General features: G+C 70.4%; 107 protein-coding genes, 1 pseudogene and 1 riboswitch (2 of these 109 cut by a window edge). Of the genes and pseudogenes, 61 read left to right on the top strand and 47 right to left on the bottom strand.

What is annotated here, in order from left to right; translation table 11 throughout:
• Positions 1-845 carry the 5' portion of a terpene synthase family protein gene (locus ACZ31C_RS02715; RefSeq protein ID WP_465793901.1) on the bottom strand. Its footprint begins 142 nt before the window's first position, so only the first 845 of its 987 coding nucleotides appear in the window; it begins with the start codon at positions 843-845; its stop codon lies beyond the left edge, outside the window.
• A 175-nt stretch (positions 846-1,020) separates the two neighbouring features.
• Here ACZ31C_RS02715 and ACZ31C_RS02710 point away from each other — a divergent pair, with 175 nt between their 5' ends.
• On the top strand, positions 1,021-1,650 hold the full coding sequence (locus tag ACZ31C_RS02710) for a UbiX family flavin prenyltransferase (protein ID WP_465793900.1): 630 nt from the start codon (positions 1,021-1,023) through the stop codon (positions 1,648-1,650).
• Positions 1,651-1,679: 29 nt separating this feature from the next.
• Here ACZ31C_RS02710 and ACZ31C_RS02705 read toward each other — a convergent pair whose 3' ends face one another.
• A complete protein-coding gene (locus ACZ31C_RS02705; RefSeq protein ID WP_350697461.1) occupies positions 1,680-1,946 on the bottom strand; it encodes a BldC family transcriptional regulator in 267 nt (88 codons plus the stop codon).
• A gap of 269 nt (positions 1,947-2,215) precedes the next feature.
• Here ACZ31C_RS02705 and ACZ31C_RS02700 point away from each other — a divergent pair, with 269 nt between their 5' ends.
• A complete protein-coding gene (locus ACZ31C_RS02700; protein WP_396741198.1) occupies positions 2,216-2,674 on the top strand; it encodes an Lrp/AsnC family transcriptional regulator in 459 nt (152 codons plus the stop codon).
• Between the two features lie 22 nt (positions 2,675-2,696).
• Positions 2,697-3,788, top strand: coding sequence for an L-cysteine desulfhydrase Cds1 (gene cds1 / locus ACZ31C_RS02695; RefSeq protein ID WP_350697459.1), 1,092 nt, complete (start codon positions 2,697-2,699; stop codon positions 3,786-3,788).
• A gap of 12 nt (positions 3,789-3,800) precedes the next feature.
• On the opposite strand, the gene ACZ31C_RS02690 is transcribed toward cds1, so the two are convergent.
• The 4 genes from ACZ31C_RS02690 to ACZ31C_RS02675 all read right to left on the bottom strand — a co-directional run bounded on the left by ACZ31C_RS02690 (position 3,801) and on the right by ACZ31C_RS02675 (position 9,986).
• Positions 3,801-4,430, bottom strand: coding sequence for a putative glycolipid-binding domain-containing protein (locus ACZ31C_RS02690; protein ID WP_465793899.1), 630 nt, complete (start codon positions 4,428-4,430; stop codon positions 3,801-3,803).
• Positions 4,431-4,485: 55 nt separating this feature from the next.
• On the bottom strand, positions 4,486-6,039 hold the full coding sequence (locus tag ACZ31C_RS02685; RefSeq protein ID WP_465793898.1) for a DEAD/DEAH box helicase: 1,554 nt from the start codon (positions 6,037-6,039) through the stop codon (positions 4,486-4,488).
• A gap of 186 nt (positions 6,040-6,225) precedes the next feature.
• Positions 6,226-7,470, bottom strand: coding sequence for a hypothetical protein (locus ACZ31C_RS02680; RefSeq protein ID WP_465793897.1), 1,245 nt, complete (start codon positions 7,468-7,470; stop codon positions 6,226-6,228).
• Positions 7,471-8,426: 956 nt separating this feature from the next.
• A complete protein-coding gene (locus tag ACZ31C_RS02675) occupies positions 8,427-9,986 on the bottom strand; it encodes a C40 family peptidase (RefSeq protein WP_465793896.1) in 1,560 nt (519 codons plus the stop codon).
• 293 nt (positions 9,987-10,279) lie between these two features.
• Between ACZ31C_RS02675 and mqnE the strand changes: the two genes are divergently transcribed.
• From mqnE to ACZ31C_RS02640, 7 genes are all read left to right on the top strand, one after another.
• Positions 10,280-11,449, top strand: coding sequence for an aminofutalosine synthase MqnE (gene mqnE / locus ACZ31C_RS02670; RefSeq protein ID WP_396741184.1), 1,170 nt, complete (start codon positions 10,280-10,282; stop codon positions 11,447-11,449).
• Between the two features lie 24 nt (positions 11,450-11,473).
• Positions 11,474-11,896 carry a hypothetical protein gene (locus ACZ31C_RS02665; RefSeq protein WP_350697453.1) on the top strand — a complete coding sequence of 141 codons (423 nt, stop codon included), beginning with the start codon at positions 11,474-11,476 and terminating at the stop codon, positions 11,894-11,896.
• A gap of 69 nt (positions 11,897-11,965) precedes the next feature.
• Entirely contained in the window at positions 11,966-12,307 is a 342-nt protein-coding gene (locus ACZ31C_RS02660) for a DUF4229 domain-containing protein (RefSeq protein WP_465793895.1), read from the top strand.
• Between the two features lie 142 nt (positions 12,308-12,449).
• Positions 12,450-14,327 (top strand): M14 family zinc carboxypeptidase, encoded by a 1,878-nt coding sequence (locus ACZ31C_RS02655; RefSeq protein WP_465793894.1) that lies wholly within the window; start codon positions 12,450-12,452, stop codon positions 14,325-14,327.
• Between the two features lie 170 nt (positions 14,328-14,497).
• A riboswitch (cobalamin riboswitch) is annotated at positions 14,498-14,558 on the top strand.
• 107 nt (positions 14,559-14,665) lie between these two features.
• A complete protein-coding gene (locus ACZ31C_RS02650; protein WP_465793893.1) occupies positions 14,666-15,601 on the top strand; it encodes an ABC transporter substrate-binding protein in 936 nt (311 codons plus the stop codon).
• Positions 15,602-15,636: 35 nt separating this feature from the next.
• Positions 15,637-16,725 (top strand): FecCD family ABC transporter permease, encoded by a 1,089-nt coding sequence (locus ACZ31C_RS02645; RefSeq protein WP_465793892.1) that lies wholly within the window; start codon positions 15,637-15,639, stop codon positions 16,723-16,725.
• 50 nt (positions 16,726-16,775) lie between these two features.
• Positions 16,776-17,540 carry an ABC transporter ATP-binding protein gene (locus ACZ31C_RS02640; protein WP_465794348.1) on the top strand — a complete coding sequence of 255 codons (765 nt, stop codon included), beginning with the start codon at positions 16,776-16,778 and terminating at the stop codon, positions 17,538-17,540.
• Positions 17,541-17,559: 19 nt separating this feature from the next.
• Here the strand turns inward: ACZ31C_RS02640 and ACZ31C_RS02635 are convergent, their stop codons facing one another.
• The 4 genes from ACZ31C_RS02635 to ACZ31C_RS02620 all read right to left on the bottom strand — a co-directional run bounded on the left by ACZ31C_RS02635 (position 17,560) and on the right by ACZ31C_RS02620 (position 22,171).
• Positions 17,560-18,324, bottom strand: coding sequence for a VOC family protein (locus ACZ31C_RS02635; protein ID WP_465793891.1), 765 nt, complete (start codon positions 18,322-18,324; stop codon positions 17,560-17,562).
• A 96-nt stretch (positions 18,325-18,420) separates the two neighbouring features.
• Positions 18,421-19,158, bottom strand: a complete 738-nt coding sequence (locus ACZ31C_RS02630; RefSeq protein ID WP_465793890.1) for an ABC transporter permease — start codon at positions 19,156-19,158, stop codon at positions 18,421-18,423.
• Between the two features lie 13 nt (positions 19,159-19,171).
• The gene (locus ACZ31C_RS02625) at positions 19,172-20,056 is read right to left on the bottom strand and encodes an ABC transporter ATP-binding protein (protein WP_465793889.1); all 885 of its coding nucleotides are present in this window, start codon (positions 20,054-20,056) and stop codon (positions 19,172-19,174) included.
• 60 nt (positions 20,057-20,116) lie between these two features.
• Positions 20,117-22,171 (bottom strand): HelD family protein, encoded by a 2,055-nt coding sequence (locus ACZ31C_RS02620; RefSeq protein ID WP_465793888.1) that lies wholly within the window; start codon positions 22,169-22,171, stop codon positions 20,117-20,119.
• Between the two features lie 356 nt (positions 22,172-22,527).
• On the opposite strand from ACZ31C_RS02620, the gene ACZ31C_RS02615 reads away from it, so the two are divergent.
• Positions 22,528-23,379 (top strand): menaquinone biosynthetic enzyme MqnA/MqnD family protein, encoded by an 852-nt coding sequence (locus ACZ31C_RS02615; RefSeq protein ID WP_465793887.1) that lies wholly within the window; start codon positions 22,528-22,530, stop codon positions 23,377-23,379.
• 117 nt (positions 23,380-23,496) lie between these two features.
• Here ACZ31C_RS02615 and ACZ31C_RS02610 read toward each other — a convergent pair whose 3' ends face one another.
• Both ACZ31C_RS02610 and ACZ31C_RS02605 read right to left on the bottom strand, forming a co-directional pair.
• Complete coding sequence (locus tag ACZ31C_RS02610; RefSeq protein WP_396741165.1) at positions 23,497-24,435, bottom strand: serine hydrolase; 939 nt, start codon at positions 24,433-24,435, stop codon at positions 23,497-23,499.
• Entirely contained in the window at positions 24,435-25,418 is a 984-nt protein-coding gene (locus ACZ31C_RS02605; protein ID WP_465793886.1) for a hypothetical protein, read from the bottom strand. The genes ACZ31C_RS02610 and ACZ31C_RS02605 overlap by 1 nt, the downstream gene beginning before the upstream one ends.
• A 360-nt stretch (positions 25,419-25,778) precedes the next feature.
• On the opposite strand from ACZ31C_RS02605, the gene paaA reads away from it, so the two are divergent.
• From paaA to ACZ31C_RS02575, 6 genes are all read left to right on the top strand, one after another.
• The gene (gene paaA / locus ACZ31C_RS02600) at positions 25,779-26,834 is read left to right on the top strand and encodes a 1,2-phenylacetyl-CoA epoxidase subunit PaaA (RefSeq protein WP_465793885.1); all 1,056 of its coding nucleotides are present in this window, start codon (positions 25,779-25,781) and stop codon (positions 26,832-26,834) included.
• Between the two features lie 114 nt (positions 26,835-26,948).
• Positions 26,949-27,239, top strand: coding sequence for a 1,2-phenylacetyl-CoA epoxidase subunit PaaB (gene paaB, locus ACZ31C_RS02595; RefSeq protein WP_350697438.1), 291 nt, complete (start codon positions 26,949-26,951; stop codon positions 27,237-27,239).
• On the top strand, positions 27,236-27,961 hold the full coding sequence (paaC, locus tag ACZ31C_RS02590) for a 1,2-phenylacetyl-CoA epoxidase subunit PaaC (protein WP_465793884.1): 726 nt from the start codon (positions 27,236-27,238) through the stop codon (positions 27,959-27,961). Before paaB ends, paaC begins: the two co-directional genes overlap by 4 nt.
• A 19-nt stretch (positions 27,962-27,980) precedes the next feature.
• The gene (gene paaD / locus ACZ31C_RS02585) at positions 27,981-28,457 is read left to right on the top strand and encodes a 1,2-phenylacetyl-CoA epoxidase subunit PaaD (RefSeq protein WP_465793883.1); all 477 of its coding nucleotides are present in this window, start codon (positions 27,981-27,983) and stop codon (positions 28,455-28,457) included.
• Complete coding sequence (gene paaE, locus ACZ31C_RS02580; RefSeq protein WP_465793882.1) at positions 28,454-29,575, top strand: 1,2-phenylacetyl-CoA epoxidase subunit PaaE; 1,122 nt, start codon at positions 28,454-28,456, stop codon at positions 29,573-29,575. The genes paaD and paaE overlap by 4 nt, the downstream gene beginning before the upstream one ends.
• Positions 29,576-29,774: 199 nt before the next feature.
• Positions 29,775-30,575, top strand: coding sequence for an SGNH/GDSL hydrolase family protein (locus tag ACZ31C_RS02575; RefSeq protein ID WP_465793881.1), 801 nt, complete (start codon positions 29,775-29,777; stop codon positions 30,573-30,575).
• A 72-nt stretch (positions 30,576-30,647) separates the two neighbouring features.
• Here the strand turns inward: ACZ31C_RS02575 and ACZ31C_RS02570 are convergent, their stop codons facing one another.
• The 3 genes from ACZ31C_RS02570 to ACZ31C_RS02560 form a co-directional block, all read right to left on the bottom strand.
• Positions 30,648-31,070, bottom strand: coding sequence for a restriction system modified-DNA reader domain-containing protein (locus ACZ31C_RS02570; protein WP_465793880.1), 423 nt, complete (start codon positions 31,068-31,070; stop codon positions 30,648-30,650).
• Positions 31,071-31,080: 10 nt separating this feature from the next.
• Positions 31,081-31,722, bottom strand: coding sequence for an RloB family protein (locus ACZ31C_RS02565; protein ID WP_396741147.1), 642 nt, complete (start codon positions 31,720-31,722; stop codon positions 31,081-31,083).
• A 108-nt stretch (positions 31,723-31,830) separates the two neighbouring features.
• Complete coding sequence (locus tag ACZ31C_RS02560; RefSeq protein WP_465793879.1) at positions 31,831-33,063, bottom strand: AAA family ATPase; 1,233 nt, start codon at positions 33,061-33,063, stop codon at positions 31,831-31,833.
• 176 nt (positions 33,064-33,239) lie between these two features.
• Between ACZ31C_RS02560 and mqnC the strand changes: the two genes are divergently transcribed.
• The 20 genes from mqnC to ACZ31C_RS02460 all read left to right on the top strand — a co-directional run bounded on the left by mqnC (position 33,240) and on the right by ACZ31C_RS02460 (position 56,207).
• Positions 33,240-34,430 carry a cyclic dehypoxanthinyl futalosine synthase gene (mqnC, locus tag ACZ31C_RS02555; protein WP_465793878.1) on the top strand — a complete coding sequence of 397 codons (1,191 nt, stop codon included), beginning with the start codon at positions 33,240-33,242 and terminating at the stop codon, positions 34,428-34,430.
• A gap of 294 nt (positions 34,431-34,724) precedes the next feature.
• A complete protein-coding gene (locus ACZ31C_RS02550) occupies positions 34,725-35,903 on the top strand; it encodes an LPXTG cell wall anchor domain-containing protein (RefSeq protein WP_465793877.1) in 1,179 nt (392 codons plus the stop codon).
• A gap of 149 nt (positions 35,904-36,052) precedes the next feature.
• On the top strand, positions 36,053-36,760 hold the full coding sequence (locus ACZ31C_RS02545) for a demethylmenaquinone methyltransferase (RefSeq protein ID WP_396741139.1): 708 nt from the start codon (positions 36,053-36,055) through the stop codon (positions 36,758-36,760).
• 76 nt (positions 36,761-36,836) lie between these two features.
• Complete coding sequence (locus ACZ31C_RS02540; RefSeq protein WP_396741137.1) at positions 36,837-37,043, top strand: hypothetical protein; 207 nt, start codon at positions 36,837-36,839, stop codon at positions 37,041-37,043.
• Between the two features lie 167 nt (positions 37,044-37,210).
• Complete coding sequence (locus tag ACZ31C_RS02535; RefSeq protein WP_465793876.1) at positions 37,211-38,485, top strand: geranylgeranyl reductase family protein; 1,275 nt, start codon at positions 37,211-37,213, stop codon at positions 38,483-38,485.
• A 109-nt stretch (positions 38,486-38,594) separates the two neighbouring features.
• Positions 38,595-38,960 (top strand): NADH-quinone oxidoreductase subunit A, encoded by a 366-nt coding sequence (locus ACZ31C_RS02530; protein ID WP_350697428.1) that lies wholly within the window; start codon positions 38,595-38,597, stop codon positions 38,958-38,960.
• Between the two features lie 13 nt (positions 38,961-38,973).
• Positions 38,974-39,651 (top strand): NuoB/complex I 20 kDa subunit family protein, encoded by a 678-nt coding sequence (locus ACZ31C_RS02525; RefSeq protein ID WP_117229654.1) that lies wholly within the window; start codon positions 38,974-38,976, stop codon positions 39,649-39,651.
• Complete coding sequence (locus ACZ31C_RS02520) at positions 39,648-40,382, top strand: NADH-quinone oxidoreductase subunit C (RefSeq protein ID WP_396741133.1); 735 nt, start codon at positions 39,648-39,650, stop codon at positions 40,380-40,382. The genes ACZ31C_RS02525 and ACZ31C_RS02520 overlap by 4 nt, the downstream gene beginning before the upstream one ends.
• Before the next feature lie 55 nt (positions 40,383-40,437).
• Positions 40,438-41,763, top strand: a complete 1,326-nt coding sequence (locus ACZ31C_RS02515; RefSeq protein ID WP_131054079.1) for an NADH-quinone oxidoreductase subunit D — start codon at positions 40,438-40,440, stop codon at positions 41,761-41,763.
• Positions 41,764-41,815: 52 nt separating this feature from the next.
• Positions 41,816-42,862 carry an NADH-quinone oxidoreductase subunit NuoE gene (gene nuoE / locus ACZ31C_RS02510; RefSeq protein ID WP_465793875.1) on the top strand — a complete coding sequence of 349 codons (1,047 nt, stop codon included), beginning with the start codon at positions 41,816-41,818 and terminating at the stop codon, positions 42,860-42,862.
• A complete protein-coding gene (nuoF, locus tag ACZ31C_RS02505; protein ID WP_465793874.1) occupies positions 42,859-44,175 on the top strand; it encodes an NADH-quinone oxidoreductase subunit NuoF in 1,317 nt (438 codons plus the stop codon). The genes nuoE and nuoF overlap by 4 nt, the downstream gene beginning before the upstream one ends.
• Positions 44,175-46,670: an NADH-quinone oxidoreductase subunit G gene (locus tag ACZ31C_RS02500; RefSeq protein WP_465793873.1), complete on the top strand. Its 2,496-nt coding sequence runs from the start codon at positions 44,175-44,177 to the stop codon at positions 46,668-46,670. Before nuoF ends, ACZ31C_RS02500 begins: the two co-directional genes overlap by 1 nt.
• Positions 46,671-46,731: 61 nt before the next feature.
• Entirely contained in the window at positions 46,732-48,084 is a 1,353-nt protein-coding gene (nuoH, locus tag ACZ31C_RS02495; RefSeq protein ID WP_465793872.1) for an NADH-quinone oxidoreductase subunit NuoH, read from the top strand.
• 1 nt (position 48,085) lies between these two features.
• On the top strand, positions 48,086-48,727 hold the full coding sequence (nuoI, locus tag ACZ31C_RS02490; protein ID WP_350697422.1) for an NADH-quinone oxidoreductase subunit NuoI: 642 nt from the start codon (positions 48,086-48,088) through the stop codon (positions 48,725-48,727).
• Positions 48,724-49,491: an NADH-quinone oxidoreductase subunit J gene (locus tag ACZ31C_RS02485; protein ID WP_465793871.1), complete on the top strand. Its 768-nt coding sequence runs from the start codon at positions 48,724-48,726 to the stop codon at positions 49,489-49,491. The genes nuoI and ACZ31C_RS02485 overlap by 4 nt, the downstream gene beginning before the upstream one ends.
• Positions 49,488-49,805: an NADH-quinone oxidoreductase subunit NuoK gene (gene nuoK, locus ACZ31C_RS02480; RefSeq protein ID WP_013731028.1), complete on the top strand. Its 318-nt coding sequence runs from the start codon at positions 49,488-49,490 to the stop codon at positions 49,803-49,805. The genes ACZ31C_RS02485 and nuoK overlap by 4 nt, the downstream gene beginning before the upstream one ends.
• Before the next feature lie 12 nt (positions 49,806-49,817).
• On the top strand, positions 49,818-51,776 hold the full coding sequence (gene nuoL, locus ACZ31C_RS02475) for an NADH-quinone oxidoreductase subunit L (protein WP_465793870.1): 1,959 nt from the start codon (positions 49,818-49,820) through the stop codon (positions 51,774-51,776).
• Between the two features lie 79 nt (positions 51,777-51,855).
• Positions 51,856-53,388 carry an NADH-quinone oxidoreductase subunit M gene (locus ACZ31C_RS02470; RefSeq protein ID WP_131054360.1) on the top strand — a complete coding sequence of 511 codons (1,533 nt, stop codon included), beginning with the start codon at positions 51,856-51,858 and terminating at the stop codon, positions 53,386-53,388.
• 94 nt (positions 53,389-53,482) lie between these two features.
• Positions 53,483-55,033, top strand: a complete 1,551-nt coding sequence (gene nuoN / locus ACZ31C_RS02465) for an NADH-quinone oxidoreductase subunit NuoN (RefSeq protein WP_396741120.1) — start codon at positions 53,483-53,485, stop codon at positions 55,031-55,033.
• Between the two features lie 106 nt (positions 55,034-55,139).
• Positions 55,140-56,207, top strand: a complete 1,068-nt coding sequence (locus ACZ31C_RS02460; protein WP_465793869.1) for a polyprenyl synthetase family protein — start codon at positions 55,140-55,142, stop codon at positions 56,205-56,207.
• Positions 56,208-56,253: 46 nt separating this feature from the next.
• Here the strand turns inward: ACZ31C_RS02460 and ACZ31C_RS02455 are convergent, their stop codons facing one another.
• Positions 56,254-57,441 carry an MFS transporter gene (locus tag ACZ31C_RS02455; protein ID WP_465793868.1) on the bottom strand — a complete coding sequence of 396 codons (1,188 nt, stop codon included), beginning with the start codon at positions 57,439-57,441 and terminating at the stop codon, positions 56,254-56,256.
• Positions 57,442-57,595: 154 nt separating this feature from the next.
• On the opposite strand from ACZ31C_RS02455, the gene ACZ31C_RS02450 reads away from it, so the two are divergent.
• Entirely contained in the window at positions 57,596-58,378 is a 783-nt protein-coding gene (locus tag ACZ31C_RS02450; RefSeq protein WP_350697416.1) for an IclR family transcriptional regulator, read from the top strand.
• Positions 58,379-58,500: 122 nt separating this feature from the next.
• Here the strand turns inward: ACZ31C_RS02450 and ACZ31C_RS02445 are convergent, their stop codons facing one another.
• Positions 58,501-60,624 (bottom strand): PhoX family protein, encoded by a 2,124-nt coding sequence (locus ACZ31C_RS02445; RefSeq protein WP_465793867.1) that lies wholly within the window; start codon positions 60,622-60,624, stop codon positions 58,501-58,503.
• Between the two features lie 243 nt (positions 60,625-60,867).
• Here ACZ31C_RS02445 and ACZ31C_RS02440 point away from each other — a divergent pair, with 243 nt between their 5' ends.
• Both ACZ31C_RS02440 and ACZ31C_RS02435 read left to right on the top strand, forming a co-directional pair.
• On the top strand, positions 60,868-61,362 hold the full coding sequence (locus ACZ31C_RS02440) for a sigma-70 family RNA polymerase sigma factor (RefSeq protein ID WP_233527450.1): 495 nt from the start codon (positions 60,868-60,870) through the stop codon (positions 61,360-61,362).
• Positions 61,359-62,054, top strand: coding sequence for an anti-sigma factor family protein (locus tag ACZ31C_RS02435; protein WP_396741112.1), 696 nt, complete (start codon positions 61,359-61,361; stop codon positions 62,052-62,054). The genes ACZ31C_RS02440 and ACZ31C_RS02435 overlap by 4 nt, the downstream gene beginning before the upstream one ends.
• Before the next feature lie 48 nt (positions 62,055-62,102).
• On the opposite strand, the gene rarD is transcribed toward ACZ31C_RS02435, so the two are convergent.
• From rarD to eccE, 4 genes are all read right to left on the bottom strand, one after another.
• Positions 62,103-63,038 carry an EamA family transporter RarD gene (rarD, locus tag ACZ31C_RS02430; protein WP_396741110.1) on the bottom strand — a complete coding sequence of 312 codons (936 nt, stop codon included), beginning with the start codon at positions 63,036-63,038 and terminating at the stop codon, positions 62,103-62,105.
• Positions 63,035-63,532, bottom strand: a complete 498-nt coding sequence (locus ACZ31C_RS02425; protein ID WP_465793866.1) for a GNAT family N-acetyltransferase — start codon at positions 63,530-63,532, stop codon at positions 63,035-63,037. Before ACZ31C_RS02425 ends, rarD begins: the two co-directional genes overlap by 4 nt.
• A 126-nt stretch (positions 63,533-63,658) precedes the next feature.
• Positions 63,659-64,045 carry a phage holin family protein gene (locus ACZ31C_RS02420; protein WP_396741106.1) on the bottom strand — a complete coding sequence of 129 codons (387 nt, stop codon included), beginning with the start codon at positions 64,043-64,045 and terminating at the stop codon, positions 63,659-63,661.
• Between the two features lie 45 nt (positions 64,046-64,090).
• Complete coding sequence (gene eccE / locus ACZ31C_RS02415) at positions 64,091-65,953, bottom strand: type VII secretion protein EccE (protein ID WP_465793865.1); 1,863 nt, start codon at positions 65,951-65,953, stop codon at positions 64,091-64,093.
• Between the two features lie 194 nt (positions 65,954-66,147).
• On the opposite strand from eccE, the gene ACZ31C_RS02410 reads away from it, so the two are divergent.
• Entirely contained in the window at positions 66,148-66,471 is a 324-nt protein-coding gene (locus ACZ31C_RS02410; protein WP_396741102.1) for a WXG100 family type VII secretion target, read from the top strand.
• Positions 66,472-66,497: 26 nt separating this feature from the next.
• On the top strand, positions 66,498-66,791 hold the full coding sequence (locus ACZ31C_RS02405; protein WP_350697408.1) for a WXG100 family type VII secretion target: 294 nt from the start codon (positions 66,498-66,500) through the stop codon (positions 66,789-66,791).
• Between the two features lie 76 nt (positions 66,792-66,867).
• Here ACZ31C_RS02405 and mycP read toward each other — a convergent pair whose 3' ends face one another.
• Positions 66,868-68,100 carry a type VII secretion-associated serine protease mycosin gene (gene mycP / locus ACZ31C_RS02400; protein ID WP_465793864.1) on the bottom strand — a complete coding sequence of 411 codons (1,233 nt, stop codon included), beginning with the start codon at positions 68,098-68,100 and terminating at the stop codon, positions 66,868-66,870.
• Positions 68,101-68,251: 151 nt separating this feature from the next.
• Between mycP and ACZ31C_RS02395 the strand changes: the two genes are divergently transcribed.
• Together ACZ31C_RS02395 and ACZ31C_RS02390 are read left to right on the top strand one after the other, a co-directional pair.
• Positions 68,252-71,584, top strand: a complete 3,333-nt coding sequence (locus ACZ31C_RS02395; protein WP_465793863.1) for an SseB family protein — start codon at positions 68,252-68,254, stop codon at positions 71,582-71,584.
• A complete protein-coding gene (locus ACZ31C_RS02390; RefSeq protein ID WP_350697405.1) occupies positions 71,581-71,946 on the top strand; it encodes a hypothetical protein in 366 nt (121 codons plus the stop codon). The genes ACZ31C_RS02395 and ACZ31C_RS02390 overlap by 4 nt, the downstream gene beginning before the upstream one ends.
• Positions 71,947-71,953: 7 nt before the next feature.
• Here ACZ31C_RS02390 and ACZ31C_RS02385 read toward each other — a convergent pair whose 3' ends face one another.
• From ACZ31C_RS02385 to acs, 3 genes are all read right to left on the bottom strand, one after another.
• Positions 71,954-72,886, bottom strand: a complete 933-nt coding sequence (locus ACZ31C_RS02385) for an alpha/beta fold hydrolase (RefSeq protein ID WP_465793862.1) — start codon at positions 72,884-72,886, stop codon at positions 71,954-71,956.
• 121 nt (positions 72,887-73,007) lie between these two features.
• A complete protein-coding gene (locus ACZ31C_RS02380; RefSeq protein WP_465794347.1) occupies positions 73,008-75,407 on the bottom strand; it encodes an immune inhibitor A domain-containing protein in 2,400 nt (799 codons plus the stop codon).
• 284 nt (positions 75,408-75,691) lie between these two features.
• The gene (acs, locus tag ACZ31C_RS02375; protein ID WP_465793861.1) at positions 75,692-77,686 is read right to left on the bottom strand and encodes an acetate--CoA ligase; all 1,995 of its coding nucleotides are present in this window, start codon (positions 77,684-77,686) and stop codon (positions 75,692-75,694) included.
• 244 nt (positions 77,687-77,930) lie between these two features.
• Between acs and ACZ31C_RS02370 the strand changes: the two genes are divergently transcribed.
• On the top strand, positions 77,931-78,677 hold the full coding sequence (locus ACZ31C_RS02370) for a Fic family protein (protein ID WP_465793860.1): 747 nt from the start codon (positions 77,931-77,933) through the stop codon (positions 78,675-78,677).
• 13 nt (positions 78,678-78,690) lie between these two features.
• On the opposite strand, the gene ACZ31C_RS02365 is transcribed toward ACZ31C_RS02370, so the two are convergent.
• The 14 genes from ACZ31C_RS02365 to ACZ31C_RS02300 all read right to left on the bottom strand — a co-directional run bounded on the left by ACZ31C_RS02365 (position 78,691) and on the right by ACZ31C_RS02300 (position 88,601).
• Complete coding sequence (locus tag ACZ31C_RS02365) at positions 78,691-79,494, bottom strand: HAD family hydrolase (RefSeq protein ID WP_350697401.1); 804 nt, start codon at positions 79,492-79,494, stop codon at positions 78,691-78,693.
• 354 nt (positions 79,495-79,848) lie between these two features.
• Complete coding sequence (locus tag ACZ31C_RS02360; protein ID WP_465794346.1) at positions 79,849-81,120, bottom strand: tyrosine-type recombinase/integrase; 1,272 nt, start codon at positions 81,118-81,120, stop codon at positions 79,849-79,851.
• Entirely contained in the window at positions 81,120-81,392 is a 273-nt protein-coding gene (locus ACZ31C_RS02355; protein WP_465793859.1) for a helix-turn-helix domain-containing protein, read from the bottom strand. Before ACZ31C_RS02355 ends, ACZ31C_RS02360 begins: the two co-directional genes overlap by 1 nt.
• A gap of 24 nt (positions 81,393-81,416) precedes the next feature.
• On the bottom strand, positions 81,417-83,192 hold the full coding sequence (locus tag ACZ31C_RS02350) for a replication initiator (protein ID WP_465793858.1): 1,776 nt from the start codon (positions 83,190-83,192) through the stop codon (positions 81,417-81,419).
• Entirely contained in the window at positions 83,192-83,458 is a 267-nt protein-coding gene (locus ACZ31C_RS02345) for a hypothetical protein (protein ID WP_465793857.1), read from the bottom strand. The genes ACZ31C_RS02350 and ACZ31C_RS02345 overlap by 1 nt, the downstream gene beginning before the upstream one ends.
• Positions 83,455-84,174, bottom strand: a complete 720-nt coding sequence (locus tag ACZ31C_RS02340; RefSeq protein WP_111244779.1) for a hypothetical protein — start codon at positions 84,172-84,174, stop codon at positions 83,455-83,457. The genes ACZ31C_RS02345 and ACZ31C_RS02340 overlap by 4 nt, the downstream gene beginning before the upstream one ends.
• A 70-nt stretch (positions 84,175-84,244) precedes the next feature.
• Positions 84,245-84,589, bottom strand: a complete 345-nt coding sequence (locus ACZ31C_RS02335) for an RRQRL motif-containing zinc-binding protein (protein WP_303393475.1) — start codon at positions 84,587-84,589, stop codon at positions 84,245-84,247.
• Positions 84,586-84,885, bottom strand: a complete 300-nt coding sequence (locus ACZ31C_RS02330) for a hypothetical protein (protein ID WP_111244781.1) — start codon at positions 84,883-84,885, stop codon at positions 84,586-84,588. The genes ACZ31C_RS02335 and ACZ31C_RS02330 overlap by 4 nt, the downstream gene beginning before the upstream one ends.
• Entirely contained in the window at positions 84,885-85,328 is a 444-nt protein-coding gene (locus ACZ31C_RS02325) for a DUF6197 family protein (protein WP_465793856.1), read from the bottom strand. Before ACZ31C_RS02325 ends, ACZ31C_RS02330 begins: the two co-directional genes overlap by 1 nt.
• An 86-nt stretch (positions 85,329-85,414) precedes the next feature.
• The gene (locus tag ACZ31C_RS02320; protein WP_465793855.1) at positions 85,415-85,624 is read right to left on the bottom strand and encodes a hypothetical protein; all 210 of its coding nucleotides are present in this window, start codon (positions 85,622-85,624) and stop codon (positions 85,415-85,417) included.
• On the bottom strand, positions 85,621-86,487 hold the full coding sequence (locus ACZ31C_RS02315; protein WP_465793854.1) for an FtsK/SpoIIIE domain-containing protein: 867 nt from the start codon (positions 86,485-86,487) through the stop codon (positions 85,621-85,623). Before ACZ31C_RS02315 ends, ACZ31C_RS02320 begins: the two co-directional genes overlap by 4 nt.
• Before the next feature lie 85 nt (positions 86,488-86,572).
• The gene (locus ACZ31C_RS02310) at positions 86,573-87,451 is read right to left on the bottom strand and encodes a hypothetical protein (protein ID WP_465793853.1); all 879 of its coding nucleotides are present in this window, start codon (positions 87,449-87,451) and stop codon (positions 86,573-86,575) included.
• Between the two features lie 168 nt (positions 87,452-87,619).
• Positions 87,620-88,057, bottom strand: a complete 438-nt coding sequence (locus ACZ31C_RS02305) for a DUF3307 domain-containing protein (protein WP_396692128.1) — start codon at positions 88,055-88,057, stop codon at positions 87,620-87,622.
• A gap of 223 nt (positions 88,058-88,280) precedes the next feature.
• Complete coding sequence (locus tag ACZ31C_RS02300) at positions 88,281-88,601, bottom strand: hypothetical protein (protein ID WP_111244787.1); 321 nt, start codon at positions 88,599-88,601, stop codon at positions 88,281-88,283.
• A gap of 177 nt (positions 88,602-88,778) precedes the next feature.
• On the opposite strand from ACZ31C_RS02300, the gene ACZ31C_RS02295 reads away from it, so the two are divergent.
• Both ACZ31C_RS02295 and ACZ31C_RS02290 read left to right on the top strand, forming a co-directional pair.
• A complete protein-coding gene (locus ACZ31C_RS02295; RefSeq protein ID WP_111244788.1) occupies positions 88,779-89,537 on the top strand; it encodes an XRE family transcriptional regulator in 759 nt (252 codons plus the stop codon).
• 4 nt (positions 89,538-89,541) lie between these two features.
• Complete coding sequence (locus ACZ31C_RS02290; RefSeq protein ID WP_465793852.1) at positions 89,542-90,012, top strand: NUDIX domain-containing protein; 471 nt, start codon at positions 89,542-89,544, stop codon at positions 90,010-90,012.
• On the opposite strand, the gene ACZ31C_RS02285 is transcribed toward ACZ31C_RS02290, so the two are convergent.
• The 4 genes from ACZ31C_RS02285 to hsdR form a co-directional block, all read right to left on the bottom strand.
• Positions 90,000-90,566 carry an HD domain-containing protein gene (locus ACZ31C_RS02285; protein WP_465793851.1) on the bottom strand — a complete coding sequence of 189 codons (567 nt, stop codon included), beginning with the start codon at positions 90,564-90,566 and terminating at the stop codon, positions 90,000-90,002. The genes ACZ31C_RS02290 and ACZ31C_RS02285 overlap by 13 nt on opposite strands.
• 617 nt (positions 90,567-91,183) lie before the next feature.
• Positions 91,184-92,038 carry a restriction endonuclease subunit S gene (locus ACZ31C_RS02280; RefSeq protein WP_465793850.1) on the bottom strand — a complete coding sequence of 285 codons (855 nt, stop codon included), beginning with the start codon at positions 92,036-92,038 and terminating at the stop codon, positions 91,184-91,186.
• Positions 92,035-93,492 carry an N-6 DNA methylase gene (locus ACZ31C_RS02275; protein ID WP_465793849.1) on the bottom strand — a complete coding sequence of 486 codons (1,458 nt, stop codon included), beginning with the start codon at positions 93,490-93,492 and terminating at the stop codon, positions 92,035-92,037. Before ACZ31C_RS02275 ends, ACZ31C_RS02280 begins: the two co-directional genes overlap by 4 nt.
• Before the next feature lie 2 nt (positions 93,493-93,494).
• Complete coding sequence (hsdR, locus tag ACZ31C_RS02270) at positions 93,495-95,930, bottom strand: EcoAI/FtnUII family type I restriction enzme subunit R (RefSeq protein WP_465793848.1); 2,436 nt, start codon at positions 95,928-95,930, stop codon at positions 93,495-93,497.
• A 392-nt stretch (positions 95,931-96,322) separates the two neighbouring features.
• Here hsdR and ACZ31C_RS02265 point away from each other — a divergent pair, with 392 nt between their 5' ends.
• Entirely contained in the window at positions 96,323-97,078 is a 756-nt protein-coding gene (locus ACZ31C_RS02265) for a hypothetical protein (protein WP_465793847.1), read from the top strand.
• 483 nt (positions 97,079-97,561) lie between these two features.
• Here ACZ31C_RS02265 and ACZ31C_RS02260 read toward each other — a convergent pair whose 3' ends face one another.
• Entirely contained in the window at positions 97,562-98,479 is a 918-nt protein-coding gene (locus ACZ31C_RS02260; RefSeq protein ID WP_465793846.1) for a VHL beta domain-containing protein, read from the bottom strand.
• Between the two features lie 309 nt (positions 98,480-98,788).
• Between ACZ31C_RS02260 and ssd the strand changes: the two genes are divergently transcribed.
• From ssd to ACZ31C_RS02225, 7 genes and pseudogenes are all read left to right on the top strand, one after another.
• The gene (ssd, locus tag ACZ31C_RS02255) at positions 98,789-99,841 is read left to right on the top strand and encodes a septum site-determining protein Ssd (RefSeq protein ID WP_465794345.1); all 1,053 of its coding nucleotides are present in this window, start codon (positions 98,789-98,791) and stop codon (positions 99,839-99,841) included.
• On the top strand, positions 99,838-101,037 hold the full coding sequence (locus ACZ31C_RS02250) for a TadA family conjugal transfer-associated ATPase (RefSeq protein ID WP_465793845.1): 1,200 nt from the start codon (positions 99,838-99,840) through the stop codon (positions 101,035-101,037). The genes ssd and ACZ31C_RS02250 overlap by 4 nt, the downstream gene beginning before the upstream one ends.
• Positions 101,038-101,459: 422 nt before the next feature.
• Positions 101,460-102,236 (top strand): annotated as a pseudogene (locus ACZ31C_RS02245) (type II secretion system F family protein); the annotation flags it as partial.
• A 269-nt stretch (positions 102,237-102,505) separates the two neighbouring features.
• Complete coding sequence (locus ACZ31C_RS02240; RefSeq protein WP_465794344.1) at positions 102,506-103,096, top strand: type II secretion system F family protein; 591 nt, start codon at positions 102,506-102,508, stop codon at positions 103,094-103,096.
• A 62-nt stretch (positions 103,097-103,158) separates the two neighbouring features.
• Complete coding sequence (locus ACZ31C_RS02235; RefSeq protein ID WP_155217386.1) at positions 103,159-103,287, top strand: DUF4244 domain-containing protein; 129 nt, start codon at positions 103,159-103,161, stop codon at positions 103,285-103,287.
• A 47-nt stretch (positions 103,288-103,334) separates the two neighbouring features.
• Positions 103,335-103,652, top strand: a complete 318-nt coding sequence (locus ACZ31C_RS02230; RefSeq protein ID WP_465794343.1) for a TadE family type IV pilus minor pilin — start codon at positions 103,335-103,337, stop codon at positions 103,650-103,652.
• Positions 103,649-104,059 (top strand): Rv3654c family TadE-like protein, encoded by a 411-nt coding sequence (locus ACZ31C_RS02225; protein WP_465793844.1) that lies wholly within the window; start codon positions 103,649-103,651, stop codon positions 104,057-104,059. Before ACZ31C_RS02230 ends, ACZ31C_RS02225 begins: the two co-directional genes overlap by 4 nt.
• A 128-nt stretch (positions 104,060-104,187) precedes the next feature.
• Here ACZ31C_RS02225 and ACZ31C_RS02220 read toward each other — a convergent pair whose 3' ends face one another.
• From ACZ31C_RS02220 to ACZ31C_RS02210, 3 genes are all read right to left on the bottom strand, one after another.
• A complete protein-coding gene (locus tag ACZ31C_RS02220; protein WP_396741081.1) occupies positions 104,188-104,766 on the bottom strand; it encodes an LURP-one-related family protein in 579 nt (192 codons plus the stop codon).
• A gap of 71 nt (positions 104,767-104,837) precedes the next feature.
• Entirely contained in the window at positions 104,838-105,044 is a 207-nt protein-coding gene (locus ACZ31C_RS02215; RefSeq protein ID WP_396741080.1) for a hypothetical protein, read from the bottom strand.
• Positions 105,045-105,145: 101 nt separating this feature from the next.
• Entirely contained in the window at positions 105,146-107,602 is a 2,457-nt protein-coding gene (locus ACZ31C_RS02210) for a DEAD/DEAH box helicase (RefSeq protein WP_465793843.1), read from the bottom strand.
• A 138-nt stretch (positions 107,603-107,740) separates the two neighbouring features.
• On the opposite strand from ACZ31C_RS02210, the gene ACZ31C_RS02205 reads away from it, so the two are divergent.
• From ACZ31C_RS02205 to topA, 6 genes are all read left to right on the top strand, one after another.
• Positions 107,741-108,082: an STAS domain-containing protein gene (locus ACZ31C_RS02205; RefSeq protein WP_131054046.1), complete on the top strand. Its 342-nt coding sequence runs from the start codon at positions 107,741-107,743 to the stop codon at positions 108,080-108,082.
• Positions 108,079-108,516: an ATP-binding protein gene (locus ACZ31C_RS02200; protein WP_449946299.1), complete on the top strand. Its 438-nt coding sequence runs from the start codon at positions 108,079-108,081 to the stop codon at positions 108,514-108,516. Before ACZ31C_RS02205 ends, ACZ31C_RS02200 begins: the two co-directional genes overlap by 4 nt.
• A gap of 385 nt (positions 108,517-108,901) precedes the next feature.
• Positions 108,902-111,283, top strand: coding sequence for a sodium-translocating pyrophosphatase (locus ACZ31C_RS02195; protein ID WP_465793842.1), 2,382 nt, complete (start codon positions 108,902-108,904; stop codon positions 111,281-111,283).
• 115 nt (positions 111,284-111,398) lie between these two features.
• Positions 111,399-111,944 (top strand): hypothetical protein, encoded by a 546-nt coding sequence (locus ACZ31C_RS02190; RefSeq protein ID WP_396741075.1) that lies wholly within the window; start codon positions 111,399-111,401, stop codon positions 111,942-111,944.
• The gene (locus tag ACZ31C_RS02185) at positions 111,935-112,657 is read left to right on the top strand and encodes a hypothetical protein (RefSeq protein ID WP_465793841.1); all 723 of its coding nucleotides are present in this window, start codon (positions 111,935-111,937) and stop codon (positions 112,655-112,657) included. Before ACZ31C_RS02190 ends, ACZ31C_RS02185 begins: the two co-directional genes overlap by 10 nt.
• Positions 112,658-112,959: 302 nt before the next feature.
• On the top strand, positions 112,960-113,486 hold the 5' end (the start) of the coding sequence (gene topA, locus ACZ31C_RS02180; RefSeq protein ID WP_465793840.1) for a type I DNA topoisomerase. The gene runs 2,329 nt beyond the window's last position; the window shows 527 of its 2,856 coding nt (coding positions 1-527); it begins with the start codon at positions 112,960-112,962; its stop codon lies off the right edge, out of view.

Raw genomic sequence — 113,486 nt, 5'->3', positions numbered from 1 at the left:
GACTGCACCCGGGATCGCTGGTCGACGAACTCCCGCATCGTCTCGTGCCAGCGCCGGGTCACCGACTCGATCGCGGCCTCCCGGGACAGCCGGTGTTCGGCGGCGGTCGCCAGCACCAGGTTGTGCCCACCGGCCGTGGCCTCGTCGCGCTCCAGCGAGGCGAGGTCGTTGTACCAGGACAGCAGGTCGTTGCCGAGGTCCCGGAACCGGCTCAGCGCCGGGTGGTGGTAGACCGCGTCGGGCAGGGGCCGACCGGTGACGAACTCCACCAGCGGATACGACACGTACGCGGCCGAGGTGGCGCGGCGCAGCTCGACGTACTCGGCGACGCCGGGCCGGTGACCGTCGGCCTTGTTGGCCGCCTCCTGCCAGGTCCCGTCGAGGTGGTGGGCGACCGCGTCGGCGAATCGTGCCCGCCAGGGGGCCGGCATTCGGCGGCGCGGCTCCCGCCAGGCGGTCACCAGCAGCCGGCGCATCGGCCCGGCCAACCCGGTCTGCGGTGACCGGGTCTGCCCGCGCAGCACCGCGAGTACGCCGTCGCGCAGCCCACGGATCTCGGCGAGGGTGAACCGGTCGGGCTTGTCGCAGGCGTCGTCGACCAGGAAGAACCAGGTGAACAGCGCGGTGAGTACGCGCAGGTCGGGCTCGTCGGCGTCCGGATAGAGCCGGCCGGCGTAGCGGGCGAAGCGGGCCCCGGCCAGCAGCCTGGCGGTTGTCGGGTCCACCGTCAGCCCGGTCTGCGGCAACCAGTGGATCAACCACTCCTGCACGTCGTCGGAGTACGGCGACAGCCGGGACGGGATCGGACAGGCGTCCCGCAGTGAGGGCAGGACGTACCGACTCATCCCGATCCCTCCCCCTGAGGTGCCGTACCGCGTGCGGCACCAGGCAGCATGCCAGGTCGCGATGGCCCCCGCACGCCGATCGGACATCGGTGGCGTAACGCCTCTCTGCTGCCGGATCAGGGCAGGTCCTGGGGGTGCCGCACCGGCGTCGACGGTGACCAGGCAGGCTTGAGGGATGCGTAAACCATGGGTGGTCGGCGTCTCCGGGGCCTCCGGCACGCCGTACGCGGCCGCAGTCGTCCGCGGGCTGCTCGACGCCGGGGAGTCGGTGGACCTGATCGTCTCCCGGGCCGCCCGACTGACCGTGCTGGACGAGACCGGCAGATCGTTCCGGGACGCCCACTGGGCCGACGACCTGGGCGCCTGGCTCGGTCGCGACCTGGATGGCGCGGACGTTCGGCACTGGCCGGCCGGTGACCTGGCGGCCGGGCCGAGCAGCGGCTCGTACCCGGTGCGTGGCATGGCCGTGGTGCCCGCCAGCACGGCCGCCTGCGCCGGCATCGCCATCGGGCTGTCCAAGGACCTGTTGCAGCGCGCCGCCGAGGTCAACCTCAAGGAGCGTCGACGGGTCGTGGTGGTGCCCCGGGAGACCCCGGTGACCCGTAGCCACCTGGAACACCTGATCGCGTTGCACGACGCCGGTGCGGTGGTGCTGCCGGCCAGCCCCGGCTTCTACGGTGCGGGAGCCGCCGCCTCGGCGGCCCAGCTCGTGGACTTCGTGGCCGGGAAGGTGCTCGACGCCCTCGGCGTACCGCACACCCTGTTCCGCAGGTGGGCGGGGAAGTTGAACGCGGACCGGACCTGACGACCGGTCCGCGTCCTGACCCGCACCACTCAGTACATGCCGGCGTTGGCCGGACCTGAGCCGGTCGAGGCGGCTGGGCCGTTGTTGCGTGGTCTGCCCATCTCGTCCGCCTCTTCCAGCATGCCCTCCCCTTCAAGCAGGGCCCGCACCTCGGATTCCCGAAACCGGCGGTGCCCTCCTGGAGTCCGGATACTGCCGATCCGGCCCGCTGCCGCCCATCGCGTCACGGTCTTCGGGTCTACCCGAAACAGCGCGGCGACCTCACCCGGTGTCAGCAGGCGATCTCCAGTGTCCACAGCCCCCTCCTCGCGTCGACGAAGCCCCCGGCTGAACACACTGCCCCCGGCCGGTGCGAGCCCAGAGCCGTCATGAGGGACGTATGGCAATTACAGCACCAGCGAACTGGCCTGTCCGCCAAACGCGAAAAACGCACTGAGTGAGAAGTTAGTAAATGCTACCGGCGGCACGCCCTTCGGACCCTGGGTATGCGAACTGTCACCCACTGCCATGCCCAACGGATACCGGCGTCCCGGTGTCACCCGTCGCCGACTAGGGTCTACAGTCCGTGGACGCCATCGACCGCAGCCTCGTGGACCTGCTCCGGAGCAACGCCCGCCTGTCGTACGCCGAACTGGCCCGCCAGGTCGGTCTATCCGCGCCGGCAGTGCACGAACGCGTCGGAAAGCTGGAGTCCGGCGGGGTCATCCGGGCGTACCGGGCCGACGTCGAGCCGGAGGCCGTCGGGCTGGGCGTCACCGCCCTGATCGGCATCGTCGAGGACTCCGGCGCGGACACCGACGACGTGCTGGAGGCGTTCCGGGCGATACCGGAGATCGAGTCCTGCTACTTCATGGCCGGAGTCGAGTCCTTCCTGCTCAAGGCGCGGGTGAGCACCATCGCCGAGCTGGAGCGGCTGATCGTACGGCTGAACCGGACACCCGGCGTGGCCTCCACCCGGACCGGCATCGCCCTGTCGACCAAGTGGGAGAACCGGCCCCAGCCGGTGGCACAGACCTCGTCCTGAGCGGCTTGCTACCTTTCCGAGCGTGACTCATCTCGACCGGTGCGACGAGGCAAGCCGGCGGTGGGTGACCGAGGCGATCGCCGCCGTCGAGGCGGACGCCAACCGGTCCGCCGACACCCACCTGCTGCCCTTCCCACTGCCCAGGTCGTGGGGGATCGACCTCTATCTCAAGGACGAGTCGGTGCACCCGACCGGCTCGCTCAAGCACCGGCTGGCCCGCTCGCTGTTCCTGTACGGCCTCTGCAACGGCCGGATCGGGCCGGAGACCACGATCGTCGAGGCGTCGTCGGGCTCCACGGCGGTCTCCGAGGCATACTTCGCGCGGATGCTGGGGTTGCCGTTCATCGCGGTGATGCCCGCCTCGACGTCGCCGGAGAAGATCGCCCAGATCGAGTTCCAGGGCGGCCGGTGCCACCTGGTGCAGGATCCGGCCAAGGTGGTCATCGAGGCGCGCTGGCTCGCCGAGGACTCCGCCGGGCATTTCATGGACCAGTTCACCTACGCCGAACGGGCCACCGACTGGCGGGGCAACAACAACATCGCCGAGTCGATCTACGCGCAGCTCGCTCTGGAACGCCATCCCGTACCCGCCTGGGTGGTGGTCGGCGCCGGCACCGGCGGCACCAGCGCCACCATCGGCCGGTACGCCCGCTACCGGCGGCTGCCCACCAAGCTCTGCGTGGTGGACCCGGAGAACTCCGCGTTCTATCCCGCCTGGCAGGCGGCCGACTGGTCGGTCCGCACCGGCCGGGGCTCCCGCATCGAGGGGATCGGTCGGCCGACCGTGGAGGCGTCGTTCCTGCCCGCCGTGGTGGACCGGATGGTGCAGGTGCCGGACGCCGCCTCCCTGGCCGCCATGCGGGCCGGGTCGGCCGTCCTCGGCCGACGGGTGGGCGGGTCGACCGGCACCAACCTGTGGGGCGCCTTCGGGCTGATCGCGGAGATGCGCGCCGCCGGGCGCACCGGCTCGGTGGTCACCCTGATCTGCGACGCCGGTGACCGGTACGCCGACACGTACTACGCCGACGAGTGGGTGGCCGGGCAGGGCCTCGACCTGGCCCCGCACCTGGCGACCGTGGAACGCTTCCTGGCCGACGGTTCCTGGCCGGGCTGAGTCGGCGGTGACTCAGCGGGGCGTGCCGCGCTCCGCCAGACCGGGGTAGTGCTGCACGTAGCCGTCCTGGTCGACGTCCACCTCGGCGCTGAAGCCGTCGCTGGCGTACCGGAACCGGTGCGGGCCCAGCCCGGTGTAGACCTGCTCGGCGGGGAGCACGGTCAGACTCGGCAGCAACACCCAGGCCACGTCGATCCGGTGCGTGGTGTCGGCGGGCGCGGTGGTCAGCCCGAGCCGCCGCACCGGCAGCGTGTTGAACAGCGGCGAGCCGCCCAGGTCGACGTCGAGAGTGTCGGCCAGGCGGTCGGGGTCCTCCAGGCCGGGCAGCCCGGCCGGGGGCCGTCCGGCGGCGGAGAGGACCGCGTCCAGGTCACCCTGCTCGGCGGCGGTCACCCGCCACCGTCCGGTTGCTCGTTCCAGGCGTACGCTCCGCCGCCACCCGGCACCCTCGACCTCGACCTCCAGGCGGACACTGACCCACTCGGAGTCGGTGGCCACCTGGTAGCGGCAGGTGTAGGGCACCGGGTCGGCGGCGATCTGGGTGCCGTACGCGGTCAGCCCGGAGCTGTCGTCGACCACGGCGTGTTCGGCACCGGCCGTGTCGGACCGGGTCCACAGCAGCGACTTCCGCGTGGTCGACATGTTGCGGACGTTACGCCACCGCGTCCGGCCCGGCAGGCCATGCGCCGAAGGAGGATCAGTAGGTGTGCGCCCGGGGACGCCCGACCGACCCGCGCCGGTCCTCGCCCCGCACCTCGGAGCGCCCACCCCGGTCGGCGCCGAACCGGCGCTCCCCACGGGGCTGGTCGCCGTAGGCGCGGTCACCGAAGCGGCGCTCGCCGCGTGGCTGGTCGCCGTAGGCGCGGTCACCGAACCGGCGTTCCCCGGCCGGGCGGTCGCCGAAGCGACGGTCACTGCCGGGACGGTCGCCGAAGCGACGGGGGCCGCCGGTCGGACGACCGGATCGACGTGGCTCCTCCCGCTCCTCGCGTACCGGCACCCCGCTCGGCTCGCGGGCTCCGGTCAGCTCGGCCAGGGCGGCGTCACCGACGCGTACCCGGGTCTGCTCCGGCTCGACACCGGCCTTCTTTATCATCGCCAGGGTGGTGCGGCGCTGCTTCGGCAGCACCAGGGTCGCCACCGCGCCCGTCTCGCCGGCCCGCGCGGTGCGCCCGGCCCGGTGCAGGTAGTCCTTCGGGTCCTTCGGCGGGTCGACGTGCAACACCAGCGAGACACCGTCCACGTGGATGCCCCGGGCCGCCACGTCGGTCGCCACCAACACGTTGGTCCGGCCCTCGCGGAACTCGGCCAGGGTGCGGGTACGCATCCGCTGGGTCTTGCCGCCGTGCAGCCCACCCGCGCGTACGCCGACCGCCGCGAGCTGCGTGACCAGCCGGTCCACGCCGAGCTGCGTACGGGCGAAGACGATGGTCCGACCGGACCGCGCCGCGATCGACGCGGTCACCGGGAACTTGTCCTGCGGCGGGATCAGCAGCATGTGGTGGTCCATGGTGGAGACCGCAGCGGTCGCAGGCGCGGTGGAGTGGGTCACCGGGTCGGTCATGAACCGCTTGACCAACGTGTCCACGTCGGTGTCCAGAGTGGCCGAGAAGAGCAGTCGCTGCGCGTTCGCAGGCGTCTTCGCCAGCAGCTCGGTGACCTCGGGGAGGAAGCCCATGTCGGCCATCTGGTCCGCTTCGTCGAGCACGGTGACCTCGACGTCGTCGAGGCGGCAGACGCCACGGTCGATCAGGTCGGCGAGTCGGCCCGGGGTGGCCACCACCACCTCGACGCCCCGGCGCAGGGCGTCGATCTGACGGTCGTAGGGCACTCCGCCGACGGCGGTCTTCAGGAAGACGCCGATCGACTTGCCCAGCGGCAGGAGTGCGTCGTTGACCTGCATGGCGAGTTCCCGGGTGGGCACCAGGACGAGGGCACGCGGGCGCATCGGGCGAGCCCGGCCCCCCTCGGCCACCCGGGCCAGCAGCGGCAGCCCGAACGCGAGCGTCTTGCCCGAGCCGGTCTGTCCCCGGCCGAGCACGTCGCGCCCGGCGAGGGCGTCCGGCACGGTCGCGCGCTGGATCTCGAAGGGTGTGGTGATGCCCTGCCGGGCGAGGGCGCGCACGAGCGGCTGGGGCAGCCCCAGTGCGCCGAAGTCGATCGACTGGTCAGGGCCGGCGGCGTCGGCCGGCAGATCGGTGGGAACGTCGGAGGCGGACAGGGGCATGCCAGAGGCAGCGGAGGTGGTCAAGAAATGCCTTTCGAGCGGGGCGCACCTTCGCGATGTCCCGCCACGGCACTGCGCCGCCGGATCCGTCCGCAAGAACGCCCATGGGCGCGCGGTCGCGCGCCAGGTCAGTGATCGCCCACAAGTGTACGGCGAGTGTCGTCCCCACGCGGGGACCGGATGGGGGTAGTGGGCGGACTCACCCGCTGTTCACCCCGGCAGAGCGCCGGTCAGACCACTCAGGGCGTCGTTGGTCAGCAGGACGACCAGCACGCTGAACGCCACCAGCAGGCCCAGCGCGACCGCCAACACGATCGCCACCCGCAGGGTGCTGCCGGACCGCTCGGCCGGAGTGTCCGTCCAGCCCTGCGCCAGGATGTGACCGGTGAGTGACCCGGAGTTCTCCTCGCCGGCCGGGAAGGCCACGGTGTTGGCTCCCGACCCGTCCGCGTAGTAGGCGCTCAGATCGGACCCGCCGGGACGGTACGTCGCCGATCCGGCCTGGCCGGAGGCGTCCGACCGAGGTCCGGGACCGGCCGCCGCCGACGGCGGGTTCGGCCGGGGCACCGGCCTCGTGACGTCGGGGTCGTCCAGCGGCACCGCCTGGGTCCGGTCCGGGTCGGTGCCGCGCTGAGCCGGCCGGGCCCGGTCGGTGCCGAGCGGGGCCGTCGGCGGCTCGGCCGGAAGCAGCCCAGGCCGTGCCGAGACCCGAGGCGCGACCCCCGGTGAGCCGGAGACCGGCTCGTCCCGACGCCCGGCCGGAGTGGTCGGTGGCGGCCACACCGGCAGCGCCGGAGCGGGCACCACCGGCGGTGCCGAGCCGGACACGGCCGACGGCGCGGTGACCGACGGCACCGCTGCCGACGCTGCCGCAGCCGCCGTGGTCGAGGTAGCAGCCGTGGCCGAGGCGGTGGTGGCCGGTGGCGGCGGGAACGGCGGTGCGGGCATCGGGCCGGGCGGCGGCGGGGGCGGCGGCACGGGCGGGCCGGGCGGAGGGGACGGCGGGCCCGGCACCGGCGGTGCCGGCCGGGGAGCGGGTGGCGGTGCGGGCACCGGTCCCGGCGGGTACGGCCCGGGCGTCGGCGGTGCGGGCACCGGGACGGGTGGCGTCGGCGACGGTGGATTGGGTCCCGGCACCGGCGCGGGCGGCGTCGGAGCGGGCTCCGCCGGTGCCGGACCCGGCACCGGCTGGGGCTCCGGCGTCGTGGGCTGCGGTGGCTCGGCCGGTCCGGCGGGCTCGGCCGATTCCGGGGCGACCGGCGTCGACCGGTAGACCCCGGCGGCCCGGCCCCCACCGGCGGCTGCGGCCTCGTCCGCGCTCACCTGGCCCATGCCGGCGACCCGGACGCTGGCACGTGCCGCAGTGGGCGGCACCGGCTCCCGCTGCCCCGGCACGCTCGCCGTCCCGACCTTGGCGGCACCGCTCACGCCCGCGCTGCCGACGGCCCTGTTCATGCCCGTGCCACCGGTGAGGGCGCTGGTGCCCGTGCTGCTCGCGGCCCCACTCGTGCCCGTGGTGCCGGCGGTGCCGTTCGTGCCCGCAACGCTGGCGGCTCCACTCGTGCCCGCAACGCTGGCGGCTCCACTCGTGCCCGCAAGGCTGGCGGCTCCACTCGTGCCCGCGACGCTGGCGGTGCCGGTGACACCGCTCCCGCCCGCAACGGCCGACGGTGCGCTCGAATCGGCGGGCTGGGTCGTGCCGGCACCCGCCGCGGCCACACTGACCTGCGCTCGGGCGGTCACCGGCGGCAGGTCGGCCTCGGGGGATACCGGGGAACCGGCACGGTACGTGGTACCGCCGCCCGTCGCGGGAGCGCCGGATCCGGGCCCGCCGGTGGCCGGGGCGGCTGGTCCGGTGCCGACGACCGCCGAACTCCCCGGGACGGCTACGCGGGCGACCCCTGCCCGGCCGCGTGCCGGTGGCCGGTCCGTGTCGCTTGGTGCCGCCGGTGCCGGCGCGGGGCCCGTGCCGACCGGGTCAGCAGCGGTGCCGATGACGGCCGCCGAGCCGGATGCGGAAGGCGTCGGCTCCGGGCCGGCCGGAGCGGGCTCAGGGGCCGTCGGAGCAGGCTGCGCAGCGGAAGCGGCGGGCTCGGAGGTGGAAGGTGCAGGCTCCGGGGCGGAGGGCGCAGGCCCGGGGTTGGAGAGTGCGGGCTCGGCGGTGGCCGGAGGCGGTTCGGCGGTGGTGCTCGGCGCGGCGGTGGACGCAGGGTCGGCCGGCTTCGCCGGAACCTCGTGCTCGGTCATCCTCGTCCTCCGTGCCACGCTCGCACCCGGATCCGTGCCCCGGACCGGCAGTGCCTGTGTGACACCGTGCCACATCCCGACCGGCTGGCACACCTGTAGCCCGCACAGTGTCCCTCGTGTACGGGCGGGTCGGGCCGAAGATCGCCTCGGCGGGCCCCGTCCGGTCAGCGACCGCCGACGGTGGACGGGGAGGCCGAGGCGCTCTCCTCGGCAGCCCTGCTGCTCGCCGCCGTGGTCGGGGCGAGACTGCTGCTCGTCGGGGCGAGGCTGCTGCTCTCCGTGCTCGGGGTGGCCGGGGCCGACGGGCTCTGCGACGGCGAGGTGGTCGGCGACGGCGTCACCGACGGCGAGGGGGAGGGGGAGTCGGTCGGCTTCGGCGTGGGCGAGCCCGTGGGCGAGGGGGACGGCGACGTGGGTCGCGGCGTCGGCGTCGGCTTCGGAGTGGTGGTGGGCTTCGGCGTCGGCTTCGGAGTGGGCTTGGGTGCCGGCGGCTGCGACGGGGTGGGGGGCGTGGCGGGGGCGGGCACCGCACCGACCACCCGGGTCGCGGCGTAGAACCGGGACCAGCGCACCGTCGAGATCTTCACCACGTCGCCGGTGGTCGGTGCGTGGATCATCTTGCCGCCGCCGACGTACATGCCCATGTGGTGGATGGTCCGCCAACTGCTGCCGGAGGCGAAGAAGATCAGATCGCCGGGGAGCAGCGCGTTGCGCGGCACGGTGCGGGACCGGGTCGCGTAGTACTGGTCGCGGGCGACCCGCGGCAGTTTGTAGTACCCGGCCGACCGGTACGCCGACCAGACCAGGCCGGAGCAGTCGAACGAGTTCGGCCCGGTGGCCCCCCAGACGTACGGGTCGCCGAGCTGGCGGCGGGCGTACGCGAGGGCGGCCAACGCGGTGGGGTGCGCGACCAGCCCGTCGGCCGACTGGCCGCCGTAGTCGGTGCCGAGTCGCTGCTCGGCGGCCTCCTGCTGGCGGGCCAGCGTGATCAACTGCGCGGAGTTCTCCTCGCGCAACTTGACCAGCTTGGCCTCTTCCTCCCGCAGCGACTGCTGGGTGGCGGCGTACTGCTGCTGGACCCCGCGCAGCCGCTGCTCGGCGGCGGTGTAAGCCTGCGTGGCCACCTGCTCGTCGGCGCGGGCGCGGCTGACCTGGCCGGCGGCCGGGCCGGTGGCGCCCTCGCTGCGCTCACCCCGGTTGGCCCGGTGCAGCAGTTCCAGGTCCCGGAGGGTGGCCGCCCAGTCGCCGGGCGGTTGGGCGGCATCGACCTTGATCGCCTCGGCGGCGACCTGGTCGGCGCGCTGCTCGGCCTGCGTGACCGCGGCCCGGGCGAACTCCAGGGTGCGCCCGGCGGCGGTGTGCTGGGACTCGGCCTCGGTGCGCTGCTGTTGCAGGTCGAGGAGTTGGGTGCCGAGCTCGCCGATCCGTGCCTCGACGGCGTTGATCTGAGTTTCGAGCGCGTTGCCGGCGGGGGTGACGATCGGAGCCACCACACCGGGGGTGCCGCTAGTCGGTGCGCCGGGCAACTGGAGCTGGCCGGCGACGGCCGGGCGGGAGCCGGTGTCGGGCACCGTGACCGGGACGCTCGGCTCGGCGTACGCGGGAGCCGCGAGGACGGCGGTGGCGACGGCGCTGAGCAGGGCGGACCAGAGCATCGGCCGCAGCACCGGCGAGACCACCGGACTCCGTCGCCGTCGCCGTCGTCCGTCCGTGCTGTCGACCATTGCGCTCCCGTCCGGACCTGCTACGCCGCGCCGGGGGTCGGACGCGGCGGTGGGGACGCTACCGCCAGGTGTCGCCAGATCGCCAGGTGTCACCGGTGTGAGGTGTGGCGTGCCCCATCCTGTCTTACCTCACCTGGTGCGTGGTGTCGATGTTTGGACGGGTTAAAGAAAACTGTGAGTTCGGGAGACGCCGGTCACCGATGGACCACGGTGTGAGCAGCCCGGGTGTGCGACGTAGGCTCTGACTGCGGCCGGTAACGGTCGCGGACGCAGGGGAAAGGGACGGGCTTTCGATGGACGCCGGACTCAAGCGCGAGCTCGAAGCGAAGGTGTACGCCGGGGAGCGGCTGACCCGTGAGGACGGCATCGCGCTCTACTCCAGCGACGACCTGACCTGGTTGGGGCGGCTGGCCCACCACGCGCGCACCGAGCGCAACGGCGACCGGGTGATGTTCAACGTCAACCGGCACCTCAACCTGACCAACGTCTGTTCCGCCTCCTGCGCGTACTGCTCCTTCCAGCGCAAGCCGGGCGAGAAGGACGCGTACACGATGCGCATCGACGAGGCGGTCCGCAAGGCCAAGGAGATGGAGGACGAGCAGCTCACCGAGTTGCACATCGTCAACGGCCTGCACCCGACGCTGCCCTGGCGCTACTACCCGAAGGTGCTGCGCGAGCTGAAGGCCGCGCTGCCGAAGGTCAAGCTCAAGGCGTTCACCGCCACCGAGGTCCAGTGGTTCGAGAAGATCAGCGGGCTGACCGCCGACGCGATCCTCGACGAGCTGATGGAGGCCGGTCTGGAGTCGCTGACCGGTGGCGGCGCGGAGATCTTCGACTGGGAGGTCCGCCAGCACATCGTCGACCACGCCTGCCACTGGGAGGACTGGTCGCGGATCCACCGGCTGGCGCACAGCAAGGGCATGAAGACGCCGTCGACCATGCTCTACGGCCACATCGAGGAGCCACGGCACCGGGTCGACCACGTGCTGCGGCTGCGCGAGCTGCAGGACGAGACCGGTGGCTTCATGGTCTTCATTCCGCTGCGCTACCAGCACGACTTCGTCGACTCGGCGGACGGCAAGATCCGTAACCGGATCCAGGCCCGCACCACGATGGCCTCGCCGGCCGAGTCGTTGAAGACCTTCGCGGTCTCCCGGCTGCTGTTCGACAACGTGCCGCACGTGAAGTGCTTCTGGGTGATGCACGGGCTCTCGGTGGCCCAGCTCTCGCTCAACTTCGGCGTGGACGACCTGGACGGCTCGGTCGTCGAATACAAGATCACGCACGACGCGGACTCGTACGGGACGCCGAACACGATGCACCGGGACGACCTGCTGCACCTGATCTGGGACGCCGGCTTCCGCCCGGTCGAGCGGAACACCCGCTACGAGGTGGTCCGCGAGTACGACGCCGCGCCGAGCATGGCGGAGCGCCGTTCCGAGCCGCAGCAGGTCTGGGCCTGAGCCGACGCGTACCCTGGCACGACGATGAGCGAGCAGCAGGGCGCGTTTCCGCGCCGGGACGACGACGGGCGCATCCGGTTCCTGGGTGATCTGCTCGGCGTCAGCCTGGCCGGGGTGGTCATCGGGATGCTGGTGCTGGTGCTCTTCGACACCGCCTTCGCCTGGTTCGGTGCCGGTGACTTCGGCCAGGCCAACGGGTGGCTGGCGGTGATCCTGGCGGTCTGGCTGTTCTGGGAGGACTTCCGGGCCTGGGAGTTCGGCGCGCCCCGGGTGGTGGCCGGGTTGGTGGCGCTGGCGATGGCGGTGGTCTCCGGCCTGCTGGTGGCGGGCGCGGTGACCGGGCTGCCGCCGCTGCTCTCCGGTGGTCTGGCGGCGGTGACGTTCACCGTCGTGTACGCGCTGGTCTGGTTCCCCGGCGTCCGCTGGCTGGTCGACCGGACCACCTGAGGTCGCCGTGCGGCGCGACCGCACACAGGAGCTGAGAGACGCCGCCCCCGGCGGAGAATGGAGTACGACGTGAGCGCGGCGGCCAAGTACACCCTCGGCCGGATCGGCCTGTTCGTGGTCGTGATGCTGGCCCTCTGGCCGGTCGACATGGACATCTTCCTCAAGCTGATCCTGGCCCTGCTGTTCTCCGCTGCGGTCTCCTTCTTCCTGCTCAAGGGCGTACGCGACCAGATGGCCGAGGAGATGGCCGCCGCCGCCGAGCGGCGCCGCTCGGAGAAGGAGCGACTGCGGTCCGCCCTGGCCGGCGAGGACCAGGCCGAGACCGACACGGGCTCCGGCGGTCAGGCCGACGGCGGCACGTCCGACCAGTCCGGCTCGTCCACCGAGCCGGGGCGCGGCCCCTCCGCCTGACCTGCGGCGACGGGACCATGTCGTCGGCATGAGGATCCGACTGGGATGGGCCGCACAGCGATCGATGTTGATATGACCATGGGACCGGTGGTGGGCTGTCCGCTGCCGGGCGGGGAACCCCCGCGCCTCCAGGAGGTTGTCCATGGCCTTCCGTACGATCCCCGTCCGCCGTGCCCTGGCGCTCATCGTCGCCGCCGGGCTCGGCCTGCTCACCATCTCCGCACCACCGGTGTCCGCCGACCCGGCCCCGAACCGGGACGAGCAGCCGGCCGCCGTGCCCTATCGGGTGCTCGGCCCGAAGACGCTCGCCGACCGCAACGCGATCGCCGGCACCGGTGCCGCGATCGACTACTCCGAACACGGGGTACTGCACGTCTCGGCCACCCGCGCCGAGGCCGCCGCGATCACCCGCCTCGGGTTCCGGCTGGAGGCGATCGCCGCCCTGCCCACCGATCGGGGCACCGCGGACGGGCAGGTCGGCGCGTTGGCCTTCCCGCCGGCCGACGCGAACTACCACGACTACGCGGAGATGACCGCCGTGGTCAACCAGGTCGTCGCGGACCACCCGTCGATCGCCCGCAAGATCAGCATCGGCAGCTCGTACGAGGGCCGGGACCTGGTGGCGGTGAAGATCTCCGACAACGTCGCCACCGACGAGAACGAGCCGGAGATCCTGTTCAACGCCCAGCAGCACGCCCGCGAGCACCTGACCGTCGAAATGGCGATCTATCTGCTCAACCTCTTCACCGACAACTACGGCTCCGACTCCCGGATCACCAGCCTGGTCAACAACCGGGAGATCTGGATCGTGCCGACCGTCAACCCCGACGGCAGCGAGTACGACATCGCCACCGGCTCCTACCGGTCCTGGCGGAAGAACCGGCAACCCAACAGCGGCTCGTCGTACGTCGGCACCGACCTGAACCGCAACTGGAGCTACAACTTCGGGTGCTGCGGCGGCTCGTCCGGCTCGACCTCCTCGGACACCTACCGGGGCCCGTCGGCGTTCTCCGCTCCGGAGACGCAGGCGCTGCGCAACTTCGTCAACAGTCGAGTGGTCGGCGGGGTGCAGCAGATCAAGGCCAACATCGACTTCCACACCTACTCCGAGCTGGTGCTCTGGCCGTACGGCTACACGACCAGCAACACCGCCACCGGGATGAACGCCGACCAGTACAACACCTTCGCGACCATCGGCCAGCAGATGGCGGCGACCAACGGCTTCACCCCGCAGCAGTCCAGCGACCTGTACATCACCGACGGCAGCAGCATCGACTGGATGTGGGCGACGCACGGCATCTGGGCGTACACCTTCGAGCTGTATCCGGGCTCGGCCTCCGGCGGCGGCTTCTACCCGCCCGACGAGGTCATCCCGGCGCAGACCTCGCGCAACCGGGAGGCGGTGCTGATCCTCTCCGAGTACGCCGACTGCCCCTACCGGGCCATCGGCAAGCAGTCGCAGTACTGCGGCGGTGGCAGCGGGACCACGGTCTGGTCGGACACCTTCGAGACCGCGACCGGCTGGACGATCAACCCCAACGGCACCGACACCGCGACCTCGGGGCAGTGGGAGCGGGGGGCCGCGCAGGCCACCAACTCCAGCGGCGCCAAGCAGCTCACCCCGTTCGCCGGTAGCAACGACCTGGTCACCGGACGGTTGGCCGGCAGCGCCGCCGGGGACTACGACGTGGACGGCGGCGTGACCAGCGCCCGCTCCCCCGCGGTCACCCTGCCGTCCAGCGGTACGTTGACCCTGTCGCTGGCCTGGTACCTGGCACACGGATCCAACTCGTCGTCGGCCGACTACCTGCGGGTCAGCGTGGTGCACAACGGCGGCACCACGGCACTGCTGACCCAGGCCGGTGCGGCGAGCAACCGCAACGGCGCCTGGGCCCAGGCCAACCTCAACCTCACCCCGTACGCGGGACAGTCCGTCCGGATCCTGGTGGAGGCCGCCGACGCGTCGACGGCCAGCCTGGTCGAGGCGGCTGTGGACAACGTCACCATCACCGCCTCCTGAAATCGGCGGGGCCCCGCCACACCCCCTCGCGCGGGGCCCCGTCCCAGGGCCAAACGGACAACAGCGAACTAGACGGGCTGGCGGTGGCCGCCCGTGACCGGGACCGCGACCTGCTCAACGGGGTCGCGGTCCCGCCGTGCGCTACCGTCGTACCGACCCGCCGCAGCGAAGCCGGTGCGAAACCGGCGCTGTCCCGCAACTGTGATGCCCCGAAGCCGGGGACGAGTCAGGTCGCCTGGGGCGCGTCGCGATCCGCGCTCTCGAGGAAGGGCGCCTCGCGGACGGGTCGCTCCGGCTCCTGTCGGCGAAGCAGCACTCCTCGACCGACAGGAGGACCGATGTTCAGCCGTACCCCCCGGGTCTTCGCCGCCACTCTCGCGGTGGCCGCGCTCGCCCTCGGCGCCTGCGCCGAGACCAGCAGCGAGACACCCAGCACCGGCGAGCGCCCGAGTGGCGCCGCCTTCCCCGTCACCGTCGGGTCGTTGACCCTGGAGCAGCGTCCCGAGAAGATCGTCTCGCTCTCCGCGACGGCCACTGAGATGCTGTTCGCCATCGGTGCCGGGCCGCAGGTCACCGCCGTCGACGACCAGTCGAACCACCCGGCCGACGCGCCGAAGACGGACCTCTCCGGTTACCAGCCGAACGCCGAGGCGGTCGCCGCGAAGAACCCCGACCTGGTGGTGCTCAGCGACGACCGCAACAAGATCGTCGACCAGCTCACCACGCTCAAGATCCCGGTCTACCTGACCCCGGCGGCGCAGACCCTCGACGACTCGTACCGGCAGATCACCGAGCTGGGCACGCTCACCGGCAACGCCGACGCGGCGGGCGACGTGGTGCAGCGGATGAAGGACGACATCACGAAGATCGTCGCCGAGGTGCCGCAGCGGGTCCAGGCGCCCACCTACTTCCACGAGCTGGGGCCGGAGCTGTACACCGCCACCAGCAAGACCTTCATCGGCTCGATCTATGCCCTCGCCGGGCTGGAGAACATCGCCGACGCGGCGGACGCCGACGGCAAGAACGGCGGCTACCCGCAGCTCTCCCAGGAAGTGATCGTCCAGGCCAACCCGGACTTCGTCTTCCTCTCCGACGTGAAGTGCTGCCAGCAGAGCGCCGCGACGGTCAAGGCGCGCAGCGGCTGGTCCGGCATCGAGGCGGTCAAGAACGACCAGATCGTCGAGCTGGACGACGACGTCGCCTCGCGCTGGGGCCCGCGTGTGGTGGACCTGCTCCGCACCATCGTGGACGCCACCAACAAGGTTGCCGAGTGACCGACGTCGTCAGGCGTTAGCAGGGGACCCTTCCTATGCACCAGGCGTTAGCAAGGGACCCTTCCTTACCGGCGGTCGGCCGGCCGGCGGGCCTGCGGAAACGCTGGCTCGCCATCGGCGTGCTCGCCGTCTTCGTCGCCCTGGTGGCCGGCGTCTCGCTCGGGCCGGTCAGCCTGCCGCCCGGCAGTGTCGCGATCGAACTGCTCAACCTGCTGCCCGGGGTACGCCTGGAGAGCGGGCTGACCGAGCGCGAGATCGCCATCGTCACCGAGTTGCGGCTGCCCCGGGTGGTGCTGGGTCTGCTGGTCGGTGGGCTGCTGGCCCTGGCCGGTGGCGCCTACCAGGGTGTGTTCCGCAACCCGCTGGCCGACCCGTACCTGCTCGGTGTGGCCGCCGGGGCGGGCCTCGCGGTCACCGTCGTGCTGACCCTGGGCACCGCGACCGGCGGTGCGCTCAGCGGGCTCCCGCTCACCATCCCGCTGGCCGCCTTCGTCGGCTCGCTCGGTGCGGTCGCCATGACGTACCTGCTCGGGGTCGCCGGCGGACGCAGCCGTTCGCCGGCCACGCTGATCCTGGCCGGGGTGGCCGTCTCCGCGTTCCTCTCCGCTGGACAGACGTACCTGCTGCAACGCAACGCGGACAGCATCCAGGAGGTGTACTCCTGGCTGCTCGGGCGGCTGGCCACCGCCGGTTGGCACGACGTCCGGCTGGTGCTGCCGTACTTCCTGCTCACCAGCCTGGTCATCCTGCTGCACCGGCGGGAGCTGGACGTGCTCTCGGTGGGTGACGACGAGGCGGCCGGGCTCGGCCTGCACCCGCAGCGCTCCCGGTACCTGCTGATCGCCGCCGCCTCGCTGGGCACCGCCGCCGCGGTGTCCGCCTCCGGGCTGATCGGCTTCGTCGGGATCATCGTGCCGCACACCGTACGACTGCTCGCCGGATCGAGCTACCGCGTCATCCTGCCGCTGTCGTTGCTGTTCGGCGGTGCCTTCCTGGCCCTGACCGACGTGGCGGCCCGGACCGCCGCCGCACCACAGGAAATTCCGATCGGGGTGGTCACCGCGCTGCTCGGCGGTCCCTTCTTCGTCCTGATCCTGCGGACCGCCCGACGGGTGCTGACGTGACCGCGCCCGAGTCGTCAGGCGTCGACCGGACCGCGTCCGCCGCCGCCGCCGTGCAGGTGCGTGACCTGCGGATCAGCCTGGACGGCACACCGATCCTGGGCGGCGTCGACCTGACCGTCCGGCCCGGCGAGTGGGTCACCGTGATCGGACCCAACGGCGCCGGCAAGTCGACCCTGTTGCGGGCCGTCGGCGGCCTGCTCGCCGCGCCGGGCGCCGTCGACCTCTTCGGTACGCCGTTGAGCGCCCTGCGTCGCCGCGAACGGGCCCGGGTGGTGGCGACCGTGGCGCAGTCCCCGGTCGTACCGCCCGGCATGGCGGTACTCGACTACGTGCTGCTCGGACGCACCCCGTACATCCCGCCGCTGGGCCGGGAGTCCGCCGCCGACCTGGCCGTGGTGCACGAGGTGCTCGGCCGGCTGGACCTGGCCGGCTTCCAGGGCCGGGAACTCGCCACCCTCTCCGGCGGTGAGCGGCAGCGGGTCTTCCTGGCCCGCGCACTGGCCCAGGGCGCCACCCTGCTGCTGCTCGACGAGCCGACCAGTGCGCTGGACATCGGTCACCAGCAGGAGGTGCTGGAACTCGTCGACCAGTTGCGCCGTACGCACGGCCTGACCGTGCTGGCCACCATGCACGATCTCTCCATCGCCGGCGAGTACGCCGACCGCATGGTGCTGCTGGCCGACGGCCGGATCGTCGCCGAGGGCACCCCGACCGAGGTGCTCACCGAGGAGATGCTCGCCCGCTACTACCGGGCCCACGTCACGGTCGTCCCCGGCCCCCACGGCCCCCTGGTCCTCCCCACCCGCCCCCGCTGACGGGTGGCGATGGGGGCGGTCAGGAGGTCAGGGCGATGAGGGAGAAGAGCGCGCCGTGCGGGTCGCGTAGAGCGGTGACGCGGCCGGCGGGAATGTCCCGGGGCGGGACGAGGATGGTGCCGCCCAGCTCGGCGGCGCGGGCGGCGGTGGCGTCGGCGTCGGTGACCGAGAAGTACAGCGTCCAGTACGCCGGTGAGTCGGCCGGGAACTCCGCACCCAGCGGCGGCATCATCCCGGCCACCAAGCGGTCACCCAGCCGCCAACCGGTGTAGGCGACCTGCCCCATCGGCTCCTCCTCGGGCTGCCACCCGAAGACCAGCTCGTAGAAGACCCGTGCCCCGTCCGGGTCGGGGGTGACCAGCTCGGTCCAGCACATCGCGCCCGGCACGTCGAAGACGTCGGCCCCGGCGAAGGTCATCGGCTGCCACACGCTGAACGCGGCACCGGCCGGATCGCTGAACACCGCCATCCGACCCCGGTCGAACACCTCGAACGGGGGTACCACCACCTGCCCGCCGGCCCGCTCCACACGGCCGGCGACCAGGTCGGCGTCGTCGGTGGCGACGTACGTCGACCAGATCGGCACCTGGTCCGGTACGGCCGGCGGCCCCACACCGGCCACCGGTCGCCCACCGAGCAGGAAGACGGTGTAGCCGCCCGCCTCCGGTTCGGGATCGACCCGACCGGTCCAGCCGAACAGCTCGGGATAGAACCGTCGGGCCGCGTCCAGCTCAGGGGTGGCCAGATCGGCCCAGCAGGGGGTGCCCGGCGCGACGTCGACCACTCCCCACCCCTCTCGGCCCGGGGCGCTCGCCGCTCGACCGCCCTCACCGGCATCGTGGCACCGCCCGGCCGCCGCCCGAGGGAAACGGCCGGAACGTCAACTGAACCGGCGACCCTCGTCCCGCCGGTACGCCCACGCACCGATCGCGGCCAGCGCCACCACCCAGACGCCGAGCATGACCAGCGACAACGTGCTGACCGGGAAGTCGCCGACGGCCGCCCACATCAGCTCCACCGCGCCCCGGGTGGGCAGGAACGGCGCGATCGCCTCGATGAAGCCGGGCGCGTCACCGGGGGAGGAGAGCAGCCCACCGCCGAAGGCCATCGGAAAGAAGACGACCTGGGCGACCACGATCGCCGCCTTGCTCGGCAGTGAGTATCCGATGGCGAGCCCCAGCAGGGTGAACGGCACCGCGACCACCGCCACGGTGGCCAGCGCCAGCAGGAACCGCAGCAGGGTGATCTCGGCCGCGGTCAACGTCGCGGCGATGACCAGCAGCGGGATCAGCGACAGGTAGGTGACCAGCAGACCGGCCAGCACGCGGCCGGCGAAGCGTGGTCCCGGCCCGACGGGCAGGGTCCGGGTGTACGGGTCCCAGGGCTGTTGGCGATCCTCGGCGACGCCCATGCCGTACTGGAAGATGTTGGCGCTCATCACCGAGAAGGTGACCATCGAGGCGGTGGCGAAGGTGGCGCCGACCGGGTCCTTGCCGGCCCACGGCACGACGAAGAAGAGCATCGCGACGGCCGGGAAGAAGGCGCTGCCGAAGAGCGCGATCGGGATGCGGACCGTCTCCAGCAGTTGGTAACGCGCGTGGGTCAGGGCGAGTGGCACGGCAGGCACTTCCTCAGACGGGGGTCGGCTCGGTGTCGGCGGTGGTGATGGCGAGGAACGCCTCCTCCAGCGAGGTCGGCCGTACCTCCAGGTCGCGGAAGTCGACGCCGCTGGTGACCAGGTCCCGGACGAGCTGGTCGGCGTCGGCGGTGAGCAGGTGCGTCCGGCCGTCGACATGTTCGGTGCGGGCCACCCCGGGCAGCGTGGGTAGCGCGTCGGTGGTCAGGCTGACCCGGCGTACGCCGACCACGGCCCGGACGGCGTCGACGCTGTCGTCGGCGAGTACCCGGCCCTGCCCGATTACCACGATCCGTCGCGCCAACGCCTCCACCTCCTCCAGGTAGTGGCTGCTCAGCAACACCGTGCCGCCGTCGGCGTGGAAGGACCGGATGGCTTCCCACAGGGTGTGCCGGGCCTCCACGTCCAGCCCGGTGGTCGGCTCGTCGAGCACCACCAGCCGGGGGCGGCCGACGAAGGCCAGTGCCACGGCCAGCCGACGTTTCTGGCCACCGGACAACCCGCCGCTCTGCCGCTTGACCTGGGCGGTGAGGCCGAACCGGTCGAGCAGTTCATCCCGGGGCACCGGGTCCGGGTAGTGGGCGGAGACGAAGTCGATCACCTCGCCGACGCGCAGGGTGGCGGGCAGCCCGGTCTCCTGCGGCGTCACACCGATCCGTTGCCGGTTCGCCGCGTCCCGGGGGTCGCCGCCGAACAGCTCCACCCGGCCCGAGGTCGGCCGACGCAGCCCGACCAGCAGGTTGAGCAGGGTGCTCTTGCCGGCACCGTTCGGCCCGAGCAGGCCGACCAGTTCGCCCGCACGGACCTCCAGGTCGACCCGGTCCAGCGCGAGGACTTCGCCGTAGCGGCGGCTGACCTGATCGGCGCGGGCGAGAATCACGGCGGCTCCTTCCATGGTGCTCCGTGTACAACGGTCTACCGCGTCGGCGCAACCGCGCAATCAGCTGAGTGGGGCAGGAAGCGGCGCGACGTGCACCACCGAAAGCCCGGACACCGCCCGGGTCAGCACCACGTACAGGCGGTGCAGGCCGCGTGGTTCGGCGGCCACGATGGCGGCCGGTTCGGCGACGACCACGTGGTCGTACTCCAGACCCTTCACACTGGTGGCCGGCATGACGGAGACCCGCGTACCCGCCGTCGGCTCGTCGACGGTCGCCGTCTCGATCCCCGCCGCCGCCAGCGCCGCGCGCAGCCCGGGCACCGCGTCGTCGGCGGCGATCACCGCGATCGACCCCTCGTGCGCGAGCGCCGCGCGCACCTCGGCCACCGTCGCCTCGGCCAGCTCGGTCACGGTACGCACCGCGAGCGTGCCGTCGTGGCGTAGCGACTCGGCCGGCGGTACGTCGACGGCGAGCGCCGGCAGCAGCCGGTTGGCGAACGCGAGCACCTCCGCCGGTACCCGGAAGCCGACCGTCAACGGCACCACCACCGCGTCCGGCTTGCCCAGGTGCCGCAGGGTCTCCCGCCAGTCGGTGGCGGCCCACGGCGCGGTCGCCTGGGCCAGGTCGCCGAGGAGGGTGAGCGAACCGTGCTCGCTGCGCCGGGCGATCACCCGGCACTGCATCGCGGAGAGGTCCTGTGCCTCGTCCACCACCACGTGCCCGAAGCCGGTCGGCCGCTCGATCAGCCCGGCCGCCTCGTCGATCAGGACGGCGTCGGCGGCGGTCCACCGGGTGGCCTTCGGCGTACGGGCCAGCTTCCCGGCGGTGAGCCGGGCCTGCTCGTCGGCGGTGAGCAGGCCCTGCGCTGCCGCCGCGAGCCGGGCGGGGTCGCCGAGCAGGGCGTGCACCAGCCCGTCCGGGGTGAGCGCGGGCCAGACCGCGTCCAGGAAGGTGGTGACCGGTGTCGAGCGGCCCGTCCGGCGCAGCCAGGCGTCGCTGGGCGACTCCGCCCGCCGGGCCTCGGCCTGCCGTTGCAGCAGCCCGACGACCCGGGCGCGGATCCGTTCCCGGCCGACGGCGTACGGCAGCCCTTCCGCGCGGGTCTCGTGGACCAGCCGGTGCAGCGGCTCCAACCCGATCCGCCAGCGGTAGGAGCCGTCGGAGACGGTCATCGCCTCGGTCGGCTCGCCCACGTACGCGTCGACGGCCCGGCGCAGCACCTCGGCCATCCGGGCGTCGTGTTTGATCCTCGCCACCTCCGGCGGTTCCACCGCGCGTACCGCCACCCGGTCGACCAAGTCCTCGACGGTGGCCTGTGCGACCTCCACCTCACCGAGGGCGGGCAGCACCGCCGCGATGTACCCGAGGAACGCCCGGTTCGGGCCGACGACCAGCACCTTCGACCGGCGCAGCCGCTCCCGGTGCAGATAGAGCAGGTACGCGGCGCGGTGCAACCCGACCGCCGTCTTCCCGGTGCCCGGCGCGCCCTGTACGCAGATCGAGTCGGCCAGGTCGGCGCGGACCAGCTCGTCCTGCTCCGGCTGGATGGTGGCGACGATGTCGCGCATCGGCCCGATCCGGGGGCGTTCGATCTCGGCGGTGAGGATCCGGCTGGCGGTGCCGAGTTCCTCGCCACGGTCGAGGTGCTCGTCCTCGAAGCTGGTCAGCACGCCGTCGCCGAAACCGAACCGGCGGCGCACGGCGAGCCCCTGCGGGTCACGGGCGCTGGCCCGGTAGAACGACCGCGACACCGGGGCCCGCCAGTCCAGCACCAGCGGTTCGCCCTGCTCGTCGGTGACATGCCGGCGGCCGACGTGGTAGCGCCGCCCGGCGTGCTCCGCGTCGGCGTCACCGAAGTCGAGCCGGCCGAAGAACAGCGGCGTCCGTGGGTCGTCGGCCAGTTCGGCCACCCGACGGGCGAGGTGCCGCCCGAGCTGCTCGGCGGTGTACGAGTCACCGGCCACCGTGTCGCCGGTGGCGAAGAGCGCCTCGGCGCGTTCGCGCATCCGGTGCAGCGCGGCTCGGGACCGGGTCAGGTGGGCCCGCTCGGCGGTCAGCTCCTCGTCGAGGCCGGTCGGCGGCGGGTGCGGGGTCTGTGGGGCGTGCAGGCTCATCCACGTGCTCCTTGACGGGGAGGAAGGCTGCCGCTCGCGTGTCCGACCACGGGTCGGCGCGGGACGTCCGCTCCGGTGCTACTCACCTCGGCCGTCAGGCGGAAACGGAAATCCTACTCCCCGGCGGACGGCCGGCAACCGATTTACCACGCCGCCGCGGTGCAAGGAAGGGTCCCCTACTAACGCCGCGTGTAGTACAGGGGACCCCTCCTAACAAACGGACGCATCGCGCATCCCGCGCCGGGGCAAGGGCCGCGGCCGGGGCCGGGCTGGTCGGGCTGGTCGGGGGTGCGGGGTTGGCCACTTCCGGGACGGCTCGCTGAGCCGATCGGGTCGGGCGGCGATACGGTCGGGGCATGGTCGAGCGCGTCGCCCGCCCCCGGGTCGGGCACATCCAGTTCCTCAACTGCCTTCCCATCTATTGGGGGCTGATGCGCTCGGGCGCGCTGCTCGACGTCGACCTGCACAAGGACTCGCCGGACCGGCTCAGCGCGGCGCTGGTCGCCGGTGACCTGGACATCGGACCGATCACCCTGGTCGAGTACCTGCGGCACGCCGACGAACTGCTGCTCCTGCCGGACCTGGCGGTCGGCAGCGACGGGCCGGTGCTGTCGGTCAACCTGGTCAGCACCCGTCCGCTGGCCGACCTCGACGGGTCCCGGATCGCGCTCGGATCCACCTCGCGGACCGGTGTGCTGCTCGCCCGGCTGCTGCTGCGCGAGCGGTACGGCGTCGACCCGGAGTACTTCCGGTGCCCACCGGACCTGACCCAGATGCTGCTGGAGGCCGACGCCGCAGTGTTGATCGGCGACGTGGCGCTGCGGGCCATGTACGAAGCGCCCCGGCAGGGGTTGACCGTGACCGACCTGGGGTTGGCCTGGCGGGAGTGGACCGGGCTGCCGATGGTCTTCGCCGTCTGGGCGGTCCGTCGTGAATTCGCCGCCGCCCATCCCGGCCTGGTCAAGGAGGTGCACGAGGCGTTCCTGCGCTCGCGTGACCTGTGCCTGGCCGAGCTGGACCAGGTGGCCGAGTCGGCGGCCCGTTGGGAGCCCTTCGACGCGGCCACCCTCGCCGAGTACTTCCGGGCCCTGGACTTCTCGCTCGGCGAGCGTCAGGTCGCCGGGCTCCGGGAGTTCGCCCGTCGGGCCGCCGAGATCGGCGAAGCCCCCGCGCTGCCGGCCGGCGGACCGGCCTTCTTCACCCGCTGACCGCACCCCGAACCGACGGCAGGGCGGCCGTCGAGCCACCGCCGCACGTCGCCGCCGGCACTGCGGTCGGCCGCTGACCCCGCACCAATCAGGTACGCGTCAGCCCGTCCCGCACCCTCAGGTACGCGTCAGCAGCGCCTCGGTGATCTCCTGGCAGTTGTCCATGCCGTACTCGTAGCCCTTGCTGATGGGGTAACGGAGCATCACGCCCATGGTCCAGGTGTCGCCGACCGCCAGGCAGTTGACGTGGATCTCCTGCTCCTGGGTGCGGTCCACCCAGCCGTTCTTGATGGCGATCCGCTTCGCCTCGTCGGCCGGGAACGCCTTGCGGATGCCGAAGTCGCCGGCACCGCGTACCAGGCGCATCTCCTTGAGCAGCCACTTGGTCCACTCGGGGCCGGCGGCCCGACCGTCGGCGATGCAGTTGCCCAGCCGGGCGGTGTCGCGGGGAGACAGCTCGGTGCGGCTCCAGCCGAGGTCACTGGAGACCTTGCTGTCGGTCAGGTCGCAGACCGACAGCAGCCGCTTGATCGACGCGGACCGCCCGATCTGGGTGTAGAGCTGCTCGGTGCGGGTGTTGTCGCTGTCCCGGATGATCCTGGTCAGGTCGTCGAGCTTCGCGTCGCTCGGCGTCTGCCCCGCGTTCGCGGTGCGGCGCAGGTAGTCGGCGACGACCCAGGACTTGATCAGCGAGGCGGTGGTGTTGGTCTCGTCCATGTTGTCCGAGCCGATGATCTCGCCCGAACGGCGGTCCAGCACGCTCCAGCCGTACCAGCCGTCGATGTCCAGGTCGAGCTGCTTCGCCGCGAACGGCAGCGGCTCGGGCTCCGGCGACGGGCTGGGCGAGGGCGACGGGCGGGTGTGGCGGTCGGTGAGCGAGCCGGCGCGGGACACCGGCGGCTCGGATCGACCCCACTCGGCGGCGGCGCGGGACTCGAAGGGCGAGCCGGGAAGCAGACGCAGGGAGACCAGGACCAGCCCGAGCAGGACGCAGGCGATCGCGACGAGCCGTAGCGGGGATGTTCCGCCCTCCCGGTCGCGCTTACGGGTGGCCATCAGAGCTTCCCGACCGGCTGCTGCGGGACCTTGAGCGCACCGCCGGGCTGCGGGGTCACCAGTTGGGCGGCGACGCTGGCGCAGACGTCGGCCCCGTAGTCGAGCTTCTCGGCGATCGAATAGCGAAGCATGACGGCCAGACTCCACTTCTCCGTGACCGCGAGGCAGTTGACGTGCCAGTTGCGGTCGTAATAGAGGCGGGTCCAGCCGTTCTTCATTCCGACCGGGCCCTGACTGGTGATCGACTCAGGTAGGCCATCGATGATGCCCCACCGGCCACCGCCCCAACCCTCCTCCTCGTGCTGGTCCTTGTCGGCGGTGGTGCCGCGCACCTTGCTCATCTCGGAGAGCACCCATTCGGTCCACTTCGGGCCGGCGGCCCGGCCGTCGGCGATGCAGTCGCCGAGTCGGACCGCGTCGCGCGGGGACATCCTGGTGAAGCTCCACCAGCCCTCGTAGCCCTTGATGTTGCCCCGCTTGGTGTCGGTGAGGTCGCAGATGCTGATCGCGCGCTTGATCACCGGGCCGGGTTGGCCGCCGGCCGGCACCGCGTACGAGCCGCCGGCCATGCGGTAGACGTAGTTGGTCGACGAGTCGTCGCTGTCCCGGATGGCTTTGCTGGCCGCCTTCTTCTGCGCGGCCGTCGGCTCCTCGTCGCCGAGTTGGCGCAGGTAGTCGGCGACGATCCAAGCCTTGATCATCGACTCGGTGGAGCTGGTCGCGGCCATGTTCTTCGAGCCGGAGATCTTGCCCGACTCGCGGTCCATGAGTGCCCACGAGAAGAACTCGCCCTCGAAGTCGACCGATACCGTGCCCGCAGCGAGGGTCGGCGGCGGCGGTGGCGCGGGCGGCGGTGCCGCGACGCTCTCCTGGGCGGCGTTCGCTTCGTCGCCGCTGAGTCGGGCGTACGCGGCCGGCACCAGCATGACGCCGCCGAGTAGCACCGCCGTGACGGCGAACACCATGATCACGCGGGATCGCATGAGCGGGTGAGCTCCAGATGTCAGGGCCGGGGGACCGGCTTGTTGCCAGGACTGACCGGTGTGGATCGCTTGCGGGGCGGGGGAGGTGCCCCATCGGCTCGCGATCGTCCTGCACCGATCGGTGTGACCTGCGAAGTCTACGTCCGGATTCGGGTGGCGCCAGGATCCGACACCGGTCAACTCGCCGTGAAGGCGGGATAAGAACCCGCTACGCGGCTGTTGCGAGGATTTACCGCTCGTTTGTGACCCAGTTCATAGCCGCGAGCACTACCCGTGGCGTGTGCCTGGTAACGCTCGGGTATCTCGTATTTCTATGACACCCCTCTGGTGTCGCAAGTTGCAAGCTGTAACACTGAGTCCATGTATGGCAATGACTTCCCGGGCGAGGACCCGCCCGGCGGCCTGCTCGGCGAGGTCGAGGCGGCGGAGGCGGCACTGCGGGCCGCGGCGGAACGGGGCCGGGCGGACGCCGATCCCGGAACGGACCTGGCGGCGTACTTCACCGCCGTGGTCGACGCCGACCAGAAGATCGAGCCGCGCGACTGGATGCCGGAGGCGTACCGGCGGACGCTGATCCGGCAGATCGCCCAGCACGCGCACTCCGAGATCATCGGCATGCAGCCGGAGGGCAACTGGATCAGCCGGGCCCCCTCGCTCAAGCGCAAGGCGATCCTGCTCGCCAAGGTGCAGGACGAGGCCGGTCACGGGCTCTACCTCTATGCCGCCGCCGAGACCCTCGGGGTGAGCCGGGACGAGCTTGTCCAGCTCCTGCTCGACGGCCGGCAGAAGTACAGCTCGATCTTCAACTACCCGACTCTGACCTGGGCCGACGTCGGTGCCATCGGATGGCTGGTGGACGGCGCGGCGATCGTCAACCAGGTGCCGCTCTGCCGCTGCTCCTACGGCCCGTACGCCCGCGCCATGATCCGGGTCTGCAAGGAGGAGTCGTTCCACCAGCGCCAGGGCTACGAGATCCTGTACGTGCTGGCGCACGGCACCCCGGCCCAGCGGGCGATGGCGCAGGACGCGGTGGACCGCTGGTGGTACCCGTCGCTGGCCATGTTCGGCCCGCCGGACGGCGACTCCACCCACTCCGCCCAGTCGATGGCCTGGAAGATCAAGCGTTTCTCCAACGACGAGTTGCGGCAGCGCTTCGTGGACATGTGTGTCGGCCAGGCAGAGGCGCTCGGGCTCACCCTCCCCGACCCGGACCTGCGCTGGAACGAACAGCGCCAGGCGTACGACTACACCCAGCCCGACTACGCCGAGCTGATGCGAGTGATCAAGGGCAACGGGCCGTGCAACCGGGAGCGGATGGCGCACCGACGCCAGGCGCACACCGACGGCGCGTGGGTGCGCGAGGCAGCCGAGGCGTACGCGGCGAAGCGGCGCAACAAAGAAAAGGTGTCAGCGTGAGCGCGAGGAGTGAGCCGATCTTGCGAGCCCCGCAGTCGCGAACCGAGGTGGCCCTGTGAGCGCGAGGAGTGAGCCGATCTTGCGAGCCCCGCAGTCGCGAACCGAGGTGGCCCTGTGAGCGCGAGGGAATCCGCACCGCTCTGGGAGGTCTTCGTGCGGGCCCGGCGAGGGCTGTCGCACACGCACGTGGGCAGCCTGCACGCGCCCGACGCCGAGCTGGCCCTGCGTAACGCCCGGGACCTCTACACCCGCCGTCAGGAGGGGGTGTCGATCTGGGTGGTGCCGGCCGGGGCGATCACCGCCTCCAGCCCGGACGAGAAGGACGCCTTCTTCGACCCAGCGGCCGACAAGGTCTACCGCCACCCCACCTTCTACGAGGTGCCGGACGGGGTGGCGCACCTGTGAACGGTCCCTTCGCCTTCACTCTGGCGCTCGGCGACGACGCGTTGATCGCGGCGCAGCGGCTCGCCGAGTGGACCACCCGGGCCCCCGAGATGGAGGAGGACATCGCGCTGGCCAACATCGCCCTCGACCAGCTCGGCGCGGCCCGGCTGCTGCTGACGTACGCGGGCGAGCTGGAGGGCGCGGGCCGGGACGAGGACGCGCTGGCGTACCTGCGCGACGACCGGGAGTTCCGCAACTGTCTGCTGGTCGAGCTGCCGAACGGCGACTTCGCGGTGACCATGGCGAAGCTGCTCGTGCTGTCGGCGTACCAGCTTCCGCTCTACACCGCGTTGGCCGGCTGCTCCGACGAGCGGCTGGCCGCGATCGGCGGCAAGGCCCGCAAGGAGTCCGCCTACCACCTGGACCACGCCGCGCTCTGGGTGAAGCGGCTCGGTGACGGCACCGCCGAGTCACACCGGCGGATGCAGGCCGGGATCGACCAGATCTGGCCGTACGCCGACGAGCTGTTCAGCCCCTGGCCGGACGCCCCGGTCGACCCGGCGACCCTGCGGGACGAGTTCGGTCGTACGGTCGCCGAGGTGCTCGCCGAGGCGACCCTCACCGTGCCGGAGTCGGCCTGGGCACCGGCCGGTGGGCGGGACGGTGTGCACACCGAACACCTGTCGTACCTGCTCGCCGAGGCACAGGTGCTGCACCGGGCCCACCCCGGGGCGCGCTGGTGAGCACGGACGGACCGTCGCGATGACCGATCCGCGCGTGGCCGTCGCGTCGGTGGTGGACCCCGAGATCCGGGTGGTCACCATCGACGACCTCGGCATCCTGCGCGCGGTGGAGGAGGACCCGGCGACCGGCCGCGTCGTGGTGACCATCACCCCCACGTACACCGGCTGCCCGGCGATGGACGTCATCCGGGCCGACATCCGGCGGGCGCTGGCCGCCGCCGGGCACCCGGACGCCGAGGTACGTACGGTGCACAGCCCGGCCTGGAGCACCGACTGGATCAGCGACGCCGGTCGGGCCAAGCTGGCCGCCGCCGGCATCGCCCCACCGCAGGCGGCATCCCGCGACGGCGTGGTCCCGCTGACCCTCGCCGTGCGCTGCCCGCGCTGCGGTTCACCGGAGACCGAGCAGCTCAGCCGCTTCGGCTCCACCGCGTGCAAGGCGCTGTGGCGCTGTCGCGCCTGTTCCGAACCCTTCGACCATGTGAAGGCGCTGTGACTGTCACCATCACCCGCCCGGTCCGCCGTCGCCCGGTGTTCCACCCGTTGCCCGTCGTCGCGGTGGACCGGCTCACCTCCGACGCCGTCGCGATCACCTTCGACGTACCCGAGGAGTTGCGCGAGACCTTCGCCTTCCAGGCCGGGCAGCACCTCACCGTACGGCTGCCCGTCGACGTGGGCGGGGGTGCCGGCCAGGACGTGCGCCGGTCGTACTCGATCTGCTCCACCCCGCAGGAGCTGGCCCGGCACGGGCGGCTGCGGATCGGCGTGCGGGAGATCCCCGGCGGGGCGTTCTCGGCGTACGCCTGCGGGGTGCTGCGGCGCGGCGACACCGTCGAGGTGCTGCCGCCGCTGGGGCATTTCGGCACCGCGTTCGCTCCGGACCGGGTCCGCCGCTACGGCGCGGTGGTCGCCGGGTCCGGCATCACGCCGGTGCTGTCGCTGGTCGCCACCGCCCTGGCCGTCGAGCCGGCCAGCACCTTCACCCTGGTGTACGGCAACCGCACGGCCAACTCGGTGATGTTCGCCGAGGAGTTGGCCGACCTGAAGGACCGCTACCCGACCCGGTTGCACCTGGTGCACGTGCTGTCCCGGGAGGAGACCGAGTCGCCGTTGCTCTCCGGGCGGATCGACGCCGCGCGGCTGGGCCGGCTGCTGGACACCGTGGTACCCGGCGACGCGATCGAGGAGTGGTTCCTCTGTGGCCCGTACGGGCTCGTGGTGGACGCCAAGGCGGTGCTCGTCGGGCGGGGCGTCGTCGAGTCGGCGGTGAACACCGAGTTGTTCCATGTCGACGCGCCACCGGATCCGGTCCGCCGCCCGGGCGACGAGCCGGGCACCGGCACCGAGGTCACGATCCTGCTCGACGGCCGGTCGTCGCGTTTCACCATGCGCCGTGACGAGCGGGTCCTGGACGCGGCGTTGAAGGTCCGCAGCGAGTTGCCGTACGCCTGCAAGGGTGGCGTCTGCTCGACCTGCCGCGCGAAGGTGGTCTCCGGCCGGGTCGAGATGGCCCGCAACTATGCGCTAGAGCCCGACGAGGTGGCCGCCGGTTACGTGCTGACCTGCCAGTCCAGCCCGGTCACCGACACCGTCACCGTCGACTACGACGCCTGAGGTCCACCCGCGTCACCCGCTCGGTCGGAAGATCGCCGACCGGGATCTGAACATGCGTGGGCTTCGCACCGTCTGTGGCGCCGAGGGATGAACGAGAGCATCGTCCGGTTCTCGATGGCTGGACCGACTTGGTCCGTTGTGGAGGAGCGCTGATGCGGTCATCCCGGCCAGTTCCGGCTTCACAGTCAGAAAGGAAGCCATGCGCAAATTCACCTCGGTGGTGGTTGCCGCAGCCATGGCGTTCATCGCCATGGAGACGGTCGTCGGTGCACCCGCCCGCGCCGCAGCCCCCCAGGAGTACGTGGCACTCGGCGACTCGTACGCCTCCGGCGTCGGGGCCTTCCCGTACGACTCGGCAAGTGGCGCATGTCTGCGCAGTCCGAGGAGCTACCCGAGGTTGCTGGCCTCCAGCGTCAGCGGGTACACGCTCAAGGACGTCACCTGCAGCGGCGCCACCATGGCCGACGTGCGCAACAAGCAGCTCTCCGCGCTGAGCAGCAACACCGCGCTGGTCAGCATCACGGTGGGCGGCAACGACGCGCAGTTCTCCTCGGTGGCAACGGGCTGCCTCACCGAGAGCGAGTGGTACTGCGAGACCGCCACCATGTACTCCTCGTACTACGCCCGTAACCAGATGGTGGGCGAGCTCGCCGGCCTCTACGGCGAGATCAAGCGCCGGGCGCCCAAGGCGAAGGTGGTCGTACTCGGCTACCCGAGGCTGGTCGCCCCGACCGGCTCCTGCGGCGCGATCAGCCCCAGTGCCGCCAAGCGCACCTTCATGAACGGCAACGCCGACGCGGTGGCCGAGGGCACCCGCGCGGCGGCGAGCCGGGCCGGCGTCACCTTCGTCGACATGCGCCCGGTCCTCGCCGGGTACGAGGCGTGCAGCCCCAAGCCGTTCCTCCACGGGGTCAACCTGACCCGTCTCACCGAGACCTTCCACCCGAACGCGGAAGGGCACGCCGCGTACACCTGGATGCTGGCGGCGTACCGCTCCTGATCCGACCAGGTCGAGGCCCGACGGGGCCGTTCGTGTCCCGAGGGATGCGGGCGGCCCCGGTCTCGTGCGAGTTCAGTCTGCTTGCCGTTTCCGCAGCGCCTCACGCAGCGACTGGAGCGATTCGCGGCTCTGTGCATGGATCCACTGACCCCAGCCGTTGATGTCGTGCCCCACGCAGGCTTTGAGCGCGGGTGACGGCTTGGCATAGGTCGATCCATCAGGAAGTCGGATGTTGCCGTCGGCCGTGACCACCGCTCGGTGGGTCAGACCTTTCCGCGTCTGGATATGAACGAGTTCGTCGCCGGGTGCCAGGAGTTCGGCATCGAGCAGCGCGCGAAGATCCCCACCACTTACCCGATTGGCGATGGCTGTCGGGCTGCCATCCAAACCCAACAATCGGCGGAGTACGTCGTTCTCCTGGTCGACGAAAGGCCGTGCATGCTGCTGCAGCAGGGCGTACACGTCGTCATCGACTTCGATCGGATGCATCGGCATCTGCGGCTCCTCAATCCTTCGATGCTGCACGTGCTGCTGGCCCAGCGTCCGACTCGAGCGCGGTGACCAGGAGCGGCACCGACGTCGACGGGTTACGTTCGGGCAGACTCCTGCCGACCTGCTGGCGATCCAGTTGACTGGCCCGTCGGATTGCCTCCGCTCGCCCCAACCGAAGGGCCTCGAAGTTCAATCCCTTGTCTCGCCTCCGGTATCCGCAGGGATGCCGTTCAAGCCTGCGGCACGCCTCATCGGTCGTGAGGTGGGGCAGGTTCTCGAAGTGCAACAGGAGCCAGACCTCGAAGCAGGGATTCGAGACGGCGCAGTGGATGCGGTGTTGCTTGGCCAATCCGAGTGCGGCGTCTAGTTGAGCATGGGGGTCCGGTGCCTCCACGTCGAAGACGCACCACACCTCGTCATAGGGCTCTCCGCCGGCGGCGGCCCGTTCAGCCTCGGTGAGCGCTTTCTGGACGACGCCGTAGGGCTGGCCCTTGCCAGAGAAGACCTCGATCCGGACAGTTCCGGCTCGAAGTTCTCGGCGCAGACCCTTGAAGTAGAGAGTCTCCGTGTTCTCGCCCTCCGAGCAGATCAGATATGCCTTCCGCTCCTCCCGGCGCCCAGGCTGGCGCCGCAAAGGCTTGTTACGACGCCTCATCGCCTGGTCTGCCTGGAGGTGGCGCGGTCGAGTAACGGCATGACCGAACTCTAGCCACTAAACTTTGGAACTTCGATGCCCAAAACGCTGGTGTCTAGAGTTATTTGCTCACGCCGCGTGGTCCGGTGGCTGGAGAAGATCGAGTATCTGGTGATCGAGAAAGGGGACCGCTCCGTAGCGGCCCTTGAGGTACCTGCCCTCGACATCGTCAAGGCCGCCGCGGACTCGGAACTCAGTCAAGGGGTAGAGGCGGGTAGCGCCGCTGGTGTCCTTCTCCGTGAGCCAGATCTGGTCTCGGTCAAGACGTGCGGACCGGTGGCGGCCGAGTAGGCCGACATCGTGACTGTTGAATACGAGCTGCGCCCCGGATGGGTTGCTCTCCGGTCTATGGAACATGCGGATCAGCTCGGAGGTGAGGTGCGGGTGCAACTCGCTGCCGAGGTCGTCCACGGCCAGCAGTCCACCGGCGTCGAGAGCACGTATCGCCAGTTGCAGCAGGCTGAACCAGCTACGCGTGCCGGACGACTCCCACTGCCACGGCAGGGGCGCCTCGCCGGTCTCGACCGCCGCTGAGTGAAGGAACTCGATCCGAGGAAGCTCCTGCGCGATGGCGGGTCGTGGATCGGGTCGGACGACCGTCGCGCCGACAATGCCGAGATCGGCGAAGCGGAGTAGCGCGAGCATCCGTTCGTCCGGGAGCGTCCCTGGAGGAAAACGGCTCGACGTGCCCGCATCGTAAGTGATCATCCGTCGCGAACTGAACCAGCGGTAGATCCTGCTGAGCTGGGGGTGGTTGTGCGTGGCGGCCGCAGACAGGAAGAGGCTGTTCGGGCGCACGGTGTCCGCGATCAGCTCGCGCGGCCCAGCGAGGTTGTTTCCGAAATGCAGTGATCCACCCTGGCGTTCGAGGTAGACCTGCCGGCGTCCCTTGGGGAACGCGTACAGCCACTCCTGCTGGATCACCTCGTCATCGAGCGAAAAGCCGAACTCGTACCGCACGTCGTCGACCACGAAGTCGAAGACGAACTCGCTGGGCCGACTCGCACTGGTCGGGTCGAGCCGGAACGGCCATCGACCGGGGATCGGTTCCTCCGGAAGCCACCTCTGATGGGAGAGTTGCACTGCGTTGCCGGCGAACTCCAGGGCCTTGATGATGTTGCTCTTACCCGACGCGTTCGGTCCGAAGATGCCGACGACGGGTAGGACGTCCAGCTTCTCGCGCGGGACTGGCCGAGTGGCGACGCCGGGATGTTCATCGGTGGCGATGAGGCTCAGCTCGGCCTCGTCACGTAGTGACGCGAAGTTGGTCGCCCGGAAGCGCAGCAGCATCGACTGGCTCAACTCCAATCCCCATTCACGCGTAATGTACCTCCTCTCGGGCTGCTATTCGTCAGAAAGTGACGATCTGGGCCACCTGCGCGTGCCCGATCGCCTCATCGAGGCCGCGCTTGTGGTGTGCGGCATCTCCGGACGGGTCTGGGGGTGGTCGGTGGGAGTCGCGACGTAGGCTCGGTGGCGTGACGACGAGCCGGGAGATCGACGACATCCTGCAGCGTGGCGCGGACGGTGGGCGGATCACGCCCGAGGAGGCGCTGCTGCTCTACACCGAGGCGCCCTTCCACGCGCTGGGCGAGGCCGCGGACGCGGTACGCCGTCGGCGGTACCCGGACAACATCGTCACGTACCTGATCGACCGCAACATCAACTACACCAACGTCTGCGTGACGGCGTGCAAGTTCTGTGCCTTCTACCGGGCTCCCAAGCACAGCGAGGGGTGGACCCACCCCACCGAGGAGATCCTGCGCCGCTGCGGCGAGGCGGTCGAGCTGGGCGCGACCCAGGTCATGCTCCAGGGCGGCCACCACCCGGACTACGGGGTGGAGTACTACGAGGAGCTGTTCTCCTCGGTCAAGAAGGCGTACCCGCAGCTCGCCATCCACTCGATCGGCCCGAGCGAGATCCTGCACATGGCCAAGGTCTCCGACGTCAGCCTGGACGAGGCCATCGCCCGGATCAAGGCCGCCGGGCTGGACTCGATCGCCGGTGCCGGCGCCGAGATGCTTCCGGAGCGCCCGCGGAAGGCGATCGCGCCGCTCAAGGAGTCGGGCGAGCGCTGGCTGGAGGTCATGGAGCTGGCGCACCGGCAGGGCGTCGAGTCGACCGCGACGATGATGATGGGCACCGGCGAGACGGCCGCCGAGCGGATCGAGCACCTGCGGATGATCCGCGACGTGCAGGACCGCACCCAGGGCTTCCGGTCCTTCATCCCGTGGACGTACCAGCCGGAGAACAACCACCTCAAGGGCCGGACCCAGGCGACGACGCTGGAGTACCTGCGCCTGGTGGCGGTGGCCCGGCTCTTCTTCGAGACCGTGCCGCACCTACAGGCGTCCTGGCTGACCACGGGCAAGGACGTGGGGCAGCTCGCGCTGCACATGGGCGTGGACGACCTGGGTTCGATCATGCTGGAGGAGAACGTCATTTCCTCGGCGGGTGCCCGGCACCGGTCCAACCTGCACGAGCTGATCGGGATGATCCGCTCCGCCGACCGGATCCCGGCGCAACGGGACACGCTCTACCGGCGGCTGGCCGTGCACCACACCCCTGCCGACGACCCCACCGACGAGCGGGTGGTGTCGCACTTCTCGTCGATCGCGCTGCCCGGCGGCGGTGCCGGTCGCTCCCTGCCGCTGGTCGAGGCGAACTGAGTCTCCCCAAGGTCACGAGTGGTCCCCGGAAAGGTCACGGTTCGCCAACGGTGCCGACGCTCGGCTGATCACCCGAACGGCTCGCCCCGCCCATCCAACCGGCTCGAAGCGTAGTGCCGGAGCGGTGCGGGGTCGCGCTCCCTCGGGCAACAAGAGCCATCAATCCGGACAAACCTTAAATGACCATTAGCTGAGCAGCTTGTGGCGTGTGTGAACCGGGGTGGCGCGTGTGATCGCCGACCGCTAACGTCCCCGGCCGTACGCTTCTCACCACTCCACGGGGGAGACCCTTTAATGATCTTCCGTACTCGTCGTGCCGCGAGCCTGGCCACGGCCGCGCTGCTCGCCTCCGGCGCGGTCGCCGCGTTCGGCGTACCGGCCCACGCCGCCGGCACCGAGACCGACCTGGCGATCACCTCGGCCGGCACCAAGGTCGCCGAGGGCTCCTGGGGCAAGCTGGCCTTCGCCAAGATCAAAAACCAGGGTGAGAACACCCCGAGCAAGGTCTCCCTCAAGGTCGACGCCTCCAAGGTGGACGAGAGCAGGCTCTGGTTCGCGACGGTCACCGAGGGTGGGTGCACGACCGACAGCGACCCGACCCTGTTCGTCTGCGAGCTGGACAAGACCGAGATCCCCGGACCCGGCGAGACCACCGAGTTGCCGCTCCTCCTGGTCAAGACCGGTGAGACGGCCACCGGGCCGTACAAGGCCCCGGTCACCATCACCATCGAGTCGCCGGACGACACCGACGACAGCAACAACAGCGTCACCTTCGACGTCGAGGTGACCCCTGAGAGCGGCGTCGACCTGGGCGTTATCGTGCCGGACGTGAAGACCGGCATCGACTTCGAAACCGAGAAGGAGAGCGACAAGCTCCTTCCGGGCGATACCTCAATCGTCTTCGGTGCGGTCCTGAACCAGGGCGACCTGATCGCCCAGGGCATCAAGCTGACCTTCCAGCTTCCGGTGGGTGTGACCTTCGCCTTCCCGGTCGAGGGGTGCGAGATCAGCGCCGATAACCGCAGCGCCGTGTGCGATGACAAGACGCTTGTGATCGGGACCGACGAGGTGCTCATCATCGATATGCCGATCGTCGTGGACGAGGACGTGAAGGCACCGGTGGCCCTCAAGGGCGGCTCGCTGGAGGCCGTGGCGCACGGCGCGTTGAAGCCGGAGGCCCGGATCAGCAAGCAGGCGACCGTCCCGGACTTCGACCGGGCCGAGGTCCGGGAGATCGAGGACACCGAGTTCGCCGACATCGACCCGTCGGACAACAGCGACGACTTCGCCGTGATCGTCGCGGCCACCGGTAACGGTGGCGGTGGCGGTGGCCTGCCGGTCACCGGTGTGCAGGCCGGCGCGATCGGCGCCGTCGGTGCGGGCGTCGTGCTCGCCGGTGCGGCCATGTTCCTGGTGTCCCGTCGTCGCCGGGTGGTCCTGGTGGCTCCGGGGGACGAGAAGACCAACTCCTGAGGTAGTCCTCAATCGGCCCGCGCGGGCCGTTCACATAACGCACGGCAGTAGGGGCGGGATGGGCGACCATCCCGCCCCTACTGTCTGTGCCGTGGGCACCGGCGACCCTGGCGGTGAACGGTCGGAGGTCGGGCTGGCAGAGTGGAGGGGTGAGCACCCCGCAGGGCCAGCGCGCCAGCCTGGACAAGCAGCCGCACGAGGTCGCCGCGATGTTCGACGGGGTCGCGGCCCGCTACGACCTGACCAACACCGTCCTCTCCTTCGGGCAGGACCGGTTCTGGCGGCGGGCCACCCGGGCCGCCCTGGACCTGCGTCCCGGGGACCGGGTGCTGGACGTGGGCGCGGGCACCGGGGTCTCGACCGAGGAGCTGTCCCGCTCCGGGGCGTACGCGGTCGGCGCCGACCTGTCGCTGGGCATGCTGTACGCGGGCAAGAAGGTCCGTCCACAGGTGTCGTTGCTGGCCGGTGACGCCCTCCGGCTGCCCTTCGCCGACGCGAGCTTCGACGCGGTGACCATCTCCTTCGCGCTGCGCAACGTCAGCGACACCGACGCGGCGCTGCGCGAACTGGCGCGGGTCACCCGGCCGGGCGGCCGGCTGGTGGTCTGCGAGTTCAGCACCCCGGTCAACCCGGCCTTCCGCACCGTCTACCTGTCGTACCTGATGCGGTCGCTGCCGGCGGTGGCGCGGACGGTGTCCAGCAACCCGGACGCCTACGTCTATCTCGCCGAGTCGATCCGGGCCTGGCCGGACCAGCCGGCGTTGGCCGCGCGGGTAGGGGCGGCCGGGTGGGGCAAGGTGGCGTGGCGGAACCTGAGCGGCGGCATCGTGGCGCTGCACCGGGCCATCCGCGACTGACCCGACTTGCCCCTTTCTCACCGTCATTTAGGTGAATGGGGTCATTTGGTATTGCCTGCCCCTTAGGCTGGCCCGCATGACGGATGCGAACCACGTGGCCACCGATGATGCCGCCGAGCTGGTCGACCAGCTCAGGGATCTGGCCGGTGCGGATCCGGCGGACGTGCGTCAGGTGGTGTCCGAGGTGCTCGCCGCGCTGGACCGGGCCGCCGGTGGCGCGTTGCGGGAGCACCTGCCGGAGACGATCCGCGCAGGGCTGGACGCCGCCAGCCCCACCGCATAGGGCTGCTCCGATGTCCCGGATCGCATGGCCGCAGCGTCCGGGAGTTCCGTCAGTGTCCTGTTTCCGTGATGTTAGGTCGCCCTAACAAACCGAGCGTACGGCGTCGGTCATAGACTCGTCCCGGCTGGCTTGTGAAGCATTTCACGAGCACTCGGGAGGAGGTGCGAATGACCGCGGTGGAGAACGACGCCGACGTGATCGTCGTGGGCGCCGGTCCCGGTGGGTCGGCGACCGCGTACCACCTGGCCCGGCACGGCGTACGCGTGCTGCTGCTGGAGAAGACCGAGTTCCCGCGCGAGAAGGTCTGCGGCGACGGGCTGACCCCGCGCGCGGTGCGGCAGCTGATCCGGATGGGTGTGGACACCTCACCGGAGGCCGGCTGGCTGCACAACCGAGGTCTGCGGGTGATCGGCGGCGGCGTTCGGCTCGAACTCGACTGGCCGGATCTGGCCAGCTTCCCGAACTACGGGCTGGTCCGCACACGGCTCGACTTCGACGACCTGCTCGCCCAGCGGGCGGTGTCCGCCGGCGCGACGCTACGGACCAACGTGAACGTGACCGGCCCGGTGCTCGACGGCAACGGCCGGGTGATCGGCGTGGAGGCCGAGGACGGCCCGGACAAGGCCCCGGCCACCTTCCACGCGCCGCTGGTGGTCGCCGCCGACGGCGTCTCCGGCCGCTTCCCGCTCGCCCTCGGGCTGGCCAAGCGCGAGGACCGCCCGATCGGCGTGGCGGTCCGCCGCTACTACCGTTCCGAGGCCCGGCACGACGACGACTACCTGGAGTCGTGGCTGGAGCTGCGGGCCAAGGGCACCGGTGCCCTGCTGCCCGGGTACGGCTGGATCTTCGGCCTCGGTGACGGTCGGGTCAACGTCGGCCTCGGCATCCTCAACTCCTCGTCGGCCTTCGGCAAGACCAACTACCGGCGGCTGCTCACCGACTGGCTGGCCAACACGCCGCCGGAGTGGGGGATGACCGACGAGGCCAACGCCGAGGGTTCGATCCTCGGCGCGGCACTGCCGATGGGCTTCAACCGGGTGCCGCACTACACCCGGGGGGTCATGCTGGTCGGTGACTCCGGCGGCATGGTCAACCCGTTCAACGGCGAGGGCATCGCGTACGCCATGGAGTCCGGCGAGCTGGCCGCGGAGGTCGCGGTGCAGGCGCTGGCCCGTCCGGTCGGTGTCGAGCGGGAGCGTGCCCTGATGGCGTACCCGCAGGAGTTGAAGACCCGGTTCGGCGGCTACTACCGGCTGGGCGGGGTCTTCGTGAAGCTGATCGGCCGGCCCGAGATCATGCGCGTGGCGACCAAGCACGGCATGCCCCACCCGACCCTGATGCGCTTCGTGCTCAAGCTGCTGGCCAACCTCACCGACCCCCGTGGCGGTGACGCGATGGACCGGGTGATCAATGCGATGACCCGGGTCGCGCCCGCTGTGTAGGGGCGCGGACCAGGCAGGTCGACCCCCCGCCGACGGTCGCCGGGTGGGATGTGAATAGTGTGAATTTCGCCAACGAACGAGGGCAGGGAAGGACGAGCAGGAGAAGAAGATGTCACTCTCGCCTTACGTACCCATCATTGGGCTGTTCGCCCTCGCTGCCGCCTTCGCGCTGTTCTCGATAGGCGCTGCCCGGTTCGCCGGGCCCCGGCGTTACAACAAGGCCAAGCTCGAAGCCTACGAATGTGGGATCGAGCCCAGCCCGCAGCCGATCGGCGGCAGCCGGTTCCCGGTCAAGTTCTATCTGACGGCGATGCTCTTCATCGTCTTCGACGTGGAAATGATCTTCCTTTACCCGTGGGCTGTCTCCTTCGACCTCCTGCCGGTGTTTGGATTCGTCGCCATGTTGATTTTCATCGGTGCGGTCTTCGTCGCGTACGCCTACGAGTGGCGGCGCGGCGGTCTGGACTGGGACTGAGGGAGGAACGGCAATGGGTATCGAGGAGAAACTTCCCGCCGGCGTCCTGCTCACCTCGGTGGAGAAGCTCGTCAACTGGTCGCGCAAGTCGTCGGTCTGGGGTGCCACCTTCGGCCTGGCCTGCTGCGCGATCGAGATGATGGCCGCCGGTGGTCCGCACTACGACATGGGCCGCTGGGGCATGGAGGTCTTCCGGGCCTCGCCCCGGCAGGCCGACCTGATGATCGTCGCCGGCCGGGTCAGCCAGAAGATGGCCCCGGTGCTGCGCCAGATCTACGACCAGATGGCCGAGCCCCGCTGGGTGCTCTCCATGGGCGTCTGCGCCAGCAGCGGCGGCATGTTCAACAACTACGCCATCGTCCAGGGCGTGGACCACGTCGTGCCGGTCGACATGTACCTGCCGGGCTGCCCGCCCCGGCCGGAGATGCTCATCGACGCGATCCTCAAGCTGCGCGAGAAGATCGGCCACGAGCCGCTCGGCCCGAACGGTCGCAAGATGCTGGCGGCCCGCGAGGCGCGCGGTGACGTGCCGGTCGTGCCCTACGGCTCGATGCCGTCGTCGTACCGCAACGACAAGGCCCGCCGCGCCGAGTGGACGAAGGCCGTCCGCGAGGGACGCGAGGAGCAGTTGCGGATCGAGAACTGGATGAAGGCCCAGAACCACCTCCACCCGTACGGGGGGATCAAGTGACTGACGACAAGCGAGCCGAGGGCGGCGGCGTACCGGTTCCGGTGACGCCGGCCGGGTCGACCAGCGGTGCGCCCGCAGAGTTCCCACCGGCCTCGCCCGCCGGCCGGGGCATGTTCGGCAACCAGGGCACCGGCGACGTCTCCGGCTTCGGCGGCCTGGTTCGCCCGCGCCCGCAGCTCGCCGACTCGCCTCGGCCGTTCGGCGGCTACTTCGACGACGTGTACGACGCGCTGGAGGAGGCGTACCCGGCCTTCGGCGACGCGATCGAGAACGTGGTGGTCGACCGGGGCGAGCTGACCCTGCACATCCGCCCGGAGCGGATCGCCGAGGTGTGCCAGGTGATGCGGGACGACGCGGGGCTGCGCTTCGAGCTGCTCTCCTCGCTCTCCGGCGTGGACTACCTGGGTGCCGACGAGCGCCGGCTGCACGTGGTCTACCAGCTCACCTCGATGACCTATCGGCGACTGGTGCGCTTGGAGGCGGCCGTCTCCGCCGAGAACCCGCATCTGCCCAGCGTCACCTCGGTCTACCCGACCGCGGACTGGCAGGAGCGGGAGGCGTACGACATGTTCGGCGTCATCTTCGACGGCCACCCGGCGCTGACCCGGATCCTCATGCCGGACGACTGGGAGGGCCACCCGCAGCGGAAGGACTACCCCCTCGGCGGCGTGCCCGTGGAGTACAAGGGCGCCGAGATCCCGCCGCCCGACAAGCGGAGGTCGTACCAGTGAACGCGAGGAGTGCAGCGAAGCGGAGCCCCGCAGTCGCGAACGAAAGGTCGGCACTGTGAGCGCGTCCAACTACGCCACCGAGCGCGAGACCACCGAAGGTCGGGTCTTCACCGTCACCGGCGGGGACTGGGACGATCTCGTCTCGGGAGTCGACCCGATCAACGAGGGTCGGATCGTCGTCAACATGGGCCCGCAGCACCCGTCCACGCACGGGGTGCTGCGGCTGGTCCTGGAGCTGGAGGGCGAGACGGTCCGGGAGGCCCGCTCGGTCGTCGGCTACCTGCACACCGGCATCGAGAAGAACCTGGAGTACCGCAACTGGGTCCAGGGCTCGACGTTCGTGACCCGGATGGACTACCTCTCGCCGATCTTCAACGAGACGGCGTACTCGCTCGCGGTGGAGAAGCTGCTCGGCATCACCGACGACATCACCGAGCGGGCCAACACCATCCGGGTGCTCATGATGGAGCTGAACCGGATCTCCTCGCACCTGGTCTGGGTCGCCACCACGGCGATGGAGCTGGGCGCGATCAACATGATGCTCTACGGCTTCCGGGAGCGCGAGTACATCCTGGAGATCTTCGAGCTGATCACCGGGCTGCGGATGAACCACGCGTACGTCCGGCCGGGCGGTGTCGCCCAGGACGTGCCGGACGAGGCGATCGTCAAGATCCGCGACTTCCTCAAGCTCCTGCCGAAGCGGCTCAAGGAGTACGAGGACCTGCTCTCCGGCCAGCCGATCTGGCTGGAGCGTACGAAGAACATCGCGGTGCTCGACGTGACCGGCTGTGTCGCGCTCGGTGTCACCGGCCCGGTGCTGCGCTCCGCGGGCCTGGCCTGGGACCTGCGCAAGACCATGCCGTACTGCGGCTACGAGGACTACGAGTTCGACGTGCCGACGCACCCCGACGGCGACGTCTGGGGCCGGTACCTGGTCCGGATGGCCGAGATGCGCGAGTCGCTCAAGATCGTCGAGCAGGCGCTGGACCGGCTCGAGCCGGGACCGGTGATGGTCGCCGACAAGAAGATCGCGTGGCCGGCGCAGCTGGCCATCGGCGTCGACGGCATGGGCAACTCGCTGGAGCACGTCGCCAAGATCATGGGGCAGTCGATGGAGTCTCTGATCCACCACTTCAAGCTGGTGACGGAGGGCTTCCGGGTGCCGCCGGGCCAGGTGTACGTCGGCATCGAGTCGCCGCGCGGCGAACTGGGCGTGCACGCGGTCTCCGACGGTGGCACCCGGCCGTACCGGGTGCACTACCGGGAGCCGAGCTTCGTCAACCTCCAGGCCCTGCCGGCGATGGCCGAGGGTGGCCTGATCGCCGACGTGATCGCCGGCGGCGCCTCGCTGGACCCCGTCATGGGAGGTTGTGACCGGTGAGCGCGAGGAGTGAGCTTGCGAGCCCCGCAGTCGCGAACGGAAGGCGGCGCTGATGACCACGACTGTTTTCACTGATGCGACGCGCGCTCGGGCGCGGGAGATCATCGCCCGTTACCCGGCCGACCGGTCCCGTTCGGCCCTGCTGCCCCTGCTGCATCTGGTGCAGTCCGAGGAGGGTTACGTCTCCCCGGCCGGAGTGGCGTTCTGCGCCGAGGTGCTCGGCCTGAACAAGGCCCAGGTCGGCGCGGTGGCCAGCTTCTACACCATGTACAAGCGCCGCCCCACCGGTGACTGGCTGGTCAGCGTCTGCACCAACACCATGTGCAACGTCCTGGGCGGGCAGGAGGTCTACGACGCCCTCACCGAGCACCTGGGTGTCGGGCACGACGAGACCACCGAGGACGGCTCGATCACCCTCGAACACGCCGAGTGCCTCGCCGCCTGTGACTACGGCCCGGTGATGACGGTCAACTACGACTTCTTCGACGGGGTCGACCCGCAGAGCGCGGTCGGTCTGGTCGACGAGCTGCGTGCCGGTGGGCGGCCCACGCCGAGCCGGGGCGCCCGCCTCTGCACCCTCAAGGAGATGGCAGTGCAGCTCGCCGGCTTCGCCGACGAGCGCGAGGGCGCGGTCGCCGACGGCGTACCGGGTGAGCCGAGCCTGCGTGGCCTGCGACTGGCCGAGCAGCACGGCATCTCGGTGCCGGGCTTCGACCCGAACACCCCGATCCGCAGCGGCAAGGCCGGTGACAAGCCGGCCCCGGCCACCCCGGCCAAGGCTGCGCCGACCGGCACCACGGCACCCGACGTGCCCGCGCCGGACCGCAAGTCGCCGCAGGTGCGTACCGCCGAGACCCGGCAGCCGGACGCCCAGACGGCCGTGCCGGACGCACCCGGCACCAAGGTGCCGGTCGACGGGGCGGCGCCCACGTCGAGCGACGCCCGGGCGGCGGAGGCCGCCGGTACGGCGGCCAACCGGCCCGCCGGTGACGGCAAGCCTGCCGGCGACGACGCCGAGGCTCAGGAGCGCAACCTCAGCGAGGCGGAGTCGTCCGGCGGTGGCCGGGGCTCCGCGAACGACAAGGGGGCTCAGAAGTGACCACGCCTCGGCCGGAGACCCTGGCCAAGCTGACGCCGGTACTCACCAAGCGCTGGCTGTCGCCGGACGCCTGGCGGATCGGCACCTACGAGAAGCTCGACGGGTACGCCGCGCTGCGTAAGGCTCTCAAGGCGCACCCGGACGACCTGATCCAGCTCGTCAAGGACTCCGGGCTGCGCGGTCGTGGCGGCGCCGGCTTCCCGACCGGGCTCAAGTGGGGCTTCATCCCGCAGGGCGACGGCAAGCCGCACTACCTCGTGGTCAACGCCGACGAGGGCGAGCCGGGCACCTGCAAGGACCTGCCGCTGATGACGCACGACCCGCACTCGCTGGTCGAGGGCGTGATCATCGCGTCGTACGCGATCCGGGCCAGCCGGGCCTACATCTACATCCGGGGCGAGGCCGTGCACGCGGCGCGTCGGCTGCGCAACGCGGTGAACGAGGCCTACGCCAAGGGCTACCTCGGGCGCGACATCCTCGGTTCCGGGTTCGACCTGGACCTGGTGGTGCACTCGGGCGCCGGCGCGTACATCTGCGGCGAGGAGACGGCGCTGCTGGACTCGCTGGAGGGCTTCCGGGGCCAGCCCCGGCTGCGCCCGCCGTTCCCGGCGACCCACGGCCTGTACGCCAGCCCCACCGTGGTCAACAACGTCGGCACCATCGCGAGCGTGCCGTACGTCGTGCTCGGTGGTGCCGAGTGGTGGAAGACCATGGGCACGGAGAAGTCCTCCGGGCCGATGATCTATTCGCTCTCCGGCCGGATCGCCAACCCCGGCCAGTTCGAGTGCTCGATGGGCATCACGCTGCGCGAGCTGCTGGAGCTGGCCGGCGGGATGCAGCCCGGACACCACCTCAAGTTCTGGACGCCGGGTGGCTCGTCCACCCCGCTGCTCACGGCCGAGCACCTGGACGTGCCGCTGGACTTCGAGGGGGTGGCCGGCGCCGGATCGATCCTCGGCACCACGGCCACGCAGATCTTCTCCGACCAGGACTGCCCGGTCTACGCGACCTACCGCTGGCTGGAGTTCTATCACCACGAGTCGTGCGGCAAGTGCACCCCGTGCCGGGAGGGCAACTACTGGATGGTCCGGGTCTACCGGCGCATCCTGGCCGGTCAGGGCACCCACGACGACCTGGACACCCTGCTCGACACCTGCGACAACATCCTGGGCCGTTCGTTCTGCGGCCTGGGTGACGGTGCCACCAGCTCGGTGACCTCGTCCCTGAAGTACTTCAAGCAGGACTACCTCGACTACATCGAGGGACGGACCGCTCCGAAGTTGTCCGACAAGCAGTTGGTGGGAGCCCACTAATGACGGACGTTGCCAAGTCGACTGAGACGGTCACGCTGACCATTGACGGCGTCGAGGTCACCGCCCCGAAGGGGGCGCTGCTGATCCGCGTCGCCGAGCAGATCGGCACGGAGATCCCCCGCTTCTGCGACCACCCGCTGCTGGCGCCGGCCGGTGCCTGCCGCCAGTGCCTCGTCGAGGTGGAGGGGCAGCGTAAGCCGGTCGCCTCCTGCACGCAGACGGTGGCCGAGGGCATGGTCGTCCGTACCCAGCTCAGCTCCCCGGTCGCCAAGAAGGCGCAGGAGGGGATCATGGAGCTGCTCCTGGTCAACCACCCCCTCGACTGCCCGATGTGCGACAAGGGCGGCGAGTGCCCGCTGCAGAACCAGGCGATGTCGACCGGCCGTACCGACTCGCGGTTCCACGAGCACAAGCGGGAGTACCCGAAGCCGCTGCCGATCAGCACGCAGGTGCTGCTCGACCGTGAGCGCTGCGTGCTCTGCCAGCGCTGCACCCGGTTCTCCGAGGAGATCGCCGGTGACAAGTTCATCGACCTGATGAACCGGTCGTCCGCCGAGGAGATCAACATCTACCGGGACGAGGAGTACGGCGAGGAGGGCGACGCAGGTGACGTGCCGTTCAACTCGTACTTCTCCGGCAACACCGTGCAGATCTGCCCGGTCGGCGCGCTGACCGGTACCCAGTACCGTTTCCGCGCCCGCCCGTTCGATCTGGTCTCCAGCCCGAGCGTCTGCGAGCACTGCTCGGCGGGCTGCGCCCAGCGCACCGACTGGCGTCGCGGCAAGGTGATGCGCCGGCTGGCCGGCGACGACCCGCAGGTCAACGAGGAGTGGAACTGCGACAAGGGCCGGTGGGGCTTCCAGTACGCCCGCGCCACCGACCGGCTGACCACTCCGCTGGTCCGCGACGAGCGCACCGGTGAGCTGCGCGAGGCGTCCTGGAGCGAGGCGCTCAGCGTCGCCGCCGAGGGGCTGCGTGCCGCTCGGGACGGCGGTCAGGGTTCGGCGGTGCTCACCGGCGGTCGGCTGACCGTCGAGGACGCCTACGCGTACGCGAAGTTCGCCCGGATCGCGCTGCACACCAACGACATCGACTTCCGGGCCCGCCCGGCCTCCCGCGAGGAGGCCGACTTCCTGGCCAGCAACGTCGCCGGCAGCACCGACGTCACCTACACCGACGTCGAGAACGCTCCGGCGGTGGTGCTGGTCGGCCTGGAGCCGGAGGAGGAGTGCCCGATCCTCTTCCTGCGGATGCGCAAGGCGTACCTCAAGAACAAGCTCAAGGTGTACGCGATCGCGCCGTTCGCCACCCGTGGCCTGGAGAAGCTCGGTGCCAAGCTGGCCCGGGTGGTGCCGGGTGAGGAGGCCGGGGTGCTCGCCGAGCACGCCACGGTCGCCGAGGCGCTGAGCGCCCCGGGCGCGATCCTGATTGTCGGCGAGCGACTGGCCTCGGTGCCCGGCGGGCTCTCCGCTGCCGCCGAGGTGGCCGCGCGTACCGGCGCGAAGCTGGCCTGGGTGCCGCGGCGTGCCGGCGACCGGGGCGCCGTCGACACCGGTTGCCTGCCCAACCTGCTGCCCGGTGGCCGGATGGTCACCGAGCCGACCGCGCGGGCCGAACTGGGCGAGGCGTGGGACATCCCGGCCGGGGTGATCCCGAGCCAGGCCGGACGGGACACCGACGGCATCCTCGCCGCCGCCGCAGCGGGCCAGCTCGGTGCGCTAGTGGTGGCCGGCGTCGACCCGGCCGACCTGGCCGACCCGCGCCTGGCCGAGCAGGCCCTCGACGCAGTGCCGTTCCTGGTCAGCCTGGAGCTGCGGGCCAGCGCGGTGACCCGACGGGCGAACGTCGTCCTGCCGGTCGCCCCGGTGGTCGAGAAGGCCGGCAGCTTCCTGGACTGGGAGGGTCGGCTGCGTCCGTTCGACGCGGTCCTGAACACCGCCGCGATGACCGACGGTCGGGTGCTCGACGCGCTCGCCGCCCAGCTCGACGTGCGGCTGGGCACCGGAGACGTGCTCTCCGTACGGCGCGAGTTGGGCAGCCTGCCGACGACCCGGGTGGGTCGTCCGGCCGCCCCGAGTGTCGAGCCGGGCACCGTCCGGGACCTCGCGCCCGGCGAGGCGGTCCTGGCGACCTGGCACCAACTGCTCGACCTGGGCAGCCTCATCGACGGTGACGAGCACCTGGGCGGCACCGCCCGTCCGCCGGTGGTCCGGCTGGGCAAGGGCAGCGCGGAGGCGCTCGGCGTCGCCGACGGCGACCCGGTGACGGTGGGTACCGACCGTGGGGCGCTGACCCTGCCGGCAGCCATCACCGAGATGCCGGACGGCGTGGTCTGGCTGCCCACCAACTCGCCCGGCTCGACGGTACGACGCAGCCTGGGCGCGACCTCCGGTTCGGTGGTCCGGGTCTCCGCACCCGGTACGGCCGAGCCGGTCGCCGCCGACGCGGCGGGTCGTTCGGGCCCGCTGCTCAACTCCGTCGGGGGTAACCAGTGAGTGCGAGGAGTGAACGAGCGGAGCGAGTGAGCCCCGCAGTCGGGAACGAAAGGTGGGCCCAGTGAGTCACTCGCTCCTCGCCCAGGCGCCGTCGCTGACCGACTTCGGTCACGACCCGTGGTGGCTGGTGCTTGGCAAGATCGTCTTTGCCTTCGTCGTCGCCCTGCTCGGCACGCTGCTGGGCGTCTGGTTCGAGCGGCGAGTGGTGGGGCGGATGGCGGTCCGGCCGGGCCCGAACCAGCTCGGCCCCTTCGGTCTGCTGCAGACGCTCGCCGACGGCCTGAAGATGGCCTTCAAGGAGGACATCCTCCCCAAGTCGGCAGACAAGGTCATCTACTTCTTCGCGCCGGCCATCTCGGTGATCTGCGCGGTGACCGCGCTGTCGGTGATCCCCTTCGGCCCGATGGTCAGCATCTTCGGCCACCAGACGCCGTTGCAGGTCACCGACGTGCCGGTGGCGGTGCTGGTGGTGCTCGCCTTCTCGTCGTTGGCGGTCTACGGCATCGTGCTCGCCGGTTGGGCCTCCGGTTCGACCTACCCGCTGCTCGGTGGTCTGCGGTCCACCGCCCAGCTGATCTCGTACGAGGTCTCGCTGGGGCTCTCCATCGTGGCGGTGTTCATGCTCGCCGGCACGATGTCCACCTCGGAGATCGTGGCCGCGCAGGGCAACGGCACGCAGGTGAACCTCTTCGGCTTCGACGTCCCGGCGCCCGGGTGGTACGCGCTGCTGCTGTTCCCGAGCTTCATCGTCTTCTTCATCTCCATCGTCGGCGAGACGAACCGGCCGCCGTTCGACCTGCCGGAGGCGGAGTCGGAGCTGGTGGCGGGCTTCATGACCGAGTACAGCTCGCTGAAGTTCGCGCTGATCATGCTCAGCGAGTACGTGGCGATGGTGACCATGTCGGCCTTCACCGTCACCCTCTTCCTGGGCGGTTGGTACGCGCCGTGGCCGATCAGCCTCTGGTCGGGCGCCAACACCGGTTGGTGGCCGCTGCTCTGGTTCTTCGGCAAGGTCATCCTGCTGGTGTTCGTCTTCGTCTGGCTGCGGGGCACGCTGCCCCGGCTGCGCTACGACCAGCTCATGCGGCTCGGCTGGAAGGTGCTGATCCCGATCAGCCTGGTCTGGATCGTGGTCCTGGGCTGGTACCGCACCATCGGCGACTGGGACACCACGGGTCGCCTGTGGGCCATCGGCATCCCGGCCGGGATCGTGCTGCTCGCCGCGATGTTCTGGCCGAGCCGCAAGCCGCAGCCGAAGCCGACCGTCGCCGAGCAGGTCGAGAACCGGCCGCAGGGCAGCTTCCCGCTGCCGCCAATGGATCTGCAGGTACCCCCGAGCCCGCGTACCCGGCGCATGGTCGCCGAGCGGGAGCCGGCCAACGTTCCCGCCGGCCAGGACTCTGAGGAGGTGTGACGTGGGCGCGATCACCGGAACGTTCAAGGGCTTCGGGGTCACCTTCTCGCACATGTTCAAGAAGGTCGTCACCACCGACTACCCCTTCACCCCGCCGAAGCCGGCGCCGCGCTACCACGGCCGGCACATCCTCAACCGGCACCCGGACGGCCTGGAGAAGTGCATCGGCTGTGAGCTGTGCGCCTGGGCCTGCCCGGCGGACGCGATCTTCGTCGAGGGTGGCGACAACACCGACGAGCAGCGTTTCTCGCCGGGTGAGCGGTACGCCAGCAACTACCAGATCAACTATGCCCGCTGCATCTTCTGCGGGCTGTGCATCGAGGCGTGCCCGACCCGCTCGTTGACCATGAGCAACGAGTACGAGCTGGCCCGGGACAACCGGCAGGACCTGATCTTCACCAAGGAGCAGCTGCTCGCGCCGCTGCTGCCGGGGATGGAGCAGCCGCCGCATCCGATGCGTCTGGGCGACAGCGAGAAGGACTACTACATCGGCAGCCTGACCAACCCGGGCACCTCGGCCGGTGCCGAGCGCTCGCCGATGGGGCCGGGGCGGTACCAGCTGGACGAGCACCCGGGCGTCACCTTCCCCGGTGCCGAGCAGGCCGCCCAGCGTGCCGCGGCGGACAAGGGAGAGACGGAATGACCACCTCGACGGTGCTCGCCGCGGGTGCGGTCTCCGGCGGCGAGGCGGTGGCCTTCTGGATCCTCGCCCCGCTGGCGCTGGCCGGCGCGATCGGCATGGTCGCGGCACGTAACGCGGTGCACTCGGCGCTCTGGCTGGTGCTCACCATGCTCAGCCTGGGCGTGTTCTATGTGCTCCAGGCCGGACCGTTCATCGGCATGGTGCAGATCATCGTCTACACCGGCGCGATCATGATGCTCTTCCTGTTCGTGCTGATGTTGGTCGGCCGGGACGCCTCGGACTCACTGATCGAAGTGCTGCGGGGTCAGCGGATCGCCGCGATCGGGCTCGGCGTCGGCTTCGCCGCCCTGCTCGGCAGCGGGGTCTACCGGGCCACCCAGGGCACCGAGGCGGTGGGCCTGGAGGCGGCCAACGCGGGCGGCAACGTGCAGGGCATCGCCCGGTTGCTCTTCACCGACTACATCTTCGCCTTCGAGCTGACCGCCGCGCTGCTGATCACCGCCACCATCGGCGGCATGATCCTGGCGCACATCGAGCGGCGCAAGGAGGACAAGCGCGACCAGGTGGCCACCATGAAGGCCCGCTTCGCGCCGGGCAACTACCCCGGTCCGAAGCCCGGCCCGGGTGTCTTCGCCACCTCCTCGTCGGTGGCCACCCCGGCGCGCCTGCCGGACGGCCGGCTGAGCGACCGGAGCACGCCGGACATTCTTCCGGTGCGTGAGCTGGCCGCCGAGGAGACCACCCTGAAGGGCACTGAGAAGTGAGTGACTTCTTCTCCGTCGAACCGAACTACTACCTCGTCCTCGCCGCGGTGCTGTTCACCATCGGCGCGGCCGGGGTGCTGGTCCGACGCAACGCGATCGTGCTGTTCATGTGCGTCGAGCTGATGCTCAACGCGGCCAACCTGGCGCTGGTCACCTTCAGCCGGATGAACGGTGACCTGAACGGCCAGATCATGGCGTTCTTCGTGATGGTGGTGGCGGCGGCCGAGGTCGTGGTCGGGTTGGCCATCATCATGGCGATCTTCCGCACCCGGCGCTCCGCCAGCGTCGACGACGCCAACCTGTTGAAGTACTAGAGGGGCCCACCGGTGGACGAAATTGTGACGTACGCCCAGGCTGCTCCGGCCGAGACCGTCTCGTACGCGACGGCCGACGGGCTGCTGAGCAGCGTCTGGCTGCTGGTGGCGATCCCGCTGGTCAGCGCGATGGTCCTGCTGCTGCTCGGCCGGCGCGCCGACCGGTGGGGGCACTGGCTCGGCGTGGCCGCCGTCGGTGTCGCCTTCCTGCTCGGTCTGACCTACTTCTTCAACCTGCGCGGGTTGGAGAACAAGTCAGTCGAACTGAGCCTCTGGGACTTCATCGCGGTCGGCAACCTCAACGTCGACTTCGGACTGCTCTTCGATCCGCTGGCCGGGGTCTTCGTCCTGCTGATCACCGGCGTGGGCTTCCTGATCCACCTGTACGCGGTCGAGTACATGGCGCACGACCCGGGTCGTCGGCGGTTCTTCGCCTACTTCAACCTGTTCGTCGCGGCCATGCTGCTGCTGGTCCTCGGCAACAACTACGTGATGCTCTACTTCGGCTGGGAGGGCGTCGGTCTGGCGTCGTACCTGCTGATCTCCTTCTGGAACACCAAGCCGGCCGCGGCCACCGCCGGCAAGAAGGCGTTCCTGATGAACCGGGTCGGCGACGCCGGTCTGGCCATCGCCATCTTCATCATGTTCGCCACCCTGGGCACCACCCAGTACGACGAGGTGTTCAACGGGATCGGCGCGCTGGCCGGCAGCACCGTGCTGGTGCTCGGCATCCTCCTGCTGCTCGGCGCGGCCGGCAAGTCCGGCCAGTTCCCGCTCCAGGCGTGGTTGCCGGACGCGATGGAGGGCCCGACCCCGGTGTCGGCGCTCATCCACGCGGCGACGATGGTCACCGCCGGTGTCTACCTGATCGCCCGGTCCAACATCATCTTCTCGGCCAACGCGACGCTGCAACTGGTGGTGGTTAGCGTCGGTGCGCTGACGCTGCTGATCGGCGCGATCATCGGCTGCGCCAAGGACGACATCAAGCGGGTGCTCGCCTGGTCGACGGTGAGCCAGATCGGCTACATGTTCCTCGGTGTCGGCCTCGGTGGCGCGGCGTACGCGCTGGCCATCGTGCACCTGCTGGCGCACGGCTTCTTCAAGGCCAACATGTTCCTCGGCGCCGGCTCGGTCATGCACGGCATGAAGGACCAGGTGGACATCCGCCGCTTCGGCGGCCTGTCGAAGTACATGAAGATCACCTGGATCACCTTCGGCGCGGGCTGGCTGGCCATCATCGGCATGTTCCCGTTCTCCGGCTACTTCTCGAAGGAGCCGATCATCGCCGCCGCCTTCGAGCGGGACGGCTGGACGGCCTGGCTGTTCGGCGGGGCCGCGGTGCTCGGTGCCGCGCTGACCGCGTTCTACATGACGCGGCTGTTCGTGCTCACCTTCCACGGGCCGAAGCGCTGGACCACGGACATCGAGCACCCGCACGAGTCCCCGCCGCTGATGACCATCCCGCTGATCCTGCTCGGCATCGGCTCGATCGGCGCGGGTTGGCTGCTGGCCACCTCCGTACCGGACTGGCTGACCGCCACCGCCGGCCTCGGCGCGGCCGAGGCGCACCACGACGCGGTGCTGCCGCACTGGGCGATCGTGGTGCTGTCGCTGGGTGTCACCGTGCTCGGTGCCGCGCTGGCCTGGTTCCTGTTCCGCAACGGCACGGCCAACGAGCCGCAGCCGGCCGGGGTGCTGGTCACCGCCGCCCGCAAGAACCTCTACACCGACGCGGTGAACGAGGCGGTCTTCGAGAAGCCCGGCATCTTCCTCACCCGGGCGCTCGTCTACCTGGACAACCGGGGCATCGACGGGCTGGTCAACGGGCTGGCAGCCGGTGTCGGCGGCGGTTCGGGCCGACTGCGGCGGTTGCAGACCGGCTTCGTCCGGTCGTACGCCACCTCGATCCTCGCCGGGGCGCTGCTGATCGTGGGCGCGTTCCTGGCCGTACAGGCGGGGTGGTTCGCGTGATCGACCTCAAGAGGCCGACGGTCTCGCAGGCGGCCGTCGCCGGCGGACCGCGCATCGACGACGGAGGTAAGGCCGCATAATGTCCGACTTCCCGTTCCTCTCGGTGCTCACCGTGGCGCCGCTGGTCGGCGCAGTGGTGGTCGCCCTCCTGCCGCGCAGCCGGCCGACGCTGGCCAAGCAGGTCGCACTCGGCTGGTCGCTGCTGGTGCTGGCGCTGTCCGTGGTCATGTGGGTGACCTGGCAGGTCGACGGCGACCGCTTCCAGTTCCGTGAGTCGTACCCGTGGATCCCGAACTGGGGCGTGAACTTCACGTTCGCCGCCGACGGCATCGCGCTGGTCATGCTGATGCTGATCGCGGTGCTGGTGCCGCTGGTGATCCTGGCCTCCTGGCACGACGCCGAGTCGTCGAAGCGCTCGGTGCCGGTCTACTTCGCGCTGCTGCTCGTCCTCGAATGCACGATGCTCGGTGTCTTCGCCGCCGCCGACGTCTTCCTGTTCTATGTGTTCTTCGAGGTCATGCTGGTGCCGATGTACTTCCTCATCGGCAGCTACGGCGGCCACCAGAGGCAGTACGCGGCGGTCAAGTTCTTCCTCTACTCCCTGGTCGGCGGCCTGTTCATGCTGGCCGCCGTGATCGGCCTCTGGGTCGTCGGCGGCAAGACCTTCGACTGGGTGGCGCTGTCGCAGGTGGACATCTCCACCGGTGCGGAGCGCTGGCTGTTCCTCGGCTTCTTCGTCGCGTTCGCGATCAAGGCGCCGTTCTTCCCGTTCCACACCTGGCTGCCGGACGCCGGTGGCGCGGCCCCCGCCGGTGCCGCCGCGCTGCTGGTCGGCGTGCTGGACAAGGTCGGCACCTTCGGCATCATCCGGTACTGCCTGCCGCTGTTCCCGGACGCCGCCCAGTGGTTCGCGCCGTGGGCGCTGGGCCTCGCGGTGATCGGCATCATCTACGCCGCTCTGCTGGCGGTGGGGCAGAACGACCTCAAGCGGCTGGTGTCGTACACGTCGATCGCGCACTTCGGCTTTATCGGCGTGGGTCTGTTCGCCTTCACCACCCAGGCCGGGACCGGTGCCGTGCTGTACATGGTGAACCACGGCCTCGCCACCGGCCTGCTCTTCCTGGTGGTCGGCATGCTGGTCGCCCGCCGGGGTTCGGCGCTCATCAGTGACTTCGGTGGTGCCGGCAAGCTGGTGCCGGTGCTGGCCGGGGTGCTGTTCTTCGCCGGTCTCGCCTCGCTGGCGCTGCCCGGCACCGCGCCGTTCGTCTCCGAGTTCCTGGTGCTGATCGGCACCTTCACGGTGAACAAGCCGGTCGCGGTGATCGCCACGCTGGGCATCATCCTGGCGGCCGCGTACGTGCTGTGGATGGTGCAGCGGACCACGCAGGGCACGCTCAATCCGGCGCTGACCCAGATCGACGCGATGAAGCGCGACCTCAACCTGCGTGAGAAGGTCGTGGTCGCCCCGCTGATCGCGCTGATCGTGCTGCTCGGCTTCTACCCGAAGCCGGTCACCGACGTGATCAACCCTGCGGTCCAGGCGACCATGGAGGATGTCGGCCGGACCGACCCGGCGCCGACGGCAGGCAACGTCCAGGAGGCCAGCCGGTGAGCGCGAGGAGTGAGCTCGCGAGCCCCGCAGTCGCGAACGAAGGCCAGCCGGTGAGCGCACAAGACAGCGCAGTCGCGAACGAAAGGTTGACTCGGTGAACGAGTTCGTACTGCCGCCGATCGACTACGCGGCACTCGCGCCGATCCTGATCATGTTGGGCGCGGCGGTGCTGGGGGTGCTGGTCGAGGCGTTCGTGCCGCGCCGGTTGCGGCACCCCGTCCAGCTCCCGCTGGCCCTGCTGGCGGTGCTCGCCGCGTTGACCATGGTGGTGTTCAACGCCGACAAGCGGGTGATCACCATCGGGGTGATCGCGATCGACGGGCCCACGCTGTTCCTCCAGGGCGCGATCCTGGCCCTGGCCGGCGTGGCGCTGCTGCTGATGGGCGAGCGGTCGGTGGAACGGGGCGGCGCATTCGTCGCCCAGGCCGCGATCACCGCCGACTCGCCTGACGACCGGCGGCAGGCGGCCAAGGCCGGTGGTGCCGGTGAGGTCTACCCGCTGACCACGTTCGCCATCGGCGGCATGCTGATCTTCGTGGCGGCGAACGACCTGCTGACCATGTTCATCGCGCTCGAGGTCTTCTCGCTGCCGCTCTACCTGCTCTGCGCGCTGGCCCGTCGCCGGCGGATCCTGAGCCAGGAAGCGGCGATGAAGTACTTCCTGCTCGGCGCGTACGCCTCGGCGTTCTTCCTGTTCGGCCTGGCGCTGCTCTACGGCTTCAGCGCTGGTCTGGGCGACCGTCAGGCGGGCGTGGACTTCGCCACCCTCAACGCCGCCGTGGCCAACTCGACGGCCAGCCCGGTGCTGCTCTTCGCCGGCATGGCTCTGGTCGCCATCGGCCTGCTCTTCAAGGCCGCCGCCGCGCCGTTCCACGTCTGGACGCCCGACGTCTACCAGGGCGCACCGACCCCGGTGACCGGCTTCATGGCCGCCTGCACGAAGGTCGCCGCGTTCGGCGCCCTGCTGCGGGTGTTCCACGTCGCCTTCGAGGGCGCACGGTGGGACTTCACCCCGGTGCTCGGCACGGTGGCGGTGCTCACCATGCTGGTCGGCGCGGTGCTCGCGGTCACCCAGACCGACATCAAGCGGCTGCTGGCGTACTCCTCCATCGCCAACGCCGGTTACCTGCTGGTCGGCGTGCTGTCTCCGGGCCGGGAGGGTCTTTCCGGCACGATGTTCTATCTGGTGGCGTACGGCTTCACCGTGCTGGCCGCGTTCGCCGTGGTGACCCTGGTCCGGGACGCCGACGGGGAGGCCACCCACCTGTCCCGCTGGGCCGGGCTGGGTCGCCGCTCGCCGGGGTACGCCTCGGTGTTCACCTTCATCCTGCTCGCCTTCGCGGGTATCCCGCTGACCAGCGGCTTCACCAGCAAGTTCGCCGTCTTCGCCCCAGCGCTCGACGGCGGTCAGGTGTGGCTGGTGATCGCCGGTGTGCTGACCAGCATGGTGCTCGCCTTCCCGTACCTGCGGGTCGTGGTCATGATGTGGCTCTCCGAGCCGGGTGACTCGACCCCGACCGTCACGGTGCCGGGGGCGATGACCTCGGCGGCGCTGGTGATCGGCGTACTCGCGACCCTGGTCCTCGGCATCGCACCGGGTCCGCTGCTCGACCTGACCACCGGCGCTGCGGACTTCATCCGGTAGCGGCGTCACCTTCCGTTTCGGGGGCCGGTCCACGGGTGTGGGCCGGCCCCCGCCGCGCCTCCCCGGTCCGCTGCAGGTAGAGCCCGTGTGGCATGGTGGAGTAGTGGTGATTAGGGGTGGCGAGCGTTCAGGTGGCACCGGCTCTGGTGGCCGCCGGAGCCGGCACGCGGGCCAGTTCGGCCCGCTCGGTCTGTATCTCGCCGACCCGCACACCGAGGCATCCGTGCTGGGCCTGCTGGACACCATCGAGGTGGAGTTGCGGGCCAGCGTGGCCAGCGCCGATCCGTTCGTGACCGAGGCGGCCCGGCATCTGGTGGAGGCGGGCGGGAAGCGCTTCCGGCCACTGCTGGTGGCCCTGGGCGCCCAGTTCGGCGAGCCGGCTCGGCCGGAGGTCGTCTCGGCCGCCGTGGTGGTGGAGTTGACCCACCTGGCCACGCTCTATCACGACGACGTGATGGACGAGGCCGCGGTGCGTCGGGGAGCGCCGAGCGCCAACTCCCGCTGGACGAACTCGGTCGCCATCCTGGTGGGCGACTACCTCTTCGCGCGGGCCGCGGACGTCGCCGCAGAGCTGGGCCCCGAGGCGGTACGCCTCCAGGCGCGCACCTTCGCCCGCCTGGTGCACGGCCAGATCGCCGAGACGGTCGGCCCTCGGGCCGACGCCGACCCGGTGCGGCACTACCTGGACGTGATCGCCGAGAAGACCGGTTCGTTGATCGCCACCAGCGCCCACTTCGGCGCGCTGTTCAGCGGCACCGCCCCGGAGCACGTGTCGGCGCTGGCCGGGTACGGCGAGATCATCGGTGTCGCCTTCCAGCTCTCCGACGACCTGCTCGACATCGCCAGCGAGTCGGAGGAGTCCGGCAAGACGCCCGGCACCGACCTGCGGGAGGGCGTACCGACCCTGCCGGTGCTCTATGCCCTCGCCTCCGACGACGCGGACGCCTCCTCGGTCCGGCTGCGGGAGATCCTGGCCACCGGCCCGCTGACCGACGACGCCCTGCACGCCGAGGCGCTCGGACTGCTCCGGGAGAGCCCCGCGCTCAAGCGGGCCCGGGAGACGGTCCGCAGCTACGCCGAGGACGCTCGCGCTCGGCTCGCGCCGCTGCCGGACGTGCCGGCGCGTCGCGCCCTCGAATCGCTCTGCGATCACATCGCCGACCGGACGAGCTGACCGACCCTCCGCAGCGCCGCACCGACGCCCTCGACCGGGTGTGCGGTCAGGCTGACGCGGGCCGGGCGGAGAGCAGCCGGGTCGCGGTGAGCATGAGACCGGCTGCGGTGAGCATGGCGGCGGCTGCGGTGAGCCACATCGCCGGGTAGCCGGCGGCGGCCGCGAGCGGTCCCAGGGCCAGCGGGCCGAGGCAGCCGCCCGCGTACACGCCGGTCTGGGTGATGGAGGTGGCGGCGGCCGGTGCCTGCGGGTGCAGCCGGACCACGGCGAAGTTCATCAGCCCCGGCCAGGACCAGCCCAGGCCGAAGCCGAGCAGGACACCGACCACCAGTGCCTCGGAGCCGGCCACCGCGAGCAGGCCCAGCCCCACCGCGCCGACCGCCAGCAGGCCGGCGATCACGGTGACGTGTCCGCCGGAGCGGCGGTCGGCCAGCCAGCCGATACCGACCCGTGCGGCGACGCAGACCGCGCTACCGAGGGTCAGCATGAGTCCGGCGAGGGCGGGGCCGTGACCCCGGTCCACGGAGGCGTCCACCAGGAAGGTGCCCAGCGCGCCCGCCGCGCCCGCCGCGAGTGTCGCGGCCACGCCGATCACCACCAGACCGACGGTCGCGTTCCCGGCCGGCCGGTTCGACCGGTGGACCGGTTGCGGTCCGTGTGACGGCACGAGCGGCAGTGTGGCCAGCGCGGCACCGGCGGCGGCCACGAACGCCCACCGCCAGCCGACGGTGAGCGCGAGCGTGGGTACCGCCGCGCCGGCCAGCAGGGTGGAGACCGGGATGGCCGCCTGCTTGACGCCGAAGGACAGGCCCTGTCGCCGCGTCGGTACGTGCCGGGCCAGCAGCAGGTTGCTGGAGAGTTGACCCAGCGCGTTCGCGGTGCCGGCCACGGCCAGCAGGACGAGCAGCATCGGGTACGAGCGGGCCAGCACGGCCACGGCGAGCAGCGAGCCGGCGGAGATCAGGATGCCGACCCGGGCGACCACGCCGCCGCCCCAGCGTTCCACGAGCGTGCCGGAGGGGACCGAGGCGAGTGCGCCGACGCCGAAGTAGACCGCCACGGCGATGCCCAGGCCGGCCGGGTCGAAGCCCAACTCCTCGCGCATCTGCACGGCGAGGCCACCGACCAGGAAGACGGGCAGGACGCAGGCGATGGTGACGGCCACGGCGGTGGTGGCGGCCCGGACGGGTCGGGTGGCGGCCTCCGGAGCGGGGGACGGGGCGGTGTGGGTCATGGTGGGGCCAACCTACGCCTGCCGCATTCCGGCAACGGAAAGTGCGGTCAGCATCACATCGGGTATCCGACGAACGGTGATCCTCCACCCGATCAGGCGTTTCGCACCGGGCTCCTTTTTCATATGGTGTAAGTCCCCGGTGGCGGAGGTGGTTGTGCGTGACCCCCTGGCGGAACCTTCGGACCTGATCCGAAGCGTCTCCCGCGCACTTCGAGTGCTCGAGTCGGTCGGCCGTGCCCCGCGGGGGCTGACGGTGAAGCAGATCGCCCGGCGATGCGAGCTGACCGTGGCCACGACGTACCACCTGGTCCGCACACTCGCGTACGAGGGTTACGTGATCCGCCGGGAGGACGGCACGTACATCGTGGGGCTGGAGGTGGCCGACCGCTACCGCGAGTTGGTCGCCGCATTCCGGGGCTCGCCCGCAGTCGGGGAGAACCTGCGCCGGGCGGCCATCGAGACCGGGTGGAGCCACTACCTCGGCCGCTTCGTGGGCGGCCAGGTCGCCATCACCGCCGTCGCGGAGGGGAACCGCTCGCCGTACCTGGAGGATCTCGTCCCCGGGTTCGACGAGGGCGCGCACGCGACCGCGCTCGGCAAGGCGCTGCTCGCCACGCTCACCGCCGAGCAGCGGCACCGCTACCTGCGGGAGTACGGCATGCGGCCGTTCACCAGCGCCACCCTGACCACACCCGAGGCGTTCGAGGCCGATCTGGCGGCCGGCGAGCGGCGCGGTATGCAGCTCGAACTGGGTCAGTTCCGGCAGGGGGTGGCCTGCGCGGCCGTCCTGGTCACCCCGGACAAGGACATGGAACGGCGTACGGTGCTCGCCTGTGCGCTGCCGGCCAGCGAGATGATGACCTCCGCCCGGGTGGTCCGGACGAAGCTGATCGCCACCGCCCGCGCGATCGCCGAGTGCCTGGCCGCCGAGAACTGACCGGAGCCGACCGAGCCGCCGCCGAGGGCTGACCTGGCAGGAGGCTGACCCGGCGCGAGACGGCCCCCTTCCTGGTGGGAAGAGGGCCGTCGGGAAGCGGCCGGCGCGAAGCCGGGGCGGGGTCAGCTACCGACCGGTCCGCCGTCCAGCCGCCAGGTCACCACCACGCCGGGTTTGGCGTAGTCGCCGTCCGGCCAGGTGGAGGCCGGATTGTCGACCGAGGCACCGGTGACCTCGCCTGGGTGTTGCACGGCGACGAAGAGCGAGCGGTTGTCGCCGGTGATGAACGGCCCGCAGGTCTCCGCGCCACGCGGCACGGTGAGGAACTGCTTGAGGTGACCCCGCTCCGGCCCTTCGGTCGGCGTGGCGAAGAGGCCGTCGTTGCTGCCCAGGGCGTTGCCGTCGGTGGAGATCCAGAGGTTGCCGGTGGCGTCGAAGGCCACGTTGTCCGGGCAGGAGATCGGCGACACCTGCGTCTTGTCGTACCCGGAGAAGTAGGTCGACGGGTCCGACGGGTCGCCGCAGACGATCGGCAGCGACCAGGTGAACGTCTCGGCGGTGTTGTCGCCCCGGTGCTCGACCAGCTCCAGGATCTGCCCGTGCCGGTTGTTGCTGCGCGGGTTGGCCTCGTCCGGCCCGGGGTTGTTGCCGACACCCCGGTTGGTGTTGTTGGTCAGCGCCACATAGACCTTGCCGGTGAGCAGGTTCGGCTCGACGTCCTCCGGGCGGTCCATCTTGGTCGCGCCGACCGTGTCACCGGCGAAGCGGGTGAAGGTGAGCACCTCGGCGGCGGTCATCCCGTCCACGAAGGATCGATTGCCGCTGACCAGCTTGATCCAGCGGCCCTTGCCGTCGAAGGCACCGTCCGAGGGCAGCCGGCCGGACCCGTCGATCTCATCGGCGCTGGTCTGGTCGAGCCGGGCGACATAGAGCGTGCCGGACTCCAGCAGCGTCAGGTTGTGCTTGCGGGCGACCCAGGAGTTGCCCTTCATGAACTTGCGGTCCGAGACGAACTTGTACAGGTAGTCGAAGCGCTCGTCGTCGCCCATGTACGCGACCACGTGCCCGCTGCGGGCCACGATGACGTTCGCGCCCTCGTGCTTGAAGCGGCCCAGCGCGGTGTGCTTGCGGGGACGGCTCTCCGGGTCGTACGGGTCGATCTCCACGATCCAGCCGTGCCGGTTCGCCTCGTTCGGGTGCTTGGCCAGGTCGAAACGGTCGGCGGCGCGGTCCCACTTGCGGTTGCCGCTGGGGTAGCGGGTGGCGGTGTTGATGCCGTACCGGGCCAGTCGGGGCTTGTCCGCCGCCGGTGCGGCGTCGCCGCCGACGAAGTACTGGTTGAAGTTCTCCTCGCCGGAGAGCACCGTGCCCCACGGGGTCACCCCGCCGGCGCAGTTGTTCAGCGTGCCGACGACCGTACGCCCCTTGGGGTCGGCGGCGGTCTTCACGAAGGCCGAGCCGGCGGCCGGACCGGTCAGCTCGAAGGCGCTGCTCAACGCGTCGACCCGCCGGTTGTACGGGCGGCGACCCGAGGTGACCGCACGCCACTGCCCGGTGCCGGCGACCCGCTCGATCTCCACCACCGACATGCCGTGCGCGGCCATCGACACCTTCACCTGCTCGACGGTGAGCGCGTCGAGGCTGGTGAAGCCGGGGAACATCAGGTCCTCGTTGGTGTACTCGTGGTTGACCACGAGCAGTGCCCGCCGCCCGCCCTTGTCCAGCGGCAGCACACCGACGAAGTCGTTGTTGTAGCCGAACTGCCGGGCCTGTGCGGCGGCGGTCTGCCGGCGCAGGTCGAAGGCGGGTGCGCCGGGCAGCACCGGGTCGCCCCAGCGGATGACGACCGCGTGGTCGTAGCCGTTCGGCACCACGAAGGTGTCCAGCGTGTTCGGCGGGATCGACGAGAAGGTCAGCGCCCCGCTGCCGACGCCCCGGCCACCGGCGGCGAAGGTGGTGGTCTCGGGCACCACCGGGGAGCCCGGTGCCGCCGCGGCGGCACCGCCGCCGGCCAGCGCACCGGCGCCACCGCCGAAGCCGAGTACCAGCGCGCCGACCGCCCCGGCGCGGACCAGGCCACGGCGGGTGACCTCGGCGTCGACCAGGTCGCCGAAGTAGGCGTTGTCGGAGGTGTTGGGCACCGGGTGGTCGCAGGCGTTGCCGCAGCGGTAGAGACAGGTCATGGCGTCGCGGCTGCCGTGGCGGGGAGTGCCCAGCAGCGGGAGCAGCCGGGGACGGTCGCTCATGGGAGGAGCCTCCTGAGGGTCACGCGCGCCGGTGCAGCTCACCGACGGGTACCCGCCGGACGCTAGGAGGGCGTGGTGAGCGGTAACCGGCGTCGATGTGAACCAGCGATGAACTCCCCCGTCGGGAATCCCAGGTCGCGCAGGCGGTGAACCGATCGGCGTGACCGCACGTATCCCTGGTCGTAACGCCGCGCCCGCTCGGTCGAGAGCGAGGAGAGGACCATCAGCGACCACGACGCCCACCTGCTGCGCGCCCTGCACGACGAGCATGCCGAGGCGCTGTACGCGCACGCGTTGCGGCTGGTCAACGGCGACCGGCAGCGCGCCGAGGACCTGGTGCAGGAGACGCTGCTGCGGGCCTGGCGGCACCCGGAGTCACTCGACCCCCGGCGCGGTTCGGTCCGCGCCTGGCTGTTCACCACCGCACGCAACCTCGCCATCGACGCCTGGCGGCGACGGTCGACCCGGGTCGGCGAGGTCTACACCGACGAGCTGCCCGAGCCCAGCGAGGTCGTCGACGAGACGGAACGCGCCGTGGAGGCGTGGACCGTGGCGGAGGCGCTCAACCGGCTCAGCCCGTCCCACCGTGACGTTCTCGTCGAGTGCTTCTACCAGGGCCGTTCGGTGTCCGAGGCAGCCTCCCGGCTCGGGGTGCCGCCGGGCACCGTGAAGTCCCGTACCCACTACGCGCTGCGCTCACTACGGTTGGTGCTGGCGGAGATGGGGGTGACCGGATGAGCCGCTGCGACTACGCCTTCGACGACGGCGCGTACGTGCTGGGTGCCCTCTCGCCCGCCGACCGGGCCGCGTACGAACGGCACCTCGTCGGCTGCCCCGACTGCCAACAGTCGGTCTCCGAGATCGCCGTGCTCCCCGGCCTGCTCGGTCGGCTGGACCCGTCGAGCCTGGAGCAGTTCCTCCCACCGCCGGAGAACCCCCGGGTGCCCGAGCTGCTCAACGCCGCGCGGGACCGCCGGCGTCGGGAGCGGCAGGCCAACCGGCTGCGGTACGCGGTCACCGGCCTCGCGGCGGCGGCGTTCGCCCTGCTGGTCGGTTTCGGCGTGGCGACGATGCTGCCGAGCGAGCAGCCGGGCCGGCCACCTTTGGCACAGGTGCGTCTGGTCGCGATGGAGCCGGTGACCGGGTCGGTGCCGGTGCACGCCGAGATCGGCCTGCGGCACACCGACTGGGGCACCGAGGTGACCATGCACTGCGGGTACGACGAGCACACCGGTTACGGCAAGGCGCACGCCTTCCGGCTGGTGGCGTACGGTCCGGACGGCGCGCAGGAGCAGATCGGCTCGTGGCGTGCCGCGCCCGGTGACGACCTGCGGATCACCGGTGCGACCCGGTTCACCAACGCCGAACTGGTCCGGCTGGAACTCATCCGCGCCGACGGCACCCCCGTGCTCGCCTACGACGTCCGCTGAGGCGGTGGCGTCGGTCAGGCGCGGTGTCGGGCAGCGTGGGCAGACCGGTCAGCGTGGGGCGGGCACCGCCGCCGCCGCGCCGACCTCGCTGTCCGGGCGCGCGCGCCGGTTGCGCCGGGCGTTGCGGAGCGCGTCGGCGGTGAAGACGATCAGCGCGAGCCAGACCAGCCCGAAGCCGACCAGGCGGGCCGGCGGCATCGGCTCGTGGAAGATCAGCACACCGCAGGCCAGTTGGATGATCGGCGCCACGTACTGGAGCATGCCCAGGGCGGTCAGCGGCAGCCGGTTCGCAGCGCCCGCGAACAGCAGCAGCGGGATGGCGGTCAACGCGCCGGCCAGCACCAGCAGCAACGCGTGCCCGACCGACACCTGGCCGAAGGTGGCGTCGCCGGTGGTCGCGAGCCAGCCGAGGAACACCAGCGCCGGCACGGCCAGCACGGCGGACTCGACGAAGAGGCCCTCCGCCGGGGGCAGCCCCAGCCGCTTCTTCACCAGGCTGTACCCGCCGAACGTGAAGGCCAGCGTCAACGCGAGGTACGGCAGCCGGCCGTAGTCGACGGTGAGGACGGCCACCGCCAGCGCACCGACCCCGAGCGCCGCCCACTGTGCCGGTCGCAGCCGCTCCCGCAGCACCAGGACGCCGAGCAGCACCACCACCAGCGGGTTGATGAAGTACCCGAGGGCGGTCTCCACCACCCGGTCGGAGTTCACGCCGTAGATGTAGGTGAACCAGTTCACCGCGATCAGGGCGGCGGCGGCACCGACCCCGGCCAGGGCGCGCGGCCGGCGTAGCAGGGCACGCAGGAACCCGATGTTGCGCATCACGGCGAGCAGCAGGGCGACGAACACCACCGACCAGATAACCCGGTGGGCCAGGATCTCCAGCGGGCCGGTCGGGCGCAGCAGCTTGAAGTACAGCGGGAAGAACCCCCACAGCAGGTACGCGGCCAGGCCGTAGAGGTATCCGAGGCGGAGCGGTGTCACGTGTTCACCGTAAGGGGCGGATCGCCCTGTGAATCCTTGCTGGTGAGCGGCGTCACGCTCGGCTCCCGGCGATCGAACTCCATCCAGCGGTCCGCGCGTACGAGGGTGAAGCCGAGTTTCGCGTACACCCCGTGCGCGTCGTTGGTGGCGAGCAGGATCCGGCGTACGCCGATCTCGCCGAGGTGGTCGCGGACGGCGCCGGCCAGCCAGGTGCCCAACCCGTGCCCGCGTTCGGCCCGGTCCACGTAGACGTCGCAGAGATAGCCGAAGGTGGCCCGATCCGTGATCACCCGGGCCACGGCGACCTGTCGGCCGTCCGTCGGGCGGTAGACGCCGAACCCGAGCGAGCCGGCGAACGCCGCACCCACCGTCGCGCGGTCCCGCCCGAGCGCCCAGTACGCGTCGGTGGAGAGCCAGGTGTGCACCAGATCCAGGTCGAGCAGATCGGGCGAGGTGCTGATCGTGTAACCGTCGTGACGGGTCCGGGTGAACATCCTCGGGATCCTAGGACCCGACCATTCACCCTTCGTGATCCGGGCGGTCACCGTCGGTGTCGACGGTGACCGCCCGGCGGACGGTCGGTCGAGCAGCCGACGAGGTCGAGCCGCCCGGTTCGGGAGTCAGTCGCGGTCGAGGATGGCGCCGAGGATCCAGGTGACGATGCCGACGAAGAGCGCACCCAGCACCGCGGCGGGCCAGAAGCCGTCCACGTCGAAGGGCAACCCCACCTGGTCGGCGATCCAGCCGGTGAGCAGGAACAGCAGACCGTTGACCACCAGTGCGATCAGGCCGAGGGTGAGCAGGTAGAAGCCACACCCGACGGTCTTGATGATCGGCTGGAGCACCCCGTTCACCACGCCGAAGATCACCGCGACGAGGACCAGCGTCAACACCGTCTCACCGAACGACTCGGTGTTCAGGGAGATGCCGGGGATGATCACAGTGGCCAGCCAGAAGGCCACCGCCGTGGCGCCGACCCGGATCAGTAGACCTTTCAGAAAACCCATGGCGGGCATGGTGTCACGGCCCGCGTACCGGCGAAACCCGCGAGATCAACTCGGCCGGTGCCGGAGAGGTGCCCCGATGAGCTGCGCCTCGATCGGTGTGACGGCCAGCAGCGCCCAGCGCAGGGCGCGCCGGTTGACCACCGCCACCATGTCGGGCCGACTGCGTGCCAGCCACTGCGCGGCGTCGCCGAGGCCCAGCGCGGTGCCCGCGACCGCCGATCCGGCCCGGCTCAGCGGCGACAGCACCGCCAGGTCGGCGCGGGCCAGCGCGTCCGCGTCGGCCGGGGTCAGTTCGTCGCGTACCAACAGCGTGGTCTGCCAGGGGGCACCCGGGCGCGGGCCCGGAGGCGGTGGCGGTGCGTCCCGCACCACGAGCACCGGGGACAGCGGGGTCGCGGGCGGAAGCTCCGCCAGACGGTCCGGTGGCACCAGCGGGATCGTCCGACCGGGTACGCCGACACCACGCACGAAGGGTTCCCAGACGTGTGGCCGGGTGGTCTGGACCACCACCCGGGCACCGAGCGCCATCGCCCGCACGGCGACCAGCTGGGCGGTGGGCACCCCGCCGACGAGCATCACCCGGGTGCTCTCCGGCCGGAACAGCCGGACGGCGACGGGGCCGCCGTACCGGTTGGTGCCGAGCATCAACCCGGCCGAGCCGTACGGCAGCGTCGACTCCGGGTCGTCCGTGCCGGACGGTGTCGACGGGGCTCGGCGACGCGTGACCGGTTGACCTGGCAGCGCCAGCGGGAGCGTGCCGGCGAAGCCGTCGAGATGGGCGCCGTCGTTGCGGACGAGCACCCCACCGACGGCCGTCACGACCTGCTCCAGGGCTCGACCGGCGGCGGACAGCTCGGCCGGCGTCGCCGCGCTCAGACGGACGGTCAGGTCGGTCCGGCCCGGTGCCTCGGTGTCGGCGTTCAGCGACACCGTGGTGGCGGTCACCGGCAGCGCGCACAGTCGGGGCACCAGCCGACCCACCGGCTCCGTCGGCGAGTGCCGCAGCACGAAGGTGCTCTGGAGCAGTCCGCCGCAGCGGACGCCCTGCCAGGTCTCCCGGGGCACGCGGCCGTCGTGGTGCGCGAGCTCGGCGAGCATGCGCAGGGTCGCCGGTGCGCCGAGCGGACGCACGGGCAGGGGCCTGAGCCGCCGCACCACCCGGCGTACGGTGCCGGCGAGCGCCCGCCGCAGCGCCTCCTCGGGCCAGCCCGCCACCCGCACCGCGCGCACGGCCAGCACCGCGCGCTCCCCGCCGGCCAGCCGCCCGTCGGTGAGCTGTCGGTACGAGGTGGCCACCGGTCCGCCGCCGGCTGCGAACGCCGGTGCCGCCGTGACGGTGAGCAGGAGTTGCACGCGTACCGGTGGCATGTCGGCGGTGCGGGCCGGCAGCAGCGCGGTGGGCGGCGGCAGCGAGCGGACGCCCGCACCGAGCAGGTCGGCGGCGTCGCCGATGTCGAGCAGGGCCACCAGGCCACCCGGGTCGTCGATGGCGGCGGCCGGGGATCCGGCCAACTCGACGGGTCGGACGACGGCGTCCGGGTCGACCAGGTCGAGCAGGGTCGCCGGATGGTGCACCCGTCGACGGCGGGCCAGATAGCCCGTCCCGAGCCGTAGCCACTCGTGCAGCCACCGTCGGCGTACTCGACCCCAGGCACCGACCAGCAGCGCGCCGGCGAGCAGGACGGCGGCGCTCGTCGGCAGCGTGCCCAGGCCCGGTGCGGCGACGAGCAGCGCCGCCGCCACCTGCGTGGTGACGACCTGACCGACCACCGGCCGGTACGCACGCAGGCTCCATTGTGGTCTGTTGCGGCCGTCGCCGGTGTCGGCTGGGACGTCGACGGTACGGCGGGCGAGGGCGCCGGTGGTCGGCACTGCGGCCCGCCGGTCGATCACACCCCGCGACGTCATCGACGCCCATCGTAGTAGCCCGCCCGGCTGCCGCGTTGTCCACAGGGGAGCGCGGTGGGGTAGCAGAAATGCGATGGTGTCGCTACTGTCAGCGACGAGTTCTCGTTGGCCCGTCCCGCGTCGCGCCCGCCCTCCGGCGGCGCGGGTGGTGTGTCCATGGGCCAGCCACGATCGAGAGACGAGGTGACGTCGGGGTGTCCTCCCAGACCCAGGCAGAGGCTGCGGTGATGCAACAGACCGCGGCGAAGTTCGAGCAGACGGACCAGTCCTTGCAGTCGATGCTCAGTGGACTGCTGGCCCAGCTGGCGATTCTCCAGCAGGCCTGGCGCGGGGCGGGCGGCCGGTCGTTCGAGCAGGTCAAACAGCAGTGGGCGCAGGATCAGGCGAACCTGCAGCGGGCCCTTCGGGAGACCGCGGGCGCGATCCGCACCGCCGGCGTGAAGTACGACGCGTCGGACGCCGAGGCGGCCGGCCGGGTGTCCGCCACCAACCGCGGCGGCATCCAACTGCCGCTCTAGACCACGACCCAGGGGGAAGACTTCGGATGGAGAACGGTGTGCTGGTCGTCAACTTCGCCGCGCTGCAACAGGCCAGCGCGGACATCCAGCGGGCCTTGAACACGCTCGAATCGCAGCTCGGTCAGCTCGAGCAGGATGCCGCTCCGCTGGTCGCGAGCTGGTCCGGCGAGGCGCAGCAGGCGTACGAGCAGCGTCAGGCCCGGTGGCGCAACGCCTCGCAGGACCTCCAGACGATGTTGCGGGACATCAAGGTGGCGGTGGACGAGTCCGCGACCGACTATCTCGACACCGAGAAGCGCAACGCCGGCCTGTTCCAGTGACGAAGGGCTGACGCCGGCCGCCTCGCACGCGGCGGTCGGCGTCAGCCATCGGCAGCCGCCGGTCGGGGCTGTCGGCTCAGCGTGGGTCGGCGGGGCGCCACCGTCGCCGGACACCCTGCGGCACGAGGACGGCGGCCACCACGATGACGGTCACCGCCAGCAGCCCGGCGGCGGTGAGCAGAGCGGCCCGTTCCCGCGCGGCGGCCCGCCGGGCCTGCTGTGCCACCAGCGCCGGGTCCGTCCGCTCCGCGTCGAGCCCGACCGCCGGTCGTGCGCGTGGCGTCGTGCCGGCCGCCTCGGTGACCGCCCGGTACGGATTGAGCACGCCCGCACCGTAGCCCTCGCCCGGAGCCGGATCGGCGGTCGCGAGGATCCGCCGGGCCACCTCCGCAGCGCTCAGGTCCGGGCGGTACTGGCGGACCAGAGCGGCCGTAGCGGCCACGAAGGGCGCGGCGTAACTGGTGCCCTCGGCCCGCTGGTGGCCGCGTCCGGGCGCGGCGATCAGCACGTCGGTGCCGGGTGCGACCAGGTCGACATAGGGGCCGGTCTGGGAGAACCCGGCCCGTGTCCCGTCGGCACCGATCGCGCCGACCCCGATCGCCGGCTCGTACGCGGCGGGGTAGGGGCGAGGGTCGCCCTCGCCGTGCAGGTTGCCGGCGGCGGCCACCACGACCACGTCCCGGGCCGCCGCGTAGGCGATCGCGGCACGGACCGACGGCCGGTCGGCGTAGAGCACCACGGACAGGTTGATCACGTCGGCGCCGTTGTCGACCGCCCAGCGGATCGCCGTGGCGAACTCCTCCGGCGCGACCGCACGCCCCGCTCCCCGGCCGTCCACGACCTGCTGTTCGCTGACCCGGACCGGCAGGATCCGAGCGTTCGGCGCCAGACCGTGGAAGGCGACGCCGTCGTGTGGGGCGGCAGCGATGATGCTGGCCACGCCGGTGCCGTGGCCGACACAGTCCCGGGTGCCGTCACCACCGGGGTCGAGCAGGTCGAGGCCGTCGAGCACCCGACCGGCGAGCTGCGGATGGCGGCGATCCACGCCCGAGTCGATTACCGCGACGGTCACCCCGGACCCGTCGGCCAGCGGCGACAGCCGCGTCGGGGCGTACCGCTGCTGCGGCCAGGGCTCGGTGACCACCGGCCGGGCCGGTGCCGGTGGCGAGGCACACTCCGGCGCGGCGGCAACCGCCGGGAAGCCGGCCGGCGCGGGCCGTGCGGTCGCGGCGGATGCCGGTGTCGCGGGCCCGGCCAGCAGGGCGGCGGCCACCCCCGCGAGGAGCGGACGCGGGACGTTTCGGGACATCGACCGCCTCCGTATCGTGTCGACACCGGAACGGGATGTTAGCGCCCCTCGGCGAAGCGGGCGGACCGGCGACGGCCTGGCATTGTGATCTTGTGGACACCTTGTAGGTTGTAAGCGATACCTATGGCTGTGCCCGGGAGGAGGGGTGGCCGTGACCGACTGGGCGCCGGCCACCGAGGCCGAGGCGGCGATGCGGGACGCGCTGCGCGGCAACGACCAGCAGTTGTACTTCCGCACCCTGTCCCGGGTCGAGCTGCTGTTGCCGATCTCCGTCCAGCCCGTGCCAGGTCAGGTGCCGGCGGGTTGGGGCACCTGGACGACCGGCGGCCGCACGCACGTGTTGGCGTTCACCTCCGCCGAGGCGATGCGGTCCTGTCTCGGTGACCACGCCGGACCCAGCCGACGCTCCGGGTACGCCGAACTGGCCGCCGCTTGGCCCAACCACGAGTGGTGGCTGGCCGTCAATCCCGGCCTGCCGATCGAGGGCTACCTGCCGGCCTGGTACGTCTCCCAGTTGTCCCGGGGCGACGTCCGGCTGCCTGGGCGCACCGTCGGCGCACGAGCCCGGTTGGAACGGGTGGAGGCCCTGAACCGCGCGCGCGACGCCCGTACGCCGAGCACCCCGCCCGCCCCGGTCGGCACTCCACGGCCATCCGGCGCCGGTCCGGGGCGTCCGGCCGCGCCCTCGCCGCAACCGGTGGCCCCGGCGGCCTTCCAGTTGCCTGAGTCACCGGTGGCGGCCCCCGGCACGGTGGCCGGTCCGCATCACCAGCAGCCCGGCGGAGCGTCGCCGGGTCGGCCCGATTCCGGTTGGGGTGGTGCCCCTGCCCCGGACCGCGCCGCCGGTCAGGAGAGCCTGGGAAGCCGGCTCAGCGCCGTCGGCGGTGGCCGGGTGGAAGGGCAGGTCGGTCCGCCGCCGAGTCGGCCGATGCCGGCACCCGACGAGGAGCCGACAGCCGCCGGTCCCGGCTGGCCGAGTACGCCGGACCGCGCCGGCCCGCCGACCAACGGCCGGCCCGCCGACCCGGGTCAGGCACCTCGGAAGTCCTTCTTCGAGCCGGCGAACTCCCGCACCGGCCAGCGCGCCGACCGGCTGACCGACCGGGCGACCCCGCCGTCCCGACTGGCGGCCCGTGGTGCACAGCCGTTCCCCCGGCGCGGAGCGGCCGGCGATCCGTCCGCCGAGGGGAAGACCCGCGCCTTCGACTTCACCGGTGCCGAGTCGGGCGCCCGTCCGGAGCCCGGTGGCGAGCCGACCCAGCGACTGCCGTCACCGGGTGGTGCGGTGCAGGAGCCGACCCGGCCACTGCGGGTGTCCCCGCCGAACGGCTGGACGGCACCGGGTGGTCTCGCCGATGGCGGCGACCCCACCGAGGCGCTGCCGCCTCGCGGGCCGGCGGAGCCCACGGAGGAGTTGTCGGCCGCAGAACCGGTCTCCAGCCCGCCCGCGCCCCGCCGTGGCTTCACCCCGATCGTCATCGAGGGCACCATCATTGAGGCCCGCGACCTCAGCTCGGTCGACGACGCCCCGCCCCGCCCGCACGAGCCCGCCCCCTTCCCGAGCACCGAACCGACGGTGCGCGTCCCCCCGGTCGAGGCCGAGCCGACGGTGCGCGTCCCGGTCGGCGAGGCGGAGCCCACGATGAGGGTCCCGGTGTCGGAGGCGGAGCCGACCGTACGGGTCCCGGTGCCGGAAGCCGAGCCGACCGCGCAGGTTCCGTTGGTGGAGGCCGAGCCGACCACGTGGGTGCCCACGGTCGGGGCCGAGCCGACCGCGCCGGTCCCGACGGTGGAGCCCGAGACGACGGCCTGGGTGCCCACGGTCGAGGCCGAACCGACCGTCCAGGTGCCGTCCGACGAGCCCACCGCCCGGGTTCCGTCCACCGAGCCCGAGACGACGGCGTGGGTGCCGACGGTGGAGCCCGAGACGACGGCGTGGGTGCCGACGGTGGAGGCCGAGCCGACGGTCGAAGTACCGTCTGCCGAGGCGCAGCCGACCGCGCCGGTTCCCTTGGTGGAGGCCGAGCCGACCGCCTGGGTGCCCACGGTGGCGGATCCGACCGGGTGGATCCCGACGATCGGATCCGAGCCGACCGCCGAGGTGCCGACCGCCGGGGCCGAGCCGACCGCTGAGGTGCCGTCCGTCGGATCCGAGCCGACCGCCGAGGTCCTGTCGCCGGGTTCCGAGCCGACTGCCGAGGTCACGTCGACCGGGTCCGAGGCGACGGCCGAGGTGCCGCCGGTCGAGGCCGAGCCGACTGCTGACGTCCCGCTGGTCGGGGCCGAGCAGCAGACCGTCCTGCTTCGGGGAACGACGCCGGAGTCGGCGATCGAGACCGAGGTGATCACTGCGCCGGTGTCGCCCACCGCCGGGCCGCCGGGGACAGACGGGTCGGGTGACGGGTCCGAGCCGACGGTGCAGAGTCCGGCGGCGACCACCTCGGCCGCCGTACCGGAATCGGCATCCGCCGCCGCACCGACTGCCGCCCCGCGGCCGAGCGTCGGTGCCGACTTCACGCCGGCCAACGACGTCGAGGTGAACCTGCTGGAGGCGGCGGAGGCCGGCAGCACCGACACGTTCCTGTCCACGCTGCTGCTGGCCCGGGTCCTCATGCCGGTGGCGGCCGACTGCGTCGCGGGCACCCGGCCGGGGGACCCGGGCTTCGTCTGGCCCACTGTACAACTGGACGGCCAGACCTTCGTGGTGGCGTACACCTCGCCGCAGCGGCTGGCCGACCACACCGACCCGGCCGCCGCCGAGACGCTCCAGGTCCGCTTCGTCCAGCTCATCCGCTGCTGGCCGGACACGTCGTGGTCGTTCGCGGTCAATCCCGGTACGCCGGTGGGGGCCAAGCTGCCCGGTGAGCAGATCGTCGGGCTGGCCAACTGGGCCGCCGAACTGGGGCTCGGTGACGACCCGGAGCGGGAGACCGAGTCGACGGCCGAGCCGGCCGTGTCGTCCAGCAGCCCGCAGGAGGCCGCGCCGGTCGTCGACCCGGTGCGGCCGATCGTGATGCAGAAGGCGATCGCACCCAGCCAGCTCGGCTACTACCTGGAGCGTGGCTACGACCGGGTCTCCGGCTTCGTGCACCGGGCCGGTGAGCTGGCCCATCTCGACACCCCGGCGAAGCTGTACGGTGCGCTCGGCCTCAACCATCCCGAGTCGCCCTTCGCGGCCGACGCCGAACAGATCTACGTGCTGAGGTGGCCGGCGTACCGGCCCAGTCTCTACCGGATCCCGTACGGCGGGCAGAACGAGGCCGCCATGCGGGCGATGGAGGGCTGGGTGATCGAGCGTTCCCCGTTCCGGGGCAACGGCTTCGCCCCCGGCGAGAGTTCCGACGTGGTGGCCGAGTTCAAGGTGGACAGTGTCCGGCTGCCGCACGGTGCCCAACTGCTGCGGATCGGCGCGGACGGCACCGAACGCCTGGTCGCCGTGCTCGACACCGACACGCTCGCCTGGCGTCAGGTCGGTGAGCGGTGATGCGCGATGGCTACGTGGCCCGCTGGCGTGGCCGGGAGTACCAGGCCAGCCCGGACGGCGGCGAGATCCGGCTCTACCGGCCGGAGGCCGCCGACGGTTTCGAGGAGGTCCGCTCCGGCCGCTACGTCCGGGTCGTCCCGACCGCCGAGGTCGAGGAGTTGGCGTACGTCCGGACGACCTGCACCTGGCAGGGACAGCCGTTCATCGTGCTCGCCGTGCACGACGGGTGGCTGCGGGTCGAGTACACCGGCGGTCGGTGGCCGGTCGCCCAGGCCATGCGGCTGGAAGCCTTCGACTTCGGTGTCTACCAGGGCTGGGCGCCGGTCGGTGAGGTCACCGACGTCCGCGAACAGCGGATCTGAGCACCGGTCAGGACTTCGTCCAGCGCAGCACCTCGCCCAGCACCAGCTCCGGTGTCTCCAGGTGCGGGAAGTGCCCGACGTCGTCCAGCAGCCGCCACTCGTACGCCGCGCTGACGTAACGCCCCGACCCCTGCGCGGTGCGCGGCAACGAGGCCACGTCCAGCGCGCCGTGCAGTTGCAGGGTGGGCGTGACCAGGGGGCGCTGCATCAGCTTGACGAACCGGTACCCGTGCAGTCGCAGCACGGACCGGAACGCCCACCGGTAACCCTCCAGGGCGCAGAACGCGGCCTGCGGGATCCGCATGGCCTCCCGGTAGCGCTGGGCGTAGCCGGCGAACTCCGGGCCGCCCACCCAGCGGGGCCCGCCCCAGCGGCGCAGGATCACCTCCACGGCCCGAGCGTCGTCCCGGGTGAGGACGTGCTCGTAGCGGGGAAGCTGGAACCTCAGCGCAGGCGTGGAGGCGGCGAACTGGCCACGCGGATCGGCGAAGATCGCGGCGCGCAGCCGTAGCGGGTGCGGTGCGCCGAGCACCACCAGCCGGCGGACCAGGTTGGGGTGGAACGAGGCCACCGTCCAGGCGATCATCCCGCCGGCACCGGCGCCGACCACGGTCGCCGAGCGTTCGCCGAGCGCGCGGATCAGACCGGCCACGTCGGCCGCGAGGGTGTAGCCGTCGTACCCCCGGGGTGGTTTGTCGCTGGCGCCGTAGCCGCGCAGGTCGACGGCGACGGCGCGGAAACCGGCGTCGGCGACCGCCGGCAGCATCTGCTGCCAGGCCCACCAGTGCTCGGGAAAGCCGTGCAGGAAGAGCACCATCGGACCGGTGCCCGCCTCCACGACGTGGAACCGGCTGCCGTTGGCGCCGACGAACCGGTGCGTCCACGGTCCTTCGGTGAGGACGCAGGATTCGTCGATGGCGTCGCCACGCTGCTCGGTCATGACCGACAGCCTATGACCCCGCCGCCGCCGGCCCGGGCGGGCCGACCGGACCACCGGCCCGGCAGGGGCGACGCCCCGGGCAGATGGCCTGCCCGGGGCGTCGTCATGTCAGGTCGATGGCTCAGGAGAACCGGACCTTGGTGTAGATGCCGTCCTGCTCCAGCACCTTGATCTTGGTGCCGGTGGCCGGGAGCTTGACGCCGTGGTTGGGCAGCTCCGGGAACCAGTACTGCTTGGTGTCGTCGAACAGCGGCTGCGCGGCCTGACCCCGGATGTACTGGGGCTGGCTGTTGAGGTGCAGCGTGAACGAGTCGGCCTTCTTGAGGCTGAACGGCGCGTCGTAGACCTGGATCCGGGCCCGCCAGGGCTGACCCGTCAGGTTGTAGATCGGCCGTGGGCGGGAGTCGATGATCAGGTTCCGGCCCTCGCCCGGGTGCGCGAACGTGTCGTTGTCCGACCACCGGGTGTTCCAGTACGAGATCAGCAGACCCTCCTGGTACGCGTAGTGGTCCACGAAGTCCGGCTTGGTGTTGGCGTACCCGAAGAAGTACGGGCCGGTCTTGAGGTACTTGTCGTACGAGATGTACTGCCGCGTACCGGCGATGTAGTAGTTCGGGAAGCTGCGGGTGTACGTCTCCTCGACGACCTCGAACCCGCCGGCCAGCGTCCAGCCGGTGGCACCGTCCTCGGCACCGTCGACGAAGACCGTCTGCCCGTCGGCGGTCAGCGTGATCGCGTCACCGAAGAACCCGCCCTCGGCGACCGCGCCGTCCGTCTGGTAGCGCAGGCGGAACCCGACGCTGTTGCCGGCCACCGAGTCCAGCGGGACCTGGACGTCCACCCACTCGTCGTCGGTGCTGCCGTCCAGCGCGTACCGGCCGGGGGAGATCTCCTTGAACGGCCGGCCGTCGGCGGTGCCGGGCTGCGGCGTCCAGGTCTGCCCGCCGTCGGTCGAGGTCTCGAAGAACAGGTAGTCGAAGTCCGCCTCGATGCTGTAGCGGCCCTTCAGCGAGACGCTTGCCGACGACGCTCCGCTCAGGTCGAACGTCCTGGTCAGGGTGCTGTTCAGGTCGTCGGCGTTGCCGGAGAAGAACTGCTTGTCGCCCTCGAACGGCGCACCGTTCTCGAACGTGTACTCCCGTTCGGGCAGCACCACCACGGCGGCCTGGGCCTCCTTGGTGTTGTATTCCTGCGGGCCGAGCACCAGCGTGCGCTTCTGCCCGGCCACGATCACCTCGTAGTCGAGCCAGCCGAGCTGGAGCTTGTTCCACGCACCGAGGTCACCGCCGCGCTCGCCGATACCGCCGTCGTTCTTGGCGCCGAGGCGGCTCTGGGCCATCAGGGTCCAGTGCTCGTTGTTGTTGTCGCCGCCGCTGATGACGTTGTAGTCGTCCGGCAGGCCGAGGTCGTGGGCGTACTCGTGGTAGAAGACGCTGCGACCGCCGTTCTCCGGCTGGATCGTGTAGTCACCGATCCAGATTCCGGTGTCGCCGATCTGGGTGCCGCCGGCCGGGAAGTTCGGCGGGCCGGTGCGTCCCTGGTCGGAGGCGTACGCGTACCAGCGGTGGCTCCAGATCGCGTCCTCGCCGTAGATCGGGTCGCCGTCGGCCATGTCGCCACCGGCGTGCACGATCTGGAAGTGGTCGATGTAGCCGTCCGGCTCGTTGAAGTCGCCGTCACCGTCGTGGTCGTACCGGTCCCACTGGTCCATCGCCCGCACGTCGGCGGCGATCTCCGCGTCGGTCCGTCCGGCCGCCTTCTGGTCGGCGACCCACTTGTTGGCGGCGTCGCGCACCAGCGCCCACACGTTGTTGCAGACGATCCCGTCGCACGGGTAGCCGCTTGAGCGCCCGTACCGGGCCTGGTTGTAGTTGACCTTCACCCAGTCGGTGACCACACCGTCGACGCTGTAGCGCCCGGAGGACTGGGCCTCGTAGTACTGCTTCACCGACTCGTCGCCGGGGCCGGTGCCGAAGTACAGCTTCCGGAAGTGGTCGGCGTCGTAGTCCGGCTGCCAGACGGTGGAGTTGTCCACCCGGCGGTCCGGCTCCGGGATCTCGTTGTGCATCGGTCCGTCGAACCGAACCGGGCCGGGGGTGTCGGGGTCGGTGTCCTGGTCGGGGTAGTCCGGGTGTCGCTCGTTGCCGAACTCGGCGAGGATCACGAAGATCCGGTCGGTCTTCTCCCGCGACAGTTCGACGTACTGCTTCTCGGTCGGGCCCTTGCCGCCCTTGGTGGTCTTGGCGTTGCGGCCGGCCTTGCCACCCTTGGTGGCCCGCTCGCCGACCTTGACCACCGTGCTGCCGTTGATCCGCTCCGCCTCGGCCCGACCCGAGAGAACCTCGCTCAGACCCTGCTCGCGCAGGGCGCGGCGCTTGTCCTCCAGCGGGTTCGGCAGGTCGTGTTCGGCGTGGGCGGGCTCCGCGATCGACTGGGCCGACGGCGCCGTGGCAGGCGCGGCGGCGGCGGAAGCGCCGACCGTCAACCCTGTCGCGGTCAGCGAGAGCCCGAGCAGACCCACTGCGACTTTCCGCACGTGGTACCTCCGGATTGAGGGAACCGGCCCGTCGGGGGTTGTGGACCGGTGAAATAGGCCCCTACGGATGGGGCCACTGGTGAACATAGGCACTCGTGGGGCTACAGGGGAAGGGGTATGCGTCGATTTTGTGGCACCGAGTTGTTGGCAGGCGTTTTCACTGTCACAGCCCTCGGTGGCGGCCACCCGGCGTCCGCGCAGGTCCGGACAGACATCGACGGGTGGCGGTCCGCGTCGGACCGCCACCCGTCGAGTGGTACGCCTATCCGTCAGTCCTCGTCGGACTTGCCCCCGCCCATGCCGGAGGCGATCAGGTCCATCACCGACGAGTCCTGCAACGTGGTGACGTCGCCCAGCGACCTGTTCTCCGCCACGTCCCGCAGCAGCCGGCGCATGATCTTGCCGGAGCGGGTCTTCGGCAGCTCCGGCACCAACATGATCTGGCGCGGCTTGGCGATCGGGCCGAGCGTCTTCGCCACGTGGTTGCGCAGGTCGGCGATGAGCTGCTCACCGGCCTCACCGGCGGTGTCGATGCTGCCGCGCGGGATCGCGAACGCCACGATCGCCTGACCGGTCGTCGGGTCGGTGGCGCCGACCACCGCCGCCTCCGCCACCGACGGGTGCGACACCAGCGCCGACTCCACCTCCGTGGTGGAGATGTTGTGCCCGGAGACCAGCATGACGTCGTCGACCCGGCCGAGCAGCCAGAGGTGCCCGTCGTCGTCCTTCTTCGCCCCGTCACCGGCGAAGTAGACCCACGGGTCGTCGGCGTTGCCGCTCACCCCCGCGCCGAACCGGGACCAGTACGTCTCGATGAACCGGTTGTCGTCGCCCCAGATCGTGCGCAGCATCGACGGCCACGGCTCCCGCAGCACCAGGTACCCGCCGCCGCCGATCGGCACCGACTGGCCCTGGTCGTCCACCACGTCGGCGCTGACACCCGGCAGCGGCGTCATCGCCGAACCCGGCTTCGCGGCGGTCACCCCGGGCAACGGCGAGATCATCATGGCGCCGGTCTCGGTCTGCCACCAGGTGTCCACGATCGGCAGTTCGCCCCGCCCGACGTGCTGCCTGTACCACATCCAGGCCTCGGGGTTGATCGGTTCGCCGACGCTGCCGAGCAGGCGGAGCGTGGAGAGGCTGTACTCCGCGGGGATCTCGTCGCCCCACTTCATCATCGTGCGGATCAACGTCGGTGCCGTGTAGAGGATCGTGACGCCGTACTTGTCGACGATCTCCCAGAAGCGGCCCTTGTGCGGGGTGTCCGGGGTGCCCTCGTACATGACCTGGCTGACGCCGTTGGAGAGCGGGCCGTACACGATGTAGGAGTGGCCGGTCACCCAGCCGATGTCCGCCGTGCACCAGTAGACGTCGCTCTCCGGCTTCAGGTCGAAGACCGCGTGCGAGGTGTACGAGGTCTGGGTCAGGTACCCGCCGGTGGTGTGCAGGATGCCCTTCGGGCGGGCCGTGGTGCCGCTGGTGTACAGGATGAACAGCGGGTGCTCGGCGTCGAACGGCTGCGCGGCGTGCTCGGTCGACGCCTGCTCCACCGTCTCGTGCCACCAGTGGTCCCGCTCCGACCAGCCGACCTGCTCGCCGGTCCGGCGCACCACCAGCACGTGCTCCACTGACGGGCAGTTCGCCACCGCGTCGTCCACGGTCGGCTTGAGCGCCGACGGCTTGCCCCGGCGGTAACCGCCGTCCGCGGTGATCACGACCTTGGCGGTGGCGTCCTGGATCCGGTTGGTCAGCGACTCGGCGGAGAAGCCGCCGAAGACCACGCTGTGCGTCGCCCCGATCCGGGCGCAGGCGAGCATCGCGACCGCCGCCTCCGGGATCATCGGCAGATAGATCGCCACCCGGTCACCGGCGACCACCCCGAGGTCGGTGAGGGCGTTCGCCGCCTGGCACGTCATCCGGTGCAGGTCGGCGTAGGTGATGGTCCGGGTGTCGCCCGGCTCGCCCTCCCAGTGGATCGCCACCTTGTCGCCCCGACCCGCCTCGACGTGCCGGTCCAGACAGTTGTACGCCACGTTGAGCTGCCCACCCACGAACCACTTCGCGAACGGCGGGTTCGACCAGTCCAACACCTGGTCCCACTGCTTCGCCCAGGTCAGCCGCCCGGCCTGGCGCTCCCAGAAGGCCAGCCGGTCGTTCTCGGCCTCGACGTATGCGTCCGCGGTGACGTTGGCGGCGGCGGCGAGTTCGGCCGGCGGCGGGAACTGGCGCGTCTCGTTCAGCAGATTGGCCAATGCCTCGCTCATGCGGTGACTCCTCGTCGCTCGGGGTGACCTGCCTCTCTTCCGGGCAGGTTAGCCGGGGCGGACGCGCCAGGCGACCGATCTCGTCCGCCCTCGTCGCCCAACGGCCCCTCCCACGCGCCGAGATGTAAGGAAGGGCACCTTATTAACGCCTCGTGCATAGGAAGGGTCCCTTCCTAACACCTGCGGCACCCCACCACCGCCGACTCGTGCTCGACGCGGACAGCCGGGTCGATAGCGTGACGGGGTGACCGCCGACCCGCTCGCGCCCCTGCTCGACCTCGCCGACGTCGCCGACGCCGTCGCGCGCGCCCGCGCCCGCTTCGATCAGGCACTCGGCCACCGCGCGCTGCGCCGACACGGCGGCCAGGTCGTGGCCGAGGTCGGCCTGCGGTCCGCGGTGGCCAGCGCCGGCCTGGAAGGCCGGTCCCACGACCGTGAGGCGGTACGCGCCGGCACCGTCACCGAACCGGTCCTCCAGGGTGCCCTGCGCGTCACCGGTGCGCTCCCCGGGCTGATCGACCTCTGGCCCCGAGCGCCCCGACAGGCCCTCGCGAAGCTGCACGTACTCGCCGCCCGCGACATCGTCGACCAGCCCGACCTGGGCCGCCCGGTCGACGACCCGGTGGTGGCCGCCCGCCTCGACGCCCTGGCCGGGCTGGTGGCCGGCGGCACCAGGGTCACCCCGCTGGTGCTCGCCGCCGTGGTGCACGGGGAACTGCTGAACCTGCGCCCCTTCGCCGGCCCCTCCGGCGTGGTGGCCCGGGGCGCGGCCCGCCTGGTGCTGCTGGCCAGCGGCGTCGACCCACGCGGCCTGCTGCCGGTCGACGTCGGGCACCGGGAACGCGAGCCGGAGTACGTCGGCGCGGCCGGAGCCTTCGCCACCGGGACACCCGACGGGCTCCGGTCGTGGCTACGCCACTACATGTCCGCCGTCGAGATGGGCGCCGACCAGCTCACCGCCATCGGCGACGAGGTGTTGGCCGCCGCTTGACGAGGGGCGGGGATCAGGCCGAGCTGCCCGCGCGGGTCCGGCGGTGCCGCCCGTACCAGGCGATGCCGATCGCCACCCCGACACCCACGCCGAGCGCGGCCGCCGCCACCGGGACGCCCGGCCGCTCCCGCAGCCGCCGACCCAGCGGGATCGGGTGCCGGAACTCCAGCACCGGCCAGGCGTTCTCCACCGCGAGCTTGCGCAGCTGCCGGTCCGGGTTGACCACGCTGGGATGCCCCACGCACTCCAACAACGGCCGATCGGTGTACGAGTCGGAGTACGCGAACGAGTCAGCCAGGTCGTACCCGCGCGCCTCGGCCAACTCGCTGACCGCCTCGACCTTGCTCGGACCAGCCGCATAGAACTCGACCTCGCCGCTGTACCGCCCGTCCACCACACCCATCCGGGTGGCGATCACGTCGGTGACCCCGAGCAGCGCGCCGATCGGGCGGACCATCTCCTCGCCGGAGGCGGAGACCAGCACCACGTCCCGCCCCGCCGCCTGGTGCTCCTCGATGAGGGCGGCGGCCTCGGCGTACACGTAGGGGTTGATCAGCTCGTGCAGTGTCTCGGCGACGAGCTGGCGGACCTGCTCCACCTGCCACCCCTTGCACAGCGTGGCGAGGTAGTCCCTGGTTCTGGCCATGGTCTGCTCGTCGGTGCCGCCCAGCCGGAACATCAGCTGCGCGTACGCCGACTTGACGACGTCACGCCGAGTGATCAGCCCGTCCCGGTAGAACGGCCGACCGAACGCCAGGGCGCTCGACTTGGCGATGACGGTCTTGTCCAGATCGAAGAAAGCGGCACTTCGGCCCACGGCGCGAAAGTCTAGCCCGATGGTCTATCGTCGGCGGATGCCCGGGGGCCAAGGACCGTGTGGACCTGCGGGTCGGCCTCCCCGCCGCCTGCACAGGGTGACTGCAGTCACACTCTGCGAAAAGGAATCTGCGGGGAGTGGAGGCTACACCACTCGACGTACACAGGTCCGCTCAGGCAGACTTGTTCGTAGCACGAGTATTCACATCTCGTACAACCGGCAGACTCTCGGCGGTTGCACCCCCCGTGACCGCTGAGCGGGTTCGGCTCGACCCCCCCGGAGCCGAACCTCCGACGACCCCCGTCTCCCCCCGACGGGGGTCGTCCCTTTCCCGTGGGAACGCTCCGCCCCAGGTCACAGGTCGTCTCCGATCTCGTCATCGGCCTCGTCCGGCGTGGTTTCTCCCGTCGGAGGCAGCAGAGAGGCAGCAGGGCCGTCGAAGGTGGCCAGGACCCGGGCGGCGTAGTCGTCCGGCGTGTGGGTGTAGCGGTTGAGCGTGGTCGACGCCTGCTCGTGGCCCATGACCCGCTGCACCAGGTTGATCGGCACGCCGTCGGTGACCAGCCAGGTGGCGTAGGCGTGCCGCAGATCGTGGAACCGCATCCCGCCAGCAGCTTTCGCCGCGACGTAGGCAACGGCTTCCCGCTCGGTGGTGAACTCGGCCGACCACTCGATGCCTTCCCGGTCGGGCCAGACGGCCCGGTATCGATGCGGGCCGGTGTCGACGACCTGGCCGAGTAGGCCGGCGCGGACCAGCGAGGGCAGCCAGACCCGACGGCGAAAGTTCGATCGGCGCAGCGGTCGGCCAACCCGGTCCCGGAAGACCAGCGTGCGCGGGTCCGGGTTGTCGGCGGCGGTGTGCAACTGACGTAGCGCGTCGACGAGGAAGCCGGGCAGCGGCACGGTCCGCACTCCGGCGCGACTCTTCGGGTACGGGCGTAGCACGATCCCGCCGTGCGTCTCCTCGGCGACCTGGACGACGCGCAGCGATGCCCGGTCGAGGTCGACTGACGACCAGGTGAGCCCGGCGCACTCGCCCCAGCGGAGCCCGGCCCCGGCGGCGGTGCAGACGATGGCCCGGTGACGGGGCGGGACGGCCGGCACCAGCTTGCCGAAGAAGTTCTCCCGGCTGATCGTGATCGGCTTGACGTCCCGCGTCCGGTCCCGGGGCAGCTTGACGCCCTCGGCAGGGTTGACCGCGATCAGCCGGGCCTGCACAGCGGTTCGCAGGATCATCGACAGCAGTTGGTAGCACTTGCCCACGGTGGCGGGAGCGAGGTCGCGGCCGAGCCCGGTTACCCACTCCTGCACCGACATGAAGTCGACCTTCCCGAGCGGCCAGTCACCCCACTTGGGCAGGACATGAGCCCGGAGCAGGGACACGGTCCGTTCCGTGGTGCGCGCTTCGACCGAGCGGGCGGCGAGCCACTGCTGAGCGAAGTCACCGACGCGGGTACGGCCGGCGTGCGGGTTGACGTAGGTGCCCCGATTGAGGCTGCCTTCCATCTCCACCAGGTAGGCACTGGCCTCCCGCTTCGTGCGGAAACTCTTCGACTTCTGCTGGCCGGCGGGGTCACGCCAGCAGGCGCGGAAGGTACCGGCCGGAGTCTTGCGGACGAAGCCCATCAACGCCCCCGACCGTGTTCGGTGCCGGTGGCGGCGGGTTGCTCGGTGACGCCGTCGAGCCAGGCATGGAACCGCGTACGGGGAATCAGCCAGCGGCCCCCGAGGCGGGTCGCCGGAATGGTGCCGGCGCGGACGAGGGCGTACGTGCTGCCGAGCGAGATGCCCAGCAGCTTGGCGACCTCCCGAACGGTGTAGGTGACCGGCGCGACGACGACTGTCCCGGTGCGAGGGACGAGCCGAATGATCGGGGCCGGTCGGGCGGTGGTGGTCATGAGGGGTGACCTCCTCAGGTCGGGTCAGGCGACAGCCGGCAGGGTGCCGGCCGGGGTGGTGCCGAGTTCGTGGGCGAGTTCCTCGCGGCCGGCGGCTTGTCGCTCTCTCGCCATAGCGGCGGCGGTGTTAGCGAGGAGCGCGTCACCGGTGGTGTGCCAGCCGGCTCCGGCAAAGGCGAGGGTGCCGACGATCAGGGTGGTGTCGTCGTCGACGAGTGGGCCGCCGACGGCAGGGTGCCCGTGTTCCTCGCGCTGCCGGTGGGCACGGCGGGTGTCGCGCAGGAGTTGGAAGGTGACGGAGTACCGCCGGGCCTTGGTGAGGAAGTGGCCGCCGAAGCCGAGCATGTGCGCCCACCGGCGCAGTCGGGCGTAGGGATTGGCGGTGGCCGGTTTCGTCGATTCGGTTTCAAGGACGGATTGACGTCGGGCGACGCAGACCGGGCAGGCGGCGTAGCGGGTGTGGGTGCCGCAGTCGGGGCACTCCCAGCGCGGGACGAAGCCGGGTCGGGGCCGGTGGTCGCGGGGCCGCTGGGACAGCGGTACGGGGATGCCGGTGGGTCGGCCGAGCCGCCAGCAGGCGTCGATGAGGCGGGCGGTGTGGTCGCCGTCGGGGTCGGCGTGGTCCCCGATGGTGTCGGCGGTGAGGCGGGTGGAGCGGTGCCCGGTTACCTCGGTGCTCTTGGTGGCGTACTTGGCAAGGTAACCGGCGACCATGCTGTCGGTGACCTCGCCGTGGCCGGTGAGCGTGATGGGCCGGATGTCGAGCTGCTCGCCCCAGGCGATCGGCCAGCCGGCGGGCTGGTCGGGGTGGTCGGGGGTGGTGAACGCGACTTGCGCGGCCGAGTGCCGGAGCGCGTCGACGAGGTCGTCAACGGTGAACGCGGCCGGCGGTGGGACGACGGCGGCCGGGTCGTCGGGGTCGACGCCGTCCAGGCGAACGAGGGCGTGGAAGTGCACCGCGCCGCGTGCCTGGAACTCTGCCGCTTTGCCGTGCGACAGCCGAACCGGTGGGACCGTCCGGATGTTGCCCGAGGCGGTGGTGACCTGGACGCGCGGGATGCCGCGACGACGGGCGAGCTTGGCCAGGTGCCGTTCCGCGGCTTGTTTGGTGCGGTGCCACAGCTCGCCGGAGAACAGGTTCCAGACGACCTGGTGGTCATGGTCGTAGCAGTCCAGGCACAGCGGCTGACCGAGCGCGGCGTCACCGGGCGCGTGTCGTGCCCAGCAGACGGCGGGGCGGCCGTGTGGGCAGTGGCCGGCGGTGGGGTCGTCGGCGCGGCGGGCGTGGCAGGGGTCGGGGCGGCAGTCGCAGCGCTTGCGGTCCCGGCAGGTGTGCTTGCGGACCGCGCGGACGTGGACCGGCCCGAAGGATGGAGCGGTGAAGGTGGGGAACACAGCCGGGTGCTGGGTGACGGTGTCGGGGACACCCTTGCCGCCGACGAGACCGGCGCGTAGGAGCTGGTACGCGTCGCGTTGGTAGGTGCGGGCGCAGGAGGGGCAGACGGTGGCCCGCCGGTTGCCGCAGGCGGTGTAGATGACCGCGTCGGGCATACCGTCGGTGTGCCGCTGCTCGACGACGCGCCCGGTGCCAGGCTCGACGGTGAGGAGCTGCCCGGCGAGCCGGATCGGTCGGGTACAGCCACCGGCGGCGCGGACATGTTCGATCCAGCCGAAGTAGTCCGGTCGGGTGGCACGGGCGAAGGCAGCCCCGGCGGCGGTGTAGTCGTAGACGATGGTGTCGGCGTTCGAGCCCACCCCCCGGGCCGAAGCGCGGGGAGTGAGGTCCAGCGTCGAGGCCATCAGACCGCGATCCCGTTCGGGGTGCGGGTGGTGATGGTGCGTTCGGTGACGATGACCCGGCAGGCGCCGCACTGGCGCTTGGCCGGCTCGTGCCGACGGCACGGGATCAGGACGGTCTGTCCGCCGCAGCGGACGGTGACCGGGGCCCGGCAGGGTCCGCCGGGGATGAGGTCGACGATGGTGCGTCGGATGTCGTACGGGTGCCCCTCCGGGTGGACGGGGCAGGTGTGGACGACCTGTTCGATGTCGACGAGGTAGATGGTCATCGGGCACCACCGCTCAGGGTGGTCAGGAGTTGCCCGGCGGTGGCCGGGGCGATGTCGAGCCGGTCGGCCAGCTCGGCGGCGGTGATGGGTGACCCGGTGTTCTGCTCGTGCTGTGCTGCGGCGAACCTGGCCATGGGCAGGAGGTGGGTCGGAACCTCGACCGGCTCCGGCTCGGTGGCCGGGATGGTGGGCTGGATGGCCGGACGGGGTTGCGGGTCGGTGGCGATGGCGGCCGGCGGTGCCGGTTCGGTGGTGACCTGCTCGGCCACCTCAGCCCGGATCGGTTCGGCCGGTTCGACAACCGGCGTGGTCGGGTTGTCGCCCTTGACGGGCGCGAGGACGAGTTTCACCAGAGCCATGAAGGCCAGTGCCGGTACTGCCGAGAGCAGCCAACCGGAGATGCCCGGCTTGGCGACCGCGAGTTGTGCGGCCAGGGAGAGGCCGGCGGCGGCGATGAGCAGGAACAACGGGTAGCCGATGGGAGCACCGACCCGGCGTCGACGCCGAATGGTCAGCAGGCAGGCGATGGGGACGAGTTCGGAGATGACGGCGTTGGCCCAGCCGAACCACTCGCCCGTTCCCGCCGGGGAGTTGTCGAGGGTCCAGTCCTTGACGTGGGTGAACGAGGCGGCACCGGCGAATCCGGCGACGGTGAGCAGGATGAGGACCAGGACGACACCTTCGATTCGGGTGCCGGTGGTGGGCTGACGGTTCATCGCACACCGCCCATGTAGGCCATGGCGATGCCGATGAGCAGGATGACGGCGAAGGTGATCAGGACACCCATCAGTGGCCTCCGTGGCAGTCGAGGCAGCAGCCGTAGCGGTGCGGGATGTAGTAGGGCCGGACCAGGCCGCAGACGGCGCAGGTACGGCGGGCGCGCAGCGCCTTGCCGATGGCCTCCCGCTGGGCGGGGGTGGCGGTGCGCTTGGGCTTGGCCAGGTCGAGGCGGTAGAGGTAGGCGACGCGCTTCCCGCGCCGCCAGAAGATCTGGGCGACGGGGTCATGCCCGCCGGGGCGCAGACCGGCAGCCCGAAGCTGCCGCAGGGTGGCGAGCCCACTGGGTGCCATCCGGTACGGGTAGGTGGGAAAGCCGAAGCGGGTGCCGGTCGGGTCGTAGAAGTTGGTCACGACCGGTCTCCCCAGCGTTGCTGGGCGGCTTGGCGGGAGATGCCGAGGCGTTGGCCGATTTCGGCCCAGGAGTAGCCGAAGGCGCGGAGTCCGACGACGGCGTCGGTGATGGCCTCGTCGATGACAGCGGAGAGGGCGACCAAATCGCGTAGGGCTTCGACGTCACCGGTGGCGACGCGGCGACCGTGGGCGCGGATGATGCGGCGTGCGAAGGCCGCGAATTCGTCGTTCTCGACGATGTCCCGGCGCTTCTGTCGCGGGACGTTCGGCGTCAAGGTGGGCTTGACGGTGGGCATCAGTTCTCGCCCCCGTCGGTGTGGAGGGAGTCCCAGTCGTCGGCGGCGGACTCAAGGGCCGTGATGACCTGCTCGGCAGTACGGCCGGGGTCGTCGTTCCAGGAATAGGGGGAGGTGTGTTCGTCGATGAGGAAACCGTCGTCGTCGACGGCGCAGATGGGCTCGTAGTCGTCGAGGTGGGTGGTGAAGACACCAACGGCGGTGCGGAACGCGACCTGGGTGCCGAAGTCGAGGCTGTAGAAGTGGTCGACGCGGTGGCCGGCGACGGCCATGCCGATCGCTCCGACAGCGCAGGCCGGCGGCGTAGGGCAGCCGGCGGGCGCGGTGATGGGGTAGTAGGTGCCCTGGTGCCAGCCGTGCCGGCGCAGGTAGAGGGCGGCCATTCGGAGCAGGTCAGCAGGTGTGACCGTTCCGGTGGTAGGTGGGTTCTGGGTAGCCTTCATGGCAGCCACGTCCTTTCAGGAGGGCTTGGTGGGAGGTCGGCGGAACCGGTCTGCTTTCCAGGGCTTGAGCCGGTTCCGTCGGCCGATTAGCTGGCGCGCAGCCGCAGGTAGCGGCGGAAGCGGGTCGGGTCGCCGGGCACCTGTACGGGTGCCGAGGCGAAGACGAGGAGCCCACGATCGGTGGCCAGCGCCATGAGCGTGGCGAGTTCCTCGGGCGTGCCGACCACGTGCCGGTCGACGTACTGGGTGGTCGGCTGCGGGGTACGACGGGTGCGGATGAGCTCTCGCAGGGTCATGCGGCGGTTCCCCAATCGAGTCGAGATCCGGTCGGTGCGGACGGGCGGATGGGACGACGGGTCCAGGCGGCGTAGTCGGCGATGCCGGCGATCTGGGCGTCGGTCAGGTAGGCGACCTTGATGCGGCGCGGGATGCCGCCTTCGGCGATGAGGTACGCCGCGCCCTGGTTCGTCGGGGCGATGTCGGTGGCGGAGTAGCCCTGCTCGGCCCAGCCGTGACCGAGGACGATGTTCGAGCTGTTGGGAGTGGTGCAGCGGAACGCGGCGCGGTAGCCGAACAGGTCCCGCAGGCTGGTGGGGATGATGTCGAACGACGGTCGCTGGGTGGCGGCGACGACGGGGATGCCGGCGGCTCGACCCCGGGCGACCAGGTCCCGCAGGAGGGCGACGAACTCTTCCTGTTCCTGCTTGCCGCCGATGGTGGCGGAGTAGAAGGCGATCTCGTCGACCAGGACGGTGATGACGGAGAGCCCGTCGAGCGCGGTGACCTTGCGACGCCCGTGGGCGCGCAGCCAGGCGTACCGGTTGTTCATCACTTGCTGTAGGCGTCGGAGGACGTCGAGCGCGGCGGTGATGTCAGGGCCTATGAAGGCGTCGGCGCAGTCTTCCCACTGGCCGAGTTCGACGAGCTTGCCGTCGAGCAGGACAAGACGGGAGTCAGCCGAGAGAGCAGCGTGGGCCGCGATGGTGTTGAGTAGGCCGGACTTACCTCCGCCGGGTTCACCACCGGCGAGGAGGTTGCGGTAGGCCAGAGTGATGTAGACGGGCTGGCCGAACTCGTCGATGCCGACGAAGATCGGGTCGAACATCGACAGGCCAGGCCCCACCGGAATACCGGCGGTCGGGGCGGATGCCGTAGCCATGAGTGCCCTCCTTTGGCGTTGATGGGCGCGGGAAGCCACACGAAGGAGCCCGTAGGGCTCCCCGCGTCCGGGATGGGTTGCGGGATCAGATCCAGTCGGAGACGTCGTCGGCGTCCGACGACGGCGCAGGGGCCGGCTTGCTGCCGTTGGCCGACGTGGCGGCCGACTTCTTGGGCTGGATGGGCAGGGTGACCGTGGGTGCCTGGACGTCGGGCAGGTCCAGGGCGGTGGGGATGACCGGCGTCGGTCGGTCGGTGGCCGGTGCATCGGGAGTGATGACGTCGGCCAGCGGGGACGTGACGGTTGCGGTGAGCACCTCACGACGCTTGACGTCGAACCGCAGGTACGCGGCGTTGCCGTCGGAGGCGCGCTCGACCAGGACGGACGAGGCGTGGCAGGTGACGGCGATCTTGTCGAGGCGGCCTTCCAGGTCCGCCAGGGACAGGCCGGGTCGCAGGTAGACCCAGACCCGTTCGCCGACCGGGGTCGGCTTCGCCCAGAGGATCAGCGGGAGTGACCCCGACTGGTTGGCGATGATGAACTGCGCGAAGCAGACGCGCAGCCGGTGCCGCACGGCGAGGCACCACAACCAGGCGACGACCTGGCGGCGGACGGTGGGGATGGCGGCCGGGACGCCGAGGGCGACCGCGACGACGGCCAGGGTGACGATGGTCGGGGTGTGGGTGGCGAGCTGCACCCACGCCGTCAGCAGCACGACGGCAAGGACGATTTCGGGGGTCCACCACCACAGCAGCCGCAGGATCGGCCAGATGCGGACCAGGAGCCAGGCCAGCGCGCCGCACGGGACGCCGATGGCCGCGCCGATGAACAGCGCGATGATGGGGTGTACGTAGGAAGCGGCCACCACGGCACCGAGTACGCCGATGATGACCGCAGTGAGGATGAACGCCATGCGGGCGTTCCGGGCCGAGGACCGGTGCACCTTGGCCTCGATTACTGTCACGGTTCCGGTTGACTTCCGGCCGAACGAGCGGCGAGGGCTAGACTTGGACACGACACGTCCTCCCAAGCGATTGGGCTGGATGGGTTGGAGAGCACGGGGTCGGCAGGTGTAGGAGCCAGTACCGGCCCCGGGCTCGAAATCACTCAGGCCGCGTAGCGACCCTTGCGCCTACAAGCAGGCGATGAGCAGCGCGGATACCCACAGGCAAGCCGCGTGCAGAGACTGATCCGCCAGGTACATGCCGCAGATCGGGGCCTGCCGGTCGGCGAAATCCCGGCTACCGGTGAGGATGAGCAACCACCGCACCGGCCAACGCCGGTCGAGGAATGCGTGTGAGACGGCGGAGAAGCCGACTCCGGCGATGAGCCCGACGACGGTGACGGGCAGACCAAGCGCGACGATGGCGACGGTCAACATGACCACCACCACGAGGTGATAGGCCACGACGTGGCCCAACAGGTGACGCCAGCCGTCCCAGCCGGGAGCAGCCTTGTGGGCGGCTTGCTTGTCGGACTGGCCGAAGACGTGGTCGGCCACCTGGTGGCCGGCGTAGAGAGTCGCCGCGACAACGGCGAAGACGATGGCGGAAACGAGCACGACAACCACTCCCAACGATTGTGGGTGAACGGGTTGGAATGGCAGGCGAGGTCGGCAGGTGTAGGAGCCAGTACCGACCCCGCGCCATATCGAGAGGGCAACCACGGGTTGCCAGGGCCGGGAGAATAGGAGCCAGAAACGCTCCCGGACCGAAGGTGGATCAGTTCAGCGGACCATCAGGCCGCTTCGTGCATCAGACACCAGAGGCTCACACAGCGCGGTGAGCGAAGAACTACTTAGCCGCCGAGTTACCAGCCTTCGGCTTCAGCGAGATGGCGCGGAACGCGACGCCGTTACGCCCGTTGGTCGCCCACGGAATGGCCTCCAACTGCTCGACAGCGACGAGCTGTCCCACCATCACGCTCGGCTTCTCACCCGCCGTGGTGATGGTGATGATCTCGCCGCCGGTCTCGTCGAGTACGAAGACCTGGGTGGACCACATGAGCCGGCCGGTGTTCTTCTCCGACCGCTGATTGCCGTTCTGGTCGTTCTTCGGCTCGGGGTCCTTCGTCACCTGGACCTGCTTGCTCTGGGTGTCCACGTACAGCTTCACAACAGACCTCCTGTGTCTCGGGCCAGAAATTGAGCTTGTCCCCGGTGGACTCTTGCTCGTGGCCTCTGAGGTCAAGACTCCCGAATCTGCGAGGACGCCCCATCCCGAGGGCTGGACGACTATGGGACGTCTCGACTATCGTCTAGTTGTCCCTAGTCGTCCCTTGAGGAGGGTCGGATGCCGAACGACCGGCTACGCGATGCCATCCTGCGCAACGGCCTGACGCCTGTCGTTGTGGCCGAGCGGATCGGGGTGGACCCGAAGACCGTCGAACGGTGGATCACGCAGGACCGGACGCCGTACCCCCGGCACCGGCACGCGATCGCGGCCATGGTGCGCGAAGACGTGCCGTACCTGTGGCCGGACGCGGTGACCCCGGAAAAGGCATCGAAGATCGGGCAGAGCGAGATGGTCCAGCTCTACTCCCGGCGGTCCGCCGTGCCGTACGACCTGTGGCGACGACTGATCGAGCGAGCCGAGAAGCGGATCGACGTACTGGCCTACGCCGGCCTTTTCCTGTTGGAGCAGGACCCGAGGCTTGTCGACATCCTGCGTCAAAAGGGTGTTGACGGTGTCGCGGTGACGATCCTGCTCGGTGACCCGACCAGCGCCGCGATCGAGCGGAGAAGCGTCGAGGAGGGTGCGCCCGGCGTGATGGCCGCGAAGATTCGTCAGGTGCAGCAGTCCTACAAGCGGCTCGACGATGCGCCCGGGGTGAAGGTGCTTTACCACGACACGACGCTGTACAACTCGATCTATCGATTCGATGACGAGATGCTGGTGAACATGCATGTACTCGGGTTCCCGGCACCACACGCGCCCGTGATGCACCTACGGCGGCTCAACGGTGGTGACCTGTTCGGCACCTACGCCGACAGCTTCGACCGCGTCTTGTCCGCCTCGAAGCCCCTGCCACTCGGTGAGGTGGCAGCCTAGAGCCATGGCGAGAACCGAGCACTACCACGACCCGAACGCGCCGGAAGCGAACAGCATCGTCGTGGCCGTCTCCGTCTTCGTCCGCGACGAGCACGGCCGGGTGCTGCTCATCCAGCGCACCGACAACGGTCTGTGGTCACTGCCCGGCGGCGGTCAGGAGATCGGCGAATCGGTCTCCGAGACAGCGACACGAGAGACCCTCGAAGAGACTGGCATCAGCGTCGAGGTGACCGGCATGATCGGCGTCTACTCCGACCCAGACCACGTCATCGCGTACTCAGACGGAGAGGTGCGGCAGCAGTTCTCGCTCTGCTTCCGAGCCGTACCCGTCAACGGCACTCCGACCCCCAGCGATGAATCAAGCGACGTCCGGTGGGTGGCCCGCGACGAGCTGGAAGCACTCGACATCCATCCGTCGACCCTGCTCCGCATCACCCACGGATACGAGGACCGCACGGAGCCCTACATCGGCTGAGGGACGTTGCCGGCGAGCCTGCGCTGAGTCCGCTGGACAGCGGCGACCATTTCCGGCTCCGCCCGGCTGATGAACCGGGTCACCAGGTGCTCCGGCCCGTACCGCGACCGAATCTCGGCCAGCCGCTCCAACACCTCGAAGTCCTGCCCGTCCGGCCCGGTCGTCATGTCCGAGAAGCAGAGGGCATCCGTCACCGGCGTCTCTTCCCGGGGGAACTCGGCGCCCAGGACCCCACCAAGCCCACGCTCTTCGGCTTCCAGCCAGGCGCACGAGTGGTGAGCCACCAGGCCGGCGATCCGCTCGTTGAATCGCTCGCGCCGCAGCCAGCGGCCACCGTCGAGCGAATGAAAGCCGGTGTCGACCAGGTCGGGGCTGTAGCCCACGTCATGCAGCCACGCCGACGCCACGAGCACCGCACGATCCTCGACCGGTACAGCAGCGCTGACCCGGTCCGCCTTGGCGGCTACCGCCTGGACGTGACTCCATCGACGGGGCAGCGGAGTCTCCAACAGGTGCCGCGCAACTTCCCGAGCGGTATCGACGAGGTCGGCCATGTCGCCAGGGTACGGAGCGCACACGGCCCGCACCATCCCGTGCTCGATGGGCGACGAGACGAGGCCGGCCGGCTACCGGCGATGTGGTTCAAACTTTCTGTACGTCTTCAAGGCGGCCCTGAACGGGCCGCACGCGCCGCCGCCAGGGCGCGTGCACGTCGCTCCGCTGGCGCTCCGACTCCGGGTCACGCAGGACGCCCGGCGGCTGGCGCGGAGGCGGGTAGCCCGGTGGGCCGCCGCATGACGACAGGCCGTTGTCCAGTGGGGTGGTGGGGGGCCGGCAGCCGGCCGGGCCGCGCGGCGAGCACCGCGCGGCGTGGGGGAGCGGACGCCGGCCGCGTCGGCGAGCTGGCGGCGGTCGCGGGGCGCGGTTACTGCGCCTCCGGCGGGGGCGCTCCGGCTCCAGGATGGCCGGGGCCCGTCGGCGCTCGCGGTCCGTGGGTGGTGGCGGTGGGAGCCATCCCGCCCACCGTCGACCCGGGCGAGCCGAGCAGACCACCGCCCGACCCGCCAACGTCCGTACGGGTGTCAAGGCCGTCTTGACGTGGCGGGCCAGGCGGAGGCCCGCTCCACAGGAGTGCGGGTCGACGGCAGACGGGATGGCGGAATTCGTGGACCTATGCGGACAACTCAAGCGAGAGGGCGTACACGCCTTCTGTCATCTGCTGGCGCTGGAAGTCGCGTTTCTCGAGTTCTGAGGACAGCTGATCGCACAAGTCCATCAAGGATTCCACCTTGCCGAGAATCCTGTGTTGCTCGGAAAGCGGCGGAAGGCCAATCAGAACATTCCTGATGTCTTCGAGGCCAAGGCTATTCTTAATCCCACGTTGGCGGCCCTGAAGCTGCCGGATGGCCGAAGGGGCAGTGAAGCAGAGTGCGAGAAAGGCTGCTGAAACCTCAGACGATGGCCGGCATAGAGCGATGTGCTGATTAATGTATGCCTCGGGGAAGTTGGTAGGGACAAGGCCCACCATTCCAGTATCGCCAGTGATCGAAATCAGCACGTCCCCGCCGTGCACTAGCGTTCGAGCCCCCTCTGCGCCTGCAGGCGGTCTCACGTGCTGAACGTCCGCTAGGTCCAGCCGATTGGTCTCGTAATCTAGATTGCCAATCCTCAGAAATAAGGCTCCTGACTCGGAATAATATTCCGCCCATCCTCTTGACCCGCTGGTTACGAAAGTCAGAAGCGAGCCTGCCCGTACCAGCTCCCATCCAGCTGGCAAGTTAGAACTGTAGCCTGATTCCGGAACCGGCTTCGGTCGCTTCGGTTCCTTGATCTCCTTACGGTGAACAAGATCTCGAATTTCACTCTCCACCCGCCGTAGCAGTTCAGTGGCCGGCTCATCGTCTGGCTCTTGTGGCACGAGGCGGCCACGTACGGCAAGCTCTAAAACGATAGACCTCAGCCTCTTGACACTCATCGGTGCATCAGTCAGGGCGTCAAAGTGCCGCAGCAACAGTTCCGGGTTCATCGGGTGACCGCCTCGCGGAGGATCGAAAACAGTTCACTTCGAAGTGCGGCCAACCGTTCTTCCGTTTGGTCGAGGTCAGCCTGGACGACGTCCGGGTCTGGGTATTCGTCGTCCCGGTTCGCGGGATTCTTGAGGTCGAGGTTAAAGCCGTCAGCCTTGATGTCCTCAACCGAGACGCGCCATGCCTTGTCGTTCTCCACACGGCCATTCCGATTTGATCCTCCCCACCAGGAGATGCACTCGTCAAAATGCCCCTGTCGGATCGGCTTCGACATAGAGTAGGCCTTCTGTCCGGCCGGTACTCTGTGTTCGTAGAACCAGACCTCCTTCGTGGGCTCACCTTTCTCAAAGAAGAGCAGGTTGGTCCCGATACTCGCGTAAGGCCGGAAGACGCTGTTGGGCAGACGAATGATGGTGTGTAGATTGCACTCTTCTAGGAGCTGCTCCCGCAGTCGAGCCTTTACGCCCTCACCGAACAGCGAGACGTCTGGAAGCACCACGGCTGCTCGTCCTTTCGGTCGCAGAAGCCGGATGATCAGAGCGAGGAAGAGGTCTGCGGTTTCGCGAGTCTTCAGATGCTTCGGAAAGTTGGACTCGATACCAGATTCTTCCTTCCCGCCGAAGGGCGGGTTGCTGAGGACTATGTCGACCCGTTCTGCTGTGGTGTAACTCGTATAGGGACGCGCCAGCGTATTGTCGTGGAGGACGAAGCTAGGGCTTTCGACGCCGTGAAGCAGCAGATTCGTTACGCAGAGCATGTGGGGGAGTTGCTTCTTTTCTGCAGCCCGGAGGGATTCTTGCATGCGCTTCTCGTCGTCCGGGGTCTTAATATACCGCTCCCGCATATGACGGATAGCGCATGTAAGAAAACCTCCAGTCCCACAGGCCGGATCAAGAAGCACCTCACCGGGCTTCGGATCTACCCGCTCAGCCATGAAGGCCGTTACACCTCGCGGCGTATAATACTCCCCAGAATTTCCCGCGCTTTGGAGATCGTTCAACACCTGCTCATAGATGTCGCCGAAGTGCTGCCTGGCAGCGAGATCATTAAAGTCAACCGAGTTGATCCGGTTCACAACCTGACGAATTAGTTGCCCGGACCTCATGTAGTTGTACGCATCTTCGAATACGCTTCGGATCACTCTGGCGCGGCTGGCCTGCCTGCCGGTAACAGGCAACTCCTTCAGCCGCGGAAACAGCTGCGTGTTGATGAAGTCAACCAGCGACTCACCGGTAATTCCTTCGGGGTCGCTGGCCCAGGCTCGCCACTGCAGCTCTGCAGGAATAGGTGATTCATAGCCGTCCTGCAGCATCTGGAGCTGAGTGTCTTGGTCGTCAACGATCTTTAGGAAGAACATCCAGCAAAGCTGCGAGATTCGCTGGGCGTCGCCATCGACGCCGACATCCTGCCGCATGATGTCCTGGATGGAACGGACCGCTGTACGAACTGACATCCTTAGCCAGCCTCCGGGTAGAGTGCATCCTGCAGGGCTTGCACGGTCTTCTTGTAGTTGCCGAGTGAACCGAAGAGCTGTATGAGCTGGACCGGCGTACCCATCATACTAAACGGAGCGATTTGCAGGACGCGAGGGTCGTCTAGTTCTAACATAGCCTCGTCCGCATACTTCTCTAGTAGGGCACCTAGCACTTTCTGAATCTGGGGTTTCTGTTCGAGGAAGAGCTGAGAAGCTTTTGCCTGAGCGGCTCGGTCAGCTCTGGTGTACGCGAGCTCGTCAAAGGCGAAATGAAGGATGAAGTCGAACGGATCCAGTCCTTCATCCATCTGGTGGGCAAGCTCCTTGATGGGCAGGCCCTCATTGGTTAGGTCCTCTACCAGCGCGTACTTGCTAGGCGACTGCGCCCACCGCTCCAGAAAATCAGCCTTTGCAGGGAAGTGCTTCCGTATGGCGCGCCTGACGAAGTCGCCGATGCCTTCGGCAATGGCCTTCCCCTTGTCGTCAAGATACGACACCGATTCGCCCACGATCTGTACGGGGATACCATCGACGTACAGCTTAGTTCGCCGAAGCCGCTTGCTTCCCTTTGAGCTGGACTGCGATGAGTGGCTAGTCTCCTCGCTGGCTTGGGCCGACGATCGAGAATCTTCGCTGTTTGTGTCCTCTGGTGGAACAATGGGGTCATTGTCTGACGGGGAATAGATTTGTACTGGGCTGCCGTCGAATTCCGGATCCGAGAAGTGGCGAGTGGCGGATCGGAAGTCCATAACTGTGAAAAAGTACTTCTGGGTATCCTCGTGCAGACGCGTCCCCCGGCCAAGGATCTGCTTGAACTCGGTCATGGAGTTGATCGGCCGATCGATAACCACAAGTCTGCAAGTCTGCACGTCCACGCCCGTGGACAAGAGGCGGGAGGTGGTGACTATGACTGGATAGCGCGATTCTGGATCAATGAAGTTGTCGAGCTGCGCGTTTCCTTCGGAGTCGCCTCCGGTGATGCGCATGACATATCGATGATTGATTTTGCAAAGGTCTGAATTTTCGTTGACCAGGGCCTGGCGCATGCGCGATGCATGCTCTTGGTCTCTACAAAATACAATGGTCTTTTGATACCTATCGCCGCTCTCTCTCAGGAAGTCCGATACTCGTTTCGCAACGAGCTTAGTTCGCTCGTCAATTACGATTTGACGGTCGAACTCGTCGACCGTAAACTGCTTGTCCGGGACGCGTATCCCGCGTTTGTCCAGGTGCCCCTTCTCTGGCCTGTATCCCTCTACGTCAACATCAATATCAACCCGGATTACTCTGTAGGGTGCCAGAAATCCGTCAGCAATCCCTTGGCTTAACGAGTATGTGTAGACGGGGTCGCCGAAATAGCTGGTATTCGAAACGTATTCCGTTTCTTTCGGTGTTGCTGTGAGACCGACCTGGATGGCACCTTTAAAGTACTCCAGGATTTCCCGCCATGCGGAGTCCTCTGCCGCACTTCCCCGATGGCACTCGTCGACAACTATGAGGTCGAAGAAGCCCCGAGAAAACTCGCGGTAAACCTTCTGCTTATCCTCTGGTCCTGTGATTGATTGGTAAAGGCTGAGGTATATCTCATAAGATGTGTCGAGCCGCCTTGTGCCTCCAGGTAACTCTTGGACACGATCGGCGGAATCGAGCTGAGGTATAAGCGTCTTTGCCGATGTGCTGAGCTTGGCCATCGCGGCACCGAAGGGGCGAAAATCGTTTACCATCGTCTGGTCGACGAGAACGTTCCTGTCGGCCAAAAAGAGAACTCGTTTCGTTCTTCCCGATTGCCAAAGCCGCCAGATTATCTGGAAAGCAGTGTAGGTTTTCCCCGTTCCGGTCGCCATGACAAGGAGCAGACGCTTGCGGCCTTTTGCTATCGCCTCGACCGACCGGTTCACGGCAACTAGCTGATAGTATCTCGGAGCTTTGCTGGTCGCCGCTTCATAATAAGTCTGAAGGACTAGAGACTCGGCTGTCTTTGGGAGATCCTTCCATGCCAGGAACCGATCCCAGAGATCTTGCGGAGACGGAAACCCGTCGAGGCTCAAAAATCCTTCAACTTCCTCACTCTGTCCCGTGCGATCATGCAGGATAAATCCGTCACCGTTAGAGGAGAAGGCGAAGGGGATATCGAGCGTCTCGGCGTAGTCGAGTGCTTGCTGCATGCCTGCGCCTAGGGCGTGATTATTGTCTTTGGCCTCAATGACGGCGATCGGGATGTTTGGCTTGTAGTACAGGATGTAGTCGGCTCGCTTGCCCCTTCCTCGGGATATCGTCCGTCCCTGAACTATGACCCGCCCCTTTGTGAACCGGACTTCCTCCCGAATCTGAGTCATCTCGTCCCAGCCCGCCTTCCGCAACGCCGGCGTGATGAACTTTGTGCAGATGTCGCGCTCGTTCAGGAGCCGCTTTTCCACAATCGTCTCCGGGCATCAATTGATCTGGGGCTGCATAAAAACGAGCAGGAAGGCCCGTGTCGCGTTGCCCCAAGGTGTTGTGATTTGCGCGGACTTGCGCTAGATGTGTCGGCCGACCCTTTTGATTGTGCAGGGAGCAAGATTGCTGTCTCACGAGTGCGGCTCCGTGCGGTGGGTTGCGGCCAGAGGGGCAGCATACTGAGCGCGTACGACATGCGGGGTCCGCCGCGCGACGACCTGCGGTCATGTGTAAGCGGCACGGGAAGCGCCTTCCGCCCCGCTCGTCAGGACCGGCGGGTGTGAAAGTCATGAGCGACCGGGCCCTGCAGGCATCAGTCGCTGTGACTGGCTCGGTGGCGACACTGCACAGTGGCCGCCCCTACACTCTTTCGATGAACAGACTCCACCCCGCAAGGTACGAATACGCCCAAAACACTCTCGCGCTGGGCTTCAACTGCGAAGGGGCTGGCGCGCCTGCCCTGTTCGACGCGGCTGCCAGCAACGCACTTGTCGCGATCGTGGCCCATGAGTGGCCTGGCGAGGAGGAGGAGCCCAAACGCAAGGGCCGCATGCGCTCCGCATCCCTCCTGCTGACGCTGATCGAGGAGATGAGTCGCGGGGATGTCCCGCTCTCGGATGCCGTCAAGCAAGTCGCCAGCAAGGTGCAGGTGCTACGAAAGGCAGTAGGGGATCTCGCTCCTCTGAGGCACGGCTGCGGGGGGTCGGCCCTCGTCGACCCGGGCGCTATCACCGCTCTGCGGGAGCTGGATCAGCATCCAGCCCTACTCATCTTGGATACGTTCGAGGCCGATGACCGCGAACTCCGCGACCTTGCACGTGACGCGGACGCGCGAGCGTTCGCAGAGGCTTACCTTGCGCTGCTCAGCAAGGAGGAGGTGGCCCGCCGAGTTGCCAACCTGGATGAAGCTCTGCCGTTCGACCCGAAGGAGCGTGCATCAGGTTTCGACCCGCAGGAGTGCGATGTCTGCGGCCAGGAGACGTTAGTGGTGTCGAGCATCGACCCGTATGGGGTTGGCGTTGGGGTAGGAACTTGCTTCGTGTGCGGCTACCACAGGGGGGAGACCGCCGCGAGGTTGGAGGCGCAACACTTCATCTACGTGAAAGACGAGACACGGAGCATCTCCTAGCCAAGTATCAGCGGCAGCCGAGGGCAGCAGTCCGGGCGGGACCAGGCCGTCTACGGGCGGCTGGTGCTCGCTGCACACCAGCACCCGTTCGGGTACAACCAACGTTGGCCGACAACACGGGTTCGGCTCCCCAGCACCGGGCAGCTCCGGCCGGGAGCGCGGGTAAAACGCTGTCGACAGCAACGCTGACAGCAACCGCGCCGGACGGCCGCACGCCACCCTGTGCGGAGATGGACGGTACTCCGAGCGAACGATCGTGCCCGGACGCGGACGGACCTAGTGCACAGAGTTTGTAAGCGAGGCATCAGACAGCGAGGCAGCAAGAAGGCAGCGAGAGCGTCGACGCGGGTCGACCTCGAACGTGAGTCGACGACGTCCGACACCTGCTCGCTGACGCGGGCCGCTACCAGCTGGCAGCGGCCGACAACTTGAGACCGTTTCCCCCCGACGGGGGTCGTCCCTTTTGCGGGAGCGCTTTCGCGGCTAGCCGATTACCGCGCGGCCGGGCGTACGAGCCGGCTCGAAACAGGCCAGGGCCCGGCCGCGTCGGTCGGTGACGACCCAGGGGTGCCCGACGTACGTGTGCTGCCGGTACGACGTGTTCGGTTGCAGGACTCGGTACTGCCTGCGCTGTCCCTGGTGGTCCAGCCAGTGCACGGTCACCGTGCGGTTGGTGGAGTTGACGAACTCGATGCTGGTCTCGGGGCCGCCGCCGACCGAGCGCAGCCACCGTTCGTGTCCGCCGGGCAGCGGGGCGAGTCGTTGAGGTTGCGGCTCGGGCGGCCGGGTGGTCGGTGGAGGGCTCGGCGGGCGGCTCGGTGTGGACGTCGGTCGGCTGCTCGGCGTACCCGGGGTGCGGGGTGGATCGGTTCGTGGGGCCGACGTCGACGGCGACCGGGTCGGTGCGGACGCCGTGGTGGGCGGCAGGGGTCGGGTGGAGGAGACTCCGCCGACGGAGGACGAGGCCGACGGCGTGCCGGTGCCGGCGGTGGCGGGACGCTGCGAGGTGCCGGCCGGGGCCGGCGGCTGCGGTGCGACCCAGCCGGAGGGCCGCTCCGGCGCGGCGGTCGTCGGGGCTTCCGGCGCGGGCCAGAGCAGGGTGAGCATCAGGCCCAGTACGGCGGTGGCGACCCCGGCCAACAGGAGCCGGTGGCTCGTCCGGCCGGTGCCGTGGCGTGCCGGTTCGGCGGGGACGACGACGGGTTCGGACGCGACGGTCAGCGGTGTCCATGATTCGCCGTCGCGGATGGCCGGTGCGGCCGGCAACGCGAGCCGTGTCGGGCGCGCGGGCAACTCCGGTCGAGTGGGCGGCGCGGCGTGGGAGCGCGGGTCGAACAGCCAGGGGCCGACCCGGAGTCTCGGCTCGACGCGGGGTTGCTCGTGATCTGGCGACTGCTTCATGACCTCGATCCGGCGAGGGATGCCGTTCCGCCGACGGCGCAGACCGTCGATTATGCGTGCTTTCCATGACGTCCCGCTATGGCCGATCGAAGGCGATTTGAACGCGATATGCGACCGTCCACATAGCAGATCGACTCTGACTATGGGCGTTGTCCACAGGAGACCTGGTTGTCCACAGGTTGGCCCCATGGGGCGGCGTCGAGACTGCTTCGGGCGGCAGGGTTCGGCACAGCCAACCCCTGCCGACCGCTGGAGGCCACGATGCCCGCCCGTACCTCCGTCCCGCCGCACCCGCCTCCGCCGCTGGTCGTGACCGGGGACGGTGACCTGCTCGACGACCTGCTGCGGCTCGCCGCCGCCGGAGGTGTCGAGGTGGAGGTCGCCGCCGATCCGGCGGCCGCCCGGACCCGCTGGCGGTCTGCCCCGCTGGTGATCGTCGGCAGCGATCAGGCGCAGCCCTGCCTGCGGGCCCGGCTGCCGCGACGATCGCGGCTGGTCCTGGTGGGCCGGGGCGGGGACGTCGAGTCGAGCTGGCAGGTCGCGGACCTGCTCGGTGCCGAGCACGTCGCGGTGTTGCCGGCCGCCGAGCCGTGGCTGGTCGACCGGTTCGCCGAGAGCGGTGTCGGGGACGCACCGGGTGGCCGGGTGGTCGCCGTCCTGGGCGGCCGAGGCGGGGCCGGAGCCAGCATCCTGGCCGGTGGGCTCGCGGTCACCGCCGCCCGTACCCGGCTGCGGACCCTGCTGCTCGACGCCGATCCGCTCGGCGGCGGCCTCGACCTGGTGCTGGGCTGGGAGCAGTTGGAGGGCCTCCGGTGGCCGGCACTGACCGGGGCGGACGGCCGGGTGGACGCCCCCGCCCTGGTACGGGCGTTGCCCAGTCGGGGTGATCTGGTGGTCCTCTCCTGGGATCGCGGTGACCTGGTCGCGGTGCCGGCCGAGGCGATGGCGGCCACGCTGGACGCGGCCCGACGCGGCCGGGACTTCGTGGTGGTCGACCTGCCCCGGTATCTCGACGACGCGGCGGTCACCGCGCTCCAGGCCGCCGACCGGGTCTTCGTGGTCGTGCCCGCCGAGTTGCGGGCGACCGCGGCGGCGGCACGGGTGGTGGCGATGGCCGGCCCGCACTGCCACGACCTGTCGGTCGTCGTGCGTGGCCCGGCCCCCGGCCGGTTGCGGGCGACCGAGCTGGCCAAGGCGCTCGGTTTGCCGCTCGCCGGCAGTCTGCGGCCGGAGCCGGGCCTGTGCCGGGGCCTGGAGCGGGGTGAGGCACCGGCGGCCACCGGGCGCGGTCCGCTGGCCGACCTCTGCCAGCGGATCGTCACCGACCTGACCGGCCGGAGCGCCACGGCGGGTTCGGCGTGAGCGGGGAGAGCCTCGCTGCCCGGGTACGGCAGCGGATCGCCGCCGCCACCACGCCGGTCACCCCGGCCGCGATCGTCTCTGCGGTACGCGCCGAGCCCGACGCCGCCGTACTCGGGGACACCGCCCTGCTGCGGATGGCCGACCGGGTTCGCGACGACCTGGTGGGCGCTGGTCCGCTCGCCCCGCTGTTGGTCGATCCGGAGGTGACGGACGTACTGGTCAACGGCGTACGAGTCTGGGTCGACCGAGGTCAGGGGCTGCACCAGGTCCCGGTGCCGGTGGGCACCGTGGACGACGTACGCCGGCTCGCGCAGCGGCTCGCTGCCGGAGCCGGTCGCCGCCTCGACGACGGTGCGCCGTGCGTCGACGCCCGATTGTCCGACGGCACCCGGATGCACGCCGTGCTGCCGCCGGTGGCGACCGACGGGCCGTACCTGTCGTTGCGGACCTTCCGGCAGCGGCCGTTCACCCTGGACGAGTTGGTCGAGCAGGGTGCGGTGGCCCGGCCGGTCGCGCCGGTGCTCGCCGCCGTGGTGGCCGCCCGCCTCGCGTACCTGGTGATCGGAGGCACCGGGTCCGGCAAGACGACCCTGTTGAACACGCTGCTCTCGCTGGTGCCGACCACCGAACGGATCGTGCTTGTCGAGGACGCCGCAGAGCTTCGGCCGGTGCACCCGCACGTGGTGGGGTTGCAGGCCCGTACCGCCAACGTGGAGGGCTCCGGCGCGGTCGGTCTGAGTGAGCTCGTGCGGCAGGCGCTACGGATGCGGCCCGATCGGCTGGTCGTCGGCGAGTGCCGGGGCGGTGAGGTAGTCGATCTGCTCGCCGCACTCAACACGGGTCACGACGGCGGCGCGGGAACACTGCACGCCAACACCCCGTCGGACGTGCCGGCCCGGTTGGAGGCGCTGGGATTGCTCGGCGGGCTGCCCCGTCCGGCGTTGCACGCCCAGGTGGCAGCGGCCCTACAGGTGGTGTTCCAGATCCGTCGTACGCCGCAGGGGCGGCTGCTGGAGTCGGTCTGCCTGCTCCTGCCGGAGGGACCGGAACGGCTGGTCACCGCAGTACCCGCCTGGATCCGGGGTCGCGGGCTCGGGTTCGCGGGCCGGGCACTCGGCACCATGATCAAAAATCGGGACGTCGCGGTGCCGCCGATCCTGTCCGAACCGTGGCCCGGATCGGCAGGCCCGGCATGAGCGGCGGATACCTGTGGGTGGCCGGGATGCTGCTCGGGCTGGGTGTGGTCGTGATCCGGCCGGTTCGCACCCGGGTGTTCCCGGGCCGGTCGCGCGACGACCGGGCCGATGATCCGCTGATCGAATGGGTGGCCACGCTACGGTCGGTGGGCGAGCCGGCCCAGTCCTGTGTGGGCCCGCCGCTGGCCGATCTGCGACCTGCGACGACGCGTCCTAGCTCGCCGAACTCGACGGCGGGCTCGCACCCGCCGGGGCGCGGTGACGGGCGTCGACCGATTCGCGGCGGCTTTCCCACCACACCACCGCCGGTCACGCGGCCAGGCGTGACGCCGCCCGTGGCGACGGCCGGAGCGAAGCGGCGTCCGCCCGACGCGCCGACGAGCCCGGAGGACGGGTCCGCGCCGACGGTGGACGCGACGCCTGCCCCGCACCGGGTGAGCGAGCGCCAGGAGCGTCGGACGCGCCACCTACCGAACGCTCGGCTGGCGGGGATGCCGTACTTGAGAGTCCTGCTGCTGACCATGCTGCTCGGCGCGACGACGGGTGGACTGCTCGGCGGTCCGGTGGCGGCGGTCGCGCTGGCCGGGTACGGGGCCGTGGGCGTACGGGCCCTGCTGCGCCGTCGCGCGACGGCTCGGGTGGCACAGGCGCAGCGGGAGCGGCTGGACCAACTCTGTGCCCTCGCCGCCGACCTCCGGGCCGGGCTGCCGGTTCCGGTGGCTGTGGCGGCGCTGCGTTCCAGCGGCCCGGATCAGGTCGGTGTCGCCGCAGGGCGGGCGACGAGCCGCGACGACGGCACGCGCGCCGCCGACAGCGGTGCCGGCAGCCGAGCGACGAGGGGAATCGACGTACTCGACGATCGGTCGAGACGGTTGGCGGAAGCGGCGGTGCGGCTGGCCGACAGGACGGGTGCTCCGCTGGCCGAGCTGGTGGAGCGGATCGAAGCCGACGCCCGGTCGACGGATCGGGGACTGGGTGCGGCGGCAGCTCAGGCCGCCGGAGCCCGCGCCACCGCCTGGCTGTTGGCCGCCCTTCCGGTGGGTGGCATAGCTCTCGGCTACGGCATCGGGGTCGACCCGCTCCAGGTGCTGTTGCACACCCCGATAGGTGGTGCCTGTGCGGTCGCGGCCGTGGTGCTCCAGGCGATCGGACTGCTCTGGGCGGACCGTCTCGGTGCCATGCCTGCCGGAGCCGGCTGATGCTCCGTCCGATGGCTGCCGCCCTGACCGACGGCACGCTGGCTGCGGCGGTGCTGGTCGGCGTCGTCCTGATCGCCGTGGTCCTGGTCGGTCGGCACCGACCTCGGCGGCGGTTGCGCCGGTTGGCCGATGCGAGCCCGTCGAATGCCACCCACCGTGGCAGCGCCGCCGAGGGCCCGCCGGGACCAGCGAGCACCACGAGCTCGTCGAGGTCCGGTGGGCAACAGAAGGCCGCGCCACCGGTTCCCGGTGGCGCGGCGGGTCGTCGGGTGGACCGGGTACGACTCGCCGCCGGACTGGCGGGCGTGGCCGTGGCCGTACTGGTCGGGGGATGGCCCGGCCTGGTGGCGGCGCTGCCCACCGCGCTCCTGCTCGACCGGCTGCTCCGGCGGATCGAGCCACCGGCGGACCGGAACCGGCGACTGCGGGCCGTCGCCGATCTCCCGCTCGCCGCCGACCTGCTCGCCGCCGCGCTCCGGGCGGGCGCTCCGGTCGAACGCTCGGTGCTCGCGGTGGCGGACGCGCTGGGCGGTCCGCTCGCCGACCATCTCGGCCGGGTCGGACGCACGCTGCAACTGGGCGGTGGGCCGCAGGAAGCCTGGGCACACCTGGCGACGGTGCCGGGCGCACAGCGGATCGGCGCCGCCGCGATCCGGTCGGCCAGTAGCGGGGCCGCGCTGGCCGGCGCCCTCACCCGGCTCGCCGACGACCTGCGCGCCGACCGGGCCATCGCGATCGAGTCGGCGGCGCGCCGTGCGGGCGTGTTGATCGTGCTGCCCCTCGGCCTCTGCTTCCTCCCCGCCTTCATTCTCGCCGGTCTGGTGCCGGTGATCGTCGCCGTGCTCGGCGACGTGCTGTGAACACATCGAGAAGGGACGAACACGTGCGCAGAATCCTCGCCCGCCTTCGCGGGGACGCCGGGATGAACACCGCCGAGTACGCCGTCGGCACGCTCGCCGCGGTGGCCTTCGGAGGCGTCCTGCTCAAGGTGCTGACCTCCGACAGCGTGCAGTCCGCGTTGACCGCCGTCATCGACCGGGCCCTGAAGTGACCGGGCGCCGGCCGACCGGTCGTGACCGGGGTTCCTTCACCGCCGAGATGGCGGCCGGTCTGCCGGCGCTGCTGCTGCTCCTGCTCGTCGGGCTGACCGCGGTCAACGCGGTCAGCTCCAGGGCGGCCTGCCTGGACGCGGCCCGGGAGGCGGCGCTCGCCGCCTCCCGGGGCGAACCGGGTGACAGCGCGGCCCACCGGCACGCACCTCCTGGTGCCGAGGTGGCCGTCGTGGTGGACGACGAGGTGGTTCGGGTGACCGTGCGCGCCCCGGTCCGTGCCCTCGGCACCGACCTGCCCGCGATCGTGGTCGTGGCCACGGCGGTGGCGGCCGTCGAGCCCGGAATCCCGGAGCCGAGGCCGTGACCTCCGCCCCGCCTCCGAACCGCCGGGCCGGGGCAGCGTCCCGGTCTCGGCGGCGAGTCGGCGGGCGTGACCGAGGTGGGGCGACGGTCTGCCTGCTGGCGGTCGGGCTGATCTTCGTGATCAGTGGGATCTTCGGTGCGGGGATAGGCGCCGCGCGGGTGGCGCGTCACCAGGCGCGGGTCGCGGCTGACTTTGGTGCGCTCGCCGGAGCGGGCCGAGCGCTGCACGACGAGTCGCAGGCGTGTGCCGAAGCCGCCGAACTCGTCACCGCCAACGGCGCCAGGCTGGTCCGATGCCAGGTAGACGGGATCGACGTGGTGGTCACCGCCGAGGTGTCGGTGCGTCCGCTGCCCGGGATCTCCCGGGTCGCCACGGCCACCTCCCGAGCAGGCCCGATGCGCGGGTGAGCGGTTCCCGCGTGGACGGGGAACACGTCGGGTGCGAGCTGGCCGGGTGGCTGGCTCGCATCCGACGAGCCAGCCATCCGACGAGCCAGCCATCCGACGAGCCAGCGAACCGACGACGCCGCCGAGCGTCAGCGGCCCTGGAGAGCGTCGAGTGCGATCGCCATGGCGATCACTAGGCGGCGGTCGATCTGCGGGTGCTGGATCTCGACGACGTAGCGGTCACGCAGGCCCCACTTCTTCACCACCGAGAAGACCGGCTGACCGTTGGCGACGAAGTCGAAGTGGTACGGCAGCCAGGACAGCGACTCGGCGAACCGGCGCAGCACCGCCACCGGCATGCTGCGCTCCTGACCGACGACGTTCGGCAGGCCGGCCTGCTCGACGTGCCACGTCGAGCGGAGCAGCGACTGCGCGAAGTCCTTGCGGAACAGCCCGATCGGGGTGCCGGCGTGGTCGGTGACGTCGTACGTGGCACCGAGGTCGATGCGCTGACGGGCCTTGAACCCGAGCAGCGGCTGCTGCTTGGAGTCGTCGGCGTAGATGGTCACCTGCTCCTTGAAGGCGAGCCGCTTCTGCTGTGCGAACGCCAGCAGACCGCCCTCGGAGCCGTCCGGCGCGACGCTGTGCACCTCGTACTGGTTGACCATGAAACGTAACCGCTGGCGGATGTGGAACTGGTGCTGCGCCTGCAAGCTATCGAGCTGCATGAGAATCTCCTCGATCGTGGTGCGCCGGAGTGTCGCACAGCTCGGCAAGCGACCCGGCGCTGAGTGTCAGGTCAGCGGACACCGTCGACAGCCGACCGGTGGGACCAGGTGGTGAGGAGTTGGTGGATGGTACGGAGCCGCTCGTTGATCTGGTCCAGCCGTTCGGCCTGGGCCAGGGTGGCGAGCGCCGTACCGAGGGCGATCTGCTGGTCGATGTCGAGCTTCTCCTGGTCGATGGTGTAGAGCAGCTCGACGGTCTCGGCGATGGTGTCGGCCACGGCTCCTCCTCCATGTGACGGCGGCGACGACGGACTGATGGTCATGGCGCTCGATGGAAGCGCTCCCATCCATCAATGCCCGGAGCGAGCGGATCTCATGCCTACCCGCTGAGAGCGACCGGCAGGTTCGCCAGCACCACGTCCAACACCCTGATCGCGTCCGGCTTGGACAACGGGTTGTTGCCGTTGCCGCATTTCGGCGACTGGACGCAGGAGGGGCAGCCGTGCTCGCAGCCGCATTCGGCGATCGCGTCCCGGGTGGCGCGCAGCCAGGACGACGCCATGCCGTACGCCCGCTCGGCGAAGCCCGCGCCGCCGGGGTGGCCGTCGTAGACGAAGACGGTCGGGGCCTCGGTGTCCGGGTGCACCGCCGTGGACAAGCCGCCGATGTCCCACCGGTCACAGGTGGCCACCAGCGGCAGCAGCCCGATCGCGGCGTGTTCGGCGGCGTGCAGCCCGCCCGGCACGTCGGCCGGGTCCACTCCGGCCGTGGCCAGCGACTCGGGGGAGAGGGTGAACCAGACCGCGACGGTACGCAGCTCCCGCGCCGGCAGGTCCAGCGGGCGGGTGTCGATCACCTCACCGGTGGCGATCCGCCGCCGCTGGTACGACACCACCTGGCTGGTGACGTCCACCTCGCCGAGGAACAGTCCGACCGGTCCGGCGTCGACGTACGAGCGCACCGACACCACCGACAGCGAGGTGACGTCCCGCGCATGGGTGGACCAGTCCGGCTCCTCGGGGTGCACCAGCGCGCACCCGTCGTCGAGGTCGAGCGTGTCGACCACGTACGACACGCCCTGGTGCAGATAGACCGCGCCGGAGTGCAGCAGGAAGTGTGCCGAGCCGCCGTCGACGGTGCCGAGCAGCCGGCCGGTCGCCGCCTCCACCACGCAGACCGGTGCGCCGCCGTCGCCGCGCAGGTCCACCTCGGGTCGCTCCCGGTGCCGCCAGTACCAGCCGGTCGGCCGCTGCCGCAGCGCGCCCGCCTCGACCAACGCCGCGACCGTGTCCTTCGCGCCGTCACCGAACAGCGCCAGATCGGCGTCGGTCAGCGGGGCCTCGGCCGCCGCGCAGGCCAACTGCGGCCCGAGCACGTACGCGTTCGCCGGGTCGAGCACGGTGGCCTCCACCGGTGCCCCGAACACCGCCTCCGGATGGTGCACCAGGTAGGTGTCGAGCGGGTCGTCCCGGGCGATCAGCACGGCGAGTGCCTCCTGGCCGGATCGCCCGGCCCGCCCGGCCTGTTGCCACAGCGAGGCCCGGGTGCCCGGGTAACCGCAGATCAGCACCGCGTCCAGGCCGATCAGGTCGACGCCCAGCTCCAGTGCGTTGGTCGAGGCGAGCCCGAGCAGGTCCCCGTGCAGCAGTGCGCGTTCCAGTTCCCGGCGTTCCTCGCGCAGGTAGCCGCCCCGGTACGCGGCGACCCGGTCGCCCAGCCCGGGGACCGCCTCGTCGAGGCTGCGTCGGGTGCTGGTGGCGACCACCTCGGCGCCTCGGCGGGACCGGACGAAGGCCAGGGTGCGTACGCCCGAGGCGACGGTGTCGGCGAGCAGGTCGGCGGTCTCCCGCAACGCCGACCGCCGCACCTGGGTGAGATCGTTCGCCTCGTGCGCGGGGCCGCCGGAAGGCGGGCCGGCGGGCGACGGGCCAGAGGGGGCGGAAGCGGAGGCGGCGGGTGCCGGGCGGGGGGAGGGGATCGCGGCCGGGTCGGGCGGGAGCAGGGGTGGCTCCCAGAGCGCGAAGGTCACCCCGGCTCTCGGTGAGGTGTCCTCGGTGACCGCCGTCACCGGCAGGCCGGTCAGTCGCCCGGCCGCGGCGGCGGGGTCCCCGGAGGTGGCCGAGGCGAGCACGAAGGTCGGGCCGGGGTCGCCCGTGGCGGGGCGGTAGCGGGTGCACTGCCGCCGCAGCCGCCGCAGCACGTGGGCCACGTGCGAGCCGAACACGCCCCGGTAGACGTGGCACTCGTCGACCACCACGTACGCCAGGCGGCGCAGGAACCCCGACCACTGGGCGTGGCCGGGCAGGATGCCGTGGTGCAGCATGTCCGGGTTGGTCAGCACGAATCGGGAGTGGCGACGGATCCACTCGCGTTCGGCGCGAGGGGTGTCACCGTCGTAGCAGGACGGTCGTACGCCCTCGATCTCCAGCGTGGCGACGGCGCGTAACTGGTCGGCGGCGAGCGCCTTGGTCGGTGCCAGGTAGAGCACCGTGGCGCGCGGGTCGGCCAGCAGGGCGGACAGGGCGGGCAGCTGGTACGCCAGCGACTTGCCGGACGCGGTGCCGGTGGCCACCACGACGTGCTGCCGGTCGTACGCGAGGCCGGCCGCCTCGGCCTGGTGCCGCCAGGGTGCCGTCACCCCACGTCGGGCGTACGCGGCTCGCAGGTCCTCCGGTGCCCAGGCCGGCCACGGCACCGCGATCCCGGAGCGGGGTGGCACCCGCTCGACGTGGGTGATCGGGTCGGTGGCGTGTCGCTGGCGCAGTCGGCGCAGCAGCTCGCCCGGCGGCGGTCGTTCCGGGCCGCTGCCGGCGGAGACGGGAGCTGCCGGGGTCACGTTCTGCACTCTCGCACTGGTGTTCGGAAATGGGAAATCGTCGCGTCTGCAGGTCGGAAGCGGGTCCGTGAGTCGTCAGGCGCCTTCGGGGGTAATGGTTAGATGCCAGAGAGCTTACGGCTGCGCAAGGGAGGACCGATGGAGCTGTCGCTGGCGACCCGCACCGTGGGGGAGCACACGGTGCTCGAGGTCGGCGGTGAGGTGGATGTCTACACCGCCCCCCGGCTGCGTGAGCGGCTTCTGGAGTTGATCGACTCCGGGGCCCGGCACGTGGTGGTCGATCTCGGCCGGGTGGACTTCCTCGACTCCACCGGCCTGGGTGTGCTGGTCGGCGCGCTCAAGCGCCTGAGGACCGCCGACGGCACCTTCTCGCTGGTCTGCGACAAGGAGCCGCTGCTCAAGATCTTCCGGATCACCGCGTTGGACCAGGTATTCCCGCTGCATCCCACGGTCGAAGCGGCGACCGGTACCGGCGCGTGATGGCGACGGTCCGGCTCTCCTTCTCCCCGGCGCCGGTGCACGTCCGCACCGCCCGCCTGGTCGGCGTGGCGGTGGCCCGACGGGCCGGTGTCCGCGAGGACCTGCTCGACGAGGTGCGCCTGGCCATCGGCGAGGCGTGCACCCGCGCGGTCGCCCTGCACCGCCAGTACGGCGTGCCCGATCCGGTGCTGGTCGAGATGTCCGACTCCGGGTCGTACGCGGTGCGGGTGGTGGACCGGGCGCCGATCGAGGCGAGCATCGGTCTCACCGCGCTCGACGCCGACCAGTTGGCCAACGAGTCCCTGGACGAGGACGACCTCACCACCGGTGTCGGATTCGCCCTGCTCGCCGGTTTCGTCGAGGACCTGCAGGTGCGGCCGGTCGACGAGGGCGTCGGCACCGAGGTGCGAATGGTCTGGCCGGTCGGTCGCTGACCGGTCGGCACCGCCGGCCGCCCGCGCATCAGATCAGCGCCGCGGAATGCGGCATTCGTGGCGCGGTGTCGTCGAATCATCGGGCTCGTATTTCCTGGACTGGGAATGCGAGCCCGTTCGCATGGACCCGTTCCTATATCAGATTTCGTTTCATAACACAGCGACGAAGATCATCGGCCGATGGTGCCACCTCGGTGTGACCTCGAACACTGCGGAGGGCTACAGTACCCGGGTTGTCAGCAAGTGATCCACCGGGCAGCCAGCGCAGATGGGCGTCCGTCGCCGGTTTCGCCGGGGTGGGTGGCGCGCACTTGCGAATTCGCATACAGGCACCGGCCGGTGCGTCTCCACCGGCCGGTGCGTTGTTCGGCACAGGAGGACACAGATGTCCGACACCTTGGCCGCCGAGGGCGGCGGGATCTCCCTAACCGGAGCCAATGTCACGTACGTCGTCATCGCCGCGGTGATCGCGTTGGTCGCGCTCGCCTTCGCCGCCGCGTTGACGAAGACCGTGCTGGCCGCCGGCAAGGGCACCACCAACATGCAGGAGATCTCCGGGGCCGTGCAGGAGGGTGCCTCGGCCTACCTGATCCGGCAGTTCCGGACTCTGGCGATCTTCGTGGTGATCGCCGTGGTCCTGCTGTTCCTGCTGCCGGTGCACGACACCGACGGCAGCGAGACCGCGGTGAAGATCGGGCGCTCGCTCTTCTTCGTGGTCGGCGCGCTGTTCAGCGCCTTCATCGGTGGCGCCGGCATGTGGCTGGCCACCCGGGCCAACCTGCGGGTGGCCGCCGCCGCCCGGGAACGCGAAGGCGGCCGGGAAGCGGCCATGAAGATCGCCTTCCGGACCGGCGGCGTGGTCGGCTTCCTCACCGTCGGCCTCGGCCTCTTCGGTGCCGCGCTGGTCGTGCTGATCTTCCGGGGCGACGCGCCGACGGTGCTGGAGGGCTTCGGCTTCGGCGCCGCCCTGCTGGCCATGTTCATGCGGGTCGGCGGCGGCATCTTCACCAAGGCGGCCGACGTCGGCGCCGACCTGGTCGGCAAGGTCGAGCAGGGCATCCCCGAGGACGACCCGCGCAACGCCGCCACCATCGCCGACAACGTGGGCGACAACGTCGGTGACTGCGCCGGCATGGCCGCCGACCTGTTCGAGTCGTACGCGGTAACCCTGGTCGCCGCGCTGATCCTGGGCCGCGCCGCGTTCGGCACCGACGGCCTGGTGCTGCCGCTGATCATCTCCACGATCGGCGTACTCGTCGCCATCATCGGCGTCTTCATCACCCGGCTGCGCGCCTCCGACCGCAACGGTCTGACCGCGATCAACCGGGCCTTCTACCTCTCCGCGGTGATCTCGGCGGTGCTGGTCGCGATCGCCACGGTCTTCTACCTCCAGCCGTCGTGGGCCGCACAGCTCGGTGACAACTGGCGGGAGAGCCTTGGCGTCGAGGGCGGCGACCCGCCGTTCGGCCCGCGTGGCGTGGTGATCGGCGCGGTCGTCATCGGCATCGTGCTCGCCGCCGCGATCCAGGCGCTGACCGGCTACTTCACCGAGACCGAACGGCGTCCGGTGCAGGACATCGGCAAGAGCTCGCAGACCGGCCCGGCCACCGTCATCCTCGCCGGCATCAGCGTCGGTCTGGAGTCGGCGGTCTACTCGGCGCTGCTCATCGCCGCCGGTGTCTTCGGCGCCTTCCTGCTGGGCGGCGGCTCGATCACGCTTTCGCTGTTCGCCGTGGCGCTGGCCGGTACGGGTCTGCTGACCACCGTCGGCGTGATCGTCGCGATGGACACCTTCGGCCCGATCTCCGACAACGCCCAGGGCGTGGCCGAGATGTCCGGCGACATCGACGAGCACGGTGCCCGGACGCTGACCGAGCTGGACGCCGTCGGCAACACCACGAAGGCGATCACCAAGGGCATCGCGATCGCCACCGCCGTGCTGGCCGCCACCGCGCTGTTCGGCTCGTACACCGACACGCTGCGCATCGCGTACGCCGACGCCGGGGTGACCGACGTCAGCGCCGAGATCCTCAACGCGCTGAACGTGGCCAACCCGCAGAACCTGGTCGGGTTGATCATCGGTGCGGCCGTGGTGTTCCTCTTCTCCGGCCTGGCCATCAACGCGGTCTCCCGCTCGGCCGGTGCCGTGGTGATGGAGGTGCGTCGGCAGTTCCGGGAGCTGCCCGGGATCATGGACCGGACCCAGCGGCCGGAGTACGGCAAGGTGGTCGACATCTGCACCCGGGACGCGCAGCGCGAACTGCTGACGCCGGGTCTGCTGGCGATCCTGGCGCCGATCGCGGTCGGATTCGGCCTCGGGCCCGGCGCGCTGGCGTCGTACCTGGCCGGTGCGATCGGGGCGGGCACGCTGATGGCGGTCTTCCTGGCCAACTCCGGCGGTGCCTGGGACAACAGCAAGAAGATGGTCGAGGACGGCGCGTACGGCGGCAAGGGCTCCGACGCGCACGCCGCGACCGTCATCGGCGACACCGTCGGTGACCCGTTCAAGGACACCGCCGGTCCGGCCATCAACCCGCTGCTCAAGGTGATGAACCTGGTCTCGCTGCTGATCGCGCCGGCCGTGGTGGCGTGGAGCATCGGCGAGGACCGCAACGTCGGCCTGCGGGTCGGTATCGCGGTGGTGGCGACCTTGATCATCGTCGCGGCGGTGGTGTTCAGCAAGCGCAAGAGCGTGGCGATGGACGAGGGCAACGACGCCGGTGGCACCGGCACCGCTGACCCGCGTCCGGAGGCGATCAAGGCCTGACGCCCGTCGGCACCGCGGTCCCCGGTCGGTTCGTCGCCGACCGGGGACCGCTCGCCTGTACGCCCCGTACACCTGACCGGTGCCGACGGCGAGGAGAAGCCGTACCCTGCAACGCATGCGTACCTGCCGGGCGGCGACCGCCGGAAAGCTCACGGTGGTCCTGGCTACGCTGGTCCTGCTGGCCGCCGCCTGCGGCTCCAGCGGTCCGAGTCCTCGGGCGTGGGCGGCGTCGGTGTGCACCGCGCTGAGCCCGTGGCGGGCCGAGATCAGCAAGTTGACCAGCAGCACCAACGAGCAGATGACCGCCCAGACCACCCCCGCGCAGGCCAAGGAGAACCTGGTCCGACTCTTCGCCGGTGCCGAGGAGGCCAGCGAGACCGCGCGGCTCAAGGTGGAGCAGGCCGGTGTGCCCAAGGTCGAGCAGGGCGAGGAGGTCTCCGTCGGTTTCCGGGCCGCGCTCGCCTCGATGCGGGACGCCTACGGCCGGGCCCGCACCACCATCGACGGGCTCGGCATCGGGGAGGCCGGCGCCTTCTACGACGGCGTCCGGACCGCGGTGGAGACCCTCCAGCAGGAGTACGACGCCAGCGCGCTGGACACCAGCCGGCTCAACTCGGAGGAGTTGAAGCGCGCCTTCGACGAGGTACCTGAATGCCGTTGAGCGGTTCCGGAGAGACACCGGCGGCCACACCGCTGCCGGTGACCTTCCCGGTGCCCGACCCGGCCGGGTCCGCGACACGCCGACGCGGCGAGCCGGTCGAACGCCCTACGGTGCCCGAGCGGGGTGCCACCGACGAGCGGCAACTGGTCTTCTTCGGCGCGGAGACCGGCGAGCCTGGCGTCGCCGACCTGGCCGGGCTGCTCGCCGGGCCGGGGGAGGTGCACCGGATGGGCGGGACCGCCCGCCTGTCGGTGGAGGTGGACGCCGCCTGGCGGGTGCACGTGCTCGTCACCGAGCTGGGCCGTCGGGGCGTACGGGCGACCTGGGAGCCGGCCGGGGACCGGCGGTACGCGGTGCGGACGGCGTACACCCGAACCATCGTGCCGCTGGCGGCGGCTTGGCTACGTGGCCCGACCCAGTCTCCACCCCCCGGTTTCCAGCTCGACGGCCGTCGGCTGCGGCTCTGGCTGGCCGCGGCCGGGGTGGCCGAAACGCCCGACTTCGTCCTTCAGCTCGGCGGCACCGATCCGGATCGGTGGACGGCGGTCGGCGCGGCGCTGCACGCGGTCGGACTGACCGGCGAACTGCTCGCGCCGACGGCGGGCGGACCGGCGTACCGGATCGCCGGTCGACGCCGGTCGGCGCGGCTCGCGGAGCTGGTCGGCGAACGTCCGGACGCGGCACCGCCCGGCACCTGGCCGACCCGCGACTGATCCGTCGCCGGCTGTCCGATCGAAGACAGCCGGGCGTCGGGGAACACAGGGAGAATCGGCCGGGTTGCACCTCCACCGAGGGGCCGCCCTGATCACAGTGACCCGTTCGATGCCCTACTCAGGGTGTACGGTGACGCCGTCCGGCGCGACCACAGATCGTCCCGAGCGAATTGCCGCCCGCGAAACCCGAAACACGGACGGCGCGTTACGTTGGACATCCGGACCGCTGGGTATCGGTGGGTCGAGTGCGCCCGGAACTGGGCGCTGGTGCGGCCCTGAGCAGGAAAGAGGTCGAAGCAGACGTGCCGAGCAAAGCTGGAACCACCCGTCTGGTCATCGTCGAGTCCCCGGCGAAGGCCAAGACGATCTCGGGCTATCTCGGCCCGGGGTACGTCGTGGAGGCCAGCTTCGGGCATGTCCGCGACCTGCCGCGTAACGCCGCCGACGTGCCCGCCCGGTACAAGGGCGAGTCCTGGGCCCGGCTCGGTGTCGACGTCGACAACGGCTTCCACGCCCTCTACGTCGTCTCCGCCGACCGCAAGCAGCAGATCAGCAAGCTGACCAAGCTGGCCAAGGAGGTCGACGAGATCTTCCTGGCGACGGACGAGGACCGCGAGGGCGAGGCGATCGCCTGGCACCTGGTCGAGACGCTCAAGCCGAAGGTGCCGGTCCGGCGGATGGTCTTCCACGAGATCACCAAGCCGGCGATCCAGGCGGCGGTGGCCAACCCCCGGGAGATCGACCGCGACCTGGTCGACGCCCAGGAGGCCCGGCGCATCCTCGACCGCCTCTACGGCTACGAGGTCTCCCCGGTGCTGTGGAAGAAGGT

This window comes from Micromonospora sp. NPDC023869 (assembly GCF_055559695.1).
The sequence above is the reverse complement of the archived record's forward strand: the minus strand, read 5'-3'. Positions and strand labels throughout refer to the sequence as shown.

What these genes read in the sequence shown, in the direction of transcription:
- ACZ31C_RS02710 (WP_465793900.1), top strand. Translation starts at nt 1,021, where the DNA reads ATGCGTAAACCATGGGTGGTCGGCGTCTCCGGGGCCTCCGGCACGCCG.
- ACZ31C_RS02690 (WP_465793899.1), bottom strand. Translation starts at nt 4,430, where the DNA reads ATGTCGACCACGCGGAAGTCGCTGCTGTGGACCCGGTCCGACACGGCC.
- ACZ31C_RS02680 (WP_465793897.1), bottom strand. Translation starts at nt 7,470, where the DNA reads ATGAACAGGGCCGTCGGCAGCGCGGGCGTGAGCGGTGCCGCCAAGGTC.
- ACZ31C_RS02675 (WP_465793896.1), bottom strand. Translation starts at nt 9,986, where the DNA reads ATGGTCGACAGCACGGACGGACGACGGCGACGGCGACGGAGTCCGGTG.
- mqnE (WP_396741184.1), top strand. Translation starts at nt 10,280, where the DNA reads ATGGACGCCGGACTCAAGCGCGAGCTCGAAGCGAAGGTGTACGCCGGG.
- ACZ31C_RS02665 (WP_350697453.1), top strand. Translation starts at nt 11,474, where the DNA reads ATGAGCGAGCAGCAGGGCGCGTTTCCGCGCCGGGACGACGACGGGCGC.
- ACZ31C_RS02655 (WP_465793894.1), top strand. Translation starts at nt 12,450, where the DNA reads ATGGCCTTCCGTACGATCCCCGTCCGCCGTGCCCTGGCGCTCATCGTC.
- ACZ31C_RS02650 (WP_465793893.1), top strand. Translation starts at nt 14,666, where the DNA reads ATGTTCAGCCGTACCCCCCGGGTCTTCGCCGCCACTCTCGCGGTGGCC.
- ACZ31C_RS02645 (WP_465793892.1), top strand. Translation starts at nt 15,637, where the DNA reads ATGCACCAGGCGTTAGCAAGGGACCCTTCCTTACCGGCGGTCGGCCGG.
- ACZ31C_RS02620 (WP_465793888.1), bottom strand. Translation starts at nt 22,171, where the DNA reads ATGAGCCTGCACGCCCCACAGACCCCGCACCCGCCGCCGACCGGCCTC.
- ACZ31C_RS02615 (WP_465793887.1), top strand. Translation starts at nt 22,528, where the DNA reads ATGGTCGAGCGCGTCGCCCGCCCCCGGGTCGGGCACATCCAGTTCCTC.
- ACZ31C_RS02610 (WP_396741165.1), bottom strand. Translation starts at nt 24,435, where the DNA reads ATGGCCACCCGTAAGCGCGACCGGGAGGGCGGAACATCCCCGCTACGG.
- ACZ31C_RS02605 (WP_465793886.1), bottom strand. Translation starts at nt 25,418, where the DNA reads ATGCGATCCCGCGTGATCATGGTGTTCGCCGTCACGGCGGTGCTACTC.
- paaA (WP_465793885.1), top strand. Translation starts at nt 25,779, where the DNA reads ATGTATGGCAATGACTTCCCGGGCGAGGACCCGCCCGGCGGCCTGCTC.
- paaD (WP_465793883.1), top strand. Translation starts at nt 27,981, where the DNA reads ATGACCGATCCGCGCGTGGCCGTCGCGTCGGTGGTGGACCCCGAGATC.
- ACZ31C_RS02575 (WP_465793881.1), top strand. Translation starts at nt 29,775, where the DNA reads ATGCGCAAATTCACCTCGGTGGTGGTTGCCGCAGCCATGGCGTTCATC.
- ACZ31C_RS02570 (WP_465793880.1), bottom strand. Translation starts at nt 31,070, where the DNA reads ATGCCGATGCATCCGATCGAAGTCGATGACGACGTGTACGCCCTGCTG.
- ACZ31C_RS02565 (WP_396741147.1), bottom strand. Translation starts at nt 31,722, where the DNA reads ATGAGGCGTCGTAACAAGCCTTTGCGGCGCCAGCCTGGGCGCCGGGAG.
- ACZ31C_RS02550 (WP_465793877.1), top strand. Translation starts at nt 34,725, where the DNA reads ATGATCTTCCGTACTCGTCGTGCCGCGAGCCTGGCCACGGCCGCGCTG.
- ACZ31C_RS02540 (WP_396741137.1), top strand. Translation starts at nt 36,837, where the DNA reads ATGACGGATGCGAACCACGTGGCCACCGATGATGCCGCCGAGCTGGTC.
- ACZ31C_RS02535 (WP_465793876.1), top strand. Translation starts at nt 37,211, where the DNA reads ATGACCGCGGTGGAGAACGACGCCGACGTGATCGTCGTGGGCGCCGGT.
- ACZ31C_RS02530 (WP_350697428.1), top strand. Translation starts at nt 38,595, where the DNA reads ATGTCACTCTCGCCTTACGTACCCATCATTGGGCTGTTCGCCCTCGCT.
- ACZ31C_RS02525 (WP_117229654.1), top strand. Translation starts at nt 38,974, where the DNA reads ATGGGTATCGAGGAGAAACTTCCCGCCGGCGTCCTGCTCACCTCGGTG.
- nuoE (WP_465793875.1), top strand. Translation starts at nt 41,816, where the DNA reads ATGACCACGACTGTTTTCACTGATGCGACGCGCGCTCGGGCGCGGGAG.
- ACZ31C_RS02500 (WP_465793873.1), top strand. Translation starts at nt 44,175, where the DNA reads ATGACGGACGTTGCCAAGTCGACTGAGACGGTCACGCTGACCATTGAC.
- ACZ31C_RS02485 (WP_465793871.1), top strand. Translation starts at nt 48,724, where the DNA reads ATGACCACCTCGACGGTGCTCGCCGCGGGTGCGGTCTCCGGCGGCGAG.
- ACZ31C_RS02470 (WP_131054360.1), top strand. Translation starts at nt 51,856, where the DNA reads ATGTCCGACTTCCCGTTCCTCTCGGTGCTCACCGTGGCGCCGCTGGTC.
- ACZ31C_RS02455 (WP_465793868.1), bottom strand. Translation starts at nt 57,441, where the DNA reads ATGACCCACACCGCCCCGTCCCCCGCTCCGGAGGCCGCCACCCGACCC.
- ACZ31C_RS02445 (WP_465793867.1), bottom strand. Translation starts at nt 60,624, where the DNA reads ATGAGCGACCGTCCCCGGCTGCTCCCGCTGCTGGGCACTCCCCGCCAC.
- ACZ31C_RS02435 (WP_396741112.1), top strand. Translation starts at nt 61,359, where the DNA reads ATGAGCCGCTGCGACTACGCCTTCGACGACGGCGCGTACGTGCTGGGT.
- ACZ31C_RS02425 (WP_465793866.1), bottom strand. Translation starts at nt 63,532, where the DNA reads ATGTTCACCCGGACCCGTCACGACGGTTACACGATCAGCACCTCGCCC.
- ACZ31C_RS02420 (WP_396741106.1), bottom strand. Translation starts at nt 64,045, where the DNA reads ATGGGTTTTCTGAAAGGTCTACTGATCCGGGTCGGCGCCACGGCGGTG.
- eccE (WP_465793865.1), bottom strand. Translation starts at nt 65,953, where the DNA reads ATGACGTCGCGGGGTGTGATCGACCGGCGGGCCGCAGTGCCGACCACC.
- ACZ31C_RS02405 (WP_350697408.1), top strand. Translation starts at nt 66,498, where the DNA reads ATGGAGAACGGTGTGCTGGTCGTCAACTTCGCCGCGCTGCAACAGGCC.
- mycP (WP_465793864.1), bottom strand. Translation starts at nt 68,100, where the DNA reads ATGTCCCGAAACGTCCCGCGTCCGCTCCTCGCGGGGGTGGCCGCCGCC.
- ACZ31C_RS02385 (WP_465793862.1), bottom strand. Translation starts at nt 72,886, where the DNA reads ATGACCGAGCAGCGTGGCGACGCCATCGACGAATCCTGCGTCCTCACC.
- acs (WP_465793861.1), bottom strand. Translation starts at nt 77,686, where the DNA reads ATGAGCGAGGCATTGGCCAATCTGCTGAACGAGACGCGCCAGTTCCCG.
- ACZ31C_RS02360 (WP_465794346.1), bottom strand. Translation starts at nt 81,120, where the DNA reads ATGGGCTTCGTCCGCAAGACTCCGGCCGGTACCTTCCGCGCCTGCTGG.
- ACZ31C_RS02355 (WP_465793859.1), bottom strand. Translation starts at nt 81,392, where the DNA reads ATGACCACCACCGCCCGACCGGCCCCGATCATTCGGCTCGTCCCTCGC.
- ACZ31C_RS02350 (WP_465793858.1), bottom strand. Translation starts at nt 83,192, where the DNA reads ATGGCCTCGACGCTGGACCTCACTCCCCGCGCTTCGGCCCGGGGGGTG.
- ACZ31C_RS02345 (WP_465793857.1), bottom strand. Translation starts at nt 83,458, where the DNA reads ATGACCATCTACCTCGTCGACATCGAACAGGTCGTCCACACCTGCCCC.
- ACZ31C_RS02340 (WP_111244779.1), bottom strand. Translation starts at nt 84,174, where the DNA reads ATGAACCGTCAGCCCACCACCGGCACCCGAATCGAAGGTGTCGTCCTG.
- ACZ31C_RS02330 (WP_111244781.1), bottom strand. Translation starts at nt 84,885, where the DNA reads ATGCCCACCGTCAAGCCCACCTTGACGCCGAACGTCCCGCGACAGAAG.
- ACZ31C_RS02325 (WP_465793856.1), bottom strand. Translation starts at nt 85,328, where the DNA reads ATGAAGGCTACCCAGAACCCACCTACCACCGGAACGGTCACACCTGCT.
- ACZ31C_RS02320 (WP_465793855.1), bottom strand. Translation starts at nt 85,624, where the DNA reads ATGACCCTGCGAGAGCTCATCCGCACCCGTCGTACCCCGCAGCCGACC.
- ACZ31C_RS02315 (WP_465793854.1), bottom strand. Translation starts at nt 86,487, where the DNA reads ATGGCTACGGCATCCGCCCCGACCGCCGGTATTCCGGTGGGGCCTGGC.
- ACZ31C_RS02295 (WP_111244788.1), top strand. Translation starts at nt 88,779, where the DNA reads ATGCCGAACGACCGGCTACGCGATGCCATCCTGCGCAACGGCCTGACG.
- ACZ31C_RS02290 (WP_465793852.1), top strand. Translation starts at nt 89,542, where the DNA reads ATGGCGAGAACCGAGCACTACCACGACCCGAACGCGCCGGAAGCGAAC.
- ACZ31C_RS02285 (WP_465793851.1), bottom strand. Translation starts at nt 90,566, where the DNA reads ATGGCCGACCTCGTCGATACCGCTCGGGAAGTTGCGCGGCACCTGTTG.
- ACZ31C_RS02280 (WP_465793850.1), bottom strand. Translation starts at nt 92,038, where the DNA reads ATGAACCCGGAACTGTTGCTGCGGCACTTTGACGCCCTGACTGATGCA.
- ACZ31C_RS02275 (WP_465793849.1), bottom strand. Translation starts at nt 93,492, where the DNA reads ATGTCAGTTCGTACAGCGGTCCGTTCCATCCAGGACATCATGCGGCAG.
- ACZ31C_RS02265 (WP_465793847.1), top strand. Translation starts at nt 96,323, where the DNA reads ATGAACAGACTCCACCCCGCAAGGTACGAATACGCCCAAAACACTCTC.
- ACZ31C_RS02260 (WP_465793846.1), bottom strand. Translation starts at nt 98,479, where the DNA reads ATGAAGCAGTCGCCAGATCACGAGCAACCCCGCGTCGAGCCGAGACTC.
- ACZ31C_RS02235 (WP_155217386.1), top strand. Translation starts at nt 103,159, where the DNA reads ATGAACACCGCCGAGTACGCCGTCGGCACGCTCGCCGCGGTGGCCTTC.
- ACZ31C_RS02230 (WP_465794343.1), top strand. Translation starts at nt 103,335, where the DNA reads ATGGCGGCCGGTCTGCCGGCGCTGCTGCTGCTCCTGCTCGTCGGGCTG.
- ACZ31C_RS02220 (WP_396741081.1), bottom strand. Translation starts at nt 104,766, where the DNA reads ATGCAGCTCGATAGCTTGCAGGCGCAGCACCAGTTCCACATCCGCCAG.
- ACZ31C_RS02205 (WP_131054046.1), top strand. Translation starts at nt 107,741, where the DNA reads ATGGAGCTGTCGCTGGCGACCCGCACCGTGGGGGAGCACACGGTGCTC.
- ACZ31C_RS02195 (WP_465793842.1), top strand. Translation starts at nt 108,902, where the DNA reads ATGTCCGACACCTTGGCCGCCGAGGGCGGCGGGATCTCCCTAACCGGA.
- ACZ31C_RS02190 (WP_396741075.1), top strand. Translation starts at nt 111,399, where the DNA reads ATGCGTACCTGCCGGGCGGCGACCGCCGGAAAGCTCACGGTGGTCCTG.
- ACZ31C_RS02185 (WP_465793841.1), top strand. Translation starts at nt 111,935, where the DNA reads ATGCCGTTGAGCGGTTCCGGAGAGACACCGGCGGCCACACCGCTGCCG.